We start from the raw sequence: 113,439 nt of genomic DNA, 5'->3' as shown, positions 1-113,439 counted from the left end.
TCGCACCTTCGCGCGCCGGACGGTGGAACAGCTGTGGCCGGGCGATGTCGAGGTGATCGAGGCCGGCGACGGCGAGGATGCCATCAACCTGGCGGCCGAGCGCGAGCCGCCGCATGTCGTGCTCGACCTGCAACTGCCCAAGGCGACGGGCATCGAGGTGGCGCGCGCGATCTGGAGCCGACGCGCCGGCACGCACATCCTGTTCTGGTCGAACTTCGCCGACGAGGCCTATGTGCGGGGCGTGGCGCGCATCGTGCCGCCCGGCTCGGTCTATGGCTATGTGCTGAAATCGGCGACCGAAGAAGGCATGCGCTCGGCGCTGCGCGGCGTCTTCCGCGAAGGTCACTGCATCATCGACCGCGAGATCCGTGGTATCCAGCACCGCGTCCAGGACCGCTTCGAGGGCATCACCGACGGCGAATATGAGAGCCTGATCGACATCGCCTTGGGCCTGACCGACAGGGCGATCGCGGCGCGCCGCGGCCTGTCGATCCGCGGCGCCCAAAGCCGCATCAAGCATGTCTACGACAAGCTGGGCATCGTGCCGCCGGAGGAGGGCGCCGGAGAGGCTTCGGTCTTCAACTCGCGCACGCGAGCGATCTACCTCGCCCTGGCGCGGGGCCTGGTCAACATCGATGCGCTGCGCCGCGAGCAGGACAGGCTCGACGCCTGGCTGGCACAGGCGGCGCCGCTGCAGGATCAATGATCCTTGTCACCGGCTTGCAACCGACTGTGCAAAACCACAGTCGGCGCTGCGCGTTGACCCGTATCGCCCGGCCCGGGGCCTGACTAGGCTCGCTCCCCACAACAAGAAAATGCCCGGGAGGCGCCGATGCCGTTCGTCAACATACGGATACTCGAGGGCCATTCGCAAAAGCGCAAGGACGAGATCTCGCGCCGCGTCACCGAAGCCATCAGCGAGGTCGCCGAACTGCCCAAGGAGGCGATCTGGGTGGTGTTCGAGGACGTGGCCGGCAGCGACTGGTTCGTCGGCGGCGCGGCTGTCCGCAAGCCGAAGGACCAGTGATGTCGATTTCGGCGCGGGCCCGCCATTCCGGCTTCGACGACGTTGTCGGCAACGCGTCGATCGAACGGCTGGCCACGGGCTACTCCTTCATCGAAGGGCCGGTGTGGCATCCTTACGAGAAATGGCTGGTGTTTTCCGACATTCCCGAAAGCCGCATGTACAGGCGCAGCCCATCGGGCGAGATCGAGCTGTTCCGGGAGCCCAGCCATAAAGCCAATGGCAACACGCTCGACCGCCGCGGGCGGCTGGTCACTTGCGAGCACGCGACGAGCCGCGTCACCCGCGCCGAGCCGGACGGAACCGTGACCGTGCTCGCCACCCATTACGGCGACAAGGAGCTGAACAGCCCGAACGACGTCGTCGTCGCTACCGGCGGCTCCATCTACTTCACCGACCCCGGCTTTGGCCGGGTGGAATTCTACGGCGTGCCGCGACAGCAGGAGCTTTCGTTCCAGGGTGTCTACCGGATCGACGGCGACGGCGCCCTGACCTTGCTTGCCGACGATTTCGCGCAGCCCAACGGGCTCTGCTTCTCGCTCGACGAATCGCGCCTGTTCATCAACGACACCGAGCGCGGGCATATCAGGGTGTTCCGCGTCGAGACCAATGGCGACCTCAATGGCGGCGCGGTCTGGGCGGTGATCGAAGGCACGGAGCCGGGATCGACCGACGGCATGAAGATCGACAGCCGCGGCAATCTCTATTGCACCGGCCCGGGCGGCATCCACGTCTTCGATGCCTCCGGCGAGCTTCTCGGCGTCATCGCGACGCCGGAAGACTGTGCCAATTTCACCTTCGGCGACGAGGATCTGAGGAGCCTCTACATCGCCGCGTCGACGTCGCTCTACCGGCTCAGAGTCCGCGTGCCGGGGCTGAGGCTGTTTTGAGCGCGGGATCGTCCGGGCTCAAATCGGATTGGAAGTGAGGCCGGCCTTAAAAGCCGGCTGGAGTGCAGCAGTCAACACATCTGGGAGGATACGACATGAAGAAACTACTCGTCCTGAGCGCTCTGGCGGCGATGCTCGCCTCGGGCACCGCGCTTGCCGATACCAGCGGCAAGAAGATCGCCTTCTCCAACAACTACGCAGGCAATTCGTGGCGCCAGGCGATGCTGGACAGCTACGGCATCGTCACCAAGAAGGCGGTCGAGGACAAGGTGGTCGCGGCCGCCGACGTCTTCACCACCGCCGACAAGGAAGTGCCGACCCAGGCCGCCCAGGTGCAGAACCTGATCCTGCAGGGCTACGACGCCATCGTCATCAACGCCGCCTCGCCGGATGCGCTCAACGGCGCCATCAAGCAGGCCTGCGATGCCGGCATCGTCGTCGTCTCCTTCGACGGCACCGTCACCGAGCCCTGCGCCTACCGGGTCGTCGTCGACTTCAAGGACATGGGCAAGCAGGAAGTCGAGCAGATGGCCAAGTTCCAGCCCAAGGGCGGCAATCTGCTGGAAATCCGCGGCCTGGCCGGAACCTCGATCGACGACGCCATCCATGCCGGCATCCTCGAAGGCGTCGCCGCCCATCCCGAGTTCAAGATCGTCGGCTCGGTGACCGGCGACTGGGACCAGACCACGGCGCAGAAGGCGGTGGCGACCATCCTGCCGTCGCTGCCGGATGTCGTCGGCATCGTCGACCAGGGCGGTGACGGCTACGGCGCCGCGCAGGCCTTCGCCGCCGCCGGCAAGCCGCGCCCGACCATCATCATGGGCAACCGCCAGGACGAGCTGAAGTGGTGGAAAGAGCAGAAGGAGAAGGACGGCTACAAGACATGGTCGGCGTCGATCGCGCCGGGCGTCTCGACGCTGGCCTTCTGGGTGGCGCAGCAGGTGCTCGACGGCCGCACCGACATTCCGCACGACCTTCTGGTGCCGTACCTCGCCTTCACCCAGGACGATTTCGAAGCCGCCCTGCCGAAGATCAAGGAAGGCGGCGTCGCCACGCACGAATATACGCAGGAAGACGCCATCGGGGCCATCAAAGCCAACATCAAGTGATGGCTACTGTTGCCGCCGGCATCGCCAACCGGATATCGTTGAGCATGCCCAAGGCAAACACCGACACCAGGCTGGACGGCGCCGCGAAGCATTTCGGCGCCGCCAATATCGACATCATCAGGCTGGACGGTGCCGAAAAGCATTTCGGCGCCGTCCGGGCGCTTGGCGGCGTCGACTTCCATGTCGGCGCCGGCGAATGCGTCGGCCTCGTCGGCCATAACGGCGCCGGCAAGTCGACGCTGATGCATATGGTGGCAGGCACGCTTGTCCCCGACAGCGGCGCGATCACGGTGCGGGGCAGCGCCGAGCGGGACTATTCGGTGCCGCGGGCGCTTGAGCTCGGCATACGCTGCGTGTTCCAGGAGCTGTCGCTCTGCCCGAACCTCAGCGTCGCCGAGAACACGCGCATCAACCATCCTTCGCTCATCGGTTTCGGCTGGCGCCGCAAGGCCGCCGAGCTGATCGCCGCCAAGCTGGACGAAATCTTCCCCGACCATGGCATCTCCGCTTCCGACATCGCCGGCGACCTGTCGATCGGCCGGCGGCAGATGGTGGAAGTGGCGCGCGCCTTCACGCTGACCGAGGATCCGCTGGCGCTGGTCATCCTCGACGAGCCGACCTCGTCGCTCGACGCGCACACGGCCGGCCAGCTGCTAGCCTTCGTGCGCCGCTTCGTCGCTTCCGGCGGCAGCTGCATCCTGATCTCGCATGTGCTGGGCGAAGTGCTGCAGAACGCCGACCGCATCGTGGTGATGCGCGACGGCAAGGTCGTCGCCGCCGACGCTGCAAGCGCCTTCGACCGCGACCGGCTGGTCGCCACCATGGGCGGCGCCGAGGGGCATCAGAGAACGGCCGCGGAGACAAGGAAGGCCGAAGCCGGGCCGCTGCGGGTCAAGGCGCGTCCGGCGCGGCAGCAGGACGGCAAGGAGCTCGTCGCCCGCGCGGGCGAGATCATCGGGCTCGCCGGGCTCGCCGGCCACGGGCAGACCGATCTGTTGCTGGCGATCTTTGCCGCTGCCCAGCGCGCCAGGACCGGCATCGAGGTGACCGCGCCGGTGGCGCTGGTGGCCGGCGACCGCCAGTCTGACGGTATCTTCCCGCAGTGGTCGATCGCTGAGAATATCGGCATCCGCTCGCTGGCGCTGCTGCGCAGCGGGTTGCTGATCTCGCCGCAGCGCGAGGCCGAGCTTGCCGACTTCTGGAAGAACAAGATCGGCATCCGCACGCCGGACATGAACAACAACATCTACTCGCTGTCCGGGGGCAACCAGCAGAAGGCGCTGTTTGCGCGTGCGCTGGGCTCGGATGCCGGGATCGTGCTGATGGACGATCCGATGCGCGGCGTCGACATCGGCACCAAGCTCGAAGTCTACGACCTGGTGCGCGAGGAGGCTGGCCGCGGCCGCACCTTCCTCTGGTACACAACCGAAACCGAAGAGCTCGACAATTGCGACCACGTCTATGTCTTCAAGAACGGCCGCATCGTCGCCAATCTCGGACGCGACGAGCTGACCGAGGAAAAGATCATCCAGTCCTCGTTCGGCGACGCGGCCTGAGATGACGGCGGCCTCGCTCGAAACCAGATTGAAGGCGTCGCCGGCTGGCGGCGGCGCGGCGGCGCGGGCGCGCATGCTGCGCAGCCTGCTGCCGGCGCTGTCGCTGGCGCTGGTGCTTTTGGCGATCGCCTGGCTCAACCCGCGCGCCATCTCCTATTTCGGCTTCACCCTGATGCTCAACCTGGCGATCCCGATCGCGCTGGCGACGATCGCGCAGATGTTCGTCATCGCCGGCAACGAGCTCGACCTCTCGATCGGCACCTTCGTCGGCTTCGTCGGCTGCGTCACCGCGACCTGGCTGAAGGATGCGCCGCTCGTCGGCATCGCGGTGCTGCTCGGCTCAATCGGCGTCTACGCGCTGCTTGGCGCGCTGATCCACCTGCGCAACTTGCCGTCGATCGTGGTGACGCTCGGCATGAGCTTCGTCTGGCAGGGCCTTGCCATCCTCATCCTGCCGAAGCCAGGCGGCAAGGCGCCCGACTGGCTGCTGTCGCTGATGGCCTTCAAACCGCCGCTCATTCCGTTCCCGATCATCGCCGCGCTGGTGATCGCGACGGTGGTGCATATCGGGCTGATGCGCACCTCCTACGGCGTCATCCTGCGCGGCTCCGGCGGCAATGCGGCGGCGCTTAGGCGCGCCGGCTGGTCGCTGCTTCGGACGAAGATCGTGCTGTTCGCGCTGACCGGCCTGTTCGGCGTGCTCTCCGGCATGGCGCTGATCGGCATCACCACCTCGGCCGACGCCAATATCGGCAATGGCTACACGCTGCTGTCGATCGCGGGCGTCATCCTCGGCGGCGGCGAGTTCGTCGGCGGCCGGGTGTCGCCGATCGGCGCCGTCATCGGCGCGCTGACGCTGGCGCTCGCCGCCTCGCCGCTCTTGACCTTCATGCACATCCCGCCCGACTGGCAGGTGGCTGCCAATGGCGCCATCCTGATCATCGTGCTGGCGGCGCGGGTGCTGATCAGCCGCAAGGAGAGGTGAGGATGGCCTCGCTGCGGACGATGCTCGCCAAACCCTGGATCTGGTCCTTCATCGGCGCTTTCGTCGTGTGGCTGGCGACCATCGCCTTCACTGGCGGCTACGGCGCCGGCGGCATGATCACGGCGGCACTGTCGCTGGCCGTCTTCACCGTCATCGTCGGCGTCGGTCAGATGTTCGTCATCACGCTCGGCCCCGGCAATGTCGATTTGTCGCTGCCGGCCAATATCGGGCTGGCCAGCGCCGTGGCGATGAAGGTGATGGACGGCAATGATGCGATGATCGCCGTCGGGCTGATTGCCGCTCTTGGCTGCGGCGCGGCGATCGGCGCGGCCAACTATCTGCTGATCTGGGCGCTGAGGATCCCGCCGATCATCGCGACGCTGTCGGCGAGCTTCATCATCCAGTCGATCGATATCAGCTACGGGCGCGGCCTCCAGATCAAGCCGCCGCCGGGCTTCGCCGACTTCACCAACTGGCAAATCCTCGGCATACCGGTGCTGGCGCTGCTGACGGTGGTCTTCACCGTCGGCGCGGCAACGGCGCTGCAGCGCATGATCTACGGCCGCTCTGTGCTGGCGATCGGCCAGAACATCCGCGCCGCCTGGCTCGCGGGCGTCAATGTCGGCCGCGTCCGTTTCCTCACCTATACGCTCTGCGGCGCACTGGGCGGCATCGACGGGGCACTGCTCGCCGGCTATTTCCGCGGCGCCAATGTCGATATCGGCAACGAATACCTGCTCGCCTCGATCGCGGTCGTGGTCATCGGCGGCACGTCGGTGGCAGGCGGCAAGGCCAATGTGCCGGGCGTCTGGGGCGCCGGCCTGTTCCTGGTGCTGCTGCTCACCATGCTCAACACCTTCGGCGTCAGCGCCGGCGTGCGGCTGGTGCTGACCGGACTGATCATCGTCGGGGTGATCACGGCGGCGGGCGGCGAGAAGGCGGTTCGCTGAGCGCACCTCGTCGCGCTAGCCCTCACCTGCCTCCAGATGCCTGTTCAGCATCAGTCGCAATTCGTCCAGCACGTCGTCGCGCAGGCGCGTCTCGCCGGCCAGGCTCAGCGGGATGCGCATCAACTGCGGCACGATCACCGCCAGCCGCTCCGCCTGCTCCGCCGGCAAGGGCGGATAGGCCTGAGCAAACAGGGCGGCGATCTGCTCGCGGCGGTGGGCGCGCAACGTGCGCCGCCATTGATCGTCACCCGGCAGGTCGAGCAGCGCCGAATAGGCGGGGTGCGTGGCCATGAACGTACCAAGCAATGCGAACAGCTGGTCGGCGATCGTCGCCGCATGCATCGCCTCGGTCTGCTCGCGCAAGGCGTCGAGCTCGGCCGACAGCTCTTCCGCATGCGCCTCCAGGATGGCCTGCGCCATCGCCTGCTTGGTCGGGAAAAACAAATAGAGCGTGCCGATGGCCGCGCCCGCACTGGCGGCAATCTCGGTCATCGTGGCGGCGTCAAAACCCCTTTCGACGAACAGTTCCGCCGCCGCCGTCATCAGCGCCGCGACGCGGTCGTGCCCTCTTTTCTGTTGCGGCGCGCGCGGTTGCGGCGCCTTTTCCGAGGCCATCGTCATATTTCCAGCTGAGACTATCCTCATATATAACCGAGGCTGCCCTCATGTAACAGCGCTGGCGGCGGTCATGCCAGCGTTGCCTGGCGGTATCGGGCCTGCCAATCTGGCGGGCGGGGCCGGGGCTTGCGAGGCAACGATTGGGCCAGGGGCCGGATCGGGTTCTCATCGGCTGGCTGGCCCTGTAAACCGCAACCCGCGGTGAATAGCGATCTTCGGGAGGGTCCAGCTTTGTCCAGTTTCGTCAGCGTCACCAGGGACAACAGCGTCGCGGTGGTCGCGATCGACAACCCGCCAGTCAACGCGCTGAGCTTCCATGTCCGCCAGCCGCTGTTCGAGGCGCTGACCGCCCTGCGCGACGATGCCTCCGTCACGGCCATCGTCCTCGCCTGCGCCGGGCGGACCTTCGTCGCCGGCGCGGACATCACCGAATTCGGCAAGCCGGTGCAGCAGCCGGAGCTGCGCGCCATCGTGGCGCTGCTCGAGACCATCGCCAAGCCGACGGTCGCCGCCATCCATGGCACGGCGCTGGGCGGCGGGTTGGAACTGGCGCTCGGCTGCCATTTCCGCGTCGCCGACCAAGCCGCCAGGCTCGGCCTGCCCGAGGTAAAGCTCGGCCTGCTGCCGGGCGGCGGCGGCACGGTGCGCCTGCCACGCCTGGTCGGCGCGGCGAAGGCGCTCGGCATGATCGTTTCGGGAACGCCGATTTCGGCCGGCGAGGCCAAAGCGGCGGGTCTCGTCGACGCGGTCTTCGAGGAAGAACTCCTGGCGGCGAGCATTCGTTTCGCCAACGAAATGGTTGCGGACGGCGGGCCATTCCCACCAGTTCGCGACCGCAATGAGCGCCTTGCCGAAACCGATCTTTCGGCTTTCGACGCCAAGGCGGCCGAGCTGGCCAGGAAGGCGCGCGGCCTGGAGGCTCCGCTTGCCTGCGCGCAGGCAGTGCGCAACGCGATCACGCTGCCCTTCGACGAAGCGCTGGCCGCCGAGCGCCAGCTGTTCCTGAAGCTCGTTGCCGGCGACCAGTCGCGCGCGCAGCGGCATCTGTTTTTCGCCGAACGCGAAGCGGCAAAGATACAAGGCAAGGACGGCACGCGGCGCAAGATCGCCCGCGTCGGCATCATCGGCGCCGGCACGATGGGGGGCGGCATCGCGATGGCCTTTGCCAATGGCGGCTTTCCGGTGACCTTGCTCGAAACCGGCGAGGAGGCGCTGGAGCGCGGGATGGCGATGATCGAGAAGAACTACGCCGTCTCGGTCGGGCGTGGCTCGCTGACGGAAGAGGCCAGGCAGCAACGGCTTGGCCTGTTCAAGGGCAGCACCGACTATGCCGACCTTGCCGATTGCGACCTGGTCATAGAGGCCGTGTTCGAGGACATGGCGGTCAAGAAGGTGGTGTTCGGCAAACTCGACGCGGTGGCCAGGCCGGGCGCGATCCTTGCTACCAACACCTCCTATCTCGATGTCGACGAGATCGCCGCCTCGACGTCGCGGCCGCAAGATGTGCTCGGCATGCATTTCTTCTCGCCGGCCAATGTCATGAAGCTCCTGGAAATCGTGCGCGCCGATAGGACCGCGCCCGACGCGCTGGCGACGGTTGCGGAGCTGGCGCGGCGCATCGGCAAGGTGCCGGTCGTCGTCGGCGTCTGCCACGGCTTCGTCGGCAATCGCATGCTGTCCGCGCGCGGCACGGAGAACGAAGCGCTGTTGCTGGAAGGGGCGACGCCCGGCCAGGTCGACAAGGCGTTCACCGATTTCGGTTGGCCGATGGGGCCGTTCCAGATGGGCGACCTCGCCGGCCTCGACATCGGCTGGCGCAATCGCAAGGCGCGCGGCCAGATAGCTGTCATCGCCGACACGCTCTGCGAGCAGGGCCGTTTCGGCCAGAAGACCGGCAGGGGCTGGTATCGCTATGAAAGCGACTCGCGCGAGCAGCTTGCCGATCCGGAGGTCGAGGCGCTGGTTCGGGCCAAGGCGGCCGCGCTTGGCATCGAGCCCCGCGCGATCGGCCCGGAAGAAATCCTCGAGCGCACGCTTTATCCCCTCGTCAACGAGGGCGCGAAGATCCTGGAGGAAGGCATTGCCGCCCGCGCGTCGGACATCGATGTCGTCTGGGTCAACGGCTACGGCTTTCCCATCGGCAAGGGTGGGCCGATGTTCTGGGCCGGCCTCGAAGGGGCTGCGAAGATCGTCGAGCGGCTGGAGCATTGGCACCGGCTAACCGGTCGGGTGATCTTCGAGCCGGCGCCGATGCTGAGAAGGTTCGCGGAGACGGGGGCTTGGGAGGGTGCTGGAGGATAGTAGCCGTCTAGAACGAACGCCGCGTTCCTTCGCGCCCCCCTCTGTCCTGCCGGACATCTCCCCCACAAGGGGGGAGATTAGTGGTTTTGGCGCCTCCCTCTTCTAGCCACGCTGGTAATTGGCGAAAGCCGGCGTGACATCCGATCTCCCCCCAAGTGGGGAAGATGGCCGGCAGGCCAGAGGGGGGCGCTGTCCCGTCGACGTTTCCCGGTCGCAACAGCGACCCTTCGTTGCCAAATTTGACCATGTGGACAAAACTCAGGCGTCGTTCCATAGTCCAGCGTCTGACATTCCTGAGAACGGCCGGCTCGACACGGCTGTCAAGCAGAGGGGCACTTCCATGAAAGACGATCATAGCAAGACGCAACGCGCCGGCCTGTCGCGGCGCACCGTGCTGGAATTCGGCGCGCTTGGGCTGGCAGCGGCGGTGCTGCCGAATGCCGCCTTCGCCAAGGACAAGAAGCTGAAGGTGGCGGCGATCTTCGCCACGCCGATCGAGGAGCCGTGGGACAACCAGATCCACGTCGCCCTGCAGAAGGCCGAGAAGGAGCTCGGCATCGAATACAAATGGTCGGAGAAGGTGCAGACCGCCGACTTCAGCCGCGTCATGCGCGAATATGCGCAGGGCGGCTACCAGCTGGTGCTGGGCGATGCCTTCGCCGCCGAGCGCGAGTCGCGCCGCACGGCAAAACAGTTCCCGAAGACGGCATGGCTGTTCGGCTCCGGCGCCGGGCCGGCCGAGCCCAATTTCGGCGTCTTCGACAACTGGATCCATGAGCCGGCCTATCTGTCCGGCCTGATCGCCGGCAAGATGTCGAAGTCGGGCACGGTCGGCGCGGTCGCGGCGATGGGCATTCCGGAAGTGAACCGGCTGGTCAACGCCTTCTTCGCCGGCGCCAAGGAGGTCAACCCGAACGTCAAGAAGAAGGTCGCCTTCATCGGCTCCTTCTTCGATCCGCCGAAGGCCAAGGAAGCCGCCGTGGCGCAGATCGACGCCGGCGTCGACGTCATCTATGCCGAGCGCTTCGGCGTCATCGAGGCGGCGGTGGAGAAGAAGATCCTCGCCATCTCCAACATGTCCGACCAGTCGAGCCTCGGCCCGGATACGGTCATCACCGGCCCGGTGTGGGACATGTATCCGACGGTCGAGCAGGCGATCAAGCTGGTCAAGGCGGGTGTGTTCACCGCGCAGGACTATGGCGACTTCTCGCGCATGGCCAAGGGCGGCTCGTTCCTGGCGCCGTATCACAAGTTCGACAAGACGCTGCCGGCCGAGGTCAAGGAACTGGTCGAGAAGAAGAAGGCGGAGATCCTCGAAGGCAATTTCCGCGTCGACGTCGACGAGAACACGCCGGTTTCGGATTGAGCGCTTCGGCTTGAGGTTGGCGCCAAGCCCCCCTCTCTGCCCTGCCGGGCATCTCCCCCTCAAGGGGGGAGATTGGCGGTTTCGGTCTTACCGCTTTACCTGCGACGTAGAAGATTGGCGAAAGCTGGCGTGACATCTGATCTCCCCCCTTGAGGGGGAGATGGCCGGCAGGCCAGAGAGGGGGGCCTCGCGTTGCCCTTCGCGGTTAGCCGGATCTTCAGTCAGGAGCACCCTTGTCCGCCTCACTCATCGAAATGCGCGGCATCACCAAGAGCTTCGGCGCCGTCAAGGCGAACGAGGCCGTGGATCTCAGCGTCGCACCGGGCGAGATCCTTGGGCTGCTCGGCGAGAACGGCGCCGGCAAGACGACGCTGATGAACGTGCTGTTCGGCGCCTATGCGCCGGACGCCGGTCAGATACTGGTCGAGGGCCGGCCGGTCGGCATCCACAGTTCGGCCGACGCGCTCGCCGCCGGCATCGGCATGGTGCACCAGCATTTTCATCTGGCGCCGCGGCTGACGGTGCTGGAGAACCTCCTGATCGGCATTCCGGGCAAGTCAGGCCGCATCGACCGCGCCGGCGGGCTGGCGCGGCTGAAGGAGATCGGCCGCCAGCACGGCTTGAGCCTCGATCCCGCCCTGCCGGTCTCGGCGCTGTCGGTCGGCGAGCAGCAGCGGCTGGAGATCATAAAGGCGCTGTTTCGCGGCGCCAAGCTTTTGATCCTCGACGAACCAACAGCGGTGCTGGCGCCAAGCGAGGTCGACGGCCTGTTCGCCGCCCTGCGCTCGATGGCGGGCCAGGGACTGGGCATCATCTTCATCTCGCACAAGCTCAACGAGGTGAGGGCGCTGACCCACCGTTGCGTGGTGCTGCGGCACGGCAAGGTCGCCGGCCGCGTCGACGACCCCGCCAACACGACGTCGTCCGAGATGGCGCGATTGATGTGCGGTCATGAGATCGTGCCGCCGACCAAAGTGGCTTCGACACCGGGCGGCTCCGTGCTGCTGCTCGATCGCATCTCGACCTCGGGCCATGCCGGCACGCCGCTGCGCGAGGTGTCGCTCTTCGTCCGCTCCGGCGAGATCCTCGGCATCGCCGGCGTCTCCGGCAATGGCCAGCGGGCGCTGGCCGATGTCATCTCCGGCATGCTGCCACCGAAAACCGGCACGATGACGATAGCCGGCAAAGCAGTTGCGCAATTCTCGCCGCGCTCGGTGCAGGCACTCGGCCTTGGCCGCATCCCCGAGGACCGGATGACGACCGGCCTGGTCACCAACCTGCCGCTTGCCGATTCCATGGTGCTGCCGCGCATCGGCACCGAGGCGTTCAGCCGCAAGGGTCTGCTCAATCCGTCCGCCATCCGTGCTTTCGCCGAAACCCAGATCAAGGCCTATGACATACGCTGTCCCGGACCGATGGTGCGCGCTGGCGCGCTCTCCGGCGGCAATCTGCAGAAGGCACTGCTGGCGCGCGAGCTCGCCTTCGATCCGAAGGTGCTGATCGTCTCGCAGCCGACGCGCGGCCTCGATATCGGCGCCGCCCGCTTCATCCATGAAAAGTTCCTCGCCATGCGCGCCAAAGGCTGCGGCATCGTCGTCATCGGCGAGGATCTGGAAGAGCTGCTGATGCTCTCGGACCGCATCGCGGTCATGTATGAGGGCCGCATCGCCGGCACGCTGGCCGGCGCGGAAGCCACCGTCGCAAGGCTTGGCCTGATGATGACCGGCGCGGAGGGGAGGGCGTAGAGCGTGGGTTTGCCTCTGATTTCGAACGTCGGCGCCGCCCCTCACCTGCCTGCCGGCATCCTCTCCCCGTATAGTGACGGGGAGAGGGGCGCTTTCATCGATGATTTCGCCAATCGCGAGCGTTGCAAGAAGGGTGTGACGGCTGCGGCCAGCCCCCTTCTCCCCGTCACTATACGGGGAGAAGGTGCCGGCAGGCGGATGAGGGGCGGCGCCGACATCTGGCGAGCGGAGGGCCACGCCTGATGTTTCGCCTGGAAGCCCGCACCAGCACTCCGGCCTGGTTCAATCTGGCGCTGCCGCTGCTTGCGATCGGCGCCGCGCTCGTCCTTTGCAGCGGGCTGATAGCGGTGGCCGGCGCCGGCGTGATCGAGGCTTATGGCGTGATGCTGTCGGCCTCGCTCGGCGACAGCTACGCCATCACCGAGACGCTGGTGCGCGCCGCGCCGATGATCTTAACCGGCCTGGCGGTGGCGGTCGCCTTCCGGGCAAAATTCTGGAACATCGGTGCCGAGGGCCAGTTGCTGGCGGGCGCCGTGGCGAGTTGCTTCGTCGGCGCCATCCCGATGCCGGGCACTCTCGCCATGCTCCTGATGGCGCTGGCGGGTGCCGCGGCCGGCGCCGCCGTGGCGCTGGTGCCGGCGACGCTGCGCGTCAAATTCAAGGTCGACGACGTGGTCAGTTCGCTGCTGCTCAACTCGGTCATCTATTACGCGCTGATGGCGCTGATCGAGGGGCCGTGGAAGGATAGCTTCAGCGGCTATCCGATCTCGCCGCCTATCGAGGATTCGGCCAATTTCCCGGTGCTGGTCGAGGGTACGCGCCTGCATCTCGGCGTCGTGGCGGCGCTGATCGCGGCGCCCCTGGTCTGGTTCCTGATCGCGCGCACGACGCTCGGCTTCCGCATCCGTGTCACCGGCGAGAATCCGGAAGCCGCCCGCTACGGCGGCATCAACGTGCAGCGCGTGCTCATCTCGACCGCGCTGCTCTCCGGCGCGCTGGCGGGCCTGGCCGGCGTCGGCGAGGTCGGCGGCGTGCATTTCCAGGTGATGAGCGACATTTCGCCCGGCTACGGCTATTCCGGCATTGTCGTTGCCATGCTGGCCAGGCTTAATCCGCTCGGCGTGGTGCCGGCGGCGCTCTTCCTTGCCGCGGTGATGACCGGGGCCGAGGCGATGTCGCGGGCGACCGGCGTGCCGGCTTTCCTGAGCGACGTCATCCAGGGCACGGCGCTGCTTGCCATGCTGGTGGCGCTGCTGTTCACCGCCTATCGAATTCGGCGGGTAGCGACATGAGCGCGGTGTTCGAGCAGATTTTCCAGGTCGGCTTCCTCGCCGCCATCATCCGCATCGCCACGCCGCTCGCCTTCGCCACGCTCGGCGAAATGTTTTCCGAGCGTGCCGGCGTGCTCAATCTCGGCATCGAAGGCATCATTCTGTTGTCGGCAATGGCCGGCTTCACCGCCACCAGCCTCAGCGGCAGCCTGTGGCTCGGCGTGCTGGTGGCCGTGGCGACCGGCGCGCTGATGGGCGCGGTGCATGCGCTGTTCACGGTGGCGCTGGGCCTCAGCCAGCATGTCTGCGGCATCGGCGTGACGCTGTTCTGCTCAGGGCTCGCGTATTTCCTCTACCGGCTGATCTTCGGCCAGCAGTCGGTGCCACCGAGCATCAAGGGTTTCCAGCCCGAGCCGATCCCGCTGCTTTCGGACATTCCGATCCTCGGCCCGGCGGTGTTCAACCAGTTCACGCTTGTCTATCTGGCGATCATCGCCGTTCCGCTCGCCGCCTTTGTGCTCTACCGCACGCCATGGGGGCTCTCCGTGCGCATGGTCGGCGAGAACCCGCGCGCCGCTGACTCGGCCGGCGTCAGCGTGATTGGCACGCGCTTCCAGGCGGTGATCCTTGGCGGCGCGCTGATGGGCCTTGCCGGCGCATTCCTCACTATGGCGCAGTTCAACGCCTTCACCTTCGGCGTGGTGTCCGGGCGCGGCTGGGTGGCGATCGCGCTGGTCGTGTTCGGCCGCTGGGACCCGTGGCGCTCGGCGGGGGCGGCGCTGCTGTTCGCCTTCGTCGACGCGCTGCAGCTCAGGATGCAGGCGAGCGGGCTCGGCCACATCCCCTACGAAGCCTTCCTGATGCTGCCCTTCATCTTCACCATCGTCGCTATGGCCTTCATGTCGCGCAACGCGGTCGCGCCCTCGGCGCTGCTCAAGCCGTTCCGCAAGGAGGAGCGTTAGAGGACTTGGCGCCCTTTCCTCTCCCTCCGGAGCGGGGGAACCACCTCGCACCCGTCGCCAACCGATGCGCAGGAAACTCCCTGCACCGCGTCGAGGGTCGACCCCCACTCCGTCGAGCTGCGCTCGACACCTCTCCCCCGATCGACGGGGGAGAGGAAGGGCGCCAAGCTTGGGACGCTTCACATCGCCGTAAAGGCGTTGTCGACGAAGAGATGCGCGCCGTTGACGAAGCTGGATTCGTCGCTGGCCAGAAACAGCGCGGCCTTCGCCACTTCTTCCGGCTCGCCGATGCGGCCCTGCTGGGCGGCGAGTGCCGCGTCGGAGACGTCGACGCCAAGTTTCCCTAGGTCGGCCACCTCGCGCAGCCCGTGCGGGGTGCGGATGAAGCCGGGGCAGACGGCGTTGCAGCGAATGTTGCGGTCGCGGAACTCGACCGCGATGGCGCGGGCGAACATGTGGCAGGCGCCCTTGGTGGTGTCGTAGAGCACCTCGTTCGGCGTCGCCGCCACCGCCGAGATCGACGAGGTGCAGACGATCGAACCGCCGCCGGCCGCGATCATGCCGGGCAGCACCGCGCGCGTCATCAGGAACATCGAGCGGACGTTGACGGCATGCAGCCAGTCCCATTCCGTGAGCGTCGTCTCCAGGAACGGCTTTATGACGATGGTGCCGGCGTGATTGAACAGCACGGTGACCGGACCAAGCTTTGCCGCCGCCGCCATCGCCGCCGCTTCGACCTGCGCCTCGTCGGAAACATCGGCAACGAAATGCTCGGCGACATGGCCGCGGGCGCGGATCGCAGCCGCGGTCGCCGCCGCCGCTTCGCCGTTGCGATCGACGATCGCCACCTTTGCGCCTTCCGCCGCGAACAGCTCGGAAGCCGCCCCGCCCATGCCCGTCGCGCCGCCCGAGATGATGGCAACCTTGCCCGCCAGCCTTCCGCCCATTGTTTTCTCCTGTTGATGCTTCACGCGTGAACCGGCAGCGATGCTAACCCGCGCGTGTCGGATGGCCAAGCTCGCTGGCCGCATCCCCGCCACACCGGCTCCAGCACGACCACGGAAACCCCAGGCGTGATCGTCTCCGCAGCCGTTTCCCCTGGATAGGGCAGACGCAGCAAGCCAAACCAATGTCCAGCGCGATATGAGAAATTCGTTCTGCGGATCGCGGGAAAATAGCAATCGACAAAGTCTACTAACTTTATAGATTAAGGGTGAGACGGAGGCCGATATGTCCTATTACCAAAACACCCAGACAGACCGCAGAGGCCAAACCATCGGCCAGAGCTGGCGGCCGGCCTATGGCGGGGCCTTCGCCTATCTCGTTTTCACGCTTGCGTTCGCGTTCACCGGGGCAGTCGTTCTGGGGCTCATTCCCTGAGGCGCGGGAACCACGGGGTGGCGGCCTAACGCTTTCAGGCAACCGGAGTTTAGTGAGCCGCGTCAGCGGCGCGTTTTCCCGCGCCCTGTGGTTTCGATATGCGATTCCAAACGTGATGGAGGAGATGGCAATGCCGATCGAGTTCACGCATGTTCCGGGCAAGTCTGCCAATGGCAGCTTCTTCTATGATTTCGCCGAGACCGCGACGAAACTGTCGCTGATCGAGGATGTCGGCTTCCAGAAGATCGTCGTCGACGATCCGGCCGGCCTGCTCACCAATATGGACATAGCCGCGCAGGCGCTGAAGCGCACCGCGTCGCTGGAGGTGGTGCTGACCCACTGGGCCGGCGTCGTCGAGCCGACGGTGGCGGCCAGGCAGCTTGCGGCGCTCGCTGCCAGGAGCGGTGGCCGCCTGTCGCTGAGGATGCTCAGCGAGCCGCTCAGCGACGAGGATGCCGAGGCGCGGCCGGTCGGGCACACCGTGGTGTGGCAGCGCATCGATGAATATCTGGTGCTTCTGAAGCGCCTGTGGTCGAACGACAGGCCGTTCGACCATGAAGGCGCCTTCTACAGCGTCAAAGGCGGTTATGTGCCGCGCAAGGGCCCGCACGGCGCCGACGTGACGATCCGGCTTGGCGGCCAGTCGGGAACGGCGCTCAGGGTCGCCGGCCGGCACGCGGATGTGTTCGAATTGTCGGCCGGTTCGCCGGACGAGGTCGGCCAGTTGATCGAGCGCGTGCGCGCCGCCGCCGCCGAGCATGGAAGGGTCGGCAAACTGCGCTTCGCGCTGCCCGTGCGCATCCGTTCGCAAAAGGATGAAGGTATCGCCGAGCACAAGGCGGTCGCGGTTTCCGGGTCGCCGGCCGAGATCGCGCTGTCGCTGCTGCCCTATGCGGCGCTCGGCATCCATGAATTCATGGTCGGCGGGATCGACCGTTCGCGCGAGATCGCGACGACGGGCCGCGAAATGGTCACGCTCGTCGCCAATTCACTGGCGCGTCTCGAGAACAGCGTGACGCAGCCCGGCGCATTCGTGCCGCGCCTGCCATCGCAATCCCGCGCCCCGGCCTGACCGGGTCGTCAGCGCGGCCCGCCGGCAAGCCGGGCCAGCGCTTCGATAACGGCGTCCGAATCCGCCAGCGCGCCGAAGACGCCGTCCTCGACCGTCACCATGTGAAGCGCGGCTTCATGCGCCTGCCAGTCGCCGCTGGCGCAGGCGTCCGAGATCGTCAGGCACTGGAAGTTGCGGTCGCACGCCTCACGCAGCGTGGTGTGGACGCATACGTCGGTCGTGCATCCCGTGAACAGGAGATGCGTGATGCCGCGTGCGCGCAGGACCAGCTCCAGGTCGGTGTAGGTGAAGGCGCCGTTGCAGGTGTTGTCGACGACGATGTCCTGCGGCGCGACCTCGATATCGGCGACGATCTGGAAACCGGGGCTGGAGCGTAGCAGGATGTCGGTGCCGTCGAGCCCTGCCCGCTGGCGGCGCCATTTCTCGTAAGGCGTCATGTCGGCCATGTCGGCGCGGTAGCCTTGCCTGGTGTGCACGATGGTCAGGCCGGCGGCGCGCGCAGCCGCGATCAGCCGGTTGACCGCCGGCAGGATCGCCCTGAGCGGCGAAGGGTCATAGCCCTTTCTGGCGAAGTAGCCTGTCGGCGACAGGAAATCCTCCTGCAGGTCGATGACCAGCAGCGCGGTGTGTCCCGGCACCAGCCGGCCGTCATAGGGGAAATCGAACGGGATCGCCTTGATCATCGGCTTGCCTCGCGCTTGCCGCCGCTATCGTGGCCGGAGATGGCACCGCAGTCCATAGGCAGGATCATTGCCCTCCGCAGAGGCGCACGTTGGGCAGCAAGGCGCAATTCGGCCTTGCGTTGGAACGCCATGACATTTTTTGTTGATCCAAAAAGTCATCTTCATAGTTGACTAGTAAACTCATGTTTTATAGTCAACCGTTGATGGCAGCCGGAAACCGGTTGTCGACGATCGCGCAAGCCCGAGTTGCAGGAAGGCCAGAGCGTGGCTGGACATGGTCTTTTCGCGGCGCTGGCCGCAGCGTTCATCCTGTCGGCAGGCGCGGTCGTCGCGCAGGAGCAATCGTCGACGCCAGCTCCGGCCGTGCAGGCGCCGGCGGCGACCCCTGCCACGCAGCAACCGGCTGCGGCGGCGCCCGCGACAACCGCTCCCGCCATGGCTGCTCCCGTTGCACCGCAGCCGGGCGTTCAGCCGGCTCCGACCGCCGCCGGCGGTGAGCCGTCGACGGCGATCGCGCTGACACTGCCGCACGATCTGTCACCCTGGGGCATGTTCGTGGCCGCCGACATCATCGTCAAGGCGGTGATGGTCGGCCTCGCCTTCGCCTCGCTGGTCACCTGGACGATCTGGCTGGCCAAGTCGCTGGAGATCCTCGGCGGCAAGCTGAGGGCGCGCCGCGCCGCGCAGGCGATCGGCAATGCCGCGACGCTAATGCAAGCGGGCCGCGCGCTCGGCCACAACAATGGCCCTGGCGCGCTGCTGGTGCGCGCGGCCGAGGAGGAGGCCGCGCTTTCGGCCGGCGCGCTCGGCCATGTCTCCGGCGACGGCCTGAAGGAGCGCGTCACTTCCAGGCTGTCGCGCATCGAGGCGGCGGCGGCGCGGCGCATGTCGCGCGGCACCGGCTTGCTCGCGACGATCGGCTCGACGGCGCCCTTCGTCGGCCTGTTCGGTACGGTGTGGGGCATCATGAACGCGTTTATCGGCATCTCGCAGGCGCAGACCACCAATCTGGCGGTCGTTGCGCCCGGCATCGCCGAAGCCCTGCTTGCCACCGCTATGGGTTTGGTGGCGGCTATCCCGGCGGTGGTCATCTACAACGTCTTTGCCCGCTCCATAGCCGGCTACCGGCAGATCCTTGCCGATGCCGCCGCCGGCGTCGAGCGGCTGGTCAGCCGCGACCTCGATTTCCGCACCGTGCCGCCGGCAGGCACGATCGCGGCGGGGTGAGCGGACATGGCGGCGCGGATTCGCGAAACGGTGGGCGAGGATCTCGAGGAAAGCCACGAGATCAACGTCACCCCGTTCATCGACGTCATCCTGGTGCTGTTGATCATCTTCATGGTCGCCGCACCGCTGGCGACGGTCGATGTCAATGTCGATCTGCCGGGCTCGACGGCGACGCCGGCGCCGCGGCCCGAGACGCCGCTGTTCCTGACGCTGAAGAGCGATCTTACGCTCGCCATCGGCAATGACAGCGTGCCGCGCGCCATGTTCGCCACCTCGCTCGACGGCCGCACCAAGGGCGACAAGCAGACGCGCATCTTCCTGCGCGCTGACAAGACGGTCGGCTATGGCGAGCTGATGGAAGTGATGAACCTGCTGCGCGCCGCCGGCTATCTCAAGATCGCGCTAGTCGGCCTGGAGACGCTGCCTTCGGCCGATGCGCCGGCGAGCGGAGGCGCAGTCCCATGACTGGCGCAGCGGCTGCTCTGTCCGGCATCGGTCAGCCGCGTTTCGGCGTGCGCGAGACCGGCCTGTGGGCCGCTGCCGCCGCCCTGATCCTGATCGCGCATGTGGCTGTCGCCTATGCGGTGCAGAGTTTCAATCTTGCCGATTCCGCCGATGGCGGGCCGCCGCCGGCGCTGGCGATCGAGATGTCGCCGCTGGCGGTCGCGCCCGCGGTGCAGGAAGAGGCGCTGGTGCCGGATACGGTGATGCCTGACCAGGCCGAGCCGGTCGAGGAAACGGAGACGGTGACGGCGGTGAAACCGGTGACCGAGCCGGCGCCTGAGCCGGTTACCGAAGAGGCGGAACCGACCGCCGAACAGCCGGTCGAGGCCGCGGCGACCGCGCCGGCGGCGCCGACGGTCGCCGCGCTGAGCGAGCAGCAGCCGCTGGACGAAGTGGTCCCGGACGTCGTCGAGACGGTGGCGCCCGAAGTCGTCATCCCGTTGCCGCAGCCGAAGCCGGTGGATGCGCCGGCGGAACCCAAGAAGCCGGTCGAGGCCAAGGCGAAGAAGCCCGTCGACAAGCAGCAACCGAAGAAGGAGAAGCCGGCGCCGGCTAAGACGGCGATGGCGGCAAGCGTCGACGCCAGGCGGGCCGCGCGCACGGCGGCGCCGAAGGCAACGGAGGGAGCGCAACGGTTCGGCGCCGGCCCGGCGCGGTGGAATTCCAGCCTGGCGGCGTGGATCAGGCGGCACACGCGCTATCCGAGCGCGGCCCGGTCGAGGCGGGCAGAAGGCAACCCGAACGTGACTTTCACGGTCGATTCCTCCGGCCGGGTGGTCTCCGCCCGGCTGGCGCGGTCTTCCGGCGACGCCGACCTCGACCGCGCGGCGCTCGGCGCGCTGCAAGGCGCCTCGGTGCCGGCCCCGCCCCCCGAACTCGGCGCCCGCGTCACCCGCACCGCGCCGTTTGTTTTCAGTCTGCGGAACTAAAGCGTGGAGACTTGTCCCCGCGGCGCAGCCCTAAAGGTGCACGATCGCCGGAAGCTTGAGGCGCATCCGCTGGCTTTCGGCGAAGGCCAGGGCAAAGGATCCCGGCTCGAACGAGTAGGTGCGTTCCTCCTCGTCCTCGAGGACCCGGACAAAACATTGCCTGTCCGTCTCGACCAGTTCAATCCGTGTGCCCGAAGGGCCGCCATAGCGGTCCAGATAGGCACGCGCTTCGCGTTGTGAATAAGGCACGGCTTCCTCCCATCCGACGAAAACATGCACTGACGCTAATGAACCTTTGGGCCGCGAGAGACTATGACGTAGCTCACATGGGCTCGGCGTTTCGGGCAGCGATCGGCGCGGCCTGACCGGCCGGCCTCAGCGCCTGCCCGAAAAAATCATCTGCGCGAGCTTCTTCTTTTCATGCATGGCGGGGCCGGCCTGCCAGCCGACGTCCTGCTGCAGGTTCGGCGGCAGGGCGTCCATCATGTACCTGGTCTTGGCGCTGTTGTGCGCACGCATGATCAGGCGGCTGTAGTCGGCCAGGCTTCCGAGCATCGACATCGGCATTGTCCTTCGCGTCGTTGCGACGGCGAAGTGATCGCCGTCGCAAGATGCAGGAAGGATGTGCCGGGTCCGTTTCGGGGGGATGGCACGAAAAGGCACGGGCTGTTTCCGGAATCATCGGTTTGGAAACATTGGCATGCAAATGACTTCGATCGCCTTGCTGTCAGGACAATCCCGGCGAAGCGGCAAGAACGGCTCCGGAATCCTTTGTCACATGTCGGCTGCCGGCGGGGCCGACAGGACATCCCGCGTCTGCTGCAGATAGGCGTAGCCGTAGCGGGCATCGGGCTCCAGATAGGCCCCCTCGGCCCATTCGTTCCAGGCGTTGACGAATATCAGGCGGCTGTCGAAATCGGCAAAACGATCGGATGTGTCGACGACCGCGTTGCTCAGCCATACGCGAGAACTTCTATCACTCTGCGCGCCTTCGGATGGTCGACTGTCCGGGCGTCTAGGTCTTTTCCCAAAACCTCGTAAACGTGAAGTCAGATGACTTTTGCGACGAAGGCAAAGGGACAGTGGCCTGATTGTCAGTGCCGAAATCGTAGCTGCCAAACGCGCTATCGAAGCAGCCGCGCATACCCCAAGAAGGGCAATTTGGTCCCCTTCGGCGACGGACAGGCGATCAGTGGTGATGAGCTACAGGTTTGGGAGGAGTGCTTCGAACGCGCACGGACTTTCTGTACCGTCGCCGTGGAAGTTCACCTCGGCCTTCAGCCGGACGAAGAGAGGCAACTTTTTCATGACCTGAATCGCCTTGGCAAAAAGGTGGATACGAATCTCGCGCTGCAGTTCGACAACTCCAATCCGGTCAACCTGTTCATCAAGGAGCGGCTGATGGAAGAACTCGGCCTTGGTGTTGTCGAAACCGACGTGAAGAGCTGGGCAGACGATGATGGTCGCATTGTCCGCAAGGATCTTGTGGCAGTTAACGCGATTCTGCTGCTTAACCGCAGCAACATTAACGGCGCTACTCCCCTGATGATTGATGGTCGCACAGAGACCGGCGTTTGGTTTTGGAGTGCCGTCCGCGACATTGAAGGTTTCGGAGAAGAGCGAGCGCGCGAGAAAACCGTCGCCGCGCAGCCGGTGGTCCTCAAAGCCCTGGCCAAGCTCGTCTACGACTTCAGCTTCAGCAACCGTCGGCCTGACGATGGCGACGATCTTACTGAGCGCCTGCTCTCTTCGCTCAATGACGTCGACTTCAGTCACGGCAATCCGATGTGGCGGTATTATAACCTGAATGAAGAGGAGCGCCGAGCCGAGGGACTGGCCGGACTGTCGAGCTATCTCCCGCTTGATGACACCGGAAACCGTGATATCGGCAGCCACCAGGGCGACTTTATGCGCTTTGGTGCGAAGCACAACGACATCTACCCGATCTTGGGGGACATGATTCGGTGGAAGTTGAACTTGCCGTCGCGGCGTCAGCCTCTGCAGCAGCTGACCGAGGCGGCCTGATCAGAGCGGGGGGCCTCCGGGTCCCCCCCTGCCTATTTTTAGGAACAATGGCTTCTACTGGAGAGGGTGATGTCTGCTGCGTCCAACGTATCTGCACTACGTGTCGAAGATCCGGCCTTCCTGATTACAAGCACGATCGATCGCTGTCCGAAGGTGATGATGATCAGAGAGTTGTTCAAAAATGCCCTTGAGGCAGCAGAACAGGCTCCTGGCGGCGGTAAGGTCGAAATCTATGTGGCTCCAGGTTTTTCTGTCCCCAAGCTGGCTATTTGGAATAATGGCCCGGGGATGAATGAAGATGAGCTTCGGATCATGACAAACCTTGCCGCGTCGATAGGCAAAGAAAAGGGCCTCGATAAGAATTTCGGCATGGGAGCAAAGGTGGCTTCGCTGCCGTCAAACCGACTCGGAATTCGATACCGCTCGTGCAAAAACGGCATGGTGCATGAAACGGTGCTTTGTCAGCGTGACGGAATATACGGACGCCTCAAGCGGGTCGACGGAAATGGTAATGAACTAGGCGATGTGGTCGATGTCACTGGCGTCATCGTAACAGAGGATCCCAGGCTTTTAGACGATGATTGGACAGAGGTTGTCCTGCTGGGAAATCGTCAGGATCAGGACACGGTTCTCGATCCATACGATGGCAATCCGCCGCAGCGCGCGTTTTGGCTAGCGAATTATCTCTACCAACGGTTCTATCGTATCCCCGATGGCGTGGAGGTCCGGTTGTACGAAGGCACCCACGCACGGAAGGACGGTTCACGGCGGTTCGAGACTATCCCAGCTCGCGCTGCTAAGGGCGTATTCGCGCGGTCAGAGACCGTGACGCTGCCAAATGGCATTAGAATTCATTACATCTATGACGAGGCTTTCAACGGTACGTCTCACAATCGGTCGATTAGCGGATCAATCGCCTCAGCCGTAAGCACCTGTGCAATTGTCTTCCGGGACGAAATGTACGCCGTCTTGACAGGCCGAGCGTGGACCATCGAAGCACCGATCTATGGCGTTCCTTTCGGCGCCAAGCATATCTCGGTCCACATTGAGCTGCCAGACCAAGCCCATGTTCGACCGGAAGGCTATCGCCAGTTTCTCCGTTATATCGAAGGAGAACAGTCCCAGGTCGAACCAGCTCAGTTTGCCAGTGAGGTACTGGACCATCGGCCAGAATGGTTAATTGATCTCATTCATTCTCTCGCTCCAAATTCTGCGGATGCACAAGACGAAATCCGAAACAAACTCCAGGACATGCTAAACAAACTTCGTGTCCGGACCACGAGTCCACGGTTAGACTTCTCTGGCGATCTTCCGATCAGTCATGGGACTGGTGGTGGCAGCGGTGTGAGCAGCGGCCAAGGCGGCGGACAATCCAGCACTGGCGCGCGTCACCCTGTCGATCTTGCAATCGTAAATACCGGAGCACAGATGGCGCGTATGGCCAGAAATCTGGAACGGGCGCCCACGCTCATACCGCTGGACGAAGAGTCCGACATTGAAGAACGCGGCATCAAGGGCCGGGCTGGTCGCTATTACGCCACCACCAGCGAACTGTTCATAAACATGACCTACCCGGCGGTGGGCGCCATGCGGGAGCAACTTGAAAAGGAATACGCACAGGCACCGGAGCCGGAAGTGATGCAGCTATTGGTCCGCTCGCTTACGCGAAATTCTATGATCCAACGTGTCGGATTGGCGGTCGTCTTCGCGCTGGCCAAACGGATCAACAAGGAATGGGACGAGGAGGCAATGGGCAAAGCACTAGAGCCGGAAAGTCTCAGCATTGCAGCGGACAACTACTTCGACTCTCTCCAGGACGCGCGAAGAAGCTTGGGTAAGCGCCTCAACATCAGAAGGGTTGAGACTGGAAGTGCAGATGAAGAATTGGAGCCCGCTTGAATAGCGCCACGGCGGCATTGAGCAACTGAGGGCTGCGCTGCGGTTGATCCAGACCGGTGGCGACACACTGTGAAAGGTAGCCTCCACTGCTGTGAGCGGGTTTAGTTGATGCCCAGAGTCGTTGCTCCTCACTCGGCTTGAGACGCCATTGCACCCGACCCAGCGTGGGCCTGATCGCGCCTACGTGCCAAAGGGCGTTTTTGACCAATCAAATTCGAAGCACCGTCGCTGCTCCTCTTGGATGTCTAAAGGGCTATTAAACCCCAGATCCTCATACTGCACAGCATCTGTCGATGGCCGCCCTGTTGCAGCACTTACGACGAGTACCGATAGGATCGGGAGTTCGTTTTCACGGCATCTGATTGCAATGCCACCGAGCACGTCGCCCCACCCTCTCGCCGTTCCACCAAATCTGTCGGACAGGGCACCGTAGGTGACGGTCTCAGAATTGACGGCCAGGGCCGCAAGATGCTTAGCGATATCTAGCCGATAGGAGTTCTTCATCCGCCTATACGACGCGGCAGAAATCTTCGGCATCATTGGTCTCCGCAGGTCCTCTGTAGGACGGCAATATATGTCTAAAACAGGGGCGCCGCCCAGTGCCGGGACCCGCAGCCTTTTTTCCAAAAAATCTGTTTCTCTATTTCGTGAGATGACCTTTCGAAAATCCCCCCGGGGGGAGGCCTTTGAGATTGCATTGTTTGCTGGGTTCCCTCAATGCCGAGATGGTTTATCGCCGCCGGTTCGAAAAAGGCTTCAGCAAGGCTGCTACCTACCGAGTATCGAACTGGGAAGCCGGACAAGCAATGTTCTGCACGAGAACTGTCTAGCCAATGCGCAGCCGGGCATTGATCTCGTTGGGAATGTCACTGGGCCTTGCCCTTGTGACACCTCGAAAGTTTCTTCAAGAGGGGGTGCCACTAGGGTCTGTATTGACTTTTGGCACCGGCAGTTCCACAACGTCCAAGATTTCAATGACACCGCAGGGGACCTCAAGTGACTTCACCTATCATCGGCTACGCCCGTACCTCGACTGTTGACCAAGACGCAGGGCTTGAGGCCCAGCACCGTGACCTAAAGGCCGCAGGGTGCACTAAGGTCTTCAGCGAGCAATTGTCCTCGGTCGCCACTGTGCGACCTCAACTAGAGGCTGCGATGGATTATGTCCGCGAGGGCGACACGCTCGTGGTAACCAAACCAGACCGGCTGGCCCGCTCGACCTCCGATCTGCTCGGGATCACCGAGCGCCTGAAGGCCAAAGGCGTTACGCTGCGCATCCTTTCGATGCAGATGGATACCAGCACTCCTACCGGCAAGTTGATGCTGACCATGTTGGGCGGGATCGCAGAATTCGAGCGCGACCTTATGCTGGAGCGCCAACGCGAGGGCATCGCCAAAGCTAAGGTGGATGGTAAGTACAAAGGCAGGGCACCCACGGCAAGGAGAAAGGCTGCGGACGTGCTGCGACTCAAGGCCGAAGGCAAGACGGCCGATGCGATCGTCCAAGAGTTGAGCGTGAGCCGATCGAGCGTCTTCCGCATCCTTCGGAGTGTATGACAGGATTGCCGGGCATACAGCGACCCATCTGCGCGAGAGGAGACGACAACAATGGGAAAGAAGCTCAAGGAGAAGCCCCTCACTCGCAGGCAGTGGCTAAGGCTGGAGGCCTCCGAAAGAAGAGCGTTGGGGGCGATGGGATCGCCATTGGGCTCTGCAGATGCGACACGAGCTTTGGGCGTCGACAAAGGAGCCACTAAGGGTATCGGCTACAAGAAATAGTGGAGATGACCAAAATTATTGTTCCTATTTTGTTCTCACTATGCTATTATAGTGGGTGACATCATCTAGGTGTCCGCATCTCCCTTACCCGTGTGGAGCCAGTGTTACTTCCACACACTCGACCTATACCCAGAGCATGAAATGTCTAATCAACGGGGAAATCCCACCACCTGGATGACCGCCGAGCGTCCTGACCGAAAGGGCATTATGACCCTCAGGAAGCACCGGAACCAAGGCCTCACCTGCAGCCTCGGGGGCTGCGCACACCATCGAGCCGGGCTGAGCCGCTTTTGTCGAACCCACGCGGATCGACTTCGCGACGTTGGCGACCCCATCGCGAGCATCCCCGCAGCGGAAGAGCTTGGCGCGTTTTCCAAGGCGATAGAGCGGTGGTTGGCCAAAGAGTGTCCCCCACAGCCTACGCAGCCAGATTGAGCAAGAGCTTAGCTACCAGTCAACGAGGTTCAAGCGTCCAGAAAGTTGGGCAGTATCGCCGGGCAGCCTGCACCGTCGGATTACCCAGAGGGGCCGTGCGGAAATCGTTAAAGCCACAATCGCGAAGAATGGCGGTGACTTTCGAGACTGGTTGATCCGTGCGGCTGCCGTCGAGGGATGGGCTCTTTTGCACTTCGACGGTCTTCCTGAATTTCGCGAGAGATTCATCGAGACTCAAGTGGGCAGTTGGGCGACGCAGAGGGGAACCCCGAGCCGCAAGTGGACTATGCCCATTATGACGAAGGACACTTCCACGATCCTATACACGCCAAATGGCCCAAGACACCCAACGGTCTGGTCGTCACACACGCAGAAGCTACGGAAGAAGGTCTCAGGCGCTGTTCAAAGGCTGCTTGGGGAGGACGCCGTTGCTGCGTCAAAGAAGGCCTTGCACCTTGGGGTTCCCTTATGGGATCAGCCGGTCAAATCGCCGTTTGCCGAAGGGTACGTGACACTTCTGGTTTCGGTGAAATTGACCCAGCAGAAGACCAGCTGCATGAGCGCCGCGTCTTAGACCTTTCACACCCAAGGGGAACTCGAGTTGGCTGCAGAAAACTTTGACGTCGACGACCTCGACACGGGAGAGGCGCTAGAGGCATTGCGGCAGGCTATCGGGGCGGACCCGAGAAGCCCTCAAGACCCCGAGGTTCTCAGCCTGCAGGAGCTACGAACTGCCGAAGCAGTCTTCCAGCCAAGAAATCTCGACTATCGCGAGGGTGAACACGAGGCGCACGTGGACACGCTCGCGAAGGCCATCGGCAAGCCCGAGAACCCTAGATACTTGGAACCGATCACGGTGTGGTGGGGTGGAGCAGGCTGGTTCATTCTCGACGGCCACCACAGGAGACTTGCCTACAAGCGGGCAGGTGTTGGGAGCAACATTCCGGTCCGCGTCTTTAAGGGCAGTCTAGAAGAGGCCTTAGCCAAGTCGGTCTCTCTGAACTCAAAGAACAAGATGCCGATGAGCCTGCAGGACAAAATGAATGCAGCCTGGAGGCTTACAGCGCGGACCGACTATTCCAAAAGCCGAATCGCGTTGGAGTGTTCCGTGGCCGAAGGCTCGGTGGCGAACATGAGGCGCGTCAAACGAGAATTGGCCGCGCAGGGAAGGACAGCGGATCAACTGCTGGAAATGAACTGGGCGGAAGCCCAACTTACAGCCAAGGGAGAAGAGAAACCCCAAGTCGATCATGACGCTGAAACCGAGAGGCGTGCCAGGGGCTACGTCAAGAGCATTGCGAGGGCGCTCAAGGACCGGCCTCATAGAGACCCAGAGGGCTTCGCGATGGCGCTCCTGATGTTGGATGAGCGGCTTCCCGGCAGATTGCTCGAGACGGAAGCCTGGGCCGATGTTCGCGTAGGCTACATCCAAAATCAGGAGAAACTCTTCGAGGATGGCGACTACTAGGGGTGCATCCATACATGTGCATTTTGTATAGGCGGCATCTTAAGCTGTTGCTTCCATCCTATACCGCCGAAAGATCGCCTGCTTCGTAGCCAGTCGTCTCGCAATGGCGGACTCGGCTCAAGCGACCGAATCGGAAATGATAGTAGCCGCGTCGCGGCTGTTTCCTTTCGGCTCAGCATTGAAGACGCGGTTAGTCAAGGCAGTTGCTGCGGGCGGTCAAGAACCATTGCCTTCCGGGTTTTAGGCAGGATGAGGGGCATGTCACAGGTCAGAGGTCGGATTCGACGTATTGAATTCTCAAATTTCAAGGCTTTTGGCACCTATTCACTGACGCTTGGTGAGGTGAATATATTGGTCGGCCCCAACAATTCGGGGAAATCGACGATCATTGGAGCATTGCGGACGCTCGACGCCGCGATCCGCGTTGCACGAAAAGGCTCTCCCATTCGCGTGCATGTCGGCGAAGAGGTTGCCATTGGCTACCGGATACCCGCTGAGAGCGTTCCCATTTCGCTGGAAAACGTGCAGACCGACTACAATGGAGCTGAATCCCGGGTGACCTTCCACCTGAATAACGGCAATTCGCTCGCCCTGATCTTCCCTGATGATGGCGGCTGCGTCTTGGTCCCGCATCTGGATATAGGGGTGGTTACGAGTGCGGCCGTCTTCAAACGCGAGTTTCCAGCCTCCCTGGTAATTGTGCCAGTTCTTGGGCCGGTTGAGCACAACGAAAATCGACGGGAGCGCAGCACAGTAGTGGCCGCGATTTCGACCCATCGGGCTTCACGTCACTTCCGGAGCTATTGGCACTATAACCCGGAAGGTTTCGGAGATTTTGCGGACCTAGTTGCGCGCACTTGGCCTGGCATGACCATCACCCCGCCGGAGTATAATTATCAGACAGGTGAACTGACAATGTTCTGCCTGGAAGGCCGAATGACGCGGGAAATCTATTGGGTCGGTTTCGGCTTCCAAGTCTGGTGCCAGTTGCTTACCCACCTCTCTCGGGCCACGGAGAATTCCCTAGTCGTGGTCGATGAGCCCGAGGTCTATTTGCACCCGGATGTTCAACGCCAGTTTCTTGGGATCGTTCGCGACATTGGCGCCGACGTGCTGCTTGCTACACACTCCAGTGAAATCATCGCTGAGGCCGATCCGGCTGAGATACTCATGATCGATAAGCGGCGCCGCGCGGGCGAGCGTCTAAAGAACGTGGCCGGAATCCAGCGCGCGCTCGAAGTGGTGGGATCGTCTCAGAACATCACTCTAACTGCGCTTGCAAAGAGTCGAAGAGTTCTTTTTGTCGAAGGACTCGACGATTTCCGGCTGATCCGACGGTTTGCACGCAAGCTGGGAATGCAGGAATTGAGCTCAGGGACCGGAATAACGCCTTTGGAATCTGGAGGCTTCGGGTCTTGGCAGCGAATCACGACCCTCGCGTCCGGCATCGCCGAGGCCCTGGGGGCGCCGCTCATGATCGGAGCTGTATATGACCGAGATTATTTCTGTGACGAGCACATCGCGGAGGTCTTGCAAAACCTGGAAACGAACCTCAGGCTGGCGTGGGTTCTCGATCGGAAGGAGATCGAGAATTACCTTTTAGTCCCCGCAGCACTCGACCGTGCGATCATGCGAGTTCTGAATTCGCGGCTTGAGCCCGGCGCAGAGAAGCAGGCTTTAACAGCAGTGTCCGCAGCGCTGCTCGAAGAGATCACCCGACCGTTAAAAGAAGATGTCCTTTCGCAGTTGATGGGCCGACGGCACGACTATCTGCGCCCAAGCGGGCAAGACAGGTCTCGGGTTTATAAGGACGTACTTGGCGCCTTCGACCGTCTTTGGGACAGCTTAGAGACTAGGATTGCACTTGTTCCAGGAAAGGAGGTTCTCAGGCTGTTCCGTCAGCGCGTGCAAGACCTATACGGTGTAACATTAACAGACGCCCGAATTGCCGAATCGATCAACCGGGAAGACATTCCGGCTGACATGCGACGGCTGCTGGATTCTTTGGAGAAGTTCCGCATCGCTCCACATTGACGGCAGTTGCAAACTAGCGACGTCTCCGTGCGTTGAACCGAACCGAATTCTCGGCCGGAGATTTGCGATTGCCGCTATCTTCCCTTTTTTCGTGTTGCCGGTCACATTCACCGGCCAAGATCATCACAGGGGAAACAGGTGAGCGCAGCCCACGAGGATAGGAGACGGCGCAAACGCTGCTATCTCATTGCCCCGATCCAGTCGGGCGCGAGCCGAGTTCTCATGTTTCTGACTGACCTTGGACTGGACGTAACCCGTGCGACATACGAACTGACGGGAAAGATCGTCGCGAACGAACTGCGAGGGCACCTCTCCGACGTAGACTTTGTCGTTGCAGTCGTCTCTCAGTTCCTATCTCCAAGCGTTACCTTCGAGCTGGGTATGGCGCATGCCCTCGGGAAGCCCATCCTCATGCTTGGCATCGGTGAGAAGGTTCCCGACTTGGCATCGCTTTTAGACTTTCGGGGCGTTGAATTCATCCGCGTGTCTAGCCTCGGCCAACTTCCCGAAATAGCCAACGACATTGATCGATTCATTCGACTGACAGCTACTCTTGGGTCACTCGAAGATGATCAGCGCAACGATTCACCAGTTCGTTCCATCCAAGACTTAGAATGGGCTAGGGAGCGGCTGCAAACAGTGCGGTTGATCAAGGGCGCTCGCCGGGGGTTCCAATTTGAAGAGTTGGTGGCGGATATCTTTCGCCAGGCAGGGGGTGAGGTAACTTTCACGGACCACCAAAACGTGGAGGCCAGTCAAAGAGAGGCCGATCTCGTCCTTTGGTTGAACGAACTAGCGTATGAGGTAGGCGGACCTGTTCTTGTCGAGTGCAAGATATTTGGCGGTGGAACCGGAAGCGTCGTGAAAAACCTCGAACACACCATCAAAAAGCTCGACAGGTGGATCGGCAGTACCAGTGCCCAACTCGCGCTGGTGGTTTTCGACCATGACCGACCGCATAAGCCTCCCGTCCTGTCTGAGACTCCGCGCGTGCTCGCTTACGCGGCAGAAACGCTGATCAAACTAATCGAGCGTGGCACGTTCGTTGTGGATGTTTCCCAGCGTCGGCAACGCGCCGCCTTTGGCACAAGGACGGCAGATGGCGCCGCTTGATCGAGCCCACATCGCCCTGGAGATCAATGCTATTCGGGAAGAAACAGAGGAGGCGCATCGCAAAGGCAAGCGACTAGAGACACTTATTGCGACTATATTCCGAGCGGTCCCCGGCCTTGCCCTCGAAGACCAAGATGTGGTGAGCGATTTCGGCACGCAGGAAATCGACCTTTACTTCATGAATACGTGCCCCATAGACGGTCTGCACTTCCTTGATTGCCCATTGATAGTTGAATGCAAAGGTTGGTCCAGCGCTGTTAGCAGTCGAGAGCTGCGTTACTTCGCAAGCCTGCTGAAAGACAAAGGCCGACGTAGTGGCGTCTTCATCGCACTTGAGGGCGTTGCCGGCAATCCGGCTAATAGAACAGCGGGATTTTTCCATCTCACGGCGGCGATGATTGAAGGCCAGACAGTACTCATTTTGACAGGAGAGGATCTTCTCGACATTGGTTCTGGCGAAGACCTTGTGAAACTGCTTCAACGTCGCCTAATGGATCAGGTAAAATCCCAGGTCGCAGCAGGCGTCGAGGCCAAAGCTGTCAAAAAGCGGAAGGCGTCGAGAAGAGCAAAAGCTGGTGAGGGTGATTCTTGATTGTTTAGCTTCCGACGCGCGAGCCTGCGTCGTATTCCTGGGTACGCAAGGTGGGTACGCAACTGGGTGCGCCGCCGAGCCGTCGCCCAGCCTAAGTACCTGTATTTTATGCTTTATCCCGCTCTTGCTTATCCGCTGGTGGAGCTGAGGGGGATCGAACCCCTGACCTCATCATTGCGAACGATGCGCTCTCCCAGCTGAGCTACAGCCCCGTCCAGCGGATGGCGCATTTATCGGGCGCGACCGTTTCGTGTCAAGGCGAAACGACCCGACATTTGCCGTCCGCTCCGGCATGCGCGCAAGGCGGCTCTTGCCGCTTTGGCCGGCAATGGCTACATGTCGGCAACAATTGGAGACCGGCATGATCGCCCTTATTCAGACCATCGTCATGGCGCTTGACCTCTACTGGTGGATCATCATCGCCTCGGCGATCTTTTCCTGGCTCTATGCCTTCAACGTCGTCAACTCGCGCAACCAGTTCGTCGGCACCATCGGCAACGTGCTCTACAGGCTGACCGAACCGGCGCTCAGGCCGATCCGCCGTTTCATGCCCGATCTCGGCGGCGTCGACATCTCGCCGATCATCCTCTTGCTGATCATTTTCTTCATCCGCCAGTTCCTGCTGACCACGGTGCTGTCGCTGGTCGTCTGAGGCATGAGCATGCCGCCGTTCCGCTCGCGCGACGACGGCATCGACCTGTGCGTCCGGCTGACGCCGAAGGCGGCGCTCGATCGGATCGAGGGCGTCGAGACGACAGCCGACGGCAGAAGCCACCTCAAGGCCCGCGTGCGCGCCCTGCCGGAAAACGGCGCCGCGAATGCCGCGCTGGTAAAACTGGTTGCCAAGGCGCTGGGCGTTCCGGCGTCGGCCGTCGCGGTCGTCGCCGGCGGCACGGCGCGGCTGAAGACGCTGCGGATAGTGGGAGATGCGGCTGAGCTGGCGAAGCGCATCGAGGCATTGAGCGGCGGCCAAGGCAAACCGCATTGATGGCTGCTAATCATATCGTCGGTCGGCGCTGCCCCTCATTGCCCTGCCGGGCATTTCTCCCCGTATAGTGACGGGGAGAAAGATGCCGTCGCCGGCGTTTTCGCCAACCATAAACGTTGCAGAAAATTGCGCTGCGGGCGCGGCCAGCCCTCTTCTCCCCGTTTACGGGGAGAAGGTGCCGGCAGGCGGATGAGGGCGGCGCGACGATTCCAGGATTGGCTCGGTTCTCACCGAATGTCCCCATTCGGCATCCCGTGACCATGGAAAGATGACCCCTCAATCCCCCAGCGGCAGGCGCGGGTCGTCGACCTTCAGCGTGTTCACGCTCTGCTTGATGCGGCGCAGGTTCTCCAGCACCTTCGGGCCGCGTGTCTCGGCGACCGAGGTCACGATCATGTCGATGATGGCGAGCAGCGCATAGCGCGACGAGGTCGGCTTGTAGATGTTGCCGTCCTCGAACGACTGCAGATGGATGACCGTGTCGGCGGCCTTGGCGAGCGCGGAGTCCGGGGCGGTGACGGCGACCGTTGTGGCGCCATATTGCTGGGCGACCTGCACCGCCTCGATGACCGATCGCGCATAGCCCGACACCGAAAAGGCGACAAGCGTGGTCTCGGGCGTGGCGACGGCGGCATACATGCGCTGCAACTGTCCGTCGATCTGCGCCAGCACCGGCAGGCCTAGCCGGAACAGCCGGTTCTGCATTTCGGTCGCCATCATCGAGGAGATGCCGCCGGAGCCGATGCACAAGACGTTGCCCGAGGTTGCAATGCGCGCGGCGACGCCGACCAGCGTCGTCATGTCGAGACTCTCGCTGGCGCGCTGGATGGCCGATATCGCCGCCTCGGTGATGGCGGATGCGATGCGCTGCTCGCGGGCGTCGCGGCTCAGCGGCTCCGGCGACAGGTACTGGCCGCCGATGGCGATCGCCTGCGCCAGGTAGAACTTGAAATCACGCAGGCCTTCGCAGCCGAGGTTGCGGCAGAAGCGGGTGACAGTCGGCTCGCTGACGCCGACACGCGCCGCGATCTCCGAGATCGCCGCCTTGGAGGCGAAGTCGAGGTCGGACAGAACGAGGCCGGCCAGCCGACGGTCCGACTTGGTGCCGTCCTGCGACATCAGTTGCAGCCGCGTGATGATGTCGGCAGGCGTCTTCATGTGCGTGGCTTCGTCTTCATCGGGGTGACTTCATAGCGGCAGGCCCGTCGCCTTGTCGAACAGATGGATGTTGCGCGGCTCGACCGTGACCGGCAGGCGGTCGCCCGGCCGCACCTGCACCCGGTCGCGGAACACCGCGCGCACCGTGTCGCCGCCGACCGAGCCGTAGACATGGGTTTCCGAACCGGTCGGCTCGACGACGTCGACATCGATGGCGATCGCTTCGCCGGCGCCGCCGATGACGAAATGCTCGGGGCGGATGCCAGCCTCCACCGCATCGCCGGCGGGCGCCGCCTTGCCGGCAAGCGCCAGGCGGCCGCCGCCGCTGGTCTCGAACCAGGCATCGGTTGCGGTCGATTTCAATGCTCCGGACACGAAGCTCATCGACGGCGAGCCGATGAAGCCGGCGACGAATTTGTTGGCCGGCCTGTCATAGAGTTCCAGCGGCGGCCCGACCTGCTGGATGCGGCCGTGATCCATCACCACGATGCGGTCGGCCATGGTCATGGCCTCGATCTGGTCGTGGGTGACATAGACGATGGTCGATTTCAGCCGCTGGTGCAGCGCCTTGATCTCGGTGCGCATCTGCACGCGCAATTGCGCGTCGAGGTTGGACAAAGGCTCGTCGAACAGGAACACCGAAGGTTCGCGCACGATGGCGCGGCCCATGGCGACGCGCTGGCGCTGGCCGCCCGACAGTTGCCTCGGATAGCGGTCGAGATAGGAGAAGAGGTTAAGAACGCCGGAGGCCTTCTTCACCTTATCGTCGACTGCAGCGCGCGTCTCGCCACGGATCTTCGGGCCGAAGCCGATATTGTCGGCGGCCTTCAGGTGCGGAAACAGCGCGTAGGATTGGAACACCATGGCGATGTTGCGCTTCTGCGGCGGCAGGTCGTTGGCTCTTAGTCCGCCGATCATGAGATCGCCCGAGCTGATCGTCTCCAGCCCGGCCAGCATGCGCAGCAAGGTCGACTTGCCGCAGCCGGAAGGCCCGACCAGCACGACGAACTCGCCGCTTTCGATCTCGAGGTCGATGTTCTCGAGGATCTGGTGGTGGCCGAACGATTTCGACAGGTTGCGGAACTGGACGTCGGTCATGGTCACGCTCCCAAAATGCCGTCAATGAAAGGCAGGCAGCCGGCGGTCAGCCCTGCATCCACCGGCATCACCACGCCTGTTACGCCCGATGCGCGATCGGAGGCAAGGAAGGCCACCGCCTCCGCCACTTCCAATGCGTTGACGATGCGGCCGAGCGGGTAGAGCCGCTTCAGCTTGGCGAGGATTTCGGGGTCTTTGGCCAGGCGATGATCCCAGGCGGCGGTGCGGATCGATCCCGGGCAGACGACATTGGCGCGCACGCCGCTGCGGCCGAGTTCGACGGCGACCGCCTTGGCGTAGGCGTTGATGCCTGCCTTGGCGGCGGCATAGGCGGGATTGCCGAAATGTGAAATCGCGTTGACGGAGGAGATGAAGACGACGCTGCCCGCGCCGCGCTTGGCCATAGCCTTGATGAGCGGGTCGGCGAAAGTCATCACGCCGGTCAGGTTGAGGTCGAGCTCACGCTCGATCCTGTCCGCCGTCAGCGCGCCAAGCGTTTCGGCGCGCGTCCAGCCGGCATTGTTGATGAGGATGTCGGGAACGCCGTCGCGATCGAGGATTTCGGCGATGGCTGTTTCGACCGACGCGCGGTCGAGCAGGTCGAAGACGTGGCGCGAGGCAAGATGCGGGCTGGCCAGCGCCTCGTTCGACTGGTCGCAGCCGACGACGCGGGCGCCGCGTTCGGCAAGCAGCGCCACGATCGCCGACCCAAGGCCGCCGCCAGCCCCTGTGACCACGGCCGTCCTGCCCTCGAATTCGGCCTTTGAAACCACCGCGCTCGCTCCTCCGCCCACGTCAGACATACGGCAGAAGGCTACTGAACGATATGTAATTAAGCAACATGAAAAATTGCTTGCAGAAGGCAAAATGATGGATAATGTAGGAAAGTCACATAAATCCTGTGCCCCTTGGAGCGCAGGCGCAGATGCGCATCAAATGGGAGAGAGATCAGATGAGCCTTGCGAAATGGACTGTCGGCCTGATGGCCGGAATGAGCATGCTGGCCTTCGCGGCGCCGGCCGACGCTGGCGAGGTGCGCGTCACCGTTGCCGAATACAGCGCCAAGACCGGCCCCTATTTCCAGGACGTCAAGAAGGAATTCGAAGCGGCCAACCCGGGCATCACCGTCAAGTTCGAAGTGGTGCCGTGGGAGGTGCTCTTGCAGAAGCTGACCACCGACATCACCGCCGGCACCAATGCCGACCTGTCGATCATCGGCACGCGCTGGCTGATCGACTTCGTGCAGCAGGATGTCGCCGAGCCGCTCGACGGCTACATCACGCCCGACTTCAAGGACCGCTTCATCGACACGTTCCTGTCGCCGTCGATCATGGAGGGCAAGACCTACGGCCTGCCGATCGCCGCCTCGGCGCGCGCCATGTACTACAACAAGGAACTGTTCGAGAAGGCCGGCATCGCCAAGCCGCCGGCCACCTGGACCGAGCTGCAGGAAGATGCCCGCAAGATCAAGGCGCTGGGCTCCGGCACTTTCGGCTTCGGCCTGCAGGGCAAGGAGATCGAGACCGACGTCTACTATTATTACGCGATGTGGTCGCAGGGCACCGAGATCCTCAACAAGGACGGCACGTCGGGCCTCGGCACGCAGGGCGCGCTCGATGCCGCCAAGCTCTACAAGTCGATGATCGACGAGGGCCTGACCGAGCCCGGCGTCACCTCCAACAACCGCGAGGACGTGCAGAATCTGTTCAAGCAGGGCAAGGTCGGCATGATGATCACCGCGCCCTTCCTGTCCAACCAGATCAAGGAAGAAGCGCCGAACCTGAAATACGGCGTCGCCGCCATCCCGGCCGGGCCGACCGGCGCGCGCGGCACCTATGGCGTCACCGACTCCATCATCATGTTCAAGAACTCCAAGAACAAGGACGAGGCCTGGAAGCTGCTCGACTTCCTGTTCACCAAGGAGCAGCGCGCCAAGTTCACGCAAGGCGAAGGCTTCCTGCCGGTGAACAAGGAGGAGGCGAAGATGGACTATTACGTCAACAATGCCGACCTCGCCGCCTTCACCGCGCTGCTGCCCGACGCCCGCTTCGCGCCGGTCATCCCGGGCTGGGAGGAGATCGCCCAGATCACCTCCGACGCGATGCAGAAGATCTATCTCGGCAGCGCCGAGCCGGAGGCTGCCTTGAAGGAGGCGGCGGAGAAGGCCAATGGCGTGCTGAAGAAATAGGGCGTTCACTCCCGACGCCCGTGGCGCGCCCCACCCCCGTCGGAGCGCGCCACACCTTCCTCTCCCCCGATCGAAGGGCGATCTACCGCAGCCGCTGCGGAGGACCGGCAGGTGGGTGAGAGCAGCGTCGACGCTTGCAAGGAATCCTTGAAACGGCGCCCCGAGAAGAGCGAGGCGGGATTATGTCGATCTGTTAAGCCAGAAATCCAATCTCCACCGGCAAAGCGGTACAAACCAGCCGATGCAAAATCGTTTCCTGCCCTATCTGCTGACCTTGCCCAGCCTGTTTCTGGCGGCCGTCGTCATCTTCTGGCCGGTCTGGGACCTGATCCAGATCTCGACGCATGACGTCAGCCGCTTCGGCCAGTTGCGCGACTTCAGCGGCCTGACCAATTTCTCGGCGCTGTTTGCCGATCCCGATTTCATGGCCGCGCTCTGGCGCACCGGGCTGTGGACGGTGCTGGTGGTCGGCGGCGCGCTGTTGTTGTCGATCCCGGTGGCGATGATCCTCAACACCGATTTCTACGGCCGCGGCCTCGCCCGGGTCATCATCATGCTGCCCTGGGCGGTGTCGCTGACGATGACGGCGGTGGTCTGGCGCTGGGCGCTCAACGGCGAAAGCGGCATGCTGAATTCGGCGCTGATGGGGCTCGGCCTGATCAGCCAGAACATCCAGTGGCTGGCAAGCGCCGAGACCGCTTTCCCGATGCAGGTGCTGATCGGCATATTGGTGACGGTGCCGTTCACCACGACCATCTTCCTCGGCGGCCTGTCGTCGATCCCGGACGACCTCTACGAGGCGGCGGCGCTCGAGGGCGCCACGCCGCTGCAGCTGTTCCGCGAGATCACCTTTCCGCTCTTAAAACCGTTCATCAACATCGCCATCGTGCTCAACACCATCTACGTCTTCAACTCCTTCCCGATCATCTGGGTGATGACGCAGGGCGGGCCGGCGAACTCCACCGACATCCTGGTCACACACCTCTACAAGCTCGCTTTCCGCATCGGCAAACTGGGCGAGGCTTCCGCGGTGTCGCTGGTGATGTTCGCCATCCTGCTCGTCTTCACCATGATTTATGTGCGGCTCGCGATGCGGGAGCAGCGCACATGAGCAACGGCAAGCTGAAGCGCACGATCATCGCCTGGCTGCTGTTGTCGCCGCTGATCGTGGTGACGATCTTCCCGTTCGCGGTGATGCTGCTTACCGCGGTCAAGCCGCGGGCCGAAGTGCTGTCGCCGACCTGGTGGCCGAGCGAATTCCGCTGGTCGAATTTTGCCGACATGTGGGTGGCGACCGGATTCGGCCAGGCGCTCGTCAACTCGCTCTATGTGTCGGTGATCGCCACCGTCGGCGCCATCCTAATCTCGGTGCCCGCGGCCTACGCCATGTCGCGCTTCCGCTTTGCCGGCTACGGCGCCTTCCGCCAGTTCCTTTTGATCTCGCAGATGATCTCGCCGATCGTGCTGGTGCTCGGGCTGTTCAGGCTAATGGCGGCCTGGGGGCTGGTCGAATCGACGACGGCGCTGGGCTTCATCTACATGGCCTTCAACGTCGCCTTCACCGTGTGGATGCTGCAGAGCTATTTCGACACCATCCCGCGCGACCTCGAGGAGGCCGCCTGGATGGAAAGCGCCGGCCGCTGGCTGACCTTGCGAAAAGTGTTCCTGCCGCTTTGCCTGCCGGCGATCGCGGTGACGGCGATCTTCACCTTCATCAACGCCTGGAACGAATTCGTCGTCGCGCTCACCATGCTGCGCAGCCAGGAAAGCTACACGCTGCCGATCCAGGTCTTTTCGCTGGTCGCCGGCCGCTACACGATCGAATGGCACCATGTCATGGCCGCCACGCTACTCGCCACCTTGCCGGTGGCGATCCTGTTCATCTGGCTGCAGCGCTACCTGGTCCGCGGCCTGGCGCTCGGGGCTGTCAAATAGCAATCCAGCAATTCCAGGAAAAGTGTGCAGTGGTTTTCCGTCCGGAATTGCGAAAAACAAAAGTTCATCACGGAGCTTTCATGCGTATCTTCACCGCTTCGCTGGCGACGGAAACCAACACCTTCTCGCCGGTGCCGACCGACCGGGCTTCGTTCGAGATGGCCTTCTATGCCGGACCGGGCAAGCATCCGGAAACGCCGACGCTGTGCTCCTCGCCGATCGTGGCGCTGCGCCGGCGCGCCGCTGAGGAAGGGCTGACCGTCATCGAAGGCACCGCCACCTGGGCCGAGCCCGGCGGTCTGGTCCAGCGGCAGACTTTTGAGGCGCTGCGTGACGAGATCCTCGACCAGCTCAAGGCGGCGCTGCCGGTCGATGCCGTCATCCTCGGGCTGCATGGCGCGATGGTGGCGCAGGGCTATGACGATTGCGAGGGCGATCTGCTCGAACGCGTGCGCGCCATCGTCGGGCCGAAGGGGGTGATCGCCTGCGAATTCGACCCGCACAGCCATCTGACGCCGAAGCGCGTGGCGGCGTCCGACATCATAGCCTATTTCCTCGAATTCCCGCACACCGACTTCTACGAGCGCGGCGAGCATGTCGTCGAGCTCGGTCTTGCCGCGGCGCGCGGCGAGATCAAGCCGGTCATCTCGACCTTCGACTGCCGCATGATCCAGGTGCTGCCGACCAGCCGCGAGCCGATGCGCTCCTTCGTCGACCGCATCAAGGCGCTGCACGGCAAGGACGGCGTGCTGTCGGTCTCGGTTATCCATGGCTTCATGGCCGCCGACGTGCCCGAGATGGGCACGCGCATCCTGGTCGTCACCGACAACGACAAGGAAAAGGGCGATGCGCTGGCGGAAAGCTTGGGGCGCGAGCTTTACGCCATGCGCGAAAAGACGGCGATGACGATGCTGAACACGGCCGACGGCATCGAGCGCGCGCTTGCCGTGCGCAAGGAGAATCCGGACAGGCCGGTGGTCATCGCCGACATCTGGGACAATCCCGGCGGCGGCGTTGCCGGCGACGGCACCGTCGTGCTGCGCGAGCTGCTCGTGCGCGGCATCAGCAATGTCGGCATGGCGACCATCTGGGATCCAATCGCGGTGACGTTCTGTCATGCGGCAGGCGAGGGCGCCGTCATCGATCTGCGCTTCGGCGGCAAGGCCGGGCCACTGGCAGGCGAGCCGATCGATGCGCGCGTCAAGGTGCTCAGGGCGGTCGGCGAAGGCTGGCAGAGTTTCGGGCCAAGCCGGGTGACGCTTGGGTCGGCCGCGGTGGTTCGCATCGAAGGCACCGAAGTCGATGTCATCCTCAACACCAACCGCACGCAGACCTTCGAACCGGACATTTTCTCCAACATCGGCATCGATCCGCTGTCGAAGGACATCCTGCTGATCAAATCGACCAACCATTTCTATGCCGGCTTCGCGCCGATCGCCGCCGAGATCATCTATGTCTCGGCGCCGAGTTCCTATCCGAGCAATCCGGCGGTGACGGATTACAGGAAGCTGACGCGGCCGGTTTGGCCGAGGGTGAAGGACCCGTGGCTCTAATCTCCCCCCTTGAGGGGGAGATGTCGCCAAAGGCGACAGAGGGGGTCCTCGCGCGTGAAGCGCTAGCCTCCATCTGCCGCAGGAGGTCGCGTCCAGTCGAACCGACCCCCTCTGGCCGCTTTGCGGCCATCTCCCACTCGAGGGGGGAGATTATCTGCGCTACACCAACCCGCGCTTCACCATCATCGCCTCCGGCGACGGCATTTTCCCGCGAAACGCGGTGTAGAGCTCTTCCGGATCCTTGGAGCCGCCGGCGGCGTAGATGTTTTGCTTGAGCCGCTCGGCCAGCGCCGGGTTGAAGGGATCGCCTGTCTCCTCGAAGGCGGCGAAGGCGTCGGCGTCGAGCACTTCCGACCACATGTAAGAGTAGTAGCCGGCCGAATAGCCGTCGCCGGCGAAGACATGGCCGAAATGCGGGGTGCGGTGGCGCATCGCGATGGTGTCGGGCATGTCCAGTCTGTCGAGCGTTTCGGTCTCGAAACGAAGCGGCTCGGATGGCGCGTCCGGGCGTGCGTGATAGGCCATGTCGATCAGCGCCGAGGCCGTGAACTCGACCGTGGCAAAGCCGGCGCCGAACGTGCGGGCGGCCAGCATCTTGTCGAGCAGGTCCTGCGGCATCGGCTTGCCGGTCTTCACATGCAGCGCGTGCTTTTCCAGCACCGCCGGCACCGTCAGCCAGTGCTCGTAGAGCTGCGAGGGCAGTTCGACGAAATCGCGGCTCACCGACGTGCCGGAAACCGAGGGCCAGGTGACCCCGGTCAGCATGCCGTGCAGCGCATGGCCGAATTCGTGGAACAGGGTCTTCGCCTCATCGACCGACAGCAGGGCGGCCTCGCCGGCCGGCGGCTTGGCGAAGTTCATGATGTTGTAGATGACAGGCTGCGAGCCGTGGCCGAGCGTGTAGCCGGATTTCAGCGCGCTCATCCAGGCGCCGGATCGTTTTGACGGCCGGGCGAAATAGTCAGCGAGGAACAGGCCGCGCTCGCTGCCGTCGGCATTCTTCACCACGAAAACACGCGCATCCGGATGCCAGGCGGCGATGCCCTTTCTCTCCTCGAAGCTGATGCCGAACAGCCGCGTCGCGACATCGAAACAGGCCTCGATGATGTGGTCGAGCTGCAGATAAGGCTTCAGCTCCGCCTCGTCGAAGGCGAATTTTTCGGCGCGCAGCTTCTCCTGGTAGAAGCGCCAGTCCCAGGCGGCGAATTTTTCGTTGCTGCCGGCCTCTGCCGCCAGCCGCTCCAATTCCTTCTGGTCGCTCGCCGCCTTCTCCAGCGCCTTCTCCCAGACCGGGTCGAGCAGCGCGTGCACCGCCTTCGGCGTCTTGGCCATCGTGTCGTCGAGCTTCAGCGCCGCGAAGGAGCCGTAGCCGAGCAATTTTGCCTTCTCGGCGCGCAGCTTCAGCATGTCGCGAACAACCGACGTGTTGTCGGAGGCGCCGCCGTTCTGGCCGCGCATGGTGAAGGCGCGGAAGGCTATCTCGCGCAGGTCGCGGCGCTCCGAGAAGGTCGAGAACGGCTCGTAGATCGAGCGCGACAGCGTCACGGCATAGCGACCCTTCTGGCCGCGCATCTCGGCGGCTTGCGCCATGGCGCTTTTCAGGAAATCCGGCAGGCCGGCAAGATCGGCTTCGTCGAGAAACAGGGCCCAGTCGCGTTCGTCGGCCAGCACGTTCTGGCCGAAGCTGGTGCCGAGCGAGGACAGCTCCTCGTTGATCCTGGCCAGTCGTTTCTTGCCGTCGGCGTCGAGCCTGGCGCCCGAGCGGACAAAACCCTTCCAGGTCTTTTCCAGCACGCGCAGCGTCTCGGCGTCCAGCTTCAGGCTTTCGCGGCGTTGGTAGAGATCGTCGATGCGCGCGAACAGCTTTTCGTTCATCGAGATCGCCGAGAAATGCCGCGACATTTTCGGCGAGATATCGCGCTCCAGCGCCTGGATGTCCTCATTGGTGTGGGCGCCGGCCCGGCACCAGAAGATCGATGAGACATGGTCGAGCGGCTCGCCGGCGAGTTCCAGTGCGGCCAGCGTGTTTTCGATGGTGGGCGTCTCGCTGTTGCCCGCGATCGCATCGATCTCGGCCTCATGCGCCTTCAGCGCCGCGTCGAAGACCGGGCCGAAATCGCCGTCGCCGATGCGCGCAAAATCCGGCAGGTCGAGCGGCCCTTGCCATTTGGTCAGCGGATGGGCGACGAGATCGACGGCTGATGACATGGAAGAACTTTCGATTGGTGGCAATGGGAGGCGAGACCGATGTAGGGTGCGGGCCTGTCGCGCGCAACCTTGCAACCGGATCGGGATTGGTCAGTAGGTTTCGCAGCTCTCGGCGATCGCAGCCTGCGAGCTGGCGGTGATGCGATTGCCGGCGACGGAGAAGGTCTCGCGCATCAGCATGTCATTGCTGGGGAAGTCGTAGCAGGCGATCACCGTGGTGACACCGGCTTCCGACTTCTCGATGCGATGACGGATCGTGGCGCCGGCGACAGCGCCCTGCCAATCGTCGATCGAGGCGATGAACTCCTGCTTGGTCTGCACGACGCCGAGGTCGTCGAGCTTGATCCGCACGTCGTCGGCGAGCAAATCCGACAGCTCCGTTCGATCGGCGACGAGCAGCGCCGAATACCAGCGATCGATCAGCGCGCCGTCATCGGCGCGGGCGGCGAGCGCCGAAAAGAGCAGCGCGGCGGCTATCGCGGGTCCCCGGAAAACGATCCGCATCGCCGGCCTCACCCCAGATCCGGCCGCTCGAAATCGCCGGTCTCCTTGTTCATCACCCAAAGCTCGCCGGTCGAGATGTCGAACCAGGCGCCATGCAGCGACAATCTGCCCTTGCCTTCGAGGATGGAAACGCAGGGGAAGGTCCGGAGGTTGGCGATCGAATAGCGGATCGAGATGCGCTCCAGGGCGGTCTGGCGCTCGGTCGCCGTCATGAAGGTGCTGGACGAGACGGTCTCGGCGGCTGGGGCGATCAGGCTCATCCACTTGCCGATGAAGTCGCCGGGCGAGAGCGGCGCCGAGTTGGGGTCGAGGGCGGCACGGATGCCGCCGCAGCGGCCATGGCCCATCACCACGATGTTCTTGACCTTAAGGCTTTGCACGGCGAATTCGAGCGCGGCCGAGGTCGAATGGAACTCGCCGTCCGGCGCATAGGGGGGCACCAGATTGCCGACATTGCGCAGCACGAACAGCTCGCCCGGTCCGGCGTCGAAGATCGCCTCCGGGGCGGAGCGGGAGTCGCAGCAGGCGACGATCATCGTCTCGGGCGCCTGGCCTTCGCGCGCCAGCGAGCGGTAGCGCCCACTTTCGGCGAGGTAGCGGCCGTTCATGAAATTGCGATAGCCGTTGAGGAGATGCTCAGGAAGATGGGGCATGGGCGGCTAAAGCCTTTCCGGGGGGCTGGAGGCAGCTGCACAGTTCAATCCGGAAGCCCTCTAACGGCAAAAGCCCGTCGCGAGCAATGCCGAATTGCGGATGGCTCCGTCGCAATCGCGATGCGGCGCGCATGGCCGGGTCATGCCCAGATGGCTACGGGAATGCCGAAACGGTCGGTCAGCGGCGGGTCCGGATGCGGTCTTGCCTCGCCGCTGGCGATGCGGCCAGCGATCAGCATCATCGCTGCCGCGTCGAGGAAATCGTCGGCGGCGGCACCTTTGGGCGCCGACTGGTCGAGGAAGCTCTTTTCATAGCCATGCCGGCATAGCAGCGCCTTGCGCTCCTCCATGCCGGCGGGGTTGATCGCGCCCTTGACCTTTTTCGGCAGCGCCATGGCTTTGCCGCCGTTCAGCCGGCAGAAGGCGACCTCGGGATGCGATTCGAAGACGCGGTCGCGCAGGTCCGGCCGCGCGATCAGCAGGGAATCGATCTCACGGATCTTGGAGAATATGCCGAAGGCCTGGATCGACACGCCACGCGGCGGATCCGAACGCACCTTGGCGACTTCGCTGGCGCGTCGATGCGCTTCATACCAGGCCTCGACCGTGGTGAAGTCATCGATCTCGGCATAGAGCGCTGCGCGCGAGGGGATCGAGAACACGCTGGATTGCCGACCGCCGAGAAGTGGCCGCACCAGCGCTTCCGGCCCGCGCCCGCCTTTTTGCGAAGAATCCGGCAGGCCGATCGGCATGTCGACGGCGATCGTGGCGCTGGCGGGCAATGCGGCAAGCAAAGCGGCAAAGCCTGGAAAGACGGAGACCGAAGGGGCGGCATCCGGATGACGATGGACGGCGATCCAGCCGGCCTTGCAGCCGTCGACGCCGACCAGCATGCGGCCGTCGGTGGTCACGCCCGCTTGTCCCGCCCCGGATGCAGGAGGTGGCGCAGCTGCACCATCGCCATCGGGTGCGACAGGCTCTGCGCATCGGTCTCGAGCTGCAGCTCGTCGCCACCGCGCTTGGCAGTGCGCGCCAGGATCTCGTAGACGGCGGCCGTGGTCGACTGCAGCGCCTTGATCGGCAACTGGCCGGAGAGGACGCGTGCCAGATAGACGGCCGCCGTCAGGTCGCCCAGCCCGTTCGGCGGCTTATCGATGATGCGATGCTCGGCAAGCAGCGCCTGCCTGGAATCGAGCAGCAGGTTGCCGGTGCCGCCGGCCATCATCGACGGCGCCGAGGTCACCAGCATGGTGGAGGGGCCGGCGTGAAGGGCGGCCGCCACCACCGATTTCAGGTCTGGGAGCGGCGCGCCGGCCATCCATTCCAGCTCGTAGCGGTTGGGCGTGGCGATGTCGGCGATCGGCATCAGCCGGTCGCGCAAGGCGATGGCCGTGGGTTCCGGCACGTAGAGCCCGCCGGAATCGCCCATCACCGGATCGCAGATATAGACGGCGTTGGGCGTCCTTTCCTTGACGGCGGCGACCAGCGAGGCGACAGCTTCGGCCTGGCCAGCCTCGCCGAGATAGCCGGACAGCACCGCGCCGACCTCGCCCAGCCAGGGCGCGCGCTCGAGATCGGCCATCAGCGCCTTGAACTGGTCGAGCGGCGGCACGATGCGGGTCGCCCGGCCGTGGCCCGGATGCCAGGGCAGGACGACGGTCGGCACCGCCCAGACCGGGAAGCCGAGCGTCTCCAGCGCGAAGACGGCGGCGCGGTTGCCGACCGAGCCGCGGGCGACATGGCTCGAGATGACGATGACCGCGCGCGGCGCGCCGGCTTTTTCAGCGTTCATGGATTTTCAGTCCTAACCGCCACGCGTGGCGAAATACACCAGCCAGGCGAGCAGGCCGATGGCGATGAGAAGCCCCAGCACCCGGCCGATGCGGGTGCCCCAATAGTCGATCGGATCCGAACGGTCGGCGTCCGCGGCGCTGACATGGTCGCGCGCGCCCTTGGCGGTCCGGGTGATGAACGAGGTGCCGCCCGGGCTGGTCTCCCGTTCCACGCGCTCGAGAATGCGGCGCGATTCGGTGTCGCTGTCCTGGCGCTTGGCCATGGCAATGTCCTGTTTTGCCGGGACCTTAGCCTGTTCGCCCGGCCATTCACAGGGCCTGGCTGCATGGCAGCGGGATGGCAGCGGAAGCTTTGCGGCCGAGGTCATTTTCTTGCGGGCGGATTGTGGTAATGCTTCGGGTGCAACTTCCGACGAGGGACCCAGATCATGTTTGCCCAGCGCCTCTCCTCCCCCTTCCGTCATCTGCCGGCCCTGCTGGTGATGGCCGTCGTGCTGCCGCTGCTCGCCGGCTGCGGCTACAACACCATCCCGACGGCGGAGGAGAACGCCAAGGCGGCCTGGAGCGAGGTGCTGAACCAGTACCAGCGTCGCGCCGACCTGATCCCCAACCTGGTGGAGACGGTGAAGGGTTACGCCGCGCATGAGAAGGATACGCTCGACGCGGTGGTCGAGGCGCGCGCCAAGGCGACGCAAATCACGGTGACGCCGGAAACGCTGAAGGATCCCGAAGCCCTCAAGAAGTTCCAGGATGCCCAGGCCGGGCTGACCAGCGCGCTGTCGCGGCTGATAGCGGTGTCGGAAGCCTATCCCGATCTCAAGGCCAACCAGAATTTCCTCGCCCTGCAGGCGCAGCTCGAAGGCACCGAGAACCGCATCGCGGTGGCGCGACGCGACTACATCCAGGCGGTCAAGGACTACAATCTGACGCTCAGGACCTTCCCGTCGGTGCTGTGGGCGACCTTCTGGTTCCGCAGCAACGAGCCCTTCGCCAACTTCACCGTCGACGAAGACAAGATGCAGCCGCCGAAGGTCGATTTCGGCACCAAGCAGGGCGGTTAAGTTTCGGCTGTCGTCGCAAGACAATTCCGCGAAAAGACGGACCGCAGGCGTGCAAACACCCCTCTCTGTCCTGCCGGACATCTCCCCCTCAAGGGGGGAGATCAGATGTCGTCTTAGCCTTCGCCAATCTCCAACACTGCAAGGGGAGAGCCGGCGTCAAAACTGCCAATCTCCCCCCTTGAGGGGGAGATGTCCGGTAGGACAGAGAGGGGGGCCTCGCGCCTACCTCACTCTTCTTGGCCTTCTTGCCAGCCTCCTCCTCCTCCCGCTCACCGCCTTCGCCGCCGATCTCATCGCTCTCACCGGCCGCGTCGTCGACAATGCCGGCATCATCGACGCCGCGACCAAGGCCGCGCTGACGCAAAAACTGGCCGATTTCGAGCAGAAGGGCTCCGACCAGATCGTCGTCGCGACCATTCCCAGCCTCGACGGCGAGGAGATCGAGCCTTACGCCAACCGGCTGTTCCGCTTCTGGAAGCTCGGCCAGGCGAAGGAGAACAATGGCGTGCTTCTGCTGGTGGCGCCGAACGACCGCAGGATGCGCATCGAGGTCGGCTATGGGCTGGAAGGCACGCTGACCGACCTGCACACCAAGCTGATCATCGAGAACGACATGGTGCCTGCCTTCCGCGCCGGCGATTTCTCGGGCGGCATCAGCAAGGCCGTCGACGACATGATCATGGTGCTGGAGGGCAATCCGGAAGAGCTGGAGGCGCGCGGCAAGCGCAACGAGCAGGCGCCGTTCAATCCCGACGATCTGTTCTTCTCGATCTTCATCGCCGTCTGGATCACCATCCTCGTTTTAAGCCTTGCCAGCTCCATCCTGCCGCCGATCTTCGGCCAGAGGATCGGCCCCGGCCGCTATCGCTGGCTCGGCATGACCTTCGAGCCCGGCAAGCGCTCGTCCGGCGGCGGCGGCTGGTCCTCGGGAAGTTCCAGCGGGTCCTCGAGCGGCGGCGGCTTTTCCGGCGGCGGCGGTTCGTCCGGCGGCGGCGGCTCCTCGGGAAGCTGGTGAGGCGATGAGCGGCCGCGCCCTGCCAGGATTCCCATGCCGCACCGCGGGCGCCTTGCTGGTCGCCGTGGCGTTTCTTTTCTCTCCTCTAGCTGCCCATGCCGCCGAACTGCCGGCGCTCACCGGCCGTGTCGTCGACAATGCCGGCCTGATCGATGCCGCGACCAAGGCCGCGCTGACGCAGAAGCTGGCCGATTTCGAGACAAAAGGCTCCGACCAGATCGTCGTCGCGACCATCCCCAGCCTCGGTGGCGAGGAGATCGAGCCCTACGCCAACCGGCTGTTCCGCTTCTGGAAGCTCGGTCAGGCCAAGGAAAACAACGGCGTGCTTCTCTTGGTGGCGAAGAACGACCGCAAGATGCGCATCGAGGTCGGCTACGGGCTCGAAGGCACGCTGACGGACCTGCACACCAAGCTGATCATCGAGAACGACATGGTGCCGGCCTTCCGCGCCGGCGATTTCTCCGGCGGCATCAGCAAAGCCGTCGACGACATGATCATGGTGCTGGCGGGCAATCCGGAGGAGCTCGAGGCGCGCGGCAAGCGCAATCCGGCCAATGACAGCCCGGCAGATCCCATCCTCATGCTGTTCATCATCCTGTGGGCGACGATATTTCTCGGTGGCCTGGCGATGGCGTTCCTGCCGCCGATCTTCGGCACGCAACTGTCGCCGGGCGTGTATCGATGGCTGGGCATGACCTTTCGCTATGGTCGCGGCGCGCGGACTTCAAGCCGTGGCTGGACGACCAGCGGCGGCAGCGGCTGGTCGACGGGCAGTTCCGACAGCGGCTGGTCGTCCGGGAGTTCAGGCGGGAGCTGGTCGTCCGGTTCGAGCGGCGGATTCTCGGGCGGCGGCGGCTCGTCCGGCGGCGGCGGGTCTTCAGGGAGCTGGTGAGAAAGATGGCAACACGACCGATCAGCCCGCAGGATCATGAGCGCATCGCCGGGGCGATCCGCGCCGCCGAGACGAGGACCGACGGCGAGATCTACTGCGTGGTGGCGCATGCCAGCGACGGCTATTTCTTTCCCGCCGCCTTCATGGTGACGCTCGGCACGCTCATCGTCAGCCTTGCCGTCGCCTATGGGCTGGAGGCCTGGTGGCTGTCGATCCGCCTGCCGCATTTCGTTTTCGCCGAGCTGCTGGCGCTGGCCTCGGCGCTGCTGCTTTTGTGGGCGCTGCCGGGATTGCGCATCCATTTCGTGCCGCACCACCTGCGCTACCAGGCGGCGCACCTCAACGCGGTCAAGCAGTTCCTTGCCCGCAACGTCCATCGCACCGCGGCGCGTACCGGCGTGCTGATCTTCGTCTCGATCGCCGAGCGTTACGCCGAGGTGGTTGCCGATGCCGGCATCAACAGCAAGGTCGGCCAGAATGTCTGGGACGGCGTGGTCCGCGACCTTACCGCGCACGCCGGCGACGACCGGCTCGCCGACGGCTTCATCAAGGCCGTCGAATCGGTGGGCGCGGTACTGGCCGAACATTTCCCTGTCACGGCGGGCGATGCCAACGAGCTCGACGATCATCTCGTCGAGATCTGAGAGCCTGCCTGTAAACGCTACTCTGCCGGACGCCTGAAGCGGTTTTCTGCGCTTCCGATGCTCACGGACCAGAAAGTCCGCTTCGCTTCGGTTCTCGAAAACCACGCCATCCGCCTCGGCAGAGCGCGTTTCCAGCCAGGCTCTGCCCTCCTCGTCGGCGTATCATCCGCCTGTGCGAAAGGATGGGAGTGGCTGGCCGGACTCTTTGCAATCGGGCGATGCGGGTTTATGGTTAAGCAATCATGAACACGCTGATCATCGATATCAGGAAAGCCGAGCCGCGCGATGCCGGCGCGATCGCCGACGTGCACCAGGAGGCCTGGCGCGGCGCCTATTCAGGCATTATCCCGCATCGCACGCTGACCTCGATGATCAACCGCCGCGGCCCCGACTGGTGGGCGAATGCGATTCGCCGTGCCGCCACCGTGCTGGTGGTCGAGATCGGCGGCACGATCGCCGGCTACGCCACGATCGGCAAGAACCGCGCCCGCGAGCTCAGGCAGCAGGGCGAAATCTATGAGCTTTACCTGCGCCCGGAATACCAGGGGATCGGGCTCGGCAGCCGGCTGTTCAGGGCGGCGCGCGCGCGGCTCGCCGATCACGGGCTGAAAGGTATGGTCGTGTGGGCGCTCGAGGACAACCAGAACGCGCTTGCCTTCTATGCCGGCGCCGGCGGCCGCGACATCGCTGAAGGCGTCGAGATCTTCGAGCAAAAGGCGCTGAAGAAGGTCGCCTTCGTCTGGGAATGAATGCCGCGTTCCGGCGTCGTTATTGTCCCCGCACGATTCGCCGCATTGCACCATGACGCTTCCGCCGCTATCGGTCTGACAAATCGAGAGAGGGATTTGAGCCATGCGCATCGAAGCGATTGCCACCGGGAAGAACCCGCCGGAAGACGTCAACGTCATCATCGAGGTGCCGATCGGCGGCGAGCCGATCAAATACGAGATGGACAAGGAGGCCGGCACGCTGTTCGTCGACCGCTTCCTGCACACCTCCATGCGCTATCCCGGCAATTACGGCTTCGTGCCGCACACGCTGTCGGGCGACGGCGATCCGATCGACGTGCTGGTCTGCAACACGCGCGCTCTGGTGCCGGGCTGCGTCATCAACGTGCGGCCGATCGGCGTGCTGATCATGGAAGACAATGCCGGCCAGGACGAGAAGGTGATCGCGGTGCCGTCGCCCAAGCTGACGCTGCGCTACGAGAACGTCACCGAATACACGCACCTGCCCGAGATCACGCGTGATCAGGTGCAGCACTTCTTCGAGCACTACAAGGATCTCGAGCCCGGCAAGTGGGTCAAGATCGAGGGCTGGCACGATTCCAAATACGCCAAGAAGATGATCGTCGACGCGATCGAACGGGCGAAGGCGGCGAAGTAGGATATGCTGGGGATGTGCGCAAACCGCTAAGCGTCGGCGCCGCCCCTCATCCGCCTGCCGGCACCTTCTCCCCGTATAGTGACGGGGAGAAGGGAGATTGCCGCAGCCTCGACGTTCGTTTGGCGGCGTTGTCGATTGGCGAAATCATCGATCAGAGCACCTTTCTCCCGGTCACTATACGGGGAGAAATGCCCGGCAGGGCAATGGGCGGCAGCGCCTATCTGCGATGGAACGGCCCTCCTCATGCGGTCGTCCCCGAGACGTAATAAGTCAGTTATCCACGCGGCCAAAGTCAGGCGGGTTGCCGATCAGCACGCGCTTGTCCTTGCCGCAGGCGAAGCCTTTCGCCTTCTCGTCGGCGAGCTTGCGCGCCTGGTCGTTGGCCTGCGGATTGCCGGTGGCCAGCACCAGGCCGATCGTGCAGCCCTGCTGGGTGTCCGGCTGGGCGACCTTGGCGACGACCAGGACCTGGATCGGCTTGTCCTCGCCGTCGGGCTTGCTGACCTCGCGGCGGTGGATGACGGCGAATGGAATGGCGACGTCGCCATTGGTCTCGATGCGCCATTCGACCTTGAGCCCGGCCGTGTTGAGACCGGAGAAGCTTTCCCAGACCGAGGTCATGTCGCTCGACGGGAACCCATAGAACAGCGATTCGCGGGCGTCGTCGTAGCCGATCAGCACCGGATAGCCGCGATAGCCTGAGCAGGCGAGGCTCGCCCAATCGCCCTCGCCCTCGGCAGCCTGCGCATAGGTCACGCAGTCCTTCTCCCAGTCGAGATCGGTGTAGGCGCTGGATATGTCGCCGGCATGGGCCCCCTGGCAGAGACCGGCAAGGACAAGCGGGATCAGAACAGCGCGCATGGCGGACAACTCCGGTGAGGTGCCGCAGCGTACCGCCAATCGCTATTTCTTCAAGCTCGCCTCGATCAGCAAGTCGGCGTTGCGGGCGACCGACGCCGCCGGTCCGCCGCGGCCGAACAGCTGGCCGCTGATATAGGCGCCCTCGATCAGCAGCAGCAGGCCGTCGCCCAGCGTGTCGGCATCGGCGGCGCCCATCGCGCTCGCCATGGCGCGCAGGCGGCGGCGCAGTTCCTGCTTGTTGGCCTCGCTGACCACGCGTGCCGGATGGCTATGGTCGGGATATTCCACCGCCGCATTGGTCATGCCGCAGCCGCGATAGTCGGGCTTTTGCGTGCGTTTGCCGACGCGGGTCAGGAAAGCCACGATCTGCGCGCGCGGGTCGCCCGGATGCGCAGCCACCGCCTCGTCGAAGCGTTCCCAGAATTCGAGGTCGTATTTGCGCAGATAGGAGGCGGCGAGCTCGTCCTTCGAGGGAAAGCTGCGGTAGAGGCTGGGCTTGGTGACGCCGGCGCGCTTGACGATCTCGTCGACGCCGATCGCGCGGATGCCCTCGCGATAGAACAGGTCGCGCGCCACGTCGAGGATCTTGTCGGCCGCCTTCGGGGCGTGAGCCGTGCTGATGGACGCTTCAATTTTTTTGTCCGGTGGCATGCAACGACTCGCTTGACAATGTTACTGACCGGTACGTATTCATAGCGCCATCCAATTGCAACGTACCGGTCAGTAACATGATAGCTCAGTCTCGTCCGTTTGGCCAGCGCTACGCTTTCGTCGTGGTCGGCGTCATCTTTCTCTGCCTGCTGATCGCGGCCGGGCTTCGCTCGGCGCCGTCGGTCATGATGCTGCCGCTGGAGGAGAGCTTCGGCTGGCGGCGCGACGTCGTCTCGCTGGCGGCCGCGATCGGCATCTTCCTCTATGGCCTGACCGGGCCGTTCGCCGCCGCGCTGATGGAGCGGATCGGGCTGCGCCGCACGGTGCTTATCTCACTGCTGGTGATGTCGGGCTCGACGGCGCTCAGCCTGCTGATGACCAAGCCGTGGCATCTGCTGATCACCTGGGGCGTGTTCTCCGGCATCGGCTCGGGCGCGGTCGCCACCGTGCTCGGCGCCACCATCGTCAATCGCTGGTTCAAGACCAATCGCGGCCTGGTGATGGGCCTGATGTCGGCTTCGAGCGCCACCGGCCTGCTTGTCTTCCTGCCGTTGCTCGCCTCGCTGGCGCAGGCGGGTGGCTGGAAGCCGGTCGCCATCGCCATCGCGATCGCCACCGCGGCGCTGGTGCCGGTGGTGTGGCTGCTGGTGCCGGAGCGTCCAGCCTCGATCGGCCAGGTGCGCTATGGCGCCGAGCCGAACGACGTGCCGCCGGTGTCGCCGGCCTCGCAGGGCAATTTCCTGGCGCATACGCTCGGCACGTTGCGCCGCGCCGCCGGCACGCGGGTGTTCTGGTACCTGTTCGCCACCTTCTTCGTCTGCGGCTTCACCACCAACGGGCTGGTCGGCACGCATCTCATCGCCTTCTGCGGCGACATGGGCATCGGCGAGGTGCAGGCGGCCGGCCTGTTGTCGATGATGGGCATCTTCGACCTGATCGGCACGACGCTGTCCGGCTGGCTCACCGACCGTTTCGACCCGCGCAAGCTGCTCGGCGTCTACTATGCCGTCCGCGGCCTGTCGCTGATCTACTTGCCCTATTCCGGCTTCTCGGCGGTCAGCCTGATCATCTTTGCCGTGCTCTACGGGCTCGACTGGATCGCCACCGTGCCGCCGACCCTGAGGCTCGCCAACGAGGCCTTCGGCGACCGCAGCGGCCCGATCGTCTTCGGCTGGATCGTCGCCGGCCACCAGGTGGGTGCTGCGGCCGCCGCCGCCTTCGGCGGTACGATGCGCGAGCTGCAGGGCAATTACGAGCTGGCCTTCATGATCGCCGGCATGACAGCAATCGCGGCGGCCTGTATCTCGCTCTTGATCAACACGAGCAGGCCGGCGTTCGAGCCGGAGCCGCAGGCGGCGTAGGGCGCGACTTTTCCTTCTCCCTTGTGGGAGAAGGTGTCGGCGAAGGCGACGGATGAGGGGTGCTCCAGGGAACGCCACCGTCTCACTCAGTCGCGCACCCCTCATCCGTTTCGGCGCTGCGCGCCGATCCACCTTCTCCCACAAGGGAAGAAGGGAAGGCCTGTTCATTGTTATCAAAACTTCATGGTTCCGAGATGCGCCTGAAACATTGAGGCGGGAGCTTGGGGGCGACGTTAAACGCCATCCAGGAGACAGCCATGAACAAGATCTCGATGACCCGCCGCGCCTTCGTCACCTCGGCGAGCGCATTCGGCCTGGTCGGCGCCTCGGGCCTCGCGCTGCCCTATTATTCGCGCGCCAGCCAGCGGCCTGCCTTCACCCATGGCGTCCAGTCCGGCGACGTCGACGCCTCAAGCGGCATGGTGTGGACGCGCACGGACCGTCCGGCGCGCGTGATGTTCGAAGTGTCGTCGACGGAGAGCTTCGCCAACGCCACCAGGCTCGCGCCGCTCGATACGTCGCCGGCCAGCGACTACACGGTGAAGCGGCTGCTCACCGATCTCGCCGCCGACCAGGACATCTTCTATCGCATGACCGCGGCCGACCTCGCCGACATCAACGCCGTTTCCGAGCCGATCGTCGGCCGCTTCCGCACCGCGCCGGCCTCCAAGCGCGACATCCGCTTCGCCTGGTCGGGCGATACCGCCGGCCAGGGCTGGGGCATCGACGAGACCGGCATGAAGACCTACGCCACCATCGGCAAGCACACGCCGGATTTCTTCCTGCATTCCGGCGACACGATCTATGCCGATGGCGTGATGAAGGACGAGGTCGACCTGCCCGGCGGCGGCAAGTGGAAGAACGCCGTGCTGATCGACGAGAAGCGCAAGGTGGCGCAGACGCTCGACGAATATCGGGCGCAGTGGAAATACAACATGATGGACAGGAATGTGCTCGCCCTCTCCGCCATCTGCCCGACCTTCTACCAGTGGGACGACCACGAGGTGGTCAACAACTGGTCGGATTCCAAGGATCTCGGCAGCGACGACCGCTACTCGGAGAAATCCATCCATGTGCTGGCGGCACGCGCGGCGCGCGCCTTCCACGAGATGACGACGATCCGCTACGAGCCGGCCGAGCCCGGCCGCGTCTATCGCAAAATAGCCTATGGGCCGCTGCTCGACGTGTTCTTCCTCGACATGCGCTCCTATCGCGGCCCGAACGGCCCGGACATGCAGGACACGATGACGCCGGAATCGCGCATGCTGGGCGAGCAGCAGACCAAATGGCTGAAGCGGGAACTCGCGAATTCCAGGGCGACCTGGAAGATCATTGCCGCCGACATGCCGCTTGGGCTGGTGGTGTGGAACGACGGCACCAAGAAGGTGGGCGGCGAGGCCGTCAGCAATGGCGACAACGGCCTGCCCAGGGGACGCGAGCTCGAGATCGCCGACCTGCTGCGCTACATCAAGAACGCCGGCATCAGCAACACGGTGTGGCTGACCGCCGACGTCCACTACACGGCCGCGCATTACTACAATCCCGAAAAGGCGCAGTTCCAGGATTTCAATCCGTTCTGGGAATTCGTCTCCGGCCCGATCCATGCCGGCACGTTCGGTCCCAACGATTTCGACATGACCTTCGGCCCGGAGCTGAAGTTCATCAAGGCGCCGACCGCCGAGCAGGGCCAGAACCTGCCGCCGTCGGCCGGCCTGCAGTTCTTCGGCCTGGTCGACATTTCAGGCGCAACCGAACAGCTGACGGTGCGGCTGATGGATCGCGACGACAACGAGCTCTACAAGGTGACGCTCGACCCGGTGCGCTCGGCTTAGGAGACTGTTGGAAATCCGGCGGCCATCTGCTGGCGTTTTCTGACTCGCCGGAGCGAATTTCGAAACAGTCTCTGGGAGGACGACCGCGACCGGTGGTCGTCAGTCCGGATAGCAAGTCGCGGGAATCTTCGGCCACACGGCGCTGTCGCAGCCGGCATCCTGCTGCCGCTGCTTGAAGGCGGCGCTGACGGGGCCGGTCACGACGGGGTCGACGCCATCGGGGGCATCGGCGAACATCTGCTCCGCCGTCTGCGTATCGGGGGGCAGAGCGGGATTTCCCTTGAGTGTCGCGGCCGACTGCGCGGCGCCCACCGCCAGCAGCACGGTAAGTGCTGCCCAGGCCAGGATCGGACGCAATCTGATGAAAGAATCGGTCATGGGAGTCGAACTGCCCGGACCCCGAAAGGTTCCGCCCTGGTGAATTGATACATTTGACGCAAAGACGCTTAAGAATTGGTAACCACATATTTGGGTACGAGCCTCCCCTTTCGCAAATGCGAAAAACCCTGTATGAGCCGCGCAACCGAAAAAGGCGGCGCCTCTGGGCCTGCTGCCTGCAACGCTCCCGAGACCAGACACATGAACCTCCGCAATATCGCGATCATCGCGCACGTCGACCATGGAAAAACCACCCTCGTCGACCAGCTCCTGAAACAGTCCGGCGCCTTCCGCGACAACCAGCGTGTCGCCGAGCGCGCCATGGATTCCAACGACCTCGAAAAGGAACGCGGCATCACCATCCTGGCCAAGGCGACCTCGGTCGACTGGCACGGCACCCGCATCAACATCGTCGACACGCCCGGCCATGCCGATTTCGGCGGCGAGGTCGAGCGCATCCTGTCGATGGTGGATTCGGCGATCGTGCTGGTCGACGCCGCCGAAGGGCCGATGCCGCAGACCAAGTTCGTGGTCGGCAAGGCGCTCAAGGTCGGCCTGAAGCCGATCGTCGTCATCAACAAGATCGACCGCCCGGACGCCCGCCATGTCGAGGTGGTCAACGAGGTGTTCGATCTCTTCGCCGCGCTCGACGCCACCGACGAGCAGCTCGACTTCCCGATCCTGTACGGTTCGGGCCGCGACGGCTGGGTTTCGGAAAATCCTGAAGGCCCGAAGGACCAGCAGCTGGCGCCCCTGTTCGACCTCGTTGTCAAGCATGTGCCGGCGCCGACCGTGCATCCCGGCCCGTTCCGCATGATCGGCACCATCCTGGAAGCCAATCCCTTCCTGGGCCGCATCATCACCGGCCGCATCGAGTCCGGCTCGCTGAAGGCCAACCAGGCGGTCAAAGTGCTGCACCATGATGGCACCCAGATCGAGACCGGCCGGGTCTCCAAGATCCTCGCTTTCCGCGGTCTCGAGCGCCAGCCGATCGACGAAGCCCAGGCGGGCGACATCGTCGCCATCGCCGGCCTGTCGAAGGGCACCGTCGCCGACACGTTCTGCGATTCGACGGTGACCGAGCCGCTGCACGCGCAGCCGATCGATCCGCCGACGGTGACGATGTCCTTCCTCGTCAACGACAGCCCGCTCGCCGGCACGGAAGGCGACAAGGTGACCAGCCGCGTCATCCGCGACCGCCTGCTGCGCGAGGCCGAAGGCAATGTCGCGCTGAAGATCGAGGAATCGCCGGAAAAGGATTCCTTCTTCGTCTCCGGTCGTGGCGAATTGCAGCTCGCGGTGCTGATCGAGACGATGCGCCGCGAGGGCTTCGAGATCGCCGTGTCGCGGCCGCGCGTCGTCATGCAGAAGGGCGAGAACGGCGAATTGCTGGAGCCGGTCGAGGAAGTCGTCATCGACGTCGACGAGGAGCATGCCGGCGTCGTCGTGCAGAAGATGTCGGAGCGCAAGGCCGAGATGGTCGAATTGCGTCCCTCCGGCGGCAACCGCCAGCGCCTGGTCTTCCACGCGCCGACGCGCGGCCTGATCGGCTACCAGTCGGAACTGTTGACCGACACGCGCGGCACCGCGGTGATGAACCGGCTGTTCCATGCCTACGAGCCCTACAAGGGCGAATTGCCGGGCCGCACCAACGGCGTGCTGATCTCCAACGAGCAGGGCGAATCGGTCGCCTATGCGATGTGGAACCTGGAGGATCGCGGCCCGATGGTCATCGATCCGGGCGTCAAGGTCTACCAGGGCATGATCATCGGCATCCACTCCAGAGACAACGACCTCGAGGTCAATGTGCTGAAGGGCAAGAAGCTCACCAACATCCGCGCCGCCGGCAAGGACGAGGCGGTGAAGCTGACGCCGCCGATCCGCATGACGCTGGAGCGCGCGCTGGCCTGGATCCAGGACGACGAGCTGGTCGAGGTGACGCCGAAGACGATCCGGCTGCGCAAGCTTTATCTCGACCCGAACGAACGCAAGCGCTTCGAGAAGTCGGCCAAGGCGGTCGGCGCGGCGTAAGGTTTTCGACGGAGCAATCATCGAGGGAGGGAGCACTGCTCCCTCCCTTTTTCGTTTCTACGCGCCGGCAGCGGCGACGATGGTGTCGCGATCCGGTTCGTCGCTCAGATCGATACGGATGGCCATGCCGTCGCGCGGCGGCCTGCGCAGCGCCCTGGGGCCATCAAGCTCGACGCAAAGCTGCCGCCGCTCTTCCCAGGCCTGAAGCCGCGAGCGCGAGACGCCGAGTTCGCCGGCCAGCAACCGGTCGAGCCGCAAGGGCACAGGCATTTCCAGAGTGAGCCGCAGGTCCAGCACGGTCGCATGTTCCGGCCGCCGTTCCAGCACATGCCTTTCAACGGCGACGTCTGAGAACTCCTCGATGCGTCCGACGTGGCTCTTCAGTACGGCGGCATCGAAGGCATGACGCCGGGCCAGCGCCGGGTCGTTGCCTTCGAGCGCCGCGAGCAGCGCCGGCTCGATGTCGCGGCGGTTGCGGCGCTCGAAGATGGCGAAATTCCAGGAATTGTCGCAATCGACGCAGCGGTAGATCAGCCAGGCGTCGATGCGCTTGCCGTTGGCGTTGACGCGGAATTTGCCGCTCGATCGATATGGCCTGAGGCCGCCGCAGCGATTGCAGGTGATGAGAGGTCGAGGCGCGATCTCGGGCGCGATCGCCCAGCGGATACGCAAGAGTCCAGACATGCCGAAAGCCCTTCCCGTCGGGAAGTTCGCCAGGTCGGCGATGTCGAGTTGCCCGGGCGGGCACGGCGTGGCTGGAGAGCTGCGGCTTTAAGGAAATCAGGCGTCGCGCGGCGCGCGACAGGTTCAGCAATGCCAAGCCGGTCTCGAACCGCCGCCTGAGGAACACATGAAATGATCGGGACGCCGCAGCTGCAGCGCCCTGTGTTTTCAGGAGAGTTGACGAGACCGGCGGTTACTGAGGCAAAGTGAAGCTCGGAATGAATGTCGGGGCGGCTCTTCTAGCCGTGGCCGACGGGAACGGCAAGACGGCAATTGTCGAGATCGGCGCCGCCGCGACCGAAGCGATTGCCTGTTCTTTGCCAAAGCTGCCGTTGCTGGCTAGATTGGCAGCCAAACCTCAGATCGGAGATTTTGGCCATGCATCTCACCTCGCTGCTGATCTTCGCCGCCGCGCTTTTCGTCGCCGCCGGGTCGCCCGGCCCGTCGATCGCCGCCCTTGTCGCAAGGGTGATCTCGAAGGGTTTTCGCGACGTGTTCCCGTTCCTGCTCGCCATGTGGATCGGCGAGGGCATCTGGCTGTCGCTGGCGGTGTTCGGGCTGGCCGTGGTGGCGCAGACCTTTCATCTCGCCTTCGTCGCCGTGAAATGGGCGGGCGTCGCCTATCTCGCCTATCTGGCGTGGAAGATGTGGACCGCGCCCATCGAGGCGAAGGAAGGCGAGATGCCGCGCGAGGATTCGCCGGCAAAACTGTTCTTCGCCGGCATGGCGGTGACATTGGGCAACCCCAAGATCATGATGTTCTATCTGGCACTGCTGCCGACCATCATCGATCTTGCCTCGGTCAGCGTCGTCGGCTGGATGGAACTGACGGCGACCATGGCGGTGGTCCTGGTCGCCATCGATCTTGCCTGGGTGCTCGCCGCCGCGCAGGCCCGCAAGCTGCTCAAAAGCAGGCGGGCGATGAAGATCGCCAACCGCGTCAGCGCCGCCACCATGGCAGGCGCCGCCGCCGCGATCGCGGCCCGTTCCTGAACGGCTACATCATCTCGATGATCGGCGCGATCTCGACGGTGAAGGCCGGGTCCATCAGGATCGGGCAAGCCTTGGCCTTGGCGACGGCGTCGTCGATATCCCTGGCTTCGACGATGGTGTAGCCGGCGGTCGGATTGCTGCCGCCATTGTTCTCGACCTTGCCGCTCGCCAGCACCGTCTTCGACATGCCGACCGGATTGCCGCCGTCGACCACGGCCGGGCCGAGCTTGTCGTACCAGCCGGTCCACGCATCCATGGCCGCCTTCCGCTCAACCTCGTCGGTCGGCATCTTGCCGGAGCCATGATAGACATAGAGAAACTTCGCCATGTTCTCCTCCCTTGATCGGCGGCATCGAACCGGCATGCGGCCATGCCGCTTGGCGATATGCGGCTCAGCCGCAATCGTGTTGATATGCGGCGATGCCGCAATCCTTGATATGCGGCGATGCCGCAATCGTTGATCATCGGACCAAAACGGCGGAGAAGCAATGAGAATGCGCGATAGCTAAAATAGTGCCGCCGCCTAGCGTGCCATAGCGTGGTATTCGTCATTCGGGCGCATGTCTATCGCGGCCGCTACCCGGTTCGACATGTTGAAGAAGGCGGCGGTCGAGGCGATGTCCCAGATGTCGCGGTCGGAAAAGCCTGCCTTGCGCAAGGCGGCGCGGTCGGCCTCGATGGTCTTCGCCGGCTCCTCAGTCAGCTTGACGGCGAATTCGAGCATCGCGGTCTGCCTGGGTGAAAGGTCGGCGGCGCGGAAATTCATCACCATCATCTCGCCGAGGGAAGGGTCGCCGGAAAGCTGGCGCACCGCGGCGCCATGCGCGGCCAGGCAATAGTAGCAGTGGTTGATCGAGGAGACGACGACGGCAATCATCTCGCGCTCCAGTTTCGACAGGCCGGACTCGCCCAGCATCAGGTCGTTGTACATGTCGGTGAAGGCGCGCAGCTTCTTCTCGTCGAAGGCGTAGGCCTTGAGCACGTTGGGGACGAGGCCGAGCTTTTCCTCGCATTTGGCGAAGTAGGCTTTCGTCGCCTCGCTGAGCTCGGCCTGGGCGAGGTCGAGCGCGGTGATCTTGCCGGTGGTTTTGGCGGTCTTGCTTGCACTCATTGGGCTTCGTCCTTCTCATTCGCTGCCGATTTGCGATCAAAATTCCGAAGAATCTTTGCAAGCCGTCAAACCTTTGTCGCCAAACGGCGGTCATCTGCTACCATAATCGCAAAAGCATGTGACGGGAGGGACTTCACATCATGGCCAGCCTCAAAACCGCAAGCCAGCCGAAGAAGACGGTTCCAGCAAAGGGAGGCGCGGCGAAGGGAGGCGAAAGACCGGGTCGGCTTGCCGACTATCTTCTTGCCCGCGCGCCGGCCGAGGACGTCGCCGCGTACGAGGTTGCCGATCTCGAGCGTGCCGCCGATCTTGCCGGGCGAGCCGTCGCCAGGCACAAGAAGGGCGACTGCATCGTCGCGATCGACGTCGATTCCGGCGTGGCGCGCCAGGGCCGGCCGGTGACGGTGGTCACCGTCGTCAACGACAATATGCCGTTCCTGTTCGATTCCATCCTGGGCGAGATCACCGAGAGCGCCGGCGAGCCGCTGCTGGTCACGCATCCGGTCGTCACCGTCAGGCATGGCAAGGCTGGCGTCGAGGAAATCCTCGGCGATGGCGGTTTCGCCAAGGGCGACGGCAGCCACGACCGGCTGAGCGTCGTGCATGTCCATATCGGCCGGCTGTCCGCCGACCAGGCCGAAGCGCTGGCCGGGCGCTTGAGGAAGCTGCTGGTCCAGGTGCGCGCCGCCGTCACCGACTGGAAGCCGATGCTCGCCCGCCTCGACCAGGCGATCTCGGAATTCCGCTACGCGCCGGTGCCGCTCGACAAGGCGCACGTCACCGAGGCGATCGCCTTCCTCGAATGGCTGCGCGACGACAATTTCACCTTCCTCGGCATGCGCGAGTTCAAATACACCGGCGGCGAAAAGAGCGGCACGCTGGAGCGCGCCGACAAGCCCGGCCTCGGCATCCTGTCCGATCCCGACGTGCTGGTGCTGAGGCGCGGCACCGAAGCGGTGACGACGACGCCCGAGATCCGCGCCTTCCTGCACGGTCCGGAGCCACTGATCGTAACCAAGGCAAACGCCAAATCGTCGGTGCACCGCCGCATCTATCTCGATTACATCGGCGTCAAGACCTACACCGCCAAGGGCACGCTGCTCGGCGAATTGCGCATCGTCGGCCTGTTCACCTCGACCGCCTACACGCGCTCGGTGATGAAGATCCCCTATCTGCGCTCCAAGGCCGAAACCGTCATCACCAAGTCCGGCTTCAACCCAAGCGACCATTCCGGCAAGGCGCTGATCAACGTGCTGGAAAGCTATCCGCGCGATGAGCTGTTCCAGGTGCCGGTACCGATCCTGCGCAAGCACGCCGAGGCCATTCTCGGCCTGATCGAGCGGCCGCGCGTCAGGGCGCTGGTGCGCGCCGACCAGTTCGACCGCTTCGTCTCGATCCTGGTCTTCGTGCCGCGCGACCGCTACGACAGCGTCGCGCGCGAGAAGATCGGCACCTATCTCAAGACCGTGTTTGAGGGCCGGCTCTCGGCCTACTACCCCGCCTTCCCGGAAGGCGGGTTGGCGCGCGTCCACTTCATCATCGGCCGCTCCGGCGGCAAGACGCCGAAGGTCGAACAGGCGGCGATCGAGGCGGCGATCCGCGACATCGTGCGGACCTGGGACGATGCGCTGCGGGAGACCGCGGCCGAAACGGGCACGGACAGAGCCCTGACGGCAATCGCCGCGCGCTTTTCGGAAAGCTATCGCGACTCCTTCTCGCCGGCGGTGGCGCTGGCCGATGCCGGGCGCATCGCCAGGATCGACGCCGCCAATCCGATCGCCATCGACTACTATCGCCATGCCGACCAGAAGCCGCACCAGGCGGCCCTGAAGATCTATCATCATGGCAGCCCGGTGGCGCTGTCGCGGCGCGTGCCGGTGCTGGAGAACATCGGCTTCCGCGTCATCAGCGAGCGCACCTTCGAGGTCGGCGACGATCCGTCCGGCATGGTCTTCATCCACGACATGGAGCTGGAGAACAGCTACGGCAAGCCGATCGACCTCACGGACGGCGGGGCGCTGTTCGAGGACGCGTTCCTGTCGGTGTGGCGCGGCGATGTCGACAATGACGGTTACAACGGTCTCGCGCAGACCGCCGGCCTGTGGTCCGGCGAGGTCACCATCCTGCGCGCCTATGGCCGCTATCTGCAGCAAGCCGGCATTCCGCAAAGCCAGGACTTCATCGCCGCCGCGCTCAACCGCTATCCCGACATCGCGCGCGGCCTGCATGCGCTGTTCGTCGCCCGCCTCGGGCCGACGGCCGAAACCGAAGGCGTGGTGGCGGCCAAGCACCTCAAGGCCAAGATCAAGGACGCGCTGGAGGAGGTGCCGAACATCGATGACGACACCATCATCCGCCGCTACCTCAATCTGATCGAATCCTCGCTGCGCACCAATCATTTCGTTGCCGGAACGAAAGAGCGGGGCCAGTCGCTGGCGATCAAGCTCGATTCGCAGGCGGTCGACGGGCTGCCGGCGCCGCGGCCGTGGCGGGAGATCTTCGTCTATGGTTCCGAGGTCGAAGGCGTGCATCTGCGCTTCGGCCCGGTGGCGCGCGGCGGCCTGCGCTGGTCGGACCGCGCCCAGGACTACCGCACCGAGGTGCTCGGCCTGGTCAAGGCGCAGCAGGTGAAGAACGCCGTCATCGTGCCGGTCGGCGCCAAGGGCGGCTTCTATCCCAAGCGCCTGCCGGTCGGCGGCAGCCGCGACGCGATCTTCGAGGCCGGCACCTCGGCCTACAAGAACTATGTCTCCAGCCTGCTGTCGATCACCGACAATATCGGCATCGACGGCGTCATCCCGCCGGCCGGCGTGGTGCGGCGCGATCCTGACGATCCCTATTTCGTCGTCGCCGCCGACAAGGGCACAGCGACCTTCTCAGACACCGCCAACGCGATTTCCGAGAAGCACGGCTTCTGGCTGGACGATGCCTTCGCCAGCGGCGGCTCGGCCGGCTACGACCACAAGAAGATGGGCATCACCGCCAAGGGCGCCTGGGAAGCGGTCAAGCGGCATTTCCGCGAGATGAACCGCGACATCCAGACCTCGCCCTTCACCGTCGTCGGCGTCGGCGACATGTCGGGCGACGTGTTCGGCAACGGCATGCTGTTGTCGCCGCAGACGCGGCTGATCGCGGCCTTCGACCATCGCGACATCTTCATCGATCCCGATCCGGACGTGGCGGCGTCGATGGCCGAGCGGGAACGCATGTTCGCGCTGCCGCGCTCCTCATGGCAGGACTACGACAAGTCGAAACTGTCGGAAGGCGGCGTCATCGTCTCGCGCAACCAGAAGTCGATCACGCTGCCGCAAGCCGCCGCGGCCGCGATCGGACTCGGCAAGACCACCGCGACGCCGGTCGAGATCATGAACGCCATCCTCAAGGCGGCTGTCGACCTTCTGTGGTTCGGCGGCATCGGCACCTATCTGAGGGCATCGAACGAGACCAACGCCGATGTCGGCGACCGCGCCAACGACGCCATCCGCGTCACCGCGCTCGATGTGCGCGCCAAAGTCATCGGCGAGGGCGCCAATCTCGGCGTCACGCAGCGGGCGCGCATCGAATTCGGGCTTGCCGGCGGCCGCTGCAATTCCGACGCCATCGACAATTCGGCCGGCGTCAACTGCTCCGACGTCGAGGTCAACATCAAGATCGCGCTGGCCTCAGCCATGCGCAAGGGCGCGCTGGCCCGGCCGGCGCGCAACAAACTGCTCTCGGAGATGACCGGCGAGGTGGGCGGGCTGGTGCTGTCCAACAATTACCAGCAGACGCTGGCGCTCTCGATCGCGCGCAAGCGCGGGCTGGCCGACATCGCGCATCAGAGCCGCTTCATGACGGCGCTGGAGGCGCGCGGCCTGCTCAACCGCGCCGTCGAGACGCTGCCGTCACCGGCGGCGCTTGCCGAGCGCGAGGCGCGCGGCGAGCCGCTGACCAGGGCCGAGCTCGGCGTGCTGCTCGCCTATGCCAAGATCGTGCTGTTCTCCGACATCGTCGCCAGCGACGTGCCCGACGATCCGCATTTCGAGCGCGATCTGCTTGGCTATTTCCCGGAGCGGATGGCGAAGAAATACGCCGCCGAGATCGACGGCCACCGGCTGCGCCGCGAGATCATCGCCCGCGTGGTCGCCAACGACCTCGTCAATCGCGGCGGTCCGTCCTTCGTCAACCGGCTGCAGGAGGCCACCGGGCGCACCGCCGCCGATGTGGTGCGCACCTTCGCCGTGGTGCGCGACGGCTTCGCGCTGCCGGCGCTCTCCAAGGAAATCGACGCGCTCGACAGCCAGATCGACGGCCAGGTGCAGCTCGATCTCTACCAGGCGGTTAGCCGGCTTATCTTCATGACCAGCGGCTGGTATCTGAAGAACCATGCCGGCACGGCGCCGCTCGGCCAGCGCATCGCCGAATTGCAGGAGGCGCGCAGGGCGCTGGAGCCGAAGCTCGCCTCGCTGCTGCCGGCCTACTCGCGCGAGCGGATCGAGGAGCGGCGGCACAGCCTGTTCAAGGGCGGGGCGCCGGAACGGCTGGCCGGGCAGCTGGCGTTGGCCGATCTGGCCGAGTTGATCCCCGACATCGCGCTGACCGCGCGCACCGCCAATGCCGATATCGTCGCCGCCGCGAGAGCTTTCTTCGCCGTCAGCGACGCCTTCCGCATTCCGCGCGTCGAGGAGGCGGCGCGGGCGATCTCGCCGCCGGATTACTATGACCAGCTGGCGCTTTCGCGCGCCACCGACACGATCGGCGCGGCACGGCGCGGCATCGCAGTGGCGGCGCTAACCGCCCACGCCAAGGCGGCGGATCCGGTGGCGGCCTGGCTGGAAGCCGGTGGTGAACGCGTCGCGCGCATCCGCGAGCGGCTGCAAGCGCTGACAGAGGGCGGCGACATCACCGTGTCACGGCTGTCCGTGGCATCCGGGCTGATGAGCGACCTGACGGGGATGTAGGCATCTCCGAAACACCGGCGCCGCCCCTCATTGCCCTGCCGGGCATTTCTCCCCGTATAGTGACGGGGAGAAAGGGCTGGCCGTGGCCTCGGCGCTCCTTTTTGCAACGCTGTTGATTGGCGAAATCTGCGGCGACAGCGCCCCTCTCCCCGTCTCTATACGGGGAGAGGATGCCGGGAGGCAGGTGAGGGGCAGCACGAACATTTGCCAGTTTGCATGCTCATGAAAAACATGCAGACATGGCGCCCGACGCGGGGCGGGCCGAGGGAATCAGCATGGCGGCAATAGAGACAGTGCAGCGGGCGTCGGGGCGCGGCATCTGGGGCTGGATGTTCTTCGACTGGGCGGCGCAGCCGTTCTTCACCGTCGTCACCACCTTCATCTTCGGGCCTTACTTCGCCTCGCGCATGGTCAGCGATCCGGTGATGGGCCAGGCCGCCTGGGCCTGGGGCATCGCCGCCGCGGGACTGGTCATCGCCGTGCTGTCGCCGATACTGGGCTCGATCGCCGACCAGACCGGGCCGCGCAAGCCGTGGATCGCTTGCTTCGCCGCGATCAAGATCACCAGCCTGACGCTGCTGTGGCTCGCCGCCCCCGGCTCGAACGTCTTCCTGATCGTGGCCCTGTTCTCGCTGGCCTCGGTGGCGGCGGAGTTCTCAACTGTTTTCAATGATTCGATGATGCCGCGCCTGGTGCCGAAGAGCGAGATCGGCCGCGTCTCCAATATCGCCTGGGGGCTGGGCTATCTCGGCGGCATGATCGCGTTGATCTTCGTCATCCTGTTCATGGCCGGCAATCCCGAAACCGGCAAGACTATCATCGGCCTCGACCCGATCCTCGGGCTTGACCCGAAGCTTGGCGAGGATGCCCGCGCCACGGGGCCGATGTCGGCCGGCTGGTATTTCCTGTTCATCCTGCCGATGTTCTTCTTCACCCCCGATGCCGCCAAAGGCATCCCGATCGGACCGGCCGTGCGCCAGGGTCTGTCCGAGCTGAAGTCGACCCTGGCCGAGGCGCGCAAGCGCGTCGGCATCTTCCGCTTCCTCGTCGCCCGCATGATCTATCAGGACGGCGTCAATGCGCTGCTGACGCAGGGCGGCGTGTTCGCGGCGGCGATGTTCGGCTGGTCGATCACCGAGATCGGCATCTTCGGCATCATCCTCAATGTCGTCGCCATCTTCGGTTGCTGGATCGCCGCCCGCCTCGACACCGCGCTCGGTTCCAAAGCGGTGGTGATGATCGCGCTGGTGATGCTGACAGTGGCCACCGCCGGCATCGTCTCGACAGGCCCGGGTTTCACGCTGCTGGGCCTGATCCAGCTTTCCACCGTCGATTCCGGCGGCCTGTTCGGCACCGCGGCCGAGAAGGCCTACATCCTCTACGGGTTGTTGATCGGGCTTGCCTTCGGACCGGTGCAGGCCTCGTCGCGCTCCTACATGGCGCGCAGCGTCACCGCCGCCGAATCCGGCCGCTATTTCGGCATCTACGCCCTGTCCGGGCGGGCGACCAGCTTCCTGGCGCCGTTCCTGCTGGCGACGATCAGCTGGGCCACCGACTCGGCCCGGCTCGGCATGGCGGTCATCATCCTGTTCCTCGGCATCGGCATAGCGATCCTGATCAGGACGCCATATCCGGCGGACCAGCCTGTGGAATGAGAGACATTCGATAATTCTACTTCGCTGGCCGCCTGACGCGGTTTTCTGCGCTTCCGGTGCTCACGGACTTGAATGTCCCTCCGCTCCGGTTCTCGAAAACCACGCCATCCGACTCAGCGGAGCGAATTCTCAAACGTCTCTCAGCCGGGAGCTAGTGTCGGAAATGCCTGACGCCGGTGAACACCATGGCGATGCCGTGCGCGTCGGCGGCGGCGATCACGTCGTCGTCGCGCATCGAGCCGCCCGGCTGGATGACGGCGGTGGCGCCGGCTTCGATCGCCGACAGCAGGCCGTCGGCGAAAGGGAAGAACGCGTCTGAAGCGACCACGGAACCCTTGGTCAACGGCTCCGGGAGCCCCGCGGCTTCCGCCGCGTCGAGCGCCTTGCGGGCGGCGATGCGCGAGGAATCGACGCGGCTCATCTGGCCGGCGCCGATGCCGACCGTGGCGCCGTCCCTGACATAGACGATGGCGTTTGACTTTACATGCTTGGCGACGCGGAAGGCGAACTTCAGGTCGGCCATCTCGGCCGACGTCGGCGCCCGCCTGGTCACCACCTTCAGTTCGAGATCGTCGACCACCGCATTGTCGCGGCCCTGGACGAGCAGTCCGCCGGCGACCGATTTCGCTAAAGTGCCGGCGGCGCGCGGATCGGGCAAGCCGCCGGTGACCAGAAGGCGCAGGTTCTTCTTGGCGGCGACGATCGCGGTCGCCTGCTCGGAAGCGTCGGGCGCGATGATGACCTCGGTGAAGGTCTTGACGATCTCCTCGGCCGCTTCGGCGTCGAGGGTGCGGTTCATGGCGACGATGCCGCCGAAAGCCGAGACCGGATCGCAGGCGAGCGCCTTGGCGTAGGCCGCCTTCAGCGAGGTCCCTTCGGCGACGCCGCAGGGATTGGCGTGCTTGATGATGGCGACGGCCGCGGCGCGGGCCGGATCGAACTCGCCGACCAGCTCGAAGGCGGCGTCGGTGTCGTTGATGTTGTTGTAGGAGAGCTGCTTGCCCTGCAGCTGGCGCGCCGTGGCGACACCTGGCCGCTTGTCGCCGTTGGGGTAGAAGCCGGCGCTCTGGTGCGGGTTCTCGCCGTAGCGCATCACCTGATCGAGATGGCCGCCGAAGGCGCGCCAGGTCGGATGCTCGATGTCCAGCGCTTCGGCGAACCAGCCGGAGATCGCCGCGTCGTAGCTGGCGGTGCGGGCGAAGGCCTTGGCCGCCAGCTTCTTGCGGAAATCCAGCGACAGCGAGCCGATGTTCATCTCCAGCGCGTTGAGCACCGCGGCATAGTCCTCGGGATCGGTGACGATGGCGACATAGGCGTGGTTCTTGGCCGAGGCGCGGATCATCGCCGGTCCGCCGATGTCGATGTTCTCGACGATCGAGGCGTAGCCGGCGCCGGAGCGGCGCACCTCCTCGAACGGATAGAGGTTGCAGACGACGAGGTCGATCGGCTCGATGTGATGGTCGTGCATCGCCTTGGCATGCTCGGGATCGTCGCGCACGCCGAGCAGCGCGCCATGCACCGAGGGGTGCAGCGTCTTGACGCGGCCGTCCATGATCTCGGGAAAGCCCGTCAGTTCGGAGACGTCGCGCACCGCCATGCCGGCATCGGCGATCGCTTTCGCGGTGCCTCCGGTCGAGACCAGTTCGACGCCGCCGGCGGCGAGCGCCCTGGCGAAGTCGATCAGGCCGGTCTTGTCGAAGACGGACAGCAGCGCGCGGCGCACGGGAACCAGGTCGGGCGCGGGAATGTTCTTGGCGGCGACGGCCATGGGCTGGCGGCCTTTCAAGGCTGGATTGGAAGCAGCCCGCGCCGTAGCATATGAGGTCAGGAAATCAAGCACCGTGCGGTTGGCATCGCACGCCGTTGCGCGCCGTCAGCTGTTTTCCGGGTAGCCGGCGATGGTCGTGCGCGTCAGCTGCCAGTGGACCTCCGATAGCTCGGAGGCCTTGAAGGCAACCACGATCTGGCGGCTGCGGCGCGGGCCGCCGAGCCCGGCGAAATAGATCGATTCCTCCACCTCGGGCACCACCTCGGTGCAGGTGAACACCCAGGTGTCGCCCTGGTCGGCGGCGAGCACCAGCCGGTCATGCTCGTCCTGCAGCAGGTTGATGTCGGGGTGGACGTGGAAGCGGACGGTGACGAAGTCGCGGCCATTGTTGCGGATCGCGGCTCCCCCGGGGCGCAGGAAGCGGTCCCGGCCCGCCAGCACATTGCCATTGGTCGACAGCTTCAGTTCGCGCTCGTGCAGAAAGCCGAAGCGCTGGGCATAGCCATCGTGACGGGCAAGGAAACCCTGGCTGCCCTTCTGATCGGTGCGCTTGCAGGGCACATGCTGCGGGCCGCCGATCAAGGGCGAGCCGAGCAGGTCGTTGACGCGCAGCGAGTGGCTGAAGCGCGCCGAGGACGTGTCGTTGATGGTGGCGGTCGAATGCGCCGCGGTGGCGCGGGCCAGCGGCCGGAACTCGGCGGCGCCATAGGTGTCGATGCCGGCATTGACGATGTAGTGCTGGCGGCCGGAGGACATTTCGAAGGCGAGGCAGCCGGCATGCGCGGCGTTTGAGACGTCGACCGGCGGCGGCAGGCCGGTATCGGCTATGACGGTGACGCCGCCCATCGACAGCCGTTCATAGCCGGAATGCGGCGCGTGCAGCAGCGGTGCGCCGACGGTGTCGTCGTGGCGCAGGATGGTGGCGATGCGGTCATGAATGGTCGCGCCCATGCCGTTGAAGCGGGCGAGGCTGCCGTCCTGATGGCGAAAGAAGCGCAATGCCGGCAGCATGCGGTCGATGGCGCCCATCAAGGCCGGCGGCGGCGTCTCGGCCTGGTTGGCATAGGTCTGGCGCAGCGGCAAAAGGTCAGCAAGAAGCTCGAGCACCGTCATCGGGTTGCGCGAGATATGGCCGCCGTCGGGAAGGATCTGGCGGTCGAGCTCCTCGGCGAGGTTGCGGGTGGCGCCGCGCAACGCCGATGCCGGCGCCGGCAGCGACAGAGCGGCGAAGGCGAGCGCGATACGGGCGCGCAGCCTGTCCTTGCCTTCGGGCATCGCCCGCGCCATCGAGCGGAGATAGCGGATCTGCACGGCCAGCGATTTGAGGAAGGCGCGGTAAAAGGGGAATTCGGCGCCCTGCAGCACGACGGAGGAATGCTGCAGCCAGGCAATCACCCGCTTTGCGGTGGTGCCGGGCTCCCAGGCGATGCCGGAAATCTGGTTGCCGTGGATGGCGATCCAGTCGGAGACAAGGGCGCGGGCATTGGCGGCGGCAAGCTCGGTGCCGGCCGCGCGCATATGGCGCAGCCAGCGAAAGCCGTGCAACGTCTTTTGCCAGCCGCGATTGGGCACCTCGATCTGGAAGGGGGACTTGCCGCCGGTCTCGACGAGATGCCCGGACAGCGGATAGCGGCCATAGTAGATCTCAAGCGCGATCTGCGGATCGGCGAGTCTCAGGTCCGGCGGCGCGATCAGGACGCGTTCGGGCGTGCGGCCGGAATAGCGCCAGCGGTAGACTGGACCGGCGCGCAAACGCCGGCGCGTCTTGCGCCAGAACTCCTTCGCGACGAGCGTCCATAGACGCGTCGTGTTTCCGGCAACAAGTGCCAAAGCCCCTCCTGATGTCCCTGCCCAAGCACAAGCTTATATGATTCAAGAACTTATGCGAAGGCGCATTTCGCGGAAGTGAGGCCGTGCACGCAATCCGGACACGGCCCTCCCTGAAAAAGTCGGTTCATCTCGCCGATTGACGCGTCGTTTCTCGGCGCTCACTTCCGCCTGTGGCGGCCGCGGAACTCGCTTGGGGAGCAATTTTCGCGATCCCGGAACAGCCGGGAAAAATAAAACGCGTCGTGGAAACCAACCGCGGCTGCGATTGATTCGATGGGTGAATCCGAGGCGGCCAGCATTTGCTTGGCAAGATCGAGCCGGATGCGCAGTTGAAATGCCTTGGGCGACATGCCGGTGAGCCGCGCGGCCTTGCGGCGCAGCGTCGCCGGCGAGACGCCGAATTCCGCGGCGAAGGCGTCGAGGTCGATTTGCCCGACCGCGCGATTGCGCAATTCGTCGATCACATGCTGGAAGTCGGCCGCGCCCTGGCGATCTGGCTCCCGGCCGCTCCAGCCCGCCGCTTGCCGGGCGGCCCGCACGACGATCTGGTGCATGGTCGCGGCGGCTTCCGACCGGCTGAGCACGCTATCCTGCGACAGTTCGGCATGCAGCCTGTCAAACAGGCGCTGCATCTCGCCAAGATCCCGCAAGGGGACCACCGGCGCCGCGTCGATCATCAGCCGCTGCCGCGTGAAATCGCGCGTCAGGGCGCCTTCGAAGAGCGCCCAGCGCTCAAGCCATCCCGATCCGTCCGGCCCATAGGAGTGCGTCCTGCCTGGGAACAGCCAGAACAGGGACGGCGCCTCGATCGCCTGCTTGCCGCCGGCCCTGGTTTCAAGCCAGCCGCGCCCTTCCTCCACAAGCACCAGGGCAAAATGGGGCAGGCTGCGCTTGGTGATTGCCTGCGTGACGCGATGGCGGCCGACCCCGGTCACCGACAGGCCGCCCGCGGCCGCCGGCGGCGATCTGTACAGCGCAAAATGTCGATCGAGCATGAGCGAAAAGTCCAGCTCTGCTGTTCCGTCCATGGCCGCAATGCCACGTTCAAGGCACATACACGGGAGCTGATAACCGTCGAGGATGATTGAAATGTCAAGATCGGCCGACATCGTCCCTCCGGTCGCGCTGACGGCCAATGGCAAGGCGCTGTCGACGGCTCCGAACCGGTTGGGGTATCTGATGCCCACCGATGCTTGCGCCGGGATCGAGGCCATCCGCGAACTCTTCGGCAGGCAAGGTTATGTCTGGCTGAAGGGCTTGCTGCCGCGCGGCGATGTGATCGATTTCCGCGGCTGGGTGCTGTCGCATCTGGCCGAGAGCGGTCTGCTGATGCCCGGGCACGACCCTTCGCTCGGCATCGCGGCCGTCGGCGCGTTCGACCGCCAGCTCGCCGATCGCCGTCTGTACCGCCTATGAGGGGTTTTGCGCGCAGCCGCTGATGGCGCGCCTCATGGATGCGTTCGTGGGTGGGGTGTCCTATCTCCACAAGCGCAAGATCATGCGCTTCACCCAGCCCGGCACGTCCGTCGCCACGCCGGCGCATTACGACCTCGTCTATCTGCGTGGCGGCAGCAGCCGCGTGGTCACCGCCTGGATCCCGATTGGCGACATCCCGGTCGACATGGGCGGGCTCGTCTATCTCGAAGGCTCGCACGTCGTCGGCGCCGCCATGGAGGCGCAGTTCATGAAGGACAATGCCGGGCTCAGCGCCGAGGAGCGCATCAGCGCCTACAATCGCAATATGGGCGAGGGCGGCTGGGTGTCGAAGGACCTGCCCGATATGGCGGAACGGTTCGATACGCGCTGGCTGATGGCGGACTACGAGGCGGGTGATGTCGTTCTTCACTCGCCCTACATGATCCATGCCTCGACGACCAACCAAAGCCTGACCGGGCGGATCCGGCTCTCCACCGATATCCGCTATCAGAACGTCGATGACGAGATCGATGCCCGGTGGGGCAAGCATTGGTCGCTAGACGACATGCTCTAAAGGCGGACCGATATTCAGGTGAGGCCAGCCTGCAAATGGCGGCTTCCTGCCGGTGCTCGCTTACTTCAAGCACGCTCCGCTCCGGTTCTCGGAAGCCACCATTTTCGTCCCCGCCCTGACCTGAATCTCAGCCCGCCTTTGGCGCTAGGCCACTCGCCGCATACGGGCGGCGAAGAAGCCGTCCAAACCGGACAGTCCGGGCGATTCGTGCGGTAGATCGGCTGGTGTGGTGCGCAGCGTGCCGTGCGGCGTCAGGAACGGATCGATGCCGGCGATCTCGCCGGGGTGGATGGGATCGTCGGCGACATCGGCGGTATCGGCGAGGAAAGCGCGGTAAAGCTCCTCGCCTTCGAGCGGGTCGAGCGAACAGTTGGAGAAGACGATGCGCCCGCCGGGCCTGACCAGGCCGACGGCGCGGTCGAGCAGCTTGCGCTGCAGCGCGGCGAGCTTTTCGACATCGGCCATGGTCTTGGTCCACGGCACGTCGGGATGCCGCCTGACCGTGCCGGTCGAGGAGCAGGGCGCGTCGAGAAGAACGGCGTCGAACGGCTCCGCCGGCCGGTAGTCGAGCAGGTCCGTCTGCACGAGCTCAGCGGCCAGGCCGAGGCGTTCGAGATTTTGCGCCAGCCGCGTCAGCCGGTTCTTCGAGGTGTCGACGGCGGTCACGCGCGCGCCGGCAAGGATGAGCTGCGCCGTCTTGCCGCCGGGGGCAGCGCAGAGGTCGGCGACGCGCAGGCCATTGATGTCGCCGAACAGGCGGGCGGGAAGGCCGGCGGCGGCGTCCTGCACCCACCAGGCGCCATCGGCGAAGCCGGGCAGTTCGGGGACGGAGGCACTGAGCCTTTCCACCCGCACCGTGCCGGTCGGCAGGACGATGCCGCCGAGCCGCTCGGCCCAGACCACCGGATCGGACTTGACCGAGAAATCGACCGGCGCCTCGTGGCGATGCGCGGCAAGGATTGCCATCGCTTTGTCCGCGCCGTAGGCGGCCCTCAGCCGGCCGGAAAACCAGGTCGGCGCCTCCTCGATGGCGGCCAGCGCGGGAGCGAGTTCGGCGTCCTTGGCCCGCGCCAGAGTGCGCAGCACGCCGTTGACGAGGCCGGAAAAGCGTAGCGTGCGCGGATCGGACTTGGCATGGGTGACGGCAAGGTCGACGGCGGCGCTGTCGGGAATGTCGAGGAACAGGATCTGCGCCGCCGCCACATGCAATATGTGCGACAGCGCGGTGGCGTTCTGCGGCAGCGGCTTTTCCAGCCGGCGGGAAAGCAGCCCGGCGATCGTCATCCGGTGGCGCAGCGCGGTGACCAGTATGGCGCGCACCAGCGCGCGGTCGCGCATGTCGAGCGCCCGATATTGCGGGTGGCCGTTCTCGTGGTCGGTCAGCCCGTCGAGCGGCGTGCGCGCGTCGATGACAGCGGCAAGCAAGCGCGCCGCCGCCTTGCGCGCGGCGAGGCCCGCGACTGCCTCGGTCCTGTCGTCACGATCGCCTGGGGTGCGCTGCCGGCGTTTGGCGCCGCTCACGACCACGGACCCTTGGGCCCGGTCGGGTTGCGGCCCCAAGGATTGGGCCTAGGCCTGGCGGGTTGCGCCGGCTGCTCCGGCCGCGCGGCCTGGTCCCATGGACCTGGCGTCCGCTCGTCATCCGCCGGATCGGATGTCGGCGCCTGCCGTGGCGCCTGCGCTGGGCGGCCGCCCATCTCGCGCGCCATCTCCTGCAGGGCGGCGATGCGGTTGTCGGTGTTGGGATGGGTGGAGAACAGACTGTCCATGCGCTCGCCGTGCAGGGGATTGATGATGAAGAGGTGCGCCGTCGCCGGATTGCGCTCGGCATCCGGGTTGCGGATGCGTTCGGCGCCGCGGGCGATCTTGTCAAGGGCAGATGCCAGCCAGAGCGGATTTCCGCAGATTTCGGCACCGCGCCGGTCGGCCTCGTATTCGCGGGTGCGGCTCACCGCCATCTGCACGATCATGGCGGCGAAGGGCGCAACCAGCATCGCCACCAGCACGCCGACGAAGCCGAACGGGTTGTTGTTGTCGCGGTTGCCGCCGAAGAAGAAAGCGAAGTTGCCGAGCATCGAGATGGCGCCGGCCAGCGTCGCGACGATGGTCATGGTCAACGTGTCGCGGTGCTGGACATGGGCGAGCTCGTGCGCCATCACCGCCGCCACTTCCTCATGCGAGAGCTGTTCCAGAAGCCCGGTGGAGGCGGCCACCGCGGCATTCTCGGGATTGCGGCCGGTGGCGAAGGCGTTCGGCTGCGGATTGTCGATCAGATAGGTCTTCGGCATCGGCAGGCCGGCCTGCTTGGCCAACGCCTCGACGATGGCGTAGAACTCGGGCGCGTTCTTCGCATCGACCTCGACGGCGCGATTCATCGACAGCACCATCTTGTCGGCGTTCCAGTAGCTGAACAGATTCATGCCGGCGGCGATCAGCAGCGCGATCACCATGCCGCCGGAGCCGCCGATCAGGAAGCCGACGCCCATGAACAGCGCCGTCATCGCGGCAAGAAGCATGGCGGTGCGAAGGGTGTTCATCGTCTAGATCCGTCCGTGATGGCGAAAGGGGTCGATCCTTGCGAGTTCATGGCTATATGATGGGAGACACCTGCCCCTGTTTCAATGCGCCGGGACTATCGCATGACCGACCAGACCAGCAAAGTCGATGCCGCGGCGGCGAGCGACGCGCCACAAAAGACCCTGACGCCGGCGGCCAGCCGCGCGCTGGCGGAGGCTGAGGCGAGGCGCCGGAAATATCGCGAAAAGGAAGCCGCGATGCCCAAGGAAATCGGCGGCCGCGGCGGCAAGGAACCCGGCCGCTACGGCGACTGGGAGGTGAAGGGTCTCACCAGCGATTTCTGAGAGAATATCCAGGTGAGGCCGGCCTGACCTGAATCTCACGCATCCTAGGCTGCATCGCGCTGTGGTTCGAGGACGATCCAGCCGTCGTCGGTCGCGACGCCGAGCGCGTCATAGGAGGCGATGCTGACGTGCGGCGTCGCGAGCGGGTGCGTGTGCGTGGCGCTGATCACCATCACCGTGGCACCCGCCGCTTCCGCCGCCGCGATGCCGGCCGGCGCGTCTTCGAAGATCAGGCAGTCGCGCGCATCGACGCCGAGCTTTTCGGCCGCCAGCCGGAAGCAATCGGGCGCCGGCTTGCCGCGTGTCACATCCTCCGCCGCGACGATCACGGCGGGAACCGGAATGCCGGCCGCCTCCATGCGCAGCAGCGCCAGTTCGCGCGGCGCCGAGGTGGCGATCGCCCAGCGCTCCGGCGGCAGCGAGCTCAGAAACGCCACCGCGCCGGCGATCGGCACGATGCCTTCGAGATCGGCCGCTTCGGCTTTCAGCAACGTGTCGGCCTCGAGCACCGGATCGATGCCCGGAAGCATCAGTCCGGCGATGGTCTCGACGGCCCGCTTGCCGTGGATCGTCGGCAGGAAGGCCGCCACGTCGAGGCCCTGGTGCTGAGCCCAGTCAGTCCACACCCTTTCGGCCGCGGCAATGGAATTGATCACCGTGCCGTCCATATCGAACAGGAAGGCCGCGAATTTTCTGCCTGCAAACATCTAAAATCCTGGAGGTCGTTTTCGGGAGGGACTAAGCTGCGATCGACCGTAGCCTCATGGCCGGCCCGTGGAAAGGCGCAAGGCTGCCTTTTGACACGCCGGAGCGGTGCGAACCGCTCCAATATCTGTTTTGCGCAATTCCGTACGGAAGACCACTACGCACTGTTCCTGAAAGCGTTCCAAGCGGAACCATGGCAGGCCTGCCGCGTTTGAAAAGACTGTCTTCCAGAATGACCGCAGGGGGTAATCGTGATGCTGATACGGCTCGGCTACGAAATCGCCATTGAATGCACCGGAGCCACGCCGATCATCTCACTGCTCGACATCCACAGCGAGCGCCAGCCCGACATCAAGCGGCAGACGCGCGTGCTGACATCTCCTTCGGTGCCGACCAGGGTCTACCACGACCGCCACGGCAACAGCTGCCGTCGCTTCACCGCGCCCGCCGGGGGCTTTCGCATCCTCTACGACGCGGTCGTCGAGGACAGCGGCGAGCCGGACGAGGTCAACACGCTGGCCGGGGAAACGCCGGTGGCGGAACTGCCCGACGACGCGCTGGTCTATCTGCTCGGCAGCCGCTACTGCGAGACCGATCATCTCAGCGATCTCGCCTGGCAGCTGTTCGGGAACCTGCCGCCGGGCTGGGCACGGGCGCAGGCGATCGTCGATTATGTCCACAGCCGGCTGTCGTTCGGCTACGGCTATGCGCGCGCCACCCGCACGGCGGCGCAGGCGCATGAGGAGCGTGTCGGCGTCTGCCGCGACTTCGCGCATCTGGCGATCACGCTCTGCCGCGCCATGAACATCCCGGCCCGCTATGTGAACGGCTATCTCGGCGACATCGGCGTGCCTGTCGACCCGGCGCCGATGGATTTCTCGGCCTGGATCGAAGTCTTCCTCGACGGCAAATGGTACGCGTTCGATCCCCGCCACAACATTCCGAGGATCGGTCGCATCGTCATCGCGCGCGGCCGCGACGCCACCGACGTGCCGCTGCTGCACAGTTTCGGCCCGCACCGGCTCACCCTGTTCAAGGTCTGGACCTATGAGCAGGAACGCAATCTGTTCAGTCCGCCCCATCACGGTCTCGACAGGACGGCCAGCGCGCGCATGCTGGCGTAGAGCAATTCCAGGAAAAGGGTGACACGGTTTCCGTCAGGAATTGCGTCAAAACAAGAGGCAGGTGGTCAGCGTTTTCATGAAACGATGAACAACCCTGGTCGCCCGCCGCGACTGCCTGATCGCCCAAACGCCATGATCCGCTTCGGCACAGCGCGCCTGTGCCGGACTGGGACCGCGTTCCGCGGCTCGGCGGCGCCAAGGCCGATCATGGTAAGCGCTTCCTAAACGACGGCGCGCCTGCGGTTTTTTGTTTACCGGCCGTTCACCTTGTGCCGCTTAGAACACAAGCAAAAACAAGAGCTTGACCAGAGGACGCCGGATTCCATCCGGCGTGACGGCCCAACCGGCCGGAATCCTGCACCGCATCCGTCAGACGGCTTCGAGGCCGATAGCGAATGGAGGCGGAAGATGCGGCGTTTTGTAGGTCTTGTTCAGGGCGGCTTTGCCAGGGATCGCGGCGGAAACTTCGCCATCCTGTTCGGCTTTGCCGCGTCGGTGCTGGCGCTCGGCGTCGGCTTCGGCGTCAACATCACCCAGCTCTATAATGCCCAATCGAGCCTGCAGGGCGTGGTCGACGCAGCGGTCACCTCGACGGCGCGGGATCTGACCACCGGCGTCATCAAGGAAGCCGATGCGAACAAGTCGGTGCAGGCGTTTCTCGACGCAAACAGCGCGGCCGGCATCCTGGAGGCCGATCAGATCGTTCTCGACAGGCTGACGGTCGACAAGACCGCAAAGACCGTCCGGGCGGACGCGCATGTCGATGTCGCCTTCTACTTCCCGCTGTTCAGCATGGGCGACACCAAGCGCGTCGCGGCCTCCACCACGGCGCTCTATTCCGACAAGACGATCGAGGTGGCGATGATGCTCGACGTCACCGGTTCGATGGCTCCCGACAAGCGCGCCAAGACCAACAAGATCGGCGACCTGCAGGCCGCCGCTTCGAACGCCGTCAGCGATCTGCTCGGCCAGAACCGCGACCCCAGCAACCCGCGTGTGCGCGTATCAATCGTCCCCTATGCCGAGGCCGTCAACACAGGCGGCCTGGCCGGCACCGTGTTCGTCGAGACGACGAATGGCCCGAAGGTTCCGCCGCCGATCGATGCGCCTGTCTCGGCTTCGGCGACGTCGGCGCCGGACAAATGCGCGACCGAGCGCAAGGACAAGGACGGCTATGCAGACTATTCCTCCGACGGACCCTACACGCTGCGTCTCGACAACAAGGGCAAGACTTACCAGGCCAAGGTCAACCGCGACTACCGCATGAAAGTATGCCCTTCGGCGGCCCTCGTTCCGTTGACGGCCGATGAAGCAAAGCTGCTCACCGCCATCGATCATTTCAGCGCCGCGGGCGTCACGTCCGGCGGGATCGCCGCGCAGTGGGGCTACTACATGCTCTCCCCGGCGTGGCGCTCCGCCATCGCCGATGCCGGCCTCGGCGCCGGTCCCGCCAATTTCGACAGCAGGAAGGTGGCCAAGATCGCCATCCTGATGACGGACGGCCAGTTCAACACCGCCTTCGCCGGAGCACGCGGCGCGCCGAAATCACAGGACGCCGGCCAGATGTCGCGCGGCAACGCCGAAAGCATCTGCTCCAACATGAAGCGCGACGGCATCGAGATCTTCACCATCGGCTTCGATCTCAACGATCCGTCGATGACAACGACGGAGCGCAACCAGGCAAAGACCTTGCTCAAGGATTGCGCCACGGCGGATACGTCGTCGCTCAAGCACTATTATGAGGCGGCGAACGGTCCGGAACTGGCCGAAGCCTTCGGCAAGATCACCAAGAATATCGAGAAGCTCACGATCAATCGCTGAGGCGTTCCCCGGCGAGCCTGCGCAACTCCCACAAACGGAAAAGGCCGCCGCTTCTTGACGAAGCCGGCGGCCTTCCGTGTTTCCGTCCATGGCGCGGTCTCTGGCGGTGATGCCATCGCATCACCTGCCGCGCTTCTCGCGCCTTAACGGGAAGACTGCTTCCCGAAAGTGCAATCCGCTGAGGCCACGTTCTGGAAAACGAAATCACTCGACATCGGATCACCTCCTTTCGATCTGTTGAACACACCTTCATGATGGGGTGCGTTGCAGCAAAAGACAAGGGGCAGACGAAAACGGTGCGCGGCGCCTTGGTCAGACGAAGCGCATCGGCGCGCCGATCTCGACCCGCGCCGGCCGGTCGACAGTGCAGTAGACGCCGAGATTGTGGGCGTTGTGGCGCACCAGATTGCGCAGGATGCCGGGATCGCTGTCGAAACCGTCCTGGGCGATGATTGTGAAGCCGCAGCGCCGGCACGGCTCCGAGACCGTCAGCAGCAGGTCGCCGACGGCCAGCTTGCGGCCGATCCATTCGGTTTCGGGAAACGAGCCCTCGACCGGTTCCATGTCGACGACGATGTTCGGGCGGAAGCGGCGTGGGTCGGCCGCCCCTTCCGGATGCAGCGCCTTCAGCCGCGCCAGCGAGGCGGTGGTCAGCAGATGGATCGGCGCCTTGGCATAGCGCGCCTCGGTCAGCGGGCCGGCATAGGAGGGCGCGGCGTTATCCTGGTCGAACGGCCGGATCGAGGCTTCGAAGCCGAGGAAGGCGGACACGGCGCGATCGCTTTCGGCCCCGGGCGCCGCCAGCCAGCCGCCGCCGGGGACGGCGACTTCCAGCTCGCGGGCCTTCGACAGCCGGGTGCGGATCAACGGCACCTTGTGCCATTTCGCCTCCCGGTCCGGCCGTGCGATCTCACCATTTGTCGCATCGACGAGGCCGAACAGGCGGTCGCCGGCGACGGTGCGGCTCCCGACCTCGATCGCGTCCTGGCGCTCACCGGCGAGCGAGCTTGCCGGATAGCGCCAGAGCTGGCTGACCGTGCCCAGGGCCGCGGCGTCGGCCATCAGCTCTTCTTGTTTTGCCGGTTGGCCACGAGGTCGTCGACGACGGCCGGATCGGCCAGCGTCGAGGTGTCGCCAAGCGCGCCGAAATCGTCCTCGGCGATCTTGCGCAGGATGCGGCGCATGATCTTGCCCGAGCGGGTCTTCGGCAGGCCCGGCGCGAACTGGAGCTTGTCGGGCGTGGCGATGGCGCCGATCTCCTTGCGGACATGGTCGACCAATTCCTTGCGCAGGCCGTCGCTCGGCGTCTCGCCGGCCATCAGCGTGACATAGCAGTAGATGCCCTGGCCCTTGATGTCGTGCGGATAGCCGACGACCGCGGCCTCGGAGACCTTGTCGTGGCTGACCAGCGCCGATTCGACCTCGGCGGTGCCCATGCGGTGGCCGGAGACGTTGAGCACGTCGTCGACGCGACCGGTGATCCAGTAATAGCCGTCGGCGTCGCGGCGGCAGCCGTCGCCGGTGAAGTACTTGCCCTTGTAGGTCGAGAAATAGGTCTGCACGAAACGGTCGTGGTCGCCATAGACGGTGCGCATCTGGCCGGGCCAGGAATCGGTGATACAGAGATTGCCGTCGGCGGCGCCCTCGAGCACCTTGCCGTCGCCGTCGACCAGTTGCGGCTGGACGCCGAAGAAGGGCCGCGTCGCCGAGCCGGCCTTGAGGTTGGTCGCGCCGGGCAGCGGCGTGATCAGGATGCCGCCGGTCTCGGTCTGCCACCAGGTGTCGACGATCGGCACCTTGCCGTTGCCGACGACGTTGAAATACCACTCCCAGGCTTCCGGATTGATCGGCTCGCCGACCGAGCCCAGCACGCGCAGCGACTTGCGCGAGGTCTTCGTCACATGGCTGTCGCCGGCGCCCATCAGCGCGCGCAGCGCCGTCGGCGCGGTGTAGAAGATGTTGACCTTGTGCTTGTCGATGACTTCCCAGAAGCGCGACTGCGAGGGGTAGTTCGGCACGCCCTCGAACATCAGCGTGGTGGCGCCGTTGGCGAGAGGGCCGTAGACGATGTAGCTGTGGCCGGTGACCCAGCCGACATCGGCGGTGCACCAGTAGATGTCGCCGTCGTGGTAGTCGAAGACATATTGGTGCGTCATCGAGGCGTAGACGAGATAGCCGGCGGTGGTGTGCAACACGCCCTTCGGCTTACCGGTCGAGCCGGAGGTGTAGAGGATGAACAGCGGATCCTCGGCCTTCATCCTCTCCGGCTTGCAGTCGGCCTTAACGGTGGCGGCTTCCTCGTGGTACCAGACGTCGCGCCCCGGCGCCCAGCCGACCTTGCCGCCGGTGCGGCGCACCACCACCACTTTGTCGACCGCGGTGCCGGCCCTGGCGGCGATCTCGATCGCCTTGTCGGTGTTTTCCTTCAACGGCACATGCTTGCCGCCGCGCAGGCCCTCGTCAGCGGTGATGACGATGGTCGACTTGCAGTCGTCGATGCGGCCGGCCAGCGCGTCCGGCGAGAAGCCGCCGAAGACGACCGAATGGATGGCGCCGATCCGCGTGCAGGCCAGCATCGCATAGGCTGCTTCCGGGATCATCGGCATGTAGATGGTGACGCGGTCGCCCTTCTTGACGCCGTGCTTCTTCAGCACATTGGCGAAGCGGCAGACATGCGCGTAGAGCTCGTTGTAGGTGACCTTCCTGTCGTCATAGGGATTGTCGCCTTCCCAGATGATGGCGGTCTGGTCGCCGCGCTTCTTCAGGTGGCGGTCGATGCAGTTCCAGGACACGTTGGTCTCGCCGTCCTCGAACCATTTGATCGAGACCTTGCCGTCGAACGAGGTGTTCTTGACCTTGCTGAAAGGCTTGAACCAGTCGATGCGCTTGCCGTGCTTGCCCCAGAACTTGTCCGGGCTCTTGATGCTGTCGGCGTACCATTTGAGATAGGTATCGTTGTCGATCAGCGCGTTCTTCTTCCACGCCGGCTGCACCCGATGGACGTGAACCTCGGACATTCTTCGCTTTCCTCCCGGACTGTTCCGCTGGCTTGAAGCGCCGGCGGCGACGCGGCGACGCGGCCGCGAATTCGGGCGCATTATTAACAGTTCCGCGCCGACGGCAATATTAGACGTTGGATTCGCGCGGCGGGATGACGCAGGGGCATCGCAACACCCTGTCAGCACTCTCCGCCCATCGCTGCTAACTGCATGTTTTGGCGAAGGAAAAGGCCGATACGATCAGAAAAAATCAATAGACAGTTAAGCAACTGAGCGCAGAATCCGACATTGGGAGGAAAGGAGATCGTCGCAGGGGGCTGCAATGTATGATCATTCCGAAATCGATCTGATGCTCAAGGGGTATGGGCTGACCACGGCCAAGATTCTCTATCATTTCCCGGACCATCCGCATCTCTTGCAGAGCTACATCTGGCAGGACTACGACATCGCGCCGAAGTTTCCGGTGCTGATCCGCTTCATCGAGTTCTGGAAGGCCAAGCTCGACGGGCCGCTGCATTCGGTGACCTACACGCACCAGACGCTGATCGCGCCGAACGAGTGGCGCAAGGTGGATGGAGAGTTCGTGCTGCATTGAGGCTAATCTCCCCCCTTGAGGGGGAGATGGCCGCAAAGCGGCCAGAGGCGGTCGTCTCACATAGAGCGCGACGCCCTTGCGGAACCGTGAAGATCAAGTCGGCGCTTCACGCGCGGCGACCCCTCTGTCGCCTTTGGCGACATCTCCCCCTTGAGGGGGGAGATTAGGCGGCGCCAGCCCTCACATCGTCGGCGGATTGAGCCGGGCGAAACCTTCCTGGCGGCGATAAGGGAAATACGGGTAGGGCGCGGTGACTTCGCTTGCCGTGTCGAGCTTCTTCATCTGCTCCGGCGTCAACGCCCAGCCGACGGCGCCGAGGTTCTGGCGCAACTGCTCTTCGTTGCGGGCGCCGATGATGACGGAGGAGACGGTCGGCCGTTGCAGGAGCCAGTTGATGGCGATCTGCGGCACGGTCTTGCCGGTTTCCTCTGCCACGGCGTCGAGCGCCTCGACGACCTTGAACAGGTGCTGGTCCTCGACCGGCGGGCCGAAGCTTGCCGTGTCGTGCAGCCGGCTCATTTCCGGCAACGGCTGCCCGCGGCGGATCTTGCCGGTCAGCCGGCCCCAGCCGAGCGGGCTCCACACCAGCGCGCCGACGCCCTGGTCGAGGCCGAGCGGCATCAACTCCCATTCATAGTCGCGGCCGAGAAGCGAATAGTAGACCTGATGCGCGGCGTAGCGCGGATAGCCGTGCTGCTTCGCCAGACCGAGCGACTTCATCACCTGCCAACCGGAAAAATTGGAGACGCCGACATAGCGCAGCTTGCCGGCGCGCACGAGGTCGTCCAGCGTCGACAGCACCTCCTCGATCGGCGTGCCGGCATCGAAGGCGTGCAATTGCAAGAGGTCGATATAGTCGGTGCCGAGACGCCTGAGCGCGTCCTCCACCGCCTTGATCAGACGCGAGCGCGAGGAGCCGTAGTCGGCTGGCCCGTCGCCCATCGGCAGCGATGTCTTGGTCGAGATCAGCACGGCGTCGCGGCGGCCCTTGATCGCCGCGCCCAGCACCTCCTCCGAAGCGCCGTTCGAATAGACATCGGCGGTGTCGAAGAGGTTGACGCCGGCCTCGAGGCAGATGTCGAGCAGCCGGCGCGCCTCTTGCGCATCGCTGTTGCCCCAGGCGCCGAACAGCGGGCCGGAGCCGCCAAAGGTGCCGGCCCCGAACGAGAGCGCCGGAACCTTCAGGCCCGAGGCGCCAAGACGTCGATAGTCCATTTTTTGCTCCTGTGGTGTCGAAGGGGTTTGTCGGGTTGTTACGAGCGGGCGGATGCCGGCTCGCCTAATATCGTGGTGCGATCGAGGCGCAGCGCCAGTGCCGTGACGCCGAGTGCCGAAAGCGGCAGCAGGGCGGCAACCCAGGTCACTGCGCCGAGGCCCGGACCATGGGAGATGACCGCGCCGCCCAGCCAGGCGCCGGCCGCATTGCCGAGGTTGAAGGCGGCGATGTTGAAGGAGGAGGCGAGGCTCTGCCCGGCGCCTTCGGCCTTTTCCAGCACCCACATCTGCAGCGGCGCCACGGTGGCGAAGGCAGCGGCGCCGAGCAGGCCGACAAAGATGACCGCAAGCACCTGGCTCTGCAGGGCGAAGGTCATCAGGCCAAGTACCAGCGCCAGCACGATCAAGCTGCCGAGCACGGACGGCACCAGCCAGCGGTCGGCGGCCTTGCCGCCGACCAGGTTGCCGGCGATGAGGCCGCCGCCGAAGACCAGCAGGATCGGCGACACCGCCGCTTCCGGAAAGCCGCTGATTTCGGTCAGCATCGGAGCGATGTAGGTGAAGACGGCAAAGACGCCGGCATAGCCAAGCACGGTGGTGGCGAAGCCGAGCAGGACGGGTGCGCGGCCGAGCACCGCGAGATCGGCGCGCAGATTGCTCTTCTGGGGCTCTGGCTGGTCGCGCGGCACCAGGGCCAAGATGACCGCGAAGGCCGCGATGCCAACCAGCGTCACCGCCCAGAAGGTGGCGCGCCAGCCGAAGGCCTGGCCGAGCCAGGTGCCGAAGGGAACGCCGAGGATATTGGCGACGGTCAGCCCGGTGAACATCAGCGCGATCGCCGAGGCTTTCCTGTTGGGCGCGACCAGCCCCGTCGCCACGACCGAGCCGACGCCGAAGAAGGTGCCGTGGGCAAAGGCGGTGAGCACGCGGGCGCCCATGAGCGTCCAGTAATCGGGAGCGAGCGCGCAGGCCAGATTGCCAAGGGTGAAGATCGCCATCAGCGCCAGGAGCACGGTCTTGCGCGGCCAGCGGCCGGTGGCGATGGTGAGCAGCGGCGCGCCGATAACGACGCCCAGCGCATAGCCGGAGATCAGCTGGCCAGCGGCCGAGATCGAGACTCCAAGGTCGCCGCTGACCTCGAGCAGCAGGCCCATGATGACGAACTCGGTGACGCCGATGCCAAAGGCGCCGGCGGCAAGGGCATAGAGAGCAAGAGGCATGGCGATCGTCCCGTTGGTGGTGCCGGGACGCACTTCCCCGCGTCCCGGCTCGGAAGATCGTGTTGCTGCCGTCTGTGAACCAGACTTGCCCGAGGCACATCGGTTGTGAAATAGATTCTTAGATGGCGAGATCAGAGATAAACCGCTCCGGCGAGATCGAGGTGTTTGTCCGCGTCGTCGAGGCTGGCAGCTTTTCGGCGGCGGCGCGCGCGCTGCGCATGACGCCGTCGGCGGTGAGCAAGCTGATCGCGCGGCTGGAGGCGCGGCTCGGCGCCCGCCTGGTCAGTCGTTCGACGCGCAGGCTGCAGCTCACGCCGGAAGGGGCCGCCTTCCACGACAGCGGCGTGCGCATCCTGGCCGACATGGCGGCGGCCGAGCGCGAGGCAGCAGCGGGTGCCGCGCCGCGCGGCCTGCTCAGGATCAACTCCTATGTGCCGTTCGGCCAGCACCGGCTGATCCCGCTTTTGCCGAGCTTCCTGGAGCGCTATCCCGAAATCTCGGTCGACATCGTCCTGACCGACCATGTCATCGACCTGATGGAGGAGCGCGCCGATGTCGCCATCCGCGCCGGGCCGCTCGGCGAATCACGGCTGGTGGCACGCAAGCTCGGGCAGAGCGGCGTGGTGGTGGTCGCGGCACCTTCCTACCTCGATGCGCGCGGCACGCCGCGCACGCCGGCCGATCTCGATCGCCACAACCGCATGGGCTTCCGCTTCGCGCGCCATATCGACGGCTGGCCGTTTGCCGACAGGGCCGGCCGTGCCACCGTGGTCCCAATCACGGGCAATGCCCAGGTCAGCGACGGCGAGGCGATGCGGCTGATGGCTCTTGCCGGCGCGGGCATCGCTCGGCTGGCGCGCTGGCATGTCGAGCCCGACATCGCCGCCGGCCAGCTGGTGCCGTTGCTCGAGGATTTCAATCCCGGCGACGAGGAAATGACCCACGCCGTCTATGTCGGCCAGGGCAAGCACCTGCCGGCCAGGGTGCGTGCCTTTCTCGATTTTCTGGTCGAAACGGTGCGGCTCTGAACGAGGAAGCCGCGCGCCCGAGGGACGCGCGGCTGCTCAGACGAAGCGGACGAACTAGGCCTTCGGCACGAACGGCGCCGGGCGCCGGCCCGCGCCCTGCCGGTCCAGCATCCAGCCGGGATATTCGGAGGGCAGCGCGCTGACCTCGTCCAGCCTGGCGAGATCCTCGGCGTCGAGCTTCAGCGCGGTGGCGGCAAGGTTCTGCTCGAGCTGGTCCATGCGGCTGGCGCCGATGATGACGCTCATCACGAAGGGCTTGGCCAGCACGTAGCCGAGCGCCACCGTGGCAACGCTGACATCGTGCTTCCTGGCGATCTCGCGCATGACGGCGACCGCCGCCCAGGCGCGATCCTCGTTGACCGGCGGGAAGTTGAAGGAGGCGCGGCGGCCTTCGCCATTGCCGGGCGCGCCCGGACCGTATTTGCCGGAGAGCAGGCCGCCGGCCATCGGTGACCAGACCATCAGGCCGAGCTTCTCCTCATTGAGCAGCGGCACGATCTCGCGTTCGAGGTCGCGGCCGGCGATCGAATAGTAGGACTGCACGGTCTCGAAGCGGGCAAATCCCTTTCGCTCGGCAATGCCCAGCGCTTTGGCGATGCGCCAGGCTTGCCAGTTCGAGACGCCGACGTAACGCACCTTGCCGCTGGACACGAGATCGTCGAGCGCCCGCAGCGTCTCGTCGATCGGGCTCACCGTGTCGGTGCCGTGCAGCTGGTAGAGGTCGATGTGATCGAGCTGCAGCCGTTCGAGGCTGGCCTCGACCGAATCCATGATGTGGCCGCGGGAGGAGCCGCGCTGGTTCGGGCCCTCGCCCATGACGCCATGCACCTTGGTGGCGATGATGACGTCCGACCTTTTGACGCCGAGGTCGTGGAGCGACTGGCCGAGCAGTCTTTCGGAGGCGCCGAAGGAGTAGACGTCGGCCGTGTCGAAGAAGTTGACGCCGGCGGCAATCGAGCGGCCGACGATCTCGTTGACGCCTTTCTGGTCGAGGCTGGCGATCAGGCCCCATTGGGCGTTCTCGCCGGCGGCGCCGAAGGTCATGGTGCCGAGGCAAAGTTCGGAGACGAACAGCCCGGTGTTTCCGAGTTGATTGTAGCGCATGGTGGGAGCTCCAGGGAGGAATGGGAATGACGCTGAGCAAATAGGAACGGTACGTTCCGTTTCAAGTGCTGGAGCAAGCAAGGCGGGCAACTGGCTCAAGAGAACCGTCGGGCAGCCACCGCTAGGCCTGGCAAGCCTTTGCGGCAAGATTCATCGCCCAGCTATCGGCTGCCGAAGATCGCCGAGCCGACCCGGACGCCGGTCGCGCCGAAGGCGATGGCCGTCTGGTAGTCGCCGGACATGCCCATCGAGAGCTTCGCGACGCCGGCCTCCTTGCCGAGCTTCTCCAGCAGCGCGAAGTGCGGGCCGGGGTTCTCATCAGCCGGCGGGATGCACATCAGGCCTTCGATGGCGAGGCCGTGCACCTCTTGGCAGCGCCTGACGAAGGCGACCGCCTCGCGCGGCTCGATGCCGGCCTTTTGCGGCTCCGAGCCGGTGTTGACCTGAACGTAGAGTTTTGGCTTCCGGCCCTGCCGTGCGATCTCCTTGGCAAGTTCGGCGGCGATCTTCTCGCGGTCCACGGTCTCGATGACGTCGAACAGCGCGACCGCTTCCTTGGCCTTGTTCGACTGCAGCGGACCGATCAGATGCAATTCGATGCCGGGAAATTGATGCTTCAGCGCCGGCCATTTGCCTTGCGCCTCCTGCACGCGGTTTTCGCCGAAGACCCGCTGGCCGGCCTCGATGACCGGGCTGATCGATGCGGCCTCGAAGGTCTTTGACACCGCCACCAGCGTGACCGCGCCTTGGTCGCGGCCGGCGTCGCGCGCGGCGGCGGCAATCCTTGCCTTGACGGCAAAAAGCTGTTCGACGGCGCTCGTCATGCCCATATCCTGCCTGTAGTTTTGGTCCTCGCCGGCTCGCCGCAGTTGACGGGTCCGGCAATCCATGGTGAACACCGCGACGACATTTTCCTGGGCCGCCGGGCATTGCCCCGCGGTTCGTGCCAGCTTTTAAGTGAAAAACATCCGATGGCAACCGAACGATACAATCCGCGCGCGTCAGAGCCCAAATGGCAGAAGGCCTGGGCCGAAAAGAAGCTGTTCGAGGCCGACAACGCCGATCCGAAGCCGAAATACTACGTGCTGGAGATGTTCCCCTATCCGTCGGGGCGCATCCATATCGGCCACACCCGCAACTACACGATGGGCGACGTCGTGGCGCGCTACAAGCGCGCCAAGGGTTTCAACGTGCTGCACCCGATGGGCTGGGACGCCTTCGGCATGCCGGCCGAGAACGCGGCGATGCAGAACAAGGTCCACCCCAAGGACTGGACCTATGAGAACATCGCCACCATGCGCGAGCAGCTCAAGGTCATGGGCCTGTCGCTCGACTGGGCGCGCGAGTTCGCCACCTGCGACGTCGACTACTACCACCGCCAGCAGATGCTGTTCCTCGACTTCGTCGAGAAGGGGCTGGTGACGCGCAAATCCTCCAAGGTCAACTGGGACCCGGAGGACATGACGGTGCTCGCCAACGAGCAGGTCATCGACGGTCGCGGCTGGCGCTCCGGCGCGCTGGTCGAGCAGCGCGAACTGACGCAGTGGTTCTTCAAGATCACCGACTTCGCGCAGGACCTGCTGGATTCGCTCGAAGGCCTCGACGAATGGCCGGAGAAGGTCAAGCTGATGCAGCACAACTGGATCGGCCGCTCGGAAGGGCTGCTGATCCGCTGGCCGCTGGCCAAGCCGGTCGCGGGCGAGCATGAGCTGGAGGTCTACACGACCAGGCCGGACACCATTTTCGGCGCCTCGTTCATGGCGGTCGCCGCCGACCATCCGCTGGCAAAGAAGGCTGCCGAGGAGAATGTCGAGCTGGCCAAGTTCATCGACGAGGTGCGCCATATGGGCACCTCGGTGGCGGCGCTGGAAACGGCCGAGAAGAAGGGCTTCGACACCGGCATCCGGGTCGTCCATCCGTTCGACGAGAACTGGACGCTGCCGGTCTATGTCGCCAATTTCGTGCTGATGGAATACGGCACCGGCGCGATCTTCGGCTGCCCGTCCGGCGACCAGCGCGACCTCGACTTCGCCAACAAATACGGCCTGCCGGTGATCCCCGTGGTGATGCCGGAAGGCGGCGACGCCAAGACCTTCCAGATCATCGAGGAGGCCTATGTTGACGACGGCGTGATGATCAATTCGCGCTTCCTCGACGGCATGAAGCCGGAGAAGGCCTTCGACGAGGTGGCCAAGCTGCTGGAAAAGAAGACGATCGGCAACCGGCCGATGGCCGAGCGCAAGGTGAACTTCCGCCTGCGCGACTGGGGCATTTCGCGCCAGCGCTACTGGGGCTGCCCGATCCCGATGATCCACTGCGAGGATTGCGGCGTGGTGCCGGTGCCGAAGGCCGACCTGCCGGTCAAGCTGCCCGACGACATCGAGTTCGACCGGCCGGGCAACCCGCTCGACCGCCACCCGACCTGGCGGCACGTCAATTGCCCGCAATGCGGCAAGCCGGCGCGGCGCGAGACCGACACGATGGACACGTTCGTCGATTCGTCCTGGTATTTCGCGCGCTTCACCGCGCCGTGGGCCAACGATCCGACTGAGCCGAAGGCGGCCGACGAATGGCTGGCGGTCGACCAGTATATCGGCGGCATCGAGCACGCGATCCTGCATTTGCTCTATTCGCGCTTCTTCACCCGCGCGATGCGCGAGACCGGCCATCTCGATCTCGCCGAGCCGTTCAAGGGCCTGTTCACGCAAGGCATGGTGGTGCACGAGACCTACCGTGTCGGCGGGCCGTCCAACAACGGACGCTGGCTGTCGCCGGGCGAGGTCAGGCTCGAGGACGTCGGCGGCAAGCGCCGCGCCGTCGACATCGCCACCGGCGAGGAGGCTGTCATCGGCCCGCTGGAGAAGATGTCGAAGTCGAAGAAGAACACGGTGAGCCCGGAAGAGATCACCGACGGCTACGGCGCCGATACCGCGCGCTGGTTCATGCTGTCGGATTCGCCCCCAGAGCGCGACGTGGAATGGACCGACGACGGCGCCGCCGGCGCGCATCGCTTCGTCCAGCGCATCTGGCGCCTGGTGTCGATCGCGGCCGAGCAGCTGGCCGGCGTGAAGCCCGAGGCTGCGAGAGAGGGCGAGGCCGGCGCCGTCTCCAAGGCCGCGCACAAGATACTCAAGGCGGTCGGCGAGGATATCGAGAAGCTCGGCTTCAATCGCGCAATCGCTCGCATCTACGAGCTCGCCAACGCCTTGACCACGCCGCTCAACGAGGCGGCCGAAGGCAAGGCCGACGCCGCGCTGAAGGGCGCCTGCCGCGAGGCGGTGGAGATCCTGGTGCATCTGATCGCGCCGGTCATGCCGCATCTGGCCGAGGAGTGCTGGGAGACGCTGGGCGGCACCGAAATGGTCGCCGAACGGCCGTGGCCGGTCTACGATCCGGCGCTTGTCGTCGACAACGAGATCGTGCTGCCGGTCCAGGTCAACGGCAAGAAGCGCGGGGATTTGACAATTGCCCGCGACGCGGACCAAGGTGCGGTCGAAAAGGCGGTGCTGGCCCTCGAATTCGTGCAGAAGGCGCTGGAAGGTAAGGCGCCCCGCAAGGTGATCATCGTGCCGCAGAGGATCGTCAATGTCGTTGCCTGATCGGGAAAAGACTGGTGTGACGCGCTTGCTCGGCCGCACCGCGCTGTACGGCCTGGTCGCCTCGCTGGCATTGGTGTCGGCCTGCACCGTCAGGCCGCTCTATTCGAACGCGCCGCTCACCGGCGGCTCGACAGTCGGCGCCGCCGCTGAGCTGGCGTCGATCTCGGTCAAGCCGGTCAAGACCCGCTACGCGCAGCAGGTGCGCAACAATCTGATCTTCGGCCTCGGCCAGGGCGCCGGCGAGCCGGCAACGCCTGCCTACATACTCGATCTCGGCGTCACCGAACTGGTCGAATCGGCAGCACTTGTGCAGATACAGACCGACGAGGACGAGCCGACCGCGGGCACGGTGACGCTGACCTCGTCCTATGTGCTGACCGATGCGAGCACCGGCACGGTCATCGCCACCGGCAAGCGCTCGGTGCCGTCGTCCTTCGACCGGCCGCGCCAGGAATACGCGTCCTACCGGGCACAGATCGATGCCGAGAACCGCGCCGCGCGCGAGCTGGCGGACCTGCTCAGGCTCTCGGTGGCGCAGGATCTGGTCAAGCACGGCAAGAAGGCCTGAGAGACCGTTTGGAAATTCTACTCCGGCGGCCATCTGCCGGCGGTTTCTGCGCTTCCGGTGCTCACGGACCTGAATGTCCGCTGCGCTCCGGTTCTCGAAACCACCGCCATATGACTCGCCAGAGCGAATTTCGAAACGGTCTCTGAGCGTTTCCGACTTTGCTGTTTGCAACAAAAAAGGCCGGTCGCCCGGCCTTTTTTCGTATCGTTGAGACGAGATCAGCCGATCTTCTGGCCGGTCTTGGCCCAGTCGGCGAGGAAGGCGGCAAGGCCCTTGTCGGTCAGCGGATGGCTGACCAGCGCCTTCAGCGTCGCCGGCGGCGCGGTGATGACATCGGCGCCGATCAGCGCCGCCTGCTTGACGTGGTTCACGGTGCGCACCGAGGCGGTCAGGATCTCGGTCTGGTAGTCGTAATTGTCGTAGATCTGCCGGATCTCCTGGATCAGCTCCATGCCGTCCGAGCCGGTGTCGTCGATGCGGCCGACGAAGGGCGAGATGAAAGAGGCGCCGGCCTTGGCGGCGAGCAGCGCCTGGTTGGCGGAGAAGCAGAGCGTGACGTTGACCATGCGCTTCATCTCGGTGCGGATGGTCTTGCAGGCCTTCAACCCGTCCAGCGTCAGCGGCACCTTGATGCAGACATTGGGGGCGATCTTGGCCAGCACCTCGGCCTCGGCCATCATCTGCTTGTATTCGGTCGCCACGACCTCGGCCGAGACCGGGCCCTCGACGATGTCGCAGATCTGCTTGGTCACCTCGGCAATCTTGCCGCCCGATTTCAGGATCAGCGAGGGATTGGTGGTGACGCCATCGAGCAGCCCCAGATCGTTCAGCTCGCGGATTTCCTTGATATCGGCGGTGTCGACAAAAAATTTCATCGCGGTCTCCTGAAGATTTTCATGTGCATGACATGCAGCTTGGGGGTCGGCCTTTGCTCTAGACCAAAGTCGGGGCAAGGTCACGCCTCATGATGGAAGATTCGCCCTTTGTCGCGGCCGCGCCGGTGCTGGTGCCGATGCCGGCCGAGCGGCCTTACACCTATGCGGTGCCGGCCGGCATGCGCGTGGTGCCGGGTTCGATCGTGCGCGTGCCGCTGGGGCCCCGGCAGGTCGCCGGCATCGTCTGGGACGGCGCCGTCGAGACGGTCGACGCGAGGAAATTGCGGCCAATCGAGCAGGTGTTCGATTGCCCGCCGATCGACCGCGCGATGCGCCGCTTCGTCGACTGGATCGCGCAATACACGCTGGCGGCGCCGGGCATGGTGGCGCGCATGCTGCTTCGTGCGCCGGAGGCCTTCGACCCGGAGCCCTGGATCGAAGGCCTGCAGCTCACCCTGGCCAGACCCGACCGGATGACCGAGGCGAGGGCGCGCGTGCTGGCGACGGCCGAGGGCGGCCTCGCCTGGACGCGCTCGGGCCTGGCGCATGCGGCCGGCGTGTCGTCGGCGGTCATCGACGGCTTGCGGGCGCAAGGCGTGTTCGAGACGGTGATGATCCCGCCGCGGCCGGTGGTGGCGGCGCCCGATCCGGCCTACGCGCAGCCGACGCTGATGCCCGACCAGGAGGATGCGGCGGCCATGCTGCGTGCCGGCGTCGCGGCGAACGCCTTTGGCGTCACGTTGCTCGATGGCGTCACCGGATCCGGCAAGACCGAGGTCTATTTCGAGGCGGTGGCGGCGGCGCTCGACCAGGGCAGGCAGGTGCTGATCCTGCTGCCGGAAATCGCGCTGACCCATGCCTTCCTGGAACGCTTCCAGGACCGGTTCGGCGCCAAGCCGGCCGAGTGGCATTCGGACCTGCCGCCGAGGATGCGCGAGAAAGTCTGGCGGCAGGTGGCGGAAGGCGGCGTGCGCGTCGTCGCCGGCGCGCGCTCGGCGCTGTTCCTGCCTTTCCCTGAGCTTGGCCTGGTCGTCGTCGACGAGGAGCACGACCCCGCCTACAAGCAGGAGGATCGCGTCTTCTACAATGCCCGCGACATGGCGGTGGTTCGCGGCCACATAGGCGGCTTCCCGATCGTGCTCGCCTCGGCGACGCCGTCGGTCGAGAGCCGGGTCAATGCCAGCCAGGGCCGCTATCATCGGGCGGTGCTTTCGTCGCGCTTTGCCGAGGCGGCGCTGCCCGACCTGAAGTCGATCGACATGCGCCGCGCGCCGCCGGCGCGCGGCGGCTTCCTGTCGCCGCTGCTTCTCGACCAGATGCGGCGCACGCTGGAGAAGAAGGAGCAGTCGCTCTTATTCCTCAACCGGCGCGGCTATGCGCCGCTGACGCTGTGCCGCGTCTGCGGCCACCGTTTCGGCTGTCCGGTCTGCTCGGCCTGGCTGGTCGAGCACCGCTTTCGCGGCCAGCTTGTCTGCCACCATTGCGGGCATAATGAGCGGCGGCCGGAGGCGTGCCCCGAATGCGGTACGCTCGACCATCTGGTCGCTTGCGGTCCCGGCGTCGAGCGCATTGCCGAGGAGGTGGTGGCGCACTTCCCCGACGCCCGCACCATCGTGCTCTCGTCCGACCTGATGGGCGGCGTGCGACGGCTCAGGCTCGAGTTGGAAGCCATCGCCAATGGCGAGGCCGACATCGTCATCGGCACGCAGCTCGTCGCCAAGGGCCATAATTTTCCCAACATGACATTGGTCGGCGTGGTCGACGCCGATCTCGGCCTCGCCAATGGCGATCCGCGCGCGGCCGAGCGAACCTTCCAGCTGCTCAGCCAGGTGACGGGTCGCGCCGGCCGCACCGGCAAGAAGAGCCTCGGCCTGCTGCAGACCTACCAGCCGGACCATCCGGTGATGCGGGCCATCGTCTCCGGCGATGCCGAGGCCTTTTACGAGCGCGAGGTCGCCGAGCGCGAGCGGGCGGCGCTGCCGCCCTTCGGCCGGCTCGCCGGCGTTATCGTCAGCGCCGCGACGCGGGCCGAAGCGGAGGCGCATGCGCGCGGCCTGCGCCGCGCCGCGCCGCAGGCGGCCGATCTGTTCGTGCTGGGCCCGGCCGAGGCGCCGTTGTCACTGCTCGGCGGGCGCCACCGCTTCCGCCTGCTGATCCAGGGCGAGCGGCGCGCCGACATGCAGGGCTTCATCCGCGCCATGCTGGCCGAAGGGCCGAAATTGCGCGGCTCGGTCCGGGTCCAGGTCGATATCGATCCGCAGAGCTTTTTGTGAGATTGATCACGCGATCGGAGGCATGAACAGATGAAGACCCTCGGCCTCATCGGCGGCATGAGTTGGGAATCGACCGCCATCTACTATCGCCTGCTCAACGAGATCGTGCGCGAGCGGCTCGGTGGGCTGCATTCGGCGAAGCTGCTCTTATGGTCGTTCGACTTCGCCGAGATCGCCGAGCGCCAGCATGCCGGCGACTGGCAGGGCGCGGGCGTGCTGCTCGTCGAGGCCGCGCGCAAGCTGGAGGCGGGCGGCGCCGAGGGCCTGGTGGTCTGCACCAACACCATGCACAGGCTGGCGGACGACGTGCAGGCGGCGGTGTCGATCCCCCTGATCCACATCGCCGACGCCACCGCGGTCGCGGTCAGGGATGCCGGCGTCAGGCGGCCGGCGCTGCTCGCCACCCGCTTCACCATGGAGCAGGATTTCTACAAGGGCCGGCTCGCCGAGAAATATGGCCTGCAGCCTATCGTGCCCGACCAGGCCGGCCGCGACATGGTGCACCGGGTGATCTATGACGAACTCTGCCAGGGTATCGTCAAACCCGATTCGCATGCGGCCTATGTCGAGGAAGTCGGCCGGCTGCGGCGCGATGAGAATATCGACGGCGTCATCATGGGCTGCACCGAGATCACCATGCTGATCGGCCAGGCGGACTTCGACATTCCGGTGTTCGACACGACGCGCCTGCATGCCGAGGCGGCGGTCGCATTCGCCCTGTCTTGATACGCCTTTCCTAAAGTTCCGGCGCCATCTGGCGCACGGCTTTTCCTCCGCTAGAATGCCCCGGTTTTCAAACAGGCATTTACGAGGGGACAAAATGGAATTTGCGTTTCCGTGGCCGATGAGCCAGGGCGAGTGGCTGGCATGGTCGAGCGCGGTGGCGACCTTGCTCATCGGCCTGCTGCTGTTCCTGGCGCCGAACCTCGCTTTCAGGATCCTCAGGCTGCAGGCCAGGCCGGAGAAGGCGGCGGCGATCGCCGAGGGGCGCGGCCGCATGTCGGGCTTCTATCTCGGCGTCAGCCTGTGCTGCATCCTGCTCGCGCAACCGCTGCTTTACATGGCGCTCGGCTTCTCCTGGCTGTTCACCGCTTTCGGCCGTTTGCTGTCGATGATGTCGGACGGCGCCAATACGCCTTTCAACTGGGCTTCGATCGTGGTTGAGCTGGTGCTGGCGGCATTGCCGCTGGCCTTTGCTTTCGGCTTTTTGCCCTGAATCATTGACTAATCCGGCGCTTGCGGTTGGTCTCTACCGCCGGATGCGACAAAAGTGCCTGAAAACCATGCCGGACGACGCATTGCGGTCTTAAAAGGCCTGTGCTAGACGGCAATCGACTTTCGGCCGGGGATAGCGGAAGCCGCGCCTCCGTGCTTGGAAAAATGCAGTAAGGTCAAAGATTTAGCCAGAGTTCTCGCTCGCGCCAACAATCTGCGGCCTGTCAGACAAGAGAAAAGACGGTCCGTGGCTCAATCGTCATCGCCAATCTCAGCTGTCGCAGAACGCTATGCGGGTTCGCTGTTCGAACTCGCGCTGCAGGCAAATTCGGTCGCCCAGGTCGAGGCCGACCTCACCAGTTTCGAGGCGCTGCTTGAAGGCAGCGCCGATCTTTCCCGGCTGATCAACAGCCCGGTGTTCTCCAGCGAGGATCAGGCCAAGGCGATCGCCGCGATCGTCGCCAAGGCAAAGCTCGGCGGGCTCGCCGGCAATTTCCTGCGCGTCGTCGCCAAGAACCGCCGCCTGTTCGCAGTGCCCGGCATGATCAAGGCTTTCCGCCGCATCGCCGCCGAGCATCGTGGCGAGGCTTCGGCCGAGGTCACCTCGGCGCATGCGCTGACGGCCGCGCAGGAGACCGAACTGAAGGCGGCGCTGAAGAGCGTTGCCGGCAAGGACGTGGCCATCACGGTCACCGTCGACCCGTTGCTGCTCGGCGGGCTGGTGGTCAAGATGGGCTCGCGCCAGATCGATACGTCGCTCAAAACCAAACTCAATTCGCTCAAGCTTGCACTGAAAGAGGTCGGCTGATGGACATCCGCGCCGCGGAAATTTCCGCAATTCTGAAAGACCAGATCAAGAATTTCGGCAAGGAGGCCGAGGTCTCCGAAGTCGGCCAGGTGCTGTCCGTCGGTGACGGCATCGCCCGCGTCTACGGCCTCGACAATGTCCAGGCCGGTGAAATGGTCGAATTCCCCGGCGGCATCCGCGGCATGGCGCTGAACCTCGAAGCCGACAATGTCGGCGTCGTCATCTTCGGCAACGACCGCGACATCAAGGAAGGCGACACCGTCAAGCGGACCGGCGCCATTGTCGACGCGCCTGTCGGCATGGGCCTGCTCGGCCGCGTCGTCGATGCGCTCGGCAACCCGATCGACGGCAAGGGCCCGATCAAGGCGACCGAACGCAAGCGCGTCGACGTCAAGGCGCCCGGCATCATTCCGCGCAAGTCGGTGAACGAGCCGATGTCGACCGGCCTCAAGGCCATCGATGCGCTGATCCCGGTCGGCCGCGGCCAGCGCGAGCTGGTCATCGGCGATCGTCAGACCGGCAAGACCGCCATCATTCTCGACACGATGCTGAACCAGAAGTCGGTGCACGAAAACGGCCCGGAAAAGGAAAAGCTCTACTGCGTCTACGTCGCCGTCGGCCAGAAGCGCTCGACCGTCGCGCAGTTCGTCAAGGTGCTGGAAGAGCGCGGCGCGCTTGAATATTCGATCGTCGTTGCCGCCACCGCTTCCGACCCGGCGCCGATGCAGTTCCTGGCGCCGTTCACCGGCGCCACCATGGGCGAATATTTCCGCGACAACGGCATGCACGCGCTGATCAGCTATGACGATCTGTCGAAGCAGGCCGTCGCCTATCGTCAGATGTCGCTGCTGCTGCGCCGCCCGCCGGGCCGCGAGGCCTATCCGGGCGACGTCTTCTACCTGCACTCGCGTCTGCTCGAGCGCGCCGCAAAGCTCAATGACGATCTGGGCGGCGGCTCGCTGACCGCGCTGCCGATCATCGAGACGCAGGCCAACGACGTGTCGGCCTACATCCCGACCAACGTGATCTCGATCACCGACGGCCAGATCTTCCTCGAAACCAACCTGTTCTTCCAGGGCATTCGTCCGGCGGTCAATGTCGGCCTGTCGGTGTCGCGCGTCGGCTCGTCGGCGCAGATCAAGGCGATGAAGCAGGTTGCCGGCTCGATCAAAGGCGAACTCGCTCAGTATCGCGAAATGGCGGCCTTCGCGCAGTTCGGCTCCGACCTCGACGCCGCCACGCAGCGCCTGCTGAACCGCGGCTCGCGCCTGACCGAACTCCTGAAGCAGCCACAGTTCTCGCCGCTCAAGGTCGAGGAGCAGGTTGCGGTGATCTTCGCCGGCGTCAACGGTTACCTCGACAAGCTGGCGATCAACCAGGTCGGCAAGTTCGAGCATGGCCTGCTCAGCCACATGCGCTCGGCCGGCAAGGACGTGCTCGACGGCATCCGCAAGGAGAAGGCGCTGTCGGATGATCTGCGCGCCAAGCTCAAGGCCGAGATCGACGCCTTCGCCAAGACCTTCGCCTAAGAAGAAGCCGGACGCACGGGATCAGGTTTGAAGCATGCCTTCATTAAAAGACCTTCGTAACCGTATCGCCTCGGTCAAGGCGACGCAGAAGATCACCAAGGCGATGCAGATGGTCGCCGCGGCGAAGCTGCGCCGCGCGCAGGAAGCGGCCGAAGCGGCGCGTCCCTATTCCGAGCGGATGGGCGCGGTGCTGGCCAACATCACCCAGGCGATCGGCGGCGGCGGCGATGCTCCGGCGCTGATGACCGGCACCGGCAGGGACGACGTGCAACTGCTCGTCGTCTGCACCGCCGAGCGCGGCCTCTGCGGCGGCTTCAATTCGCAGATCGCCCGCCTTGCCCGCGACCACATCCGCAAGCTCCTGGCCGACGGCAAGCAGGTCAAGATCATCTGCGTCGGCAAGAAGGGCTACGACATCCTGCGCCGCGACTACGCATCGCTGATCCTTGAGCGCGTCGACCTGCGTGAAGTGCGGACGCTCGGCTTCGCCAATGCCGATGCGATCGCGAAGAAAGTCATCCACCTCTTCAACGAGGGCGGTTTCGACGTCTGCACACTGTTCTACTCGCAGTTCAAGTCGGTGATCAGCCAGATCCCGACGGCGCAGCAGATCATCCCGGCGGCGACTGCCGCTCCGGCTGCTGCCGAGGCGACCAATGGCGGCAACGCCGTCTACGAATACGAGCCGGAGCCGGGCGAGATCCTCTCCGACCTCATCCCGCGCAACATCTCGGTCCAGATCTTCCGCGCGCTGCTCGAAAACGCAGCCGGCGAGATGGGCGCCAAGATGAGCGCCATGGACAATGCGACGCGCAACGCCGGCGACATGATCAACAAGCTGTCGATCACCTACAACCGCCAGCGGCAGGCGCAGATCACCAAGGAATTGATCGAAATCATTTCGGGCGCCGAGGCGCTCTAGTCGCGGGCCCATGTGGAGGTCGCTGACCTCCATGCGGACAGCGCGAGAAACAGAAAGACGAAAAAGGGCAAAGACGATGGCGAAAGCAGCGACTCCGAAGACCGCCGCCAAGGCGGCACCGGCCAAGGCTCCGGCAGCAGCCGCGAAGGCCGCTCCGGCCAAGAAGGCGGCGGCACCAGCCAAGGCAGCACCGGCCAAGGCGGCGAGCGTCGCCGTCAAGAAGACCGGCGCCGTCGGCAAGGTCCGCCAGGTCATCGGCGCCGTCGTCGACGTGCAGTTCGGCGACCACCTGCCGGCGATCCTGAACGCGTTGGAAACCTCCAATGTCGGCAACCGCCTCGTGCTCGAAGTGGCCCAGCATCTCGGCGAAAACACCGTGCGCTGCATCGCCATGGACTCAACCGAAGGCCTGGTCCGCGGCCAGGAGGTCTATGACACCGGCGCGCCGATCTCGGTGCCGGTCGGTCCCGGCCTGCTCGGCCGCATCATCAACGTCATCGGCGAGCCGGTCGACGAGGAAGGCACGGTCGACGGCGTCGAACAGCGCGCCATCCACCAGCCGGCTCCGGCCTATGTCGACCAGTCGACGGAAGCGCAGATCCTGGTCACCGGCATCAAGGTGCTCGACCTGCTCGCTCCTTACGCCCGCGGCGGCAAGATCGGCCTGTTCGGTGGCGCCGGCGTCGGCAAGACGGTGCTGATCCAGGAACTGATCAACAACGTCGCCAAGGCGCATGGCGGCTTCTCGGTGTTCGCCGGCGTCGGCGAGCGCACCCGCGAAGGCAACGACCTCTATCACGAGTTCATCGAATCGGGCGTCAACAAGAAGGGCGGCGGCGCCGGCTCCAAGGCCGCTCTCGTCTACGGCCAGATGAACGAGCCGCCGGGCGCCCGCGCCCGCGTCGGCCTGACCGGCCTCACCGTTGCCGAGTACTTCCGCGACCAGGGCCAGGACGTGCTGTTCTTCGTCGACAACATCTTCCGCTTCACGCAGGCGGGTTCGGAAGTGTCGGCGCTGCTCGGCCGTATTCCTTCGGCCGTGGGCTATCAGCCGACGCTGGCCACCGACATGGGCGCGCTGCAGGAGCGCATCACGACGACGACCAAGGGCTCGATCACCTCGGTGCAGGCGATCTACGTGCCGGCCGACGACTTGACCGACCCGGCGCCGGCGACCTCGTTCGCTCACCTTGACGCCACCACCGTGCTCAACCGCGCGATCTCGGAAAAGGGCATCTACCCCGCCGTCGATCCGCTCGACTCGACCTCGCGCATGCTCGACCCGATGGTCGTCGGCGAGGAGCACTACCAGGTCGCGCGCCAGGTGCAGTCGATCCTCCAGCGCTACAAGTCGCTGCAGGACATCATCGCCATCCTGGGCATGGACGAGCTGTCGGAAGAGGACAAGCAGACCGTCGCCCGCGCCCGCAAGATCGAGCGCTTCCTGTCGCAGCCGTTCTTCGTCGCCGAAGTGTTCACGGGGTCGCCGGGCAAGCTGGTCGACCTCGCCGACACCATCAAGGGCTTCAAGGGCCTCTGCGCCGGCGACTACGACCACCTGCCGGAAGCCGCCTTCTACATGGTCGGCGGCATCGAGGAAGCGGTCGAGAAGGCACAGCGCCTGGCGGCTGAAGCGGCGTAATCAAGGCAATAGGGAGTAGTCAGTAGTCAGTAGTGAATAGCAGCTGGGTGATCGGACAATTGTCCTCTCCCTACTCCCTACTCACTATTCCCTACTCACTAGATTGACATGGCTGAAGCTTTCAAGTTCGAACTGGTCTCGCCGGAGCGCCTGCTGGTTTCCGAAGAGGTCGAGTCCGTCGTCATTCCGGGCGCCGAAGGCGAGATGACCGTGATGGCCTTGCACGCGCCGGTCATGACCACGATCAAGCCGGGCGTCGTCACGGTGAAGACCGTCGGCGGCAAGGAAGAGCGCTACGTGGTGTTCGGCGGCTTCGCCGACATCGTGGCTTCCGGTTGCACGCTGCTTGCCGAATCGGCCGTGGCGGTCGGCGACATCGACCGTGCCGACCTCGCCCGCCGCATCCAGGAAGCCAAGGAAGACGCCGCCGACGCCAAGGACGACCAGGCGCGCAGCAAGGCGGAACAGTTCCTTAGCCAGCTCACCACGCTGGAAGGCGCCATCCTGCCGGCCTGAGACCAGGCTTCCACCGGAGATTGAAAAAAGCGGGCTTGTCCCGCTTTTTTGTTTGCCCCCGTTTCTCGCCTGATAGACAGTCCGGCTGCCTTGGCGTGGGGGGTGGCGATGACGTAGCAATCAGACCAGCGAGAAATCGCGCCGCGATCCAAGTGGTCGACGGCGCTGGTGTCGGCCTTTGGCGGGCCGTTCGGCGGGTTTCTCTGGATCGGCGCCGGAAGGCTGGCGCTTGCCGTCCTGATTGTGTTCAGCGCCCTCGGCGTCGCGGCTGTCTATATCGGGTTTCCGGTGCTGCCGGGCACCGATCTTGCCGGGCTGGCCAATCTTTCAGGGTTCGTGTTGATGATCCTGTGGGTGGCGCTCGTCGTGCCCTTTGCACATCGCTTCAAGCCGGACAAATGGTATGCGCACGGGCTTTCGGTGCTGGTGCTCGTCCTGCTCACCTCGTCGGTGCCTGCCTTACTGATCCGATCGTTCCTGTTCCAGCCGTTCTCGATTCCCTCCGGCAGCATGGTGCCGACACTGCAGGAGGGCGACCATGTCTTCGTCTCCAAATTCGCCTACGGCTACAGCCGCTACAGCGTGCCGTTCACTCTGCTGCCGATCGAAGGACGCATGTTCGGCGCAGAGCCCAAGCGTGGCGATGTCGTGGTCTTCAAATTCCCGTCCGACCCAAGCATCGACTATATCCAGCGGATCGTCGGCTTGCCGGGCGAGAAAATCCAGATGGTCGACGGCGTGCTCCACATCAACGATGTGCCCGTCGGTCTCGAGGATGCCGGCACGTTCCCGTACGAGGAGATGTCGCAGCCGGCCAAGCTTCAACGCGAGGCCTTGCCAGGCGGTGTCAGCCATTTCGTTCTCGACCTGGCGGACAATTCCGTTGGTGATAACACGCGCGTGTTCGAGGTGCCCGAAGGCCACTATTTCGTGCTTGGCGACAATCGGGACAATGCTTCAGACAGTCGATTCACTGTCGGATTCGTCCCTTACGAAAACCTGGTCGGCAAGGCCGTGCGGCTGTTCTGGAATTCCAAGGGCACCGTTTATTCGTCCCGGCAAACACTGGATGGCTCGGCTGTAGAATAAGTGAGCCATCCGTGCGTGGAACTGCAAGTCTATTCGGTGTCGGCGCCTTGCCGTTCGCCGTCTATGCCAAGCGCGGCGAAGGCCAGGGTGGGGCCGTCGCGGCGCAAGTGGACGAGATGGACCGCCACGAGTTCAATCAAGGTCTGGCGCTCGGCGTGGTCCCTGGCGAAGCCTGCGAGATCGAACACGGCCGTCACGGTTTCGTTCGCCGGCAGCTGCTGGCTCAAAAGTTCCGTCAGCGGCGCGTCGAGCGGATCCGTGAAATGGGCTTCCGGCAAGGCCTTGCCGCGCGCCGCGCAGGCGGCGATCCAGGCGGCCACCACCAGCGTGAGATGGACCATCTCGGTGCCGGCTTCCAGGCACTCCACGACTGACGCCACGATGCGCTGCGGCAGTTTCTGGCTGCCGTCATTGGCGATCTGCGCGGTGCGATGGGCAAGCGCGGTGTTCGAAAAACGTTGGGCGAGTTCCGCCGTGTAGGCGCTGGTGTCGAGCCCGGCATCCTCGGGCAGCGTCGAAATGGCCTCGGCCCACAGGCGATCGACGAACTGCCGGATCGCCGGATCGGCGAAGGCGCGGTCGACGGTCGCATGGCCGCTGAGCAGGCCGAGATAGGCGATGCCCGAATGCGAACCGTTGAGCAGTCTCAGCTTCATGTCCTCGAAGGGACCGACATCGGCGACCATGGTGACGCCGAATTTTTCCCAGGCCGGCCTGCCTGCTGGAAAATCGTCTTCGACCACCCATTGGCAGAACGGCTCGGTCATCACCGGCCAGGCATCCTCGACGCCGAGCTCGACCGCGATGCGTGTCCGGTCGGCGTCCGTGGTCGCCGGCACGATGCGGTCGACCATGCTCGACGGGAAGGCCACGTCGTTTGCGATATGGCTGGCAAGAGGGGCATCGCCCTGTGGGGCGAGCCCGGCATCGCCCTGTCGGGCGAGCTGGACATCGCCCTGTCGGGCGAGTCCTTGATCGTGAAGCGCGGCGAACTCGACCAGCAACCGGTGCAGCGTGGCGCCGTTGGCCGGCAGGTTGTCGCAGCAAAGAACGGTGAAAGGCGGCGTGCCGGCGGCGCGGCGGCGCGCCAGCGCTTCGGTCAGGAAACCATGCGCGGTGCGCGGCGATCCCGGATTGGCCAGATCGTGGACGATGTCGGGGTGGGTTTCGTCGAGCCGGCCGTCGGCGGCCCTCAGATAGGCCTTCTCGGTGATGGTCAGCGTGACGATGCGGGTGCGCGGGTCGATCAGCACGGCCAGCACCGCGCCTGGGTCCTCAGGCGCCACCAGCATCGATTGGATCGAGCCGATGACGCGCAGGCTCTCGCCGCCGCTGTCGCGGATCGCCAGCGTGTAGAGTCCGTCCTGCGGCGCCAGCGCATCGCGTGTGTCGGCGCTGCGCAGCGAGACGCCGACAATGCCCCAGTCACGCTCTCCCGCCGCCAGGCAGTCGTCGACATAGGCGGCCTGGTGGGCACGGTGGAAGGCGCCGACGCCGAGATGGACAATGCCCGGCGCGATGTCGGCCCGATCGTAGGCGGGAACCGAAAGCTGATTTGGCAAGGACCGCAGCGTCCCATCGGAGAGACGGTCGTGGGTCATGGCACCAAAAACGCTGGGAGGTTTCGGCGGAGCGGCATGCGGATGTCCCCGTGCGATGGATCGGATGCGGGGTATCATCTGTTCCCCAATGCCGCAAGCAGGCGGGTGGATGCCGGCCGCGTTGACATCGTTCCTGCCCGACCGTACCGATTGTCCATCCTGGGGGAGCCGCTATGTCCATGATCGCGCTGACCGATCCGGATTTGCTGTTCCCTCCGAGGCGGATGCGCGCGTTGCCGGCGCGCTTTGCGCCGGCGTGGAAAAGTTGCCCATCGTCAGCCCGCACGGTCATACACCGGCGAACCGGCTTTTGCGCGGCTTGGACGCGATCACGGAGGCACTGCGTCATCGATGACAGACAGATGTTGGATATCATGAGCAGTACAGGGCCCGATCTTTCCGCCTTCAGCCTCGCCGGCAAGCGCATCCTGGTCACCGGCGCCAATACCGGCATCGGCCAGGGCATCGCGGTGTCGGTCGCGCGTGCCGGCGGCACGGTGGTCGGCGTCGGCCGCTCGGCGATGGATGAGACCGCCGAAAGGATAGAGGCGGCCGGCGGGCACTTCGAGGCGGTGCGCTGCGACCTTGCCGACTCGACGGCCGCGCAGGCGATGCTCGACCGGGTCTGGCACGACAGCGGATCGCTCGACGGCCTGGTCAACAATGCCGGTATCATAAGGCGAGCCGATGCGGTCGAGCTGACCGAAGCCGACTGGGACGACGTCATCGACGTCAATCTGAAGACGGTGTTCATGCTGAGCCAAGGCTTTGCCCGGAATGTGCTTGCCGAACCCGGACGGCGCGGCAAGATCGTCAACATCGCTTCGGTGCTGAGTTTCCAGGGCGGCATCCGCGTCGCCTCCTACACGGCCTCCAAGCACGGCGTGCTCGGCATCACCCGGCTGCTCGCCTGCGAATGGGCGCAAAAGGGCATCAACGTCAACGCCATCGCGCCCGGCTATATCGAGACCAACAACACCGAGGCGCTGCGCGCCGATCCCGATCGCAGCGCCTCGATCCTGGCGCGCATCCCGGCCGGGCGCTGGGGGCGGCCGGAAGACATCGGCGGCGCCGCCGCGTACCTGCTCGCGCCGGCGTCGGACTATATGCACGGCGCCGTGGTCCCGGTGGACGGCGGCTGGCTGGCGCGGTGAGGAAGATGACGATGACCGAAGCGAAGATATTCTCGCATGCCGGCGAGGCAGCATGGACGCCGACGCAGGACGGCAACCGCCGGCGCGTGCTCCTCCACACCGACGAGCTGATGATGGTCGAGTTCGGCTTCGACAAGGGTGGCGTCGGCGCGCTGCATTCGCATCCGCATGTGCAGGCGAGCTACGTCGCCGAAGGCCGCTTCGAGGTGACCGTCGACGGCCGCACCGAAATCCTGGAAGCGGGCAGCAGCTTCATCGTTCCGTCCAATCTGCTGCACGGCGTCAGGGCGCTGGAGGCCGGGCGCCTGGTCGACAGCTTCACGCCGCACCGCGCCGATTTCCTCGGCTGATTTCTTGACGGTGATCTAGCGGGGCAAGGCGTGGTCGCGTCGGCTCGCGGCGAGCAAGCGATGCGTGGCCTCGATAATCGCCTCGGCCGGCGTATCGGAGACTTTCGCCGATCTCCCGCGCCTTGGCGCGGTGACCACCTCGACGGTGTTCGACAGTGGCCGCCAACGTTCCATGTTGGCGCCGTTGTTGATGATCACCGTCGGGGTCATGACCGTGGCGAACAGATGGCCCAGGCCGCCTTCCATGCCGACATAGGCGGCCGCCATTTCGCCGAGCGCAAGCAGCAGGTCGCTGAACGCCTCGGCATCGAGCCCAAGCTCCGGGCCGACCAGTTGAAGACGGGGTTCCTTCGCGGCAAGGGTCTGCGGGCTCGGTCCGCTGCCCGGGGTGACCAGATAGAGCACCCGGTAGCCGGCATCGATGAGGTTGCCGGCGACGGCGGCGACCTGGGCGTTGCCCATGAACTTGTTGCCCTTGGCGTTGCCGCCAAGAAGGATGAGCGGACGCTGGTCCGCGCCGCGTAACTGACGCGCCAGGGCGCGGGCAGCCTGCGGAACGTCCAGCCTGTGGTCGAATGGCAGATGCCTGCCGGCCAGCCGCTCCACCAGCCGATGGTAGCGCCAGGCATTGTGTTCGGGACGCAGCGTCCATCGGACGCCCGGACGCCAGGACGGCAAATAGCCGGCAAAATTGGGCTCGTAGCGAACGCCGCGGCCGATGAGCTGCAATCCGGTCACCAGCAGGCCGGGCACACCGGTGCGGAAATCGACCAGCGTCGTTTGCGCGCCGCGCGGCTTGAACTCGGCGAGAACAGCCGAAAGCGGCGTCACCGGCCTGAAATCGTCGATGAGGGAAGCGACGTGCTTCCTCAAGACACCGGTAAGCGAGGAGTTGCCCATTGTGCCATAAACGATGTGGCTATGCGGGAAGGCCGTCCTTGCGGCGCGCAATGCCGGCAGCCTCAGCAATCCGTCGCCGAGGGCGTCGTTGCGGGCATAGAAGATCAGCAGCGGTGCGGTCGAATCCATGCCGGTGCGGAACCCGTGGCTCAGGGCGGAAATGAGCCTCGATCAAGGCGCGCTCTGGTCCAGCCGCTGATACTGAAGCCGTCCTGGCGAGTCAAAGGCGATCTGCCGCGCATCCAGGAACAGAAAACCCGCGCCTCCGGGGAGGCGCGGGTATGTTGCCTGGGCGCGTGTCGCGCCGCGGTACTCAAAACATCACCGCAGGACTGGGACGGTGCCGCAACATGGTGAAGATAGGTTTAACGCGGGCTCGATCGAGGTTCTCCTGCCTGTGGATAAACCAGGCCATTTGCAGGCCTCTGGAAATGCACGTATCTGACCATGTACGGGGGTGGAGAGGCAAAGCTTGAACGAAGGCCGCAAAGAGGCTTTTCAGCTTGGGGCTCGCGTGGTCCTGGAGGCGCGGCGGCACGGGCCCATCATCACGCCGGGCATGCTGCCGGGCGACGATGGCGCCAACATCAACGGCCCGTCGCTGATCAGGGTCCCCGACTGGCTGCCGGGCCGGCTCGGCGCCTATTATCTCTATTTCGCCCACCACACCGGCACATACATCCGGCTCGCCTTCGCGGATTCGCCGCAGGGCCCGTGGCGGGTCCATCCCGGCGGGTCGCTGTCGCTCGACCAGTGCGCGTTCCTGCGAGAACACATCGCTTCGCCGGACGTCCATGTCGACGATCAAGGCCGCCGCCTGGTCATGTATTTTCACGGACCGACCGAGGCCGGCGGCCGCAGGCAGACGAGTTTTGCCGCGACCTCGCGCGACGGCATCCATTTCGAGCCCCATCCGGAGCCGCTCGGGCCATCCTACGCGCGGATCTTCCGTCACGGCGGCTGGTGGTACGGGCTTTTCGGCACCGGCGCCGTCAGGCTGTCGCGCTCCAGCGACGGGCTTTCGGGCTTCGAGCCGGGCCCCGTGCTGTTGCCTGCCTCGGGCCGCCGTCTCTCCCCCAGGCATGTCGCCGTGCAGACATGCGGCGAGCAGCTCAGGATCTACTACACGCGCCGGGGCGATGCGCCGGAGCGGATCCTCCACGGGACCGTCGATCTTGCCCGCGACTGGCAACGCTGGAAGGTGCAGGGCAAGGCCGAGCTGCTGCGGCCTTCATGCGGGTTCGAAGGCAATGGCGAGCCCGTCCGGCGCAGCCGCACAGGAGCGGCAAAAGGCCGGGAAAATGCCTTGCGCGATCCGGCGATCTTCGAGGAAGACGGCCGGACATGGCTGCTCTATGCCGTCGCCGGCGAGAGTGGTATCGCGCTGGCCGAAATCCATACGGCGCAGGAGCGGATGGCGGAACGGCTTCCCGGAACCCTTCGCCGGGTGACCTCGCCGCTGTCTGAACGGCTTCGACGCCTCGGCATCCGCACCAGGGCGCCCAGGCGGATATTCATTGCCGGCTGCGCGCGCAGCGGAACCACGCTCGCTCGCCGGCTGATGGGCTGCTTCGACGATACCTATGTCCATGAATTCGAATCGCCGTTCCCGAAGCTGCTCGAACTGAAGCGCCCGCATGCCAATCTCGTCGTCAAGCGCACCGCCGAGAGCCATGAGCTGCTATGGCAGCTGCCCGCCGGCATCGGCCTGATCTATTGCGTGCGCCATCCTTTCGACGTGCTGACCAGCGCGCATCCGCAGACGGTGCATCTGCGCCCCTTCCATGTCACGACCGAACGCTGGGAGGCGGAGTATGCCGGCTTGATCCGGTTGCGCGAAGCCCAGCCGGCGCGAAAGATCCTCTATCTGCGCTATGAGGACCTGATTGCCGAGCCGGATGCCGAACAGGCGCGGATCGCCGGCGCGTTCGGCATTGCGCCGGCGATCCGCTTCAGCGCCGATGCGGACAATCCGGTCCACGCCACCTCGTTGCGGAAATGGGAACGCAATGAGGCGCTCAGGACCTATCTCCAGGGTCTGCCGCCGGCCTTCCTCGCCCGCGTCGAGATGTTCTGCCGCGAATTCGGCTACGAGCTGCCGGCAGACGTGAATGCCGGAAGGGGCGAACCTGGAGAGTGAGTCGCATCGGGCGCCTGCAACGGCGCACGGTCCGCCGCTTGAAGCCGACCAGAACGCAGGCGACGTACGCGGCGGGTGGCGCCCGGGCGATCTTGCCTTTAAGACCATGGCCTCGAACAAACCGGGGACCATCGGGTGATGCACAGATCGGCGGCGAGCGTCCCGGCGGATGGACGGGATGCCAAGCATCGCGTCCTCAAGGACGTCTTCGGTTTCGACGATTTTCGTCCCGGCCAGGCCGCGGTGATGGAGGCGCTGCTTGCCGGGCGCCATGTGCTGGCGGTGATGCCGACCGGCGCCGGCAAGTCGCTCTGCTACCAGGTCCCGGCGCTGGTGCTGGGCGGGCTCACCATCGTCGTGTCGCCGCTGGTGGCGCTGATGCAGGACCAGGTCGCGGCGCTGCGCCTGGCAGGTGTGACCGCCGACACGATCAATTCCTCGCTCGACCGCGACGCCAACGTCGCCGCCTGGCGCCGCGTCGCGTCCGGCCAGACGCGGCTTCTCTATCTCGCCCCGGAGCGGCTGATGACCGAGCGCATGCTCGATGCACTCGCCAGGCTCGACGTCCGCCTGATCGCCGTCGACGAGGCGCATTGCATTTCGCAATGGGGGCCGGCGTTCCGGCGCGAATACGAGGACCTGTCGCGGCTCGGCGGCATCTTCCCGGATGTGCCGGTCATCGCGCTGACGGCGACGGCGGACGAAGGGACGCGCGCCGACATCGAAGCCCGGCTGTTCGCCGGACGCGTCGAGACCCTGGTGCTGGGCTTCGACCGGCCGAACATCAAGCTTGCCATCGAGGCCAAACAGGACAGCAAGCGCCAGTTGCTGCGCTTCGTCGAGCGGCATCCCGGCCGCAGCGGCATCGTCTACTGCCTGTCGCGCCGGAAGACGGAGGAGATGGCGGCCTTCCTCGAGAAGAACGGCGTCACCGCGCTCGCCTATCACGCCGGCATGAGCAAGGAGGCGCGTGAAGCGAATCAGAACGCCTTCATGACGCTCTCCGGCGTCGTCATGGTGGCGACCATCGCCTTCGGCATGGGCATCGACAAGCCGGATGTCGCCTATGTCTTCCACACCGACCTGCCGGGCAGCCTCGAAGCCTATTACCAGGAGATCGGCCGCGCCGGCCGCGACGGCAGGGCGGCGGAGGCGCATATGCTGTTCGGCCTCGGCGACATCCGCACGCGCCGCATGTTCATCGACGATGAAGATGCGGCGCCTGAGCACAAGCGCCGCTCGCATGGCCGGCTCGACACGCTGATCGGCTATTGCGAGACGGCGCAGTGCCGGCGCCAGGTGCTGCTCGGCTATTTCGGCGAACAGGCCGAGCCGTGCGGCAATTGCGACAACTGCCTTGAGCAGGTGCCGCGCGCCGACGGCAGCGCCGAGGCGCGTCTCATCCTCGCCGCCGTCGCACAGAGCGGCGAGCGTTTCGGCGCCGCCCATGTCATCGACATCCTGCTCGGCCATGAGACCGAGAAGGTGCTGGCCAGGAGCCATCAAAGGCTTGCCAGCTTCGGCACCGGCATGGCGCACAAACGGCCTGCGTGGCTGTCACTGATCCGCCAGCTCGTCGCTGGCGGGTTTCTCATGCCCGATCCGGCCGGCCATGGCGGCCTCGCCATCGCCGACAGCGGCCATGCGCTCGGTCGTGGCGAGGGCTCGTTCGAGTATCGCGTCGAGACGCGGCACCGCTCCATGCGTGGCAAGGCGCGCTCCGCCGAGGGTGGCGGAGCGGACATGGAAGGCGTGGATACCGCGCTGCTCGCCACGCTCAAGACGCTGAGGCTGCGCCTGGCCAAAGAACGCCAGGTGCCGGCCTATGTCGTCTTCTCCGACCGCACGCTGATCGACATGGCCGACCGCCGCCCGCGCGACCTCGACGCCTTCGCCGAGGTGAACGGCGTCGGCGAGGCCAAGCTCAGGGAGTTCGGCGAGGTATTTCTCGAAACCATCGCCGGGCATGGATCCGGAGCTTGACGGCGCCGATACCCTTCAATAGTGCGCGTAGCCGCTTAGAGAGCATCTCTGCGACGCCGGGTACCTCAAAGGGCCGTCAATGCTGCGGCAGGTACGGAACCTGGACTTCGCGCCGCCGGTGCGCGCCTCTCGTCTGCTGGACGCAACAATTCAAATGAAAGCGCGGCGTTCATGGGACATCCGACCACATCCGGCGGGAGGCGAACGCGATGAGTTTCTGACTGTTGCCCCAGTGAGACAGTGCAACGGCTGCGCATCATCACCGCGGATGGCACGCAACGGTTGCTGTCAGATTTTCCCTTGGCGTTGATGATAGCTGGCGGGTTCGACGAATCCGAAATCGGCCAGCAAGAACGCCAAATCCCTATATTAGCAAGCTCTTGTATTTCTACTGAAGGAGGAGCATGCTTGTAGAAGGGCGGAGGAGGCCACCAAGGTAAACACGGTGGTCAAAGGGGTTAGGGCTATGGAAGCTGTTTGTTACGTCCCCAGTGCATTCTGTCAGTTGTCGTTGCTCGTCAGCGTCGCGACGACGTTCCTCGTCATGACACCGTTCGCGGCTACTCGCCTATTGGTGTTGAGGATGCGCAAGCACTCTATCGGGAAGCTTCAGTTCGCCTAGTTCCCCTTGGGGGAGGATTATCGCGATGCGATCGTTTATGCTCATCCTTGTCGCGGTTGCCGCGTTCTTCGCATGGGACGGGCTGTTGAACGATGGCCGCTATGCCGATCAGATATTCAACCTCGAATTCCGGCAAGCTGCGCTCAGCCTGCCGAGCGACATTAGCTACGGTTACGAGGGCAAGTTCAACCGCTGACACGGCGTTATGCCGACGGTGGAAAGCGGAGAAGAACCCGCCATCGCGGTGGCTCAGGCCACGTTTCCCGATCGTAAGGCGCATTCCTGGCTGGCAGTTGCCGAACGCCGGTCGGCACGAGCCAAGTTCCGCCGATTTTTTTCACCTTTGTCCCCCGCCGCGGCGAAATTCCTACAAAAGGCATGCTCGGAAAGCCTTAGGTACGGCGCTGCTGGGACCCAGCGCAGTTTTTGAGGGCGTCAGCCCGGGTGGAATGCACGAATGACAATAATCATCGACAATGCCGCAAACTGGCGCGACATCGCGCGCGTCGGAGACGGCGAAAAGCTGGAATTGGCGCCGGCCGCCTGGGATCGCATCGCCCATGCGAACCGCATCGTGGCAAGCCTCGTCGAAAAGGGCATCCGTGCCTATGGCGTGAACACCGGGGTCGGGGCGCTTGCAAGCCAGGTGGTGGCGCCAGCCATGCAGGAGAAGCTGTCGCGCAACATCATTCTCAGCCACGCCTGCGGCGTCGGCGAACTGGCGCCTGAACGCGGTATCCGCGCCATTATCGCCGTGCAGGTGGCAAATTTCGCGCATGGCCATTCGGGCGTGCGGCCCGAGATCGTCCGCAATCTGCTCACCTTCCTCGAGCGCGGCTGCATTCCGGAAGTTCCTTCCCGGGGATCTGCCGGATATCTCACGCACAATGCCCATATCGCGCTGGTGCTGATCGGCGAGGGCATGGCAAGGGTCGCCGGACGCAGGATGAACGGTCGCCAGGCTCTGGCCGAGATCGGCCTGGAGCCGCTGGTGCTGGGCGCCAAGGAAGGCTTGAGCCTCGTCAACGGCACGGCATGCGCTACCGGCCTGACAAGCATCGCGCTGGTGCGCGCCGAGCGTTTGCTGTGCTGGGCCGATGCGGCGGCGGCGCTCACGCTGGAGGCCGCGGGCGGGCAGATGGCGGCCTTCGACGAACATGTGCTCGCCATGCGGCCGTCGCCCGGCATCGAGGCAGTCGGCACGTCGTTGCGGCGTCTGCTCGATGGCAGCGGGCTGATCGCGGCGGCGCAGGGCAGTCGCACGCAGGATGCGCTCAGCCTTCGCGCGGTGCCGCATGTGCACGGCGCGGCGCGGGAAGTCCTCGAGCGTTCCGCGCTACTGGTCGATCGTGAACTGGCCTCGGTAACCGACAATCCCGCGGTCTCCGGCACGATCGATGATCCGAAAGTGTTTTCGCAGGCGCATCCGGTGGCGCCCGCGCTCGGTCAGACCGCCGACAGTTTGACGATTGCGCTGGCGCAGGTTGCCGCCATGAGCGAACGTCGCATCGACCGCCTGGTCAACCCGCTGGTCAACAATCTGCCGGCATTCCTGGCGGCGGAAGGCGGTTGCAATTCCGGCTTCATGATCGCCCAGTACACCGCCACTTCGCTAAGCAACGTCAATCGACGCCTTGCCGCGCCGGCGGCGACAGACGGCGGCGTCACGTCCGGCCTGCAGGAGGATTTCCTCGCCCACCCGACCGTGGCGGCCAACAAGCTTTTGGCCGTCATCGACAACGCCGAATACATTCTGGCGATAGAACTCATGGCGGCCGCGCAGGCGCATGATTTCCTGTCCGACCGCGCGGCACGGGCGCCAGGCACCGATGCCATCTATCGCGCCATCCGCCAGCGCGTCGCG

At 64.9% G+C, this 113,439-nt stretch carries 101 protein-coding genes, 1 tRNA gene and 1 pseudogene (2 of these 103 running past the window's edge); 65 read left to right on the top strand and 38 right to left on the bottom strand.

The window, feature by feature from the left end; all coding sequences use genetic code 11:
• From EN846_RS15825 to EN846_RS15795, 7 genes are all read left to right on the top strand, one after another.
• Nucleotides 1-706 carry the 3' portion of a response regulator transcription factor gene (locus tag EN846_RS15825; protein WP_127283078.1) on the top strand. It extends 35 nt beyond the left edge of the window, so the window shows 706 of its 741 coding nt (coding positions 36-741); its start codon lies beyond the left edge, outside the window; its stop codon occupies nt 704-706.
• Between the two features lie 126 nt (nt 707-832).
• Nucleotides 833-1,027 carry a 4-oxalocrotonate tautomerase family protein gene (locus EN846_RS15820; protein ID WP_127283079.1) on the top strand — a complete coding sequence of 65 codons (195 nt, stop codon included), beginning with the start codon at nt 833-835 and terminating at the stop codon, nt 1,025-1,027.
• Complete coding sequence (locus tag EN846_RS15815) at nt 1,027-1,914, top strand: SMP-30/gluconolactonase/LRE family protein (RefSeq protein ID WP_127393215.1); 888 nt, start codon at nt 1,027-1,029, stop codon at nt 1,912-1,914. Before EN846_RS15820 ends, EN846_RS15815 begins: the two co-directional genes overlap by 1 nt.
• Nucleotides 1,915-2,009: 95 nt before the next feature.
• Complete coding sequence (locus EN846_RS15810; RefSeq protein WP_127393214.1) at nt 2,010-3,023, top strand: ABC transporter substrate-binding protein; 1,014 nt, start codon at nt 2,010-2,012, stop codon at nt 3,021-3,023.
• A 44-nt stretch (nt 3,024-3,067) separates the two neighbouring features.
• A complete protein-coding gene (locus EN846_RS15805) occupies nt 3,068-4,579 on the top strand; it encodes a sugar ABC transporter ATP-binding protein (protein ID WP_127393213.1) in 1,512 nt (503 codons plus the stop codon).
• Between the two features lies 1 nt (nt 4,580).
• Nucleotides 4,581-5,564 (top strand): ABC transporter permease, encoded by a 984-nt coding sequence (locus EN846_RS15800; RefSeq protein ID WP_135858937.1) that lies wholly within the window; start codon nt 4,581-4,583, stop codon nt 5,562-5,564.
• A gap of 2 nt (nt 5,565-5,566) precedes the next feature.
• Nucleotides 5,567-6,514, top strand: coding sequence for an ABC transporter permease (locus EN846_RS15795; protein WP_127309180.1), 948 nt, complete (start codon nt 5,567-5,569; stop codon nt 6,512-6,514).
• Nucleotides 6,515-6,529: 15 nt separating this feature from the next.
• Here EN846_RS15795 and EN846_RS15790 read toward each other — a convergent pair whose 3' ends face one another.
• On the bottom strand, nt 6,530-7,129 hold the full coding sequence (locus tag EN846_RS15790; protein WP_187331383.1) for a TetR/AcrR family transcriptional regulator: 600 nt from the start codon (nt 7,127-7,129) through the stop codon (nt 6,530-6,532).
• Between the two features lie 234 nt (nt 7,130-7,363).
• Between EN846_RS15790 and EN846_RS15785 the strand changes: the two genes are divergently transcribed.
• From EN846_RS15785 to EN846_RS15750, 5 genes are all read left to right on the top strand, one after another.
• The gene (locus EN846_RS15785; RefSeq protein ID WP_127392432.1) at nt 7,364-9,433 is read left to right on the top strand and encodes a 3-hydroxyacyl-CoA dehydrogenase NAD-binding domain-containing protein; all 2,070 of its coding nucleotides are present in this window, start codon (nt 7,364-7,366) and stop codon (nt 9,431-9,433) included.
• Nucleotides 9,434-9,773: 340 nt separating this feature from the next.
• Entirely contained in the window at nt 9,774-10,799 is a 1,026-nt protein-coding gene (locus EN846_RS15775; RefSeq protein WP_127392433.1) for a BMP family protein, read from the top strand.
• Nucleotides 10,800-11,032: 233 nt separating this feature from the next.
• Nucleotides 11,033-12,544, top strand: coding sequence for an ABC transporter ATP-binding protein (locus EN846_RS15765; RefSeq protein WP_127392434.1), 1,512 nt, complete (start codon nt 11,033-11,035; stop codon nt 12,542-12,544).
• 242 nt (nt 12,545-12,786) lie between these two features.
• On the top strand, nt 12,787-13,836 hold the full coding sequence (locus tag EN846_RS15755) for an ABC transporter permease (protein ID WP_127392435.1): 1,050 nt from the start codon (nt 12,787-12,789) through the stop codon (nt 13,834-13,836).
• Nucleotides 13,833-14,777 (top strand): ABC transporter permease, encoded by a 945-nt coding sequence (locus EN846_RS15750; RefSeq protein ID WP_127392436.1) that lies wholly within the window; start codon nt 13,833-13,835, stop codon nt 14,775-14,777. Before EN846_RS15755 ends, EN846_RS15750 begins: the two co-directional genes overlap by 4 nt.
• Before the next feature lie 179 nt (nt 14,778-14,956).
• Here the strand turns inward: EN846_RS15750 and EN846_RS15745 are convergent, their stop codons facing one another.
• Nucleotides 14,957-15,724 carry an SDR family oxidoreductase gene (locus EN846_RS15745; RefSeq protein ID WP_127392437.1) on the bottom strand — a complete coding sequence of 256 codons (768 nt, stop codon included), beginning with the start codon at nt 15,722-15,724 and terminating at the stop codon, nt 14,957-14,959.
• Nucleotides 15,725-16,007: 283 nt separating this feature from the next.
• On the opposite strand from EN846_RS15745, the gene EN846_RS15740 reads away from it, so the two are divergent.
• Both EN846_RS15740 and EN846_RS15735 read left to right on the top strand, forming a co-directional pair.
• Complete coding sequence (locus EN846_RS15740; RefSeq protein WP_127392438.1) at nt 16,008-16,157, top strand: hypothetical protein; 150 nt, start codon at nt 16,008-16,010, stop codon at nt 16,155-16,157.
• A gap of 130 nt (nt 16,158-16,287) precedes the next feature.
• On the top strand, nt 16,288-17,229 hold the full coding sequence (locus EN846_RS15735; protein WP_128346040.1) for an LLM class flavin-dependent oxidoreductase: 942 nt from the start codon (nt 16,288-16,290) through the stop codon (nt 17,227-17,229).
• A gap of 8 nt (nt 17,230-17,237) precedes the next feature.
• On the opposite strand, the gene EN846_RS15730 is transcribed toward EN846_RS15735, so the two are convergent.
• Nucleotides 17,238-17,912, bottom strand: coding sequence for an isochorismatase family cysteine hydrolase (locus EN846_RS15730; protein WP_135913914.1), 675 nt, complete (start codon nt 17,910-17,912; stop codon nt 17,238-17,240).
• Between the two features lie 264 nt (nt 17,913-18,176).
• Between EN846_RS15730 and exbB the strand changes: the two genes are divergently transcribed.
• From exbB to EN846_RS15715, 3 genes are read left to right on the top strand one after another with little or no spacing between them, the layout of a single operon-like run.
• Nucleotides 18,177-19,139, top strand: a complete 963-nt coding sequence (gene exbB, locus EN846_RS15725; RefSeq protein WP_127391696.1) for a tonB-system energizer ExbB — start codon at nt 18,177-18,179, stop codon at nt 19,137-19,139.
• 6 nt (nt 19,140-19,145) lie between these two features.
• Nucleotides 19,146-19,604 carry a TonB system transport protein ExbD gene (gene exbD, locus EN846_RS15720; RefSeq protein ID WP_127391697.1) on the top strand — a complete coding sequence of 153 codons (459 nt, stop codon included), beginning with the start codon at nt 19,146-19,148 and terminating at the stop codon, nt 19,602-19,604.
• The gene (locus EN846_RS15715; protein WP_127391698.1) at nt 19,601-20,572 is read left to right on the top strand and encodes an energy transducer TonB; all 972 of its coding nucleotides are present in this window, start codon (nt 19,601-19,603) and stop codon (nt 20,570-20,572) included. Before exbD ends, EN846_RS15715 begins: the two co-directional genes overlap by 4 nt.
• A 30-nt stretch (nt 20,573-20,602) precedes the next feature.
• Here EN846_RS15715 and EN846_RS15710 read toward each other — a convergent pair whose 3' ends face one another.
• The 3 genes from EN846_RS15710 to EN846_RS15700 form a co-directional block, all read right to left on the bottom strand.
• The gene (locus EN846_RS15710; RefSeq protein ID WP_127286976.1) at nt 20,603-20,821 is read right to left on the bottom strand and encodes a hypothetical protein; all 219 of its coding nucleotides are present in this window, start codon (nt 20,819-20,821) and stop codon (nt 20,603-20,605) included.
• A gap of 126 nt (nt 20,822-20,947) precedes the next feature.
• Nucleotides 20,948-21,139 (bottom strand): hypothetical protein, encoded by a 192-nt coding sequence (locus EN846_RS15705; RefSeq protein ID WP_127391699.1) that lies wholly within the window; start codon nt 21,137-21,139, stop codon nt 20,948-20,950.
• Between the two features lie 207 nt (nt 21,140-21,346).
• Nucleotides 21,347-21,691: a glycoside hydrolase family 99-like domain-containing protein gene (locus EN846_RS15700; RefSeq protein ID WP_245518724.1), complete on the bottom strand. Its 345-nt coding sequence runs from the start codon at nt 21,689-21,691 to the stop codon at nt 21,347-21,349.
• Between the two features lie 42 nt (nt 21,692-21,733).
• Between EN846_RS15700 and EN846_RS15695 the strand changes: the two genes are divergently transcribed.
• Together EN846_RS15695 and EN846_RS15690 are read left to right on the top strand one after the other, a co-directional pair.
• Entirely contained in the window at nt 21,734-22,597 is an 864-nt protein-coding gene (locus EN846_RS15695; protein ID WP_189523695.1) for a DNA sulfur modification protein DndB, read from the top strand.
• Nucleotides 22,598-22,666: 69 nt separating this feature from the next.
• Nucleotides 22,667-24,496: an ATP-binding protein gene (locus EN846_RS15690; RefSeq protein ID WP_127391701.1), complete on the top strand. Its 1,830-nt coding sequence runs from the start codon at nt 22,667-22,669 to the stop codon at nt 24,494-24,496.
• Nucleotides 24,497-24,676: 180 nt separating this feature from the next.
• Here the strand turns inward: EN846_RS15690 and EN846_RS15685 are convergent, their stop codons facing one another.
• On the bottom strand, nt 24,677-25,036 hold the full coding sequence (locus EN846_RS15685) for a hypothetical protein (protein ID WP_127391702.1): 360 nt from the start codon (nt 25,034-25,036) through the stop codon (nt 24,677-24,679).
• A 456-nt stretch (nt 25,037-25,492) separates the two neighbouring features.
• Here EN846_RS15685 and EN846_RS15680 point away from each other — a divergent pair, with 456 nt between their 5' ends.
• From EN846_RS15680 to EN846_RS15660, 5 genes are all read left to right on the top strand, one after another.
• Nucleotides 25,493-26,053, top strand: a complete 561-nt coding sequence (locus EN846_RS15680) for a recombinase family protein (protein ID WP_127391703.1) — start codon at nt 25,493-25,495, stop codon at nt 26,051-26,053.
• 1,258 nt (nt 26,054-27,311) lie between these two features.
• On the top strand, nt 27,312-28,178 hold the full coding sequence (locus EN846_RS15675; RefSeq protein WP_127391704.1) for a ParB/RepB/Spo0J family partition protein: 867 nt from the start codon (nt 27,312-27,314) through the stop codon (nt 28,176-28,178).
• A 258-nt stretch (nt 28,179-28,436) separates the two neighbouring features.
• Nucleotides 28,437-30,212, top strand: a complete 1,776-nt coding sequence (locus tag EN846_RS15670; protein WP_189523694.1) for an ATP-binding protein — start codon at nt 28,437-28,439, stop codon at nt 30,210-30,212.
• A gap of 138 nt (nt 30,213-30,350) precedes the next feature.
• On the top strand, nt 30,351-31,325 hold the full coding sequence (locus EN846_RS15665) for a hypothetical protein (RefSeq protein ID WP_135898925.1): 975 nt from the start codon (nt 30,351-30,353) through the stop codon (nt 31,323-31,325).
• Entirely contained in the window at nt 31,312-31,917 is a 606-nt protein-coding gene (locus tag EN846_RS15660; protein ID WP_189523693.1) for a restriction endonuclease, read from the top strand. Before EN846_RS15665 ends, EN846_RS15660 begins: the two co-directional genes overlap by 14 nt.
• A gap of 136 nt (nt 31,918-32,053) precedes the next feature.
• On the opposite strand, the gene EN846_RS15655 is transcribed toward EN846_RS15660, so the two are convergent.
• Nucleotides 32,054-32,129 (bottom strand) — tRNA-Ala (locus EN846_RS15655).
• A 149-nt stretch (nt 32,130-32,278) separates the two neighbouring features.
• Here EN846_RS15655 and EN846_RS15650 point away from each other — a divergent pair.
• Entirely contained in the window at nt 32,279-32,569 is a 291-nt protein-coding gene (locus EN846_RS15650) for a YggT family protein (RefSeq protein WP_127286979.1), read from the top strand.
• Between the two features lie 9 nt (nt 32,570-32,578).
• Nucleotides 32,579-32,905 (top strand): DUF167 family protein, encoded by a 327-nt coding sequence (locus EN846_RS15645; protein WP_127392382.1) that lies wholly within the window; start codon nt 32,579-32,581, stop codon nt 32,903-32,905.
• A 276-nt stretch (nt 32,906-33,181) separates the two neighbouring features.
• On the opposite strand, the gene EN846_RS15640 is transcribed toward EN846_RS15645, so the two are convergent.
• From EN846_RS15640 to EN846_RS15630, 3 genes are read right to left on the bottom strand one after another with little or no spacing between them, the layout of a single operon-like run.
• Nucleotides 33,182-34,063 carry a MurR/RpiR family transcriptional regulator gene (locus EN846_RS15640; protein WP_127392380.1) on the bottom strand — a complete coding sequence of 294 codons (882 nt, stop codon included), beginning with the start codon at nt 34,061-34,063 and terminating at the stop codon, nt 33,182-33,184.
• Nucleotides 34,064-34,093: 30 nt separating this feature from the next.
• Complete coding sequence (gene ugpC, locus EN846_RS15635) at nt 34,094-35,161, bottom strand: sn-glycerol-3-phosphate ABC transporter ATP-binding protein UgpC (protein ID WP_127310238.1); 1,068 nt, start codon at nt 35,159-35,161, stop codon at nt 34,094-34,096.
• Nucleotides 35,162-35,163: 2 nt separating this feature from the next.
• Nucleotides 35,164-35,964, bottom strand: a complete 801-nt coding sequence (locus tag EN846_RS15630; protein ID WP_127392379.1) for an SDR family oxidoreductase — start codon at nt 35,962-35,964, stop codon at nt 35,164-35,166.
• A 149-nt stretch (nt 35,965-36,113) separates the two neighbouring features.
• Here EN846_RS15630 and EN846_RS15625 point away from each other — a divergent pair, with 149 nt between their 5' ends.
• From EN846_RS15625 to EN846_RS15610, 4 genes are all read left to right on the top strand, one after another.
• Nucleotides 36,114-37,349: a sugar ABC transporter substrate-binding protein gene (locus EN846_RS15625; protein WP_127392378.1), complete on the top strand. Its 1,236-nt coding sequence runs from the start codon at nt 36,114-36,116 to the stop codon at nt 37,347-37,349.
• Between the two features lie 241 nt (nt 37,350-37,590).
• Entirely contained in the window at nt 37,591-38,460 is an 870-nt protein-coding gene (locus EN846_RS15620) for a sugar ABC transporter permease (protein WP_128346042.1), read from the top strand.
• The gene (locus EN846_RS15615; protein ID WP_127392376.1) at nt 38,457-39,284 is read left to right on the top strand and encodes a carbohydrate ABC transporter permease; all 828 of its coding nucleotides are present in this window, start codon (nt 38,457-38,459) and stop codon (nt 39,282-39,284) included. Before EN846_RS15620 ends, EN846_RS15615 begins: the two co-directional genes overlap by 4 nt.
• Before the next feature lie 80 nt (nt 39,285-39,364).
• Nucleotides 39,365-40,837, top strand: coding sequence for a M81 family metallopeptidase (locus tag EN846_RS15610; protein ID WP_127392375.1), 1,473 nt, complete (start codon nt 39,365-39,367; stop codon nt 40,835-40,837).
• A 159-nt stretch (nt 40,838-40,996) separates the two neighbouring features.
• On the opposite strand, the gene EN846_RS15605 is transcribed toward EN846_RS15610, so the two are convergent.
• The 6 genes from EN846_RS15605 to EN846_RS15580 all read right to left on the bottom strand — a co-directional run bounded on the left by EN846_RS15605 (nt 40,997) and on the right by EN846_RS15580 (nt 46,258).
• Entirely contained in the window at nt 40,997-43,045 is a 2,049-nt protein-coding gene (locus EN846_RS15605) for a M3 family metallopeptidase (RefSeq protein ID WP_127392374.1), read from the bottom strand.
• Between the two features lie 90 nt (nt 43,046-43,135).
• The gene (locus EN846_RS15600) at nt 43,136-43,549 is read right to left on the bottom strand and encodes a nuclear transport factor 2 family protein (RefSeq protein ID WP_128346043.1); all 414 of its coding nucleotides are present in this window, start codon (nt 43,547-43,549) and stop codon (nt 43,136-43,138) included.
• 8 nt (nt 43,550-43,557) lie between these two features.
• Complete coding sequence (locus EN846_RS15595) at nt 43,558-44,202, bottom strand: carbonic anhydrase (protein WP_127394002.1); 645 nt, start codon at nt 44,200-44,202, stop codon at nt 43,558-43,560.
• Nucleotides 44,203-44,342: 140 nt separating this feature from the next.
• Complete coding sequence (locus EN846_RS15590; RefSeq protein WP_127394003.1) at nt 44,343-45,113, bottom strand: DUF429 domain-containing protein; 771 nt, start codon at nt 45,111-45,113, stop codon at nt 44,343-44,345.
• Nucleotides 45,110-45,994, bottom strand: a complete 885-nt coding sequence (gene pdxY / locus EN846_RS15585; RefSeq protein ID WP_127394004.1) for a pyridoxal kinase PdxY — start codon at nt 45,992-45,994, stop codon at nt 45,110-45,112. The genes EN846_RS15590 and pdxY overlap by 4 nt, the downstream gene beginning before the upstream one ends.
• Before the next feature lie 12 nt (nt 45,995-46,006).
• The gene (locus EN846_RS15580) at nt 46,007-46,258 is read right to left on the bottom strand and encodes a hypothetical protein (protein ID WP_127394005.1); all 252 of its coding nucleotides are present in this window, start codon (nt 46,256-46,258) and stop codon (nt 46,007-46,009) included.
• Nucleotides 46,259-46,423: 165 nt separating this feature from the next.
• On the opposite strand from EN846_RS15580, the gene EN846_RS15575 reads away from it, so the two are divergent.
• The 6 genes from EN846_RS15575 (at nt 46,424) to ppa (ending at nt 50,993) form a co-directional block, all read left to right on the top strand.
• Entirely contained in the window at nt 46,424-47,056 is a 633-nt protein-coding gene (locus EN846_RS15575; protein WP_127286603.1) for a LemA family protein, read from the top strand.
• A gap of 178 nt (nt 47,057-47,234) precedes the next feature.
• Nucleotides 47,235-48,071: a YgcG family protein gene (locus EN846_RS15570; RefSeq protein ID WP_127392092.1), complete on the top strand. Its 837-nt coding sequence runs from the start codon at nt 47,235-47,237 to the stop codon at nt 48,069-48,071.
• A 4-nt stretch (nt 48,072-48,075) separates the two neighbouring features.
• Entirely contained in the window at nt 48,076-48,963 is an 888-nt protein-coding gene (locus EN846_RS15565) for a YgcG family protein (protein ID WP_127392093.1), read from the top strand.
• A 5-nt stretch (nt 48,964-48,968) separates the two neighbouring features.
• Nucleotides 48,969-49,607 (top strand): TPM domain-containing protein, encoded by a 639-nt coding sequence (locus EN846_RS15560; RefSeq protein WP_127286600.1) that lies wholly within the window; start codon nt 48,969-48,971, stop codon nt 49,605-49,607.
• 242 nt (nt 49,608-49,849) lie between these two features.
• Nucleotides 49,850-50,356: a GNAT family N-acetyltransferase gene (locus EN846_RS15550; protein WP_127286598.1), complete on the top strand. Its 507-nt coding sequence runs from the start codon at nt 49,850-49,852 to the stop codon at nt 50,354-50,356.
• 103 nt (nt 50,357-50,459) lie between these two features.
• Entirely contained in the window at nt 50,460-50,993 is a 534-nt protein-coding gene (ppa, locus tag EN846_RS15545; protein WP_127286597.1) for an inorganic diphosphatase, read from the top strand.
• Between the two features lie 270 nt (nt 50,994-51,263).
• Here the strand turns inward: ppa and EN846_RS15535 are convergent, their stop codons facing one another.
• Nucleotides 51,264-51,854 carry a hypothetical protein gene (locus EN846_RS15535; protein ID WP_127309619.1) on the bottom strand — a complete coding sequence of 197 codons (591 nt, stop codon included), beginning with the start codon at nt 51,852-51,854 and terminating at the stop codon, nt 51,264-51,266.
• A gap of 42 nt (nt 51,855-51,896) precedes the next feature.
• Nucleotides 51,897-52,505 (bottom strand): TetR/AcrR family transcriptional regulator, encoded by a 609-nt coding sequence (locus tag EN846_RS15530; RefSeq protein WP_127309618.1) that lies wholly within the window; start codon nt 52,503-52,505, stop codon nt 51,897-51,899.
• A 77-nt stretch (nt 52,506-52,582) separates the two neighbouring features.
• On the opposite strand from EN846_RS15530, the gene EN846_RS15525 reads away from it, so the two are divergent.
• Entirely contained in the window at nt 52,583-53,866 is a 1,284-nt protein-coding gene (locus EN846_RS15525) for an MFS transporter (RefSeq protein ID WP_127309617.1), read from the top strand.
• A gap of 257 nt (nt 53,867-54,123) precedes the next feature.
• Nucleotides 54,124-55,698, top strand: coding sequence for an alkaline phosphatase (locus EN846_RS15520; RefSeq protein WP_127309616.1), 1,575 nt, complete (start codon nt 54,124-54,126; stop codon nt 55,696-55,698).
• A gap of 99 nt (nt 55,699-55,797) precedes the next feature.
• Here EN846_RS15520 and EN846_RS15515 read toward each other — a convergent pair whose 3' ends face one another.
• A complete protein-coding gene (locus EN846_RS15515; RefSeq protein WP_127309615.1) occupies nt 55,798-56,076 on the bottom strand; it encodes a hypothetical protein in 279 nt (92 codons plus the stop codon).
• Nucleotides 56,077-56,277: 201 nt separating this feature from the next.
• Here EN846_RS15515 and typA point away from each other — a divergent pair, with 201 nt between their 5' ends.
• Nucleotides 56,278-58,107 carry a translational GTPase TypA gene (typA, locus tag EN846_RS15510; RefSeq protein ID WP_127392094.1) on the top strand — a complete coding sequence of 610 codons (1,830 nt, stop codon included), beginning with the start codon at nt 56,278-56,280 and terminating at the stop codon, nt 58,105-58,107.
• A 57-nt stretch (nt 58,108-58,164) separates the two neighbouring features.
• Here the strand turns inward: typA and EN846_RS15505 are convergent, their stop codons facing one another.
• Nucleotides 58,165-58,791 carry a DUF1062 domain-containing protein gene (locus tag EN846_RS15505; RefSeq protein WP_127392095.1) on the bottom strand — a complete coding sequence of 209 codons (627 nt, stop codon included), beginning with the start codon at nt 58,789-58,791 and terminating at the stop codon, nt 58,165-58,167.
• 417 nt (nt 58,792-59,208) lie between these two features.
• Here EN846_RS15505 and EN846_RS15500 point away from each other — a divergent pair, with 417 nt between their 5' ends.
• Nucleotides 59,209-59,823, top strand: a complete 615-nt coding sequence (locus EN846_RS15500) for a LysE family translocator (RefSeq protein ID WP_127392096.1) — start codon at nt 59,209-59,211, stop codon at nt 59,821-59,823.
• Nucleotides 59,824-59,827: 4 nt separating this feature from the next.
• Here the strand turns inward: EN846_RS15500 and EN846_RS15495 are convergent, their stop codons facing one another.
• Nucleotides 59,828-60,151, bottom strand: coding sequence for a YciI family protein (locus EN846_RS15495; RefSeq protein WP_127284803.1), 324 nt, complete (start codon nt 60,149-60,151; stop codon nt 59,828-59,830).
• Between the two features lie 195 nt (nt 60,152-60,346).
• Nucleotides 60,347-60,934, bottom strand: a complete 588-nt coding sequence (locus EN846_RS15490) for a peroxidase-related enzyme (protein WP_127392097.1) — start codon at nt 60,932-60,934, stop codon at nt 60,347-60,349.
• Between the two features lie 140 nt (nt 60,935-61,074).
• Between EN846_RS15490 and EN846_RS15485 the strand changes: the two genes are divergently transcribed.
• Both EN846_RS15485 and EN846_RS15475 read left to right on the top strand, forming a co-directional pair.
• The gene (locus EN846_RS15485) at nt 61,075-65,874 is read left to right on the top strand and encodes an NAD-glutamate dehydrogenase (RefSeq protein ID WP_135858919.1); all 4,800 of its coding nucleotides are present in this window, start codon (nt 61,075-61,077) and stop codon (nt 65,872-65,874) included.
• Nucleotides 65,875-66,149: 275 nt separating this feature from the next.
• On the top strand, nt 66,150-67,529 hold the full coding sequence (locus tag EN846_RS15475; RefSeq protein WP_127393248.1) for an MFS transporter: 1,380 nt from the start codon (nt 66,150-66,152) through the stop codon (nt 67,527-67,529).
• A gap of 151 nt (nt 67,530-67,680) precedes the next feature.
• Here the strand turns inward: EN846_RS15475 and purH are convergent, their stop codons facing one another.
• The 3 genes from purH to EN846_RS15460 all read right to left on the bottom strand — a co-directional run bounded on the left by purH (nt 67,681) and on the right by EN846_RS15460 (nt 72,122).
• Nucleotides 67,681-69,297 (bottom strand): bifunctional phosphoribosylaminoimidazolecarboxamide formyltransferase/IMP cyclohydrolase, encoded by a 1,617-nt coding sequence (gene purH / locus EN846_RS15470; protein WP_128345984.1) that lies wholly within the window; start codon nt 69,295-69,297, stop codon nt 67,681-67,683.
• A 105-nt stretch (nt 69,298-69,402) separates the two neighbouring features.
• A complete protein-coding gene (locus EN846_RS15465) occupies nt 69,403-71,127 on the bottom strand; it encodes a heparinase II/III family protein (protein ID WP_127392992.1) in 1,725 nt (574 codons plus the stop codon).
• 158 nt (nt 71,128-71,285) lie between these two features.
• Nucleotides 71,286-72,122 (bottom strand): helix-turn-helix domain-containing protein, encoded by an 837-nt coding sequence (locus EN846_RS15460; protein WP_127392993.1) that lies wholly within the window; start codon nt 72,120-72,122, stop codon nt 71,286-71,288.
• Between the two features lie 94 nt (nt 72,123-72,216).
• Here EN846_RS15460 and EN846_RS15455 point away from each other — a divergent pair.
• A pseudogene (locus tag EN846_RS15455) lies at nt 72,217-73,117 on the top strand (phytanoyl-CoA dioxygenase family protein).
• A gap of 144 nt (nt 73,118-73,261) precedes the next feature.
• Here the strand turns inward: EN846_RS15455 and EN846_RS15445 are convergent.
• Together EN846_RS15445 and htpX are read right to left on the bottom strand one after the other, a co-directional pair.
• Nucleotides 73,262-74,638, bottom strand: coding sequence for an RsmB/NOP family class I SAM-dependent RNA methyltransferase (locus EN846_RS15445; RefSeq protein WP_245493236.1), 1,377 nt, complete (start codon nt 74,636-74,638; stop codon nt 73,262-73,264).
• Nucleotides 74,635-75,654, bottom strand: a complete 1,020-nt coding sequence (gene htpX / locus EN846_RS15440) for a zinc metalloprotease HtpX (protein ID WP_127286786.1) — start codon at nt 75,652-75,654, stop codon at nt 74,635-74,637. Before htpX ends, EN846_RS15445 begins: the two co-directional genes overlap by 4 nt.
• Nucleotides 75,655-75,756: 102 nt before the next feature.
• On the opposite strand from htpX, the gene EN846_RS15435 reads away from it, so the two are divergent.
• Nucleotides 75,757-75,978, top strand: a complete 222-nt coding sequence (locus EN846_RS15435) for a DUF1674 domain-containing protein (protein WP_127286787.1) — start codon at nt 75,757-75,759, stop codon at nt 75,976-75,978.
• Between the two features lie 44 nt (nt 75,979-76,022).
• Here the strand turns inward: EN846_RS15435 and EN846_RS15430 are convergent, their stop codons facing one another.
• Nucleotides 76,023-76,685: an HAD-IA family hydrolase gene (locus tag EN846_RS15430; protein ID WP_127392989.1), complete on the bottom strand. Its 663-nt coding sequence runs from the start codon at nt 76,683-76,685 to the stop codon at nt 76,023-76,025.
• Nucleotides 76,686-76,937: 252 nt separating this feature from the next.
• Here EN846_RS15430 and EN846_RS15425 point away from each other — a divergent pair, with 252 nt between their 5' ends.
• A complete protein-coding gene (locus EN846_RS15425; RefSeq protein ID WP_127310069.1) occupies nt 76,938-77,807 on the top strand; it encodes a transglutaminase family protein in 870 nt (289 codons plus the stop codon).
• A gap of 408 nt (nt 77,808-78,215) precedes the next feature.
• Nucleotides 78,216-79,628, top strand: a complete 1,413-nt coding sequence (locus EN846_RS15420; RefSeq protein WP_127391482.1) for a pilus assembly protein — start codon at nt 78,216-78,218, stop codon at nt 79,626-79,628.
• A 312-nt stretch (nt 79,629-79,940) separates the two neighbouring features.
• Here EN846_RS15420 and EN846_RS15415 read toward each other — a convergent pair whose 3' ends face one another.
• Nucleotides 79,941-80,690, bottom strand: a complete 750-nt coding sequence (locus EN846_RS15415; protein WP_127391483.1) for an MOSC domain-containing protein — start codon at nt 80,688-80,690, stop codon at nt 79,941-79,943.
• The gene (gene acs / locus EN846_RS15410; RefSeq protein WP_127391484.1) at nt 80,690-82,645 is read right to left on the bottom strand and encodes an acetate--CoA ligase; all 1,956 of its coding nucleotides are present in this window, start codon (nt 82,643-82,645) and stop codon (nt 80,690-80,692) included. The genes EN846_RS15415 and acs overlap by 1 nt, the downstream gene beginning before the upstream one ends.
• A 304-nt stretch (nt 82,646-82,949) precedes the next feature.
• On the opposite strand from acs, the gene EN846_RS15405 reads away from it, so the two are divergent.
• A complete protein-coding gene (locus EN846_RS15405) occupies nt 82,950-83,222 on the top strand; it encodes an aspartate-semialdehyde dehydrogenase (protein ID WP_127283041.1) in 273 nt (90 codons plus the stop codon).
• Between the two features lie 180 nt (nt 83,223-83,402).
• Here EN846_RS15405 and EN846_RS15400 read toward each other — a convergent pair whose 3' ends face one another.
• Nucleotides 83,403-84,437 carry an aldo/keto reductase gene (locus tag EN846_RS15400; RefSeq protein ID WP_127391485.1) on the bottom strand — a complete coding sequence of 345 codons (1,035 nt, stop codon included), beginning with the start codon at nt 84,435-84,437 and terminating at the stop codon, nt 83,403-83,405.
• Between the two features lie 38 nt (nt 84,438-84,475).
• Nucleotides 84,476-85,657, bottom strand: a complete 1,182-nt coding sequence (locus EN846_RS15395) for an MFS transporter (RefSeq protein ID WP_127391492.1) — start codon at nt 85,655-85,657, stop codon at nt 84,476-84,478.
• Nucleotides 85,658-85,779: 122 nt separating this feature from the next.
• Between EN846_RS15395 and EN846_RS15390 the strand changes: the two genes are divergently transcribed.
• Nucleotides 85,780-86,685, top strand: a complete 906-nt coding sequence (locus tag EN846_RS15390; protein WP_127391486.1) for a LysR family transcriptional regulator — start codon at nt 85,780-85,782, stop codon at nt 86,683-86,685.
• A 54-nt stretch (nt 86,686-86,739) separates the two neighbouring features.
• Here the strand turns inward: EN846_RS15390 and EN846_RS15385 are convergent, their stop codons facing one another.
• Both EN846_RS15385 and EN846_RS15380 read right to left on the bottom strand, forming a co-directional pair.
• Nucleotides 86,740-87,789 (bottom strand): aldo/keto reductase, encoded by a 1,050-nt coding sequence (locus EN846_RS15385; protein WP_128345985.1) that lies wholly within the window; start codon nt 87,787-87,789, stop codon nt 86,740-86,742.
• 161 nt (nt 87,790-87,950) lie between these two features.
• Complete coding sequence (locus EN846_RS15380; RefSeq protein ID WP_127391488.1) at nt 87,951-88,613, bottom strand: YggS family pyridoxal phosphate-dependent enzyme; 663 nt, start codon at nt 88,611-88,613, stop codon at nt 87,951-87,953.
• Between the two features lie 147 nt (nt 88,614-88,760).
• Here EN846_RS15380 and leuS point away from each other — a divergent pair, with 147 nt between their 5' ends.
• Nucleotides 88,761-91,388, top strand: a complete 2,628-nt coding sequence (gene leuS / locus EN846_RS15375; RefSeq protein WP_127391489.1) for a leucine--tRNA ligase — start codon at nt 88,761-88,763, stop codon at nt 91,386-91,388.
• Complete coding sequence (gene lptE / locus EN846_RS15370; protein WP_127391490.1) at nt 91,375-91,956, top strand: LPS assembly lipoprotein LptE; 582 nt, start codon at nt 91,375-91,377, stop codon at nt 91,954-91,956. Before leuS ends, lptE begins: the two co-directional genes overlap by 14 nt.
• A 218-nt stretch (nt 91,957-92,174) precedes the next feature.
• On the opposite strand, the gene fsa is transcribed toward lptE, so the two are convergent.
• On the bottom strand, nt 92,175-92,831 hold the full coding sequence (fsa, locus tag EN846_RS15365) for a fructose-6-phosphate aldolase (protein ID WP_127283048.1): 657 nt from the start codon (nt 92,829-92,831) through the stop codon (nt 92,175-92,177).
• A gap of 89 nt (nt 92,832-92,920) precedes the next feature.
• Here fsa and EN846_RS15360 point away from each other — a divergent pair, with 89 nt between their 5' ends.
• From EN846_RS15360 to lepB, 9 genes are all read left to right on the top strand, one after another.
• Nucleotides 92,921-95,104, top strand: coding sequence for a primosomal protein N' (locus EN846_RS15360; protein WP_127309054.1), 2,184 nt, complete (start codon nt 92,921-92,923; stop codon nt 95,102-95,104).
• Between the two features lie 30 nt (nt 95,105-95,134).
• Nucleotides 95,135-95,830: an aspartate/glutamate racemase family protein gene (locus EN846_RS15355; RefSeq protein WP_127391491.1), complete on the top strand. Its 696-nt coding sequence runs from the start codon at nt 95,135-95,137 to the stop codon at nt 95,828-95,830.
• A 94-nt stretch (nt 95,831-95,924) separates the two neighbouring features.
• Nucleotides 95,925-96,320 (top strand): DUF4345 family protein, encoded by a 396-nt coding sequence (locus tag EN846_RS15350; protein WP_126057603.1) that lies wholly within the window; start codon nt 95,925-95,927, stop codon nt 96,318-96,320.
• A gap of 246 nt (nt 96,321-96,566) precedes the next feature.
• Nucleotides 96,567-97,127 carry a F0F1 ATP synthase subunit delta gene (locus tag EN846_RS15345; protein ID WP_127390811.1) on the top strand — a complete coding sequence of 187 codons (561 nt, stop codon included), beginning with the start codon at nt 96,567-96,569 and terminating at the stop codon, nt 97,125-97,127.
• Complete coding sequence (gene atpA / locus EN846_RS15340; RefSeq protein WP_126057605.1) at nt 97,127-98,656, top strand: F0F1 ATP synthase subunit alpha; 1,530 nt, start codon at nt 97,127-97,129, stop codon at nt 98,654-98,656. The genes EN846_RS15345 and atpA overlap by 1 nt, the downstream gene beginning before the upstream one ends.
• Before the next feature lie 34 nt (nt 98,657-98,690).
• Nucleotides 98,691-99,578: a F0F1 ATP synthase subunit gamma gene (locus EN846_RS15335; RefSeq protein ID WP_126057606.1), complete on the top strand. Its 888-nt coding sequence runs from the start codon at nt 98,691-98,693 to the stop codon at nt 99,576-99,578.
• A gap of 76 nt (nt 99,579-99,654) precedes the next feature.
• Nucleotides 99,655-101,220, top strand: a complete 1,566-nt coding sequence (atpD, locus tag EN846_RS15330) for a F0F1 ATP synthase subunit beta (RefSeq protein WP_127283052.1) — start codon at nt 99,655-99,657, stop codon at nt 101,218-101,220.
• Between the two features lie 108 nt (nt 101,221-101,328).
• Nucleotides 101,329-101,736: a F0F1 ATP synthase subunit epsilon gene (locus EN846_RS15325; RefSeq protein WP_127390810.1), complete on the top strand. Its 408-nt coding sequence runs from the start codon at nt 101,329-101,331 to the stop codon at nt 101,734-101,736.
• A 342-nt stretch (nt 101,737-102,078) separates the two neighbouring features.
• The gene (lepB, locus tag EN846_RS15320) at nt 102,079-102,825 is read left to right on the top strand and encodes a signal peptidase I (RefSeq protein WP_127390814.1); all 747 of its coding nucleotides are present in this window, start codon (nt 102,079-102,081) and stop codon (nt 102,823-102,825) included.
• A 29-nt stretch (nt 102,826-102,854) separates the two neighbouring features.
• Here the strand turns inward: lepB and EN846_RS15315 are convergent, their stop codons facing one another.
• Nucleotides 102,855-104,426 (bottom strand): mannitol dehydrogenase family protein, encoded by a 1,572-nt coding sequence (locus EN846_RS15315; protein ID WP_127390809.1) that lies wholly within the window; start codon nt 104,424-104,426, stop codon nt 102,855-102,857.
• A gap of 374 nt (nt 104,427-104,800) precedes the next feature.
• Between EN846_RS15315 and kduD the strand changes: the two genes are divergently transcribed.
• Nucleotides 104,801-105,580: a 2-dehydro-3-deoxy-D-gluconate 5-dehydrogenase KduD gene (kduD, locus tag EN846_RS15310; RefSeq protein WP_128345986.1), complete on the top strand. Its 780-nt coding sequence runs from the start codon at nt 104,801-104,803 to the stop codon at nt 105,578-105,580.
• A gap of 11 nt (nt 105,581-105,591) precedes the next feature.
• Nucleotides 105,592-105,930, top strand: coding sequence for a cupin domain-containing protein (locus tag EN846_RS15305; RefSeq protein ID WP_127390807.1), 339 nt, complete (start codon nt 105,592-105,594; stop codon nt 105,928-105,930).
• Between the two features lie 15 nt (nt 105,931-105,945).
• Here EN846_RS15305 and EN846_RS15300 read toward each other — a convergent pair whose 3' ends face one another.
• Nucleotides 105,946-106,959 (bottom strand): glycosyltransferase family 9 protein, encoded by a 1,014-nt coding sequence (locus EN846_RS15300; RefSeq protein ID WP_127390806.1) that lies wholly within the window; start codon nt 106,957-106,959, stop codon nt 105,946-105,948.
• Nucleotides 106,960-107,302: 343 nt separating this feature from the next.
• Between EN846_RS15300 and EN846_RS35865 the strand changes: the two genes are divergently transcribed.
• The 4 genes from EN846_RS35865 to hutH form a co-directional block, all read left to right on the top strand.
• Entirely contained in the window at nt 107,303-108,970 is a 1,668-nt protein-coding gene (locus tag EN846_RS35865; RefSeq protein WP_245493237.1) for a sulfotransferase, read from the top strand.
• A 138-nt stretch (nt 108,971-109,108) separates the two neighbouring features.
• The gene (recQ, locus tag EN846_RS15290; RefSeq protein ID WP_127390812.1) at nt 109,109-110,953 is read left to right on the top strand and encodes a DNA helicase RecQ; all 1,845 of its coding nucleotides are present in this window, start codon (nt 109,109-109,111) and stop codon (nt 110,951-110,953) included.
• Nucleotides 110,954-111,600: 647 nt separating this feature from the next.
• A complete protein-coding gene (locus EN846_RS35145) occupies nt 111,601-111,771 on the top strand; it encodes a hypothetical protein (protein ID WP_187331380.1) in 171 nt (56 codons plus the stop codon).
• Nucleotides 111,772-112,032: 261 nt separating this feature from the next.
• A protein-coding gene (gene hutH, locus EN846_RS15285; RefSeq protein ID WP_127390805.1) for a histidine ammonia-lyase crosses the window boundary here: on the top strand, nt 112,033-113,439 show its 5' portion. Its footprint extends 81 nt past the window's final position; 1,407 of the gene's 1,488 nt are visible here — the first part of the coding sequence; the start codon lies at nt 112,033-112,035; its stop codon lies off the right edge, out of view.

Origin of the sequence: Mesorhizobium sp. M4B.F.Ca.ET.203.01.1.1 (assembly GCF_004791025.1) — a bacterium.
Classification (GTDB): domain Bacteria; phylum Pseudomonadota; class Alphaproteobacteria; order Rhizobiales; family Rhizobiaceae; genus Mesorhizobium; species Mesorhizobium abyssinicae.
This window is presented reverse-complemented; position numbering and strand designations above follow the sequence as displayed.

What these genes read in the sequence shown, in the direction of transcription:
- EN846_RS15820 (WP_127283079.1), top strand. Translation starts at nt 833, where the DNA reads ATGCCGTTCGTCAACATACGGATACTCGAGGGCCATTCGCAAAAGCGC.
- EN846_RS15815 (WP_127393215.1), top strand. Translation starts at nt 1,027, where the DNA reads ATGTCGATTTCGGCGCGGGCCCGCCATTCCGGCTTCGACGACGTTGTC.
- EN846_RS15810 (WP_127393214.1), top strand. Translation starts at nt 2,010, where the DNA reads ATGAAGAAACTACTCGTCCTGAGCGCTCTGGCGGCGATGCTCGCCTCG.
- EN846_RS15805 (WP_127393213.1), top strand. Translation starts at nt 3,068, where the DNA reads ATGCCCAAGGCAAACACCGACACCAGGCTGGACGGCGCCGCGAAGCAT.
- EN846_RS15800 (WP_135858937.1), top strand. Translation starts at nt 4,581, where the DNA reads ATGACGGCGGCCTCGCTCGAAACCAGATTGAAGGCGTCGCCGGCTGGC.
- EN846_RS15795 (WP_127309180.1), top strand. Translation starts at nt 5,567, where the DNA reads ATGGCCTCGCTGCGGACGATGCTCGCCAAACCCTGGATCTGGTCCTTC.
- EN846_RS15790 (WP_187331383.1), bottom strand. Translation starts at nt 7,129, where the DNA reads ATGGCCTCGGAAAAGGCGCCGCAACCGCGCGCGCCGCAACAGAAAAGA.
- EN846_RS15775 (WP_127392433.1), top strand. Translation starts at nt 9,774, where the DNA reads ATGAAAGACGATCATAGCAAGACGCAACGCGCCGGCCTGTCGCGGCGC.
- EN846_RS15755 (WP_127392435.1), top strand. Translation starts at nt 12,787, where the DNA reads ATGTTTCGCCTGGAAGCCCGCACCAGCACTCCGGCCTGGTTCAATCTG.
- EN846_RS15750 (WP_127392436.1), top strand. Translation starts at nt 13,833, where the DNA reads ATGAGCGCGGTGTTCGAGCAGATTTTCCAGGTCGGCTTCCTCGCCGCC.
- EN846_RS15745 (WP_127392437.1), bottom strand. Translation starts at nt 15,724, where the DNA reads ATGGGCGGAAGGCTGGCGGGCAAGGTTGCCATCATCTCGGGCGGCGCG.
- EN846_RS15740 (WP_127392438.1), top strand. Translation starts at nt 16,008, where the DNA reads ATGTCCTATTACCAAAACACCCAGACAGACCGCAGAGGCCAAACCATC.
- EN846_RS15735 (WP_128346040.1), top strand. Translation starts at nt 16,288, where the DNA reads ATGCCGATCGAGTTCACGCATGTTCCGGGCAAGTCTGCCAATGGCAGC.
- EN846_RS15730 (WP_135913914.1), bottom strand. Translation starts at nt 17,912, where the DNA reads ATGATCAAGGCGATCCCGTTCGATTTCCCCTATGACGGCCGGCTGGTG.
- exbD (WP_127391697.1), top strand. Translation starts at nt 19,146, where the DNA reads ATGGCGGCGCGGATTCGCGAAACGGTGGGCGAGGATCTCGAGGAAAGC.
- EN846_RS15715 (WP_127391698.1), top strand. Translation starts at nt 19,601, where the DNA reads ATGACTGGCGCAGCGGCTGCTCTGTCCGGCATCGGTCAGCCGCGTTTC.
- EN846_RS15705 (WP_127391699.1), bottom strand. Translation starts at nt 21,139, where the DNA reads ATGCCGATGTCGATGCTCGGAAGCCTGGCCGACTACAGCCGCCTGATC.
- EN846_RS15690 (WP_127391701.1), top strand. Translation starts at nt 22,667, where the DNA reads ATGTCTGCTGCGTCCAACGTATCTGCACTACGTGTCGAAGATCCGGCC.
- EN846_RS15685 (WP_127391702.1), bottom strand. Translation starts at nt 25,036, where the DNA reads ATGATGCCGAAGATTTCTGCCGCGTCGTATAGGCGGATGAAGAACTCC.
- EN846_RS15670 (WP_189523694.1), top strand. Translation starts at nt 28,437, where the DNA reads ATGTCACAGGTCAGAGGTCGGATTCGACGTATTGAATTCTCAAATTTC.
- EN846_RS15660 (WP_189523693.1), top strand. Translation starts at nt 31,312, where the DNA reads ATGGCGCCGCTTGATCGAGCCCACATCGCCCTGGAGATCAATGCTATT.
- EN846_RS15650 (WP_127286979.1), top strand. Translation starts at nt 32,279, where the DNA reads ATGATCGCCCTTATTCAGACCATCGTCATGGCGCTTGACCTCTACTGG.
- EN846_RS15645 (WP_127392382.1), top strand. Translation starts at nt 32,579, where the DNA reads ATGCCGCCGTTCCGCTCGCGCGACGACGGCATCGACCTGTGCGTCCGG.
- EN846_RS15640 (WP_127392380.1), bottom strand. Translation starts at nt 34,063, where the DNA reads ATGAAGACGCCTGCCGACATCATCACGCGGCTGCAACTGATGTCGCAG.
- ugpC (WP_127310238.1), bottom strand. Translation starts at nt 35,161, where the DNA reads ATGACCGACGTCCAGTTCCGCAACCTGTCGAAATCGTTCGGCCACCAC.
- EN846_RS15630 (WP_127392379.1), bottom strand. Translation starts at nt 35,964, where the DNA reads ATGTCTGACGTGGGCGGAGGAGCGAGCGCGGTGGTTTCAAAGGCCGAA.
- EN846_RS15625 (WP_127392378.1), top strand. Translation starts at nt 36,114, where the DNA reads ATGAGCCTTGCGAAATGGACTGTCGGCCTGATGGCCGGAATGAGCATG.
- EN846_RS15620 (WP_128346042.1), top strand. Translation starts at nt 37,591, where the DNA reads ATGCAAAATCGTTTCCTGCCCTATCTGCTGACCTTGCCCAGCCTGTTT.
- EN846_RS15615 (WP_127392376.1), top strand. Translation starts at nt 38,457, where the DNA reads ATGAGCAACGGCAAGCTGAAGCGCACGATCATCGCCTGGCTGCTGTTG.
- EN846_RS15610 (WP_127392375.1), top strand. Translation starts at nt 39,365, where the DNA reads ATGCGTATCTTCACCGCTTCGCTGGCGACGGAAACCAACACCTTCTCG.
- EN846_RS15605 (WP_127392374.1), bottom strand. Translation starts at nt 43,045, where the DNA reads ATGTCATCAGCCGTCGATCTCGTCGCCCATCCGCTGACCAAATGGCAA.
- EN846_RS15600 (WP_128346043.1), bottom strand. Translation starts at nt 43,549, where the DNA reads ATGCGGATCGTTTTCCGGGGACCCGCGATAGCCGCCGCGCTGCTCTTT.
- EN846_RS15595 (WP_127394002.1), bottom strand. Translation starts at nt 44,202, where the DNA reads ATGCCCCATCTTCCTGAGCATCTCCTCAACGGCTATCGCAATTTCATG.
- pdxY (WP_127394004.1), bottom strand. Translation starts at nt 45,994, where the DNA reads ATGAACGCTGAAAAAGCCGGCGCGCCGCGCGCGGTCATCGTCATCTCG.
- EN846_RS15580 (WP_127394005.1), bottom strand. Translation starts at nt 46,258, where the DNA reads ATGGCCAAGCGCCAGGACAGCGACACCGAATCGCGCCGCATTCTCGAG.
- EN846_RS15575 (WP_127286603.1), top strand. Translation starts at nt 46,424, where the DNA reads ATGTTTGCCCAGCGCCTCTCCTCCCCCTTCCGTCATCTGCCGGCCCTG.
- EN846_RS15565 (WP_127392093.1), top strand. Translation starts at nt 48,076, where the DNA reads ATGAGCGGCCGCGCCCTGCCAGGATTCCCATGCCGCACCGCGGGCGCC.
- EN846_RS15560 (WP_127286600.1), top strand. Translation starts at nt 48,969, where the DNA reads ATGGCAACACGACCGATCAGCCCGCAGGATCATGAGCGCATCGCCGGG.
- EN846_RS15550 (WP_127286598.1), top strand. Translation starts at nt 49,850, where the DNA reads ATGAACACGCTGATCATCGATATCAGGAAAGCCGAGCCGCGCGATGCC.
- ppa (WP_127286597.1), top strand. Translation starts at nt 50,460, where the DNA reads ATGCGCATCGAAGCGATTGCCACCGGGAAGAACCCGCCGGAAGACGTC.
- EN846_RS15535 (WP_127309619.1), bottom strand. Translation starts at nt 51,854, where the DNA reads ATGCGCGCTGTTCTGATCCCGCTTGTCCTTGCCGGTCTCTGCCAGGGG.
- EN846_RS15530 (WP_127309618.1), bottom strand. Translation starts at nt 52,505, where the DNA reads ATGCCACCGGACAAAAAAATTGAAGCGTCCATCAGCACGGCTCACGCC.
- EN846_RS15525 (WP_127309617.1), top strand. Translation starts at nt 52,583, where the DNA reads ATGATAGCTCAGTCTCGTCCGTTTGGCCAGCGCTACGCTTTCGTCGTG.
- EN846_RS15520 (WP_127309616.1), top strand. Translation starts at nt 54,124, where the DNA reads ATGAACAAGATCTCGATGACCCGCCGCGCCTTCGTCACCTCGGCGAGC.
- EN846_RS15515 (WP_127309615.1), bottom strand. Translation starts at nt 56,076, where the DNA reads ATGACCGATTCTTTCATCAGATTGCGTCCGATCCTGGCCTGGGCAGCA.
- typA (WP_127392094.1), top strand. Translation starts at nt 56,278, where the DNA reads ATGAACCTCCGCAATATCGCGATCATCGCGCACGTCGACCATGGAAAA.
- EN846_RS15505 (WP_127392095.1), bottom strand. Translation starts at nt 58,791, where the DNA reads ATGTCTGGACTCTTGCGTATCCGCTGGGCGATCGCGCCCGAGATCGCG.
- EN846_RS15500 (WP_127392096.1), top strand. Translation starts at nt 59,209, where the DNA reads ATGCATCTCACCTCGCTGCTGATCTTCGCCGCCGCGCTTTTCGTCGCC.
- EN846_RS15495 (WP_127284803.1), bottom strand. Translation starts at nt 60,151, where the DNA reads ATGGCGAAGTTTCTCTATGTCTATCATGGCTCCGGCAAGATGCCGACC.
- EN846_RS15490 (WP_127392097.1), bottom strand. Translation starts at nt 60,934, where the DNA reads ATGAGTGCAAGCAAGACCGCCAAAACCACCGGCAAGATCACCGCGCTC.
- EN846_RS15485 (WP_135858919.1), top strand. Translation starts at nt 61,075, where the DNA reads ATGGCCAGCCTCAAAACCGCAAGCCAGCCGAAGAAGACGGTTCCAGCA.
- EN846_RS15475 (WP_127393248.1), top strand. Translation starts at nt 66,150, where the DNA reads ATGGCGGCAATAGAGACAGTGCAGCGGGCGTCGGGGCGCGGCATCTGG.
- purH (WP_128345984.1), bottom strand. Translation starts at nt 69,297, where the DNA reads ATGGCCGTCGCCGCCAAGAACATTCCCGCGCCCGACCTGGTTCCCGTG.
- EN846_RS15460 (WP_127392993.1), bottom strand. Translation starts at nt 72,122, where the DNA reads ATGCTCGATCGACATTTTGCGCTGTACAGATCGCCGCCGGCGGCCGCG.
- htpX (WP_127286786.1), bottom strand. Translation starts at nt 75,654, where the DNA reads ATGAACACCCTTCGCACCGCCATGCTTCTTGCCGCGATGACGGCGCTG.
- EN846_RS15435 (WP_127286787.1), top strand. Translation starts at nt 75,757, where the DNA reads ATGACCGACCAGACCAGCAAAGTCGATGCCGCGGCGGCGAGCGACGCG.
- EN846_RS15430 (WP_127392989.1), bottom strand. Translation starts at nt 76,685, where the DNA reads ATGTTTGCAGGCAGAAAATTCGCGGCCTTCCTGTTCGATATGGACGGC.
- EN846_RS15425 (WP_127310069.1), top strand. Translation starts at nt 76,938, where the DNA reads ATGCTGATACGGCTCGGCTACGAAATCGCCATTGAATGCACCGGAGCC.
- EN846_RS15420 (WP_127391482.1), top strand. Translation starts at nt 78,216, where the DNA reads ATGCGGCGTTTTGTAGGTCTTGTTCAGGGCGGCTTTGCCAGGGATCGC.
- EN846_RS15415 (WP_127391483.1), bottom strand. Translation starts at nt 80,690, where the DNA reads ATGGCCGACGCCGCGGCCCTGGGCACGGTCAGCCAGCTCTGGCGCTAT.
- acs (WP_127391484.1), bottom strand. Translation starts at nt 82,645, where the DNA reads ATGTCCGAGGTTCACGTCCATCGGGTGCAGCCGGCGTGGAAGAAGAAC.
- EN846_RS15405 (WP_127283041.1), top strand. Translation starts at nt 82,950, where the DNA reads ATGTATGATCATTCCGAAATCGATCTGATGCTCAAGGGGTATGGGCTG.
- EN846_RS15400 (WP_127391485.1), bottom strand. Translation starts at nt 84,437, where the DNA reads ATGGACTATCGACGTCTTGGCGCCTCGGGCCTGAAGGTTCCGGCGCTC.
- EN846_RS15395 (WP_127391492.1), bottom strand. Translation starts at nt 85,657, where the DNA reads ATGCCTCTTGCTCTCTATGCCCTTGCCGCCGGCGCCTTTGGCATCGGC.
- EN846_RS15390 (WP_127391486.1), top strand. Translation starts at nt 85,780, where the DNA reads ATGGCGAGATCAGAGATAAACCGCTCCGGCGAGATCGAGGTGTTTGTC.
- EN846_RS15385 (WP_128345985.1), bottom strand. Translation starts at nt 87,789, where the DNA reads ATGCGCTACAATCAACTCGGAAACACCGGGCTGTTCGTCTCCGAACTT.
- EN846_RS15380 (WP_127391488.1), bottom strand. Translation starts at nt 88,613, where the DNA reads ATGACGAGCGCCGTCGAACAGCTTTTTGCCGTCAAGGCAAGGATTGCC.
- leuS (WP_127391489.1), top strand. Translation starts at nt 88,761, where the DNA reads ATGGCAACCGAACGATACAATCCGCGCGCGTCAGAGCCCAAATGGCAG.
- lptE (WP_127391490.1), top strand. Translation starts at nt 91,375, where the DNA reads ATGTCGTTGCCTGATCGGGAAAAGACTGGTGTGACGCGCTTGCTCGGC.
- fsa (WP_127283048.1), bottom strand. Translation starts at nt 92,831, where the DNA reads ATGAAATTTTTTGTCGACACCGCCGATATCAAGGAAATCCGCGAGCTG.
- EN846_RS15360 (WP_127309054.1), top strand. Translation starts at nt 92,921, where the DNA reads ATGATGGAAGATTCGCCCTTTGTCGCGGCCGCGCCGGTGCTGGTGCCG.
- EN846_RS15355 (WP_127391491.1), top strand. Translation starts at nt 95,135, where the DNA reads ATGAAGACCCTCGGCCTCATCGGCGGCATGAGTTGGGAATCGACCGCC.
- EN846_RS15350 (WP_126057603.1), top strand. Translation starts at nt 95,925, where the DNA reads ATGGAATTTGCGTTTCCGTGGCCGATGAGCCAGGGCGAGTGGCTGGCA.
- atpA (WP_126057605.1), top strand. Translation starts at nt 97,127, where the DNA reads ATGGACATCCGCGCCGCGGAAATTTCCGCAATTCTGAAAGACCAGATC.
- EN846_RS15335 (WP_126057606.1), top strand. Translation starts at nt 98,691, where the DNA reads ATGCCTTCATTAAAAGACCTTCGTAACCGTATCGCCTCGGTCAAGGCG.
- atpD (WP_127283052.1), top strand. Translation starts at nt 99,655, where the DNA reads ATGGCGAAAGCAGCGACTCCGAAGACCGCCGCCAAGGCGGCACCGGCC.
- EN846_RS15325 (WP_127390810.1), top strand. Translation starts at nt 101,329, where the DNA reads ATGGCTGAAGCTTTCAAGTTCGAACTGGTCTCGCCGGAGCGCCTGCTG.
- lepB (WP_127390814.1), top strand. Translation starts at nt 102,079, where the DNA reads ATGATCCTGTGGGTGGCGCTCGTCGTGCCCTTTGCACATCGCTTCAAG.
- EN846_RS15315 (WP_127390809.1), bottom strand. Translation starts at nt 104,426, where the DNA reads ATGACCCACGACCGTCTCTCCGATGGGACGCTGCGGTCCTTGCCAAAT.
- kduD (WP_128345986.1), top strand. Translation starts at nt 104,801, where the DNA reads ATGAGCAGTACAGGGCCCGATCTTTCCGCCTTCAGCCTCGCCGGCAAG.
- EN846_RS15305 (WP_127390807.1), top strand. Translation starts at nt 105,592, where the DNA reads ATGACCGAAGCGAAGATATTCTCGCATGCCGGCGAGGCAGCATGGACG.
- EN846_RS15300 (WP_127390806.1), bottom strand. Translation starts at nt 106,959, where the DNA reads ATGGATTCGACCGCACCGCTGCTGATCTTCTATGCCCGCAACGACGCC.
- recQ (WP_127390812.1), top strand. Translation starts at nt 109,109, where the DNA reads ATGCACAGATCGGCGGCGAGCGTCCCGGCGGATGGACGGGATGCCAAG.
- EN846_RS35145 (WP_187331380.1), top strand. Translation starts at nt 111,601, where the DNA reads ATGCGATCGTTTATGCTCATCCTTGTCGCGGTTGCCGCGTTCTTCGCA.